General features: G+C 39.5%; 123 protein-coding genes, 3 pseudogenes and 2 riboswitches (1 of these 128 running past the window's edge). Of the genes and pseudogenes, 30 read left to right on the top strand and 96 right to left on the bottom strand.

Annotated features, from left to right (window positions below):
* From rpsA to ACTWP7_RS16995, 15 genes are all read right to left on the bottom strand, one after another.
* A protein-coding gene (rpsA, locus tag ACTWP7_RS17065; protein ID WP_443124238.1) for a 30S ribosomal protein S1 crosses the window boundary here: on the bottom strand, positions 1-1,034 show its 5' portion. Its footprint begins 109 nt before the window's first position; 1,034 of the gene's 1,143 nt are visible here — the first part of the coding sequence; its start codon is at positions 1,032-1,034; its stop codon lies beyond the left edge, outside the window.
* Between the two features lie 101 nt (positions 1,035-1,135).
* Positions 1,136-1,717: a lysophospholipid acyltransferase family protein gene (locus tag ACTWP7_RS17060; protein WP_443124237.1), complete on the bottom strand. Its 582-nt coding sequence runs from the start codon at positions 1,715-1,717 to the stop codon at positions 1,136-1,138.
* Positions 1,718-1,719: 2 nt separating this feature from the next.
* Positions 1,720-2,400 carry a (d)CMP kinase gene (gene cmk / locus ACTWP7_RS17055; RefSeq protein ID WP_443124236.1) on the bottom strand — a complete coding sequence of 227 codons (681 nt, stop codon included), beginning with the start codon at positions 2,398-2,400 and terminating at the stop codon, positions 1,720-1,722.
* A gap of 160 nt (positions 2,401-2,560) precedes the next feature.
* Positions 2,561-3,223 (bottom strand): flagellar brake protein, encoded by a 663-nt coding sequence (locus ACTWP7_RS17050; protein ID WP_443124235.1) that lies wholly within the window; start codon positions 3,221-3,223, stop codon positions 2,561-2,563.
* Between the two features lie 122 nt (positions 3,224-3,345).
* Positions 3,346-4,677, bottom strand: coding sequence for a germination protein YpeB (ypeB, locus tag ACTWP7_RS17045; protein WP_443124234.1), 1,332 nt, complete (start codon positions 4,675-4,677; stop codon positions 3,346-3,348).
* A gap of 11 nt (positions 4,678-4,688) precedes the next feature.
* Positions 4,689-5,531 carry a spore cortex-lytic enzyme gene (gene sleB, locus ACTWP7_RS17040; RefSeq protein WP_443124233.1) on the bottom strand — a complete coding sequence of 281 codons (843 nt, stop codon included), beginning with the start codon at positions 5,529-5,531 and terminating at the stop codon, positions 4,689-4,691.
* A gap of 117 nt (positions 5,532-5,648) precedes the next feature.
* Positions 5,649-6,308 carry a glutamic-type intramembrane protease PrsW gene (prsW, locus tag ACTWP7_RS17035; protein WP_014643541.1) on the bottom strand — a complete coding sequence of 220 codons (660 nt, stop codon included), beginning with the start codon at positions 6,306-6,308 and terminating at the stop codon, positions 5,649-5,651.
* Positions 6,309-6,603: 295 nt separating this feature from the next.
* Complete coding sequence (locus ACTWP7_RS17030) at positions 6,604-7,563, bottom strand: asparaginase (protein ID WP_443124232.1); 960 nt, start codon at positions 7,561-7,563, stop codon at positions 6,604-6,606.
* A 91-nt stretch (positions 7,564-7,654) separates the two neighbouring features.
* Positions 7,655-8,587 carry a YpdA family putative bacillithiol disulfide reductase gene (locus tag ACTWP7_RS17025; protein WP_443124254.1) on the bottom strand — a complete coding sequence of 311 codons (933 nt, stop codon included), beginning with the start codon at positions 8,585-8,587 and terminating at the stop codon, positions 7,655-7,657.
* Between the two features lie 156 nt (positions 8,588-8,743).
* Positions 8,744-10,024, bottom strand: a complete 1,281-nt coding sequence (locus ACTWP7_RS17020) for a Glu/Leu/Phe/Val family dehydrogenase (RefSeq protein ID WP_443124231.1) — start codon at positions 10,022-10,024, stop codon at positions 8,744-8,746.
* A 142-nt stretch (positions 10,025-10,166) separates the two neighbouring features.
* Positions 10,167-11,099 carry a D-alanine--D-alanine ligase gene (locus ACTWP7_RS17015; RefSeq protein WP_443124230.1) on the bottom strand — a complete coding sequence of 311 codons (933 nt, stop codon included), beginning with the start codon at positions 11,097-11,099 and terminating at the stop codon, positions 10,167-10,169.
* 128 nt (positions 11,100-11,227) lie between these two features.
* A complete protein-coding gene (locus tag ACTWP7_RS17010; RefSeq protein WP_443124229.1) occupies positions 11,228-11,809 on the bottom strand; it encodes a genetic competence negative regulator in 582 nt (193 codons plus the stop codon).
* 136 nt (positions 11,810-11,945) lie between these two features.
* On the bottom strand, positions 11,946-12,845 hold the full coding sequence (locus ACTWP7_RS17005) for a MerR family transcriptional regulator (RefSeq protein ID WP_443124228.1): 900 nt from the start codon (positions 12,843-12,845) through the stop codon (positions 11,946-11,948).
* Between the two features lie 99 nt (positions 12,846-12,944).
* Positions 12,945-13,709: a metallophosphoesterase gene (locus ACTWP7_RS17000; protein ID WP_443124227.1), complete on the bottom strand. Its 765-nt coding sequence runs from the start codon at positions 13,707-13,709 to the stop codon at positions 12,945-12,947.
* A gap of 93 nt (positions 13,710-13,802) precedes the next feature.
* Positions 13,803-14,435 (bottom strand): CBS domain-containing protein, encoded by a 633-nt coding sequence (locus ACTWP7_RS16995; RefSeq protein ID WP_443124226.1) that lies wholly within the window; start codon positions 14,433-14,435, stop codon positions 13,803-13,805.
* 143 nt (positions 14,436-14,578) lie between these two features.
* On the opposite strand from ACTWP7_RS16995, the gene ACTWP7_RS16990 reads away from it, so the two are divergent.
* Genes ACTWP7_RS16990 through ACTWP7_RS16980 form a run of 3 tightly spaced genes read left to right on the top strand, consistent with a single transcriptional unit; the run spans position 14,579 to position 15,659 of the window.
* Positions 14,579-14,800, top strand: coding sequence for a spore coat associated protein CotJA (locus ACTWP7_RS16990; protein ID WP_443124225.1), 222 nt, complete (start codon positions 14,579-14,581; stop codon positions 14,798-14,800).
* Complete coding sequence (locus ACTWP7_RS16985) at positions 14,797-15,066, top strand: spore coat protein CotJB (RefSeq protein ID WP_443124224.1); 270 nt, start codon at positions 14,797-14,799, stop codon at positions 15,064-15,066. The genes ACTWP7_RS16990 and ACTWP7_RS16985 overlap by 4 nt, the downstream gene beginning before the upstream one ends.
* Before the next feature lie 23 nt (positions 15,067-15,089).
* Positions 15,090-15,659, top strand: a complete 570-nt coding sequence (locus tag ACTWP7_RS16980; RefSeq protein ID WP_014643552.1) for a manganese catalase family protein — start codon at positions 15,090-15,092, stop codon at positions 15,657-15,659.
* 64 nt (positions 15,660-15,723) lie between these two features.
* Here ACTWP7_RS16980 and ACTWP7_RS16975 read toward each other — a convergent pair whose 3' ends face one another.
* Genes ACTWP7_RS16975 through ACTWP7_RS16960 form a run of 4 tightly spaced genes read right to left on the bottom strand, consistent with a single transcriptional unit; the run spans position 15,724 to position 19,098 of the window.
* Complete coding sequence (locus ACTWP7_RS16975) at positions 15,724-15,930, bottom strand: hypothetical protein (protein WP_443124223.1); 207 nt, start codon at positions 15,928-15,930, stop codon at positions 15,724-15,726.
* Positions 15,911-16,519: a lysostaphin resistance A-like protein gene (locus tag ACTWP7_RS16970; protein WP_443124222.1), complete on the bottom strand. Its 609-nt coding sequence runs from the start codon at positions 16,517-16,519 to the stop codon at positions 15,911-15,913. Before ACTWP7_RS16970 ends, ACTWP7_RS16975 begins: the two co-directional genes overlap by 20 nt.
* Positions 16,488-18,041, bottom strand: coding sequence for a RecQ family ATP-dependent DNA helicase (locus ACTWP7_RS16965; RefSeq protein WP_443124221.1), 1,554 nt, complete (start codon positions 18,039-18,041; stop codon positions 16,488-16,490). The genes ACTWP7_RS16970 and ACTWP7_RS16965 overlap by 32 nt, the downstream gene beginning before the upstream one ends.
* On the bottom strand, positions 18,028-19,098 hold the full coding sequence (locus ACTWP7_RS16960; RefSeq protein WP_443124220.1) for a helix-turn-helix domain-containing protein: 1,071 nt from the start codon (positions 19,096-19,098) through the stop codon (positions 18,028-18,030). Before ACTWP7_RS16960 ends, ACTWP7_RS16965 begins: the two co-directional genes overlap by 14 nt.
* 137 nt (positions 19,099-19,235) lie before the next feature.
* On the opposite strand from ACTWP7_RS16960, the gene ACTWP7_RS16955 reads away from it, so the two are divergent.
* A complete protein-coding gene (locus tag ACTWP7_RS16955) occupies positions 19,236-19,484 on the top strand; it encodes a ferredoxin (protein ID WP_443124219.1) in 249 nt (82 codons plus the stop codon).
* A 52-nt stretch (positions 19,485-19,536) separates the two neighbouring features.
* Here ACTWP7_RS16955 and ACTWP7_RS16950 read toward each other — a convergent pair whose 3' ends face one another.
* The 16 genes from ACTWP7_RS16950 to ACTWP7_RS16875 all read right to left on the bottom strand — a co-directional run bounded on the left by ACTWP7_RS16950 (position 19,537) and on the right by ACTWP7_RS16875 (position 35,044).
* Positions 19,537-19,986 carry a helix-turn-helix transcriptional regulator gene (locus ACTWP7_RS16950; RefSeq protein ID WP_443124218.1) on the bottom strand — a complete coding sequence of 150 codons (450 nt, stop codon included), beginning with the start codon at positions 19,984-19,986 and terminating at the stop codon, positions 19,537-19,539.
* A gap of 105 nt (positions 19,987-20,091) precedes the next feature.
* On the bottom strand, positions 20,092-21,270 hold the full coding sequence (locus tag ACTWP7_RS16945) for a hypothetical protein (RefSeq protein WP_443124217.1): 1,179 nt from the start codon (positions 21,268-21,270) through the stop codon (positions 20,092-20,094).
* Complete coding sequence (gene sigX / locus ACTWP7_RS16940) at positions 21,260-21,799, bottom strand: RNA polymerase sigma factor SigX (protein ID WP_443124216.1); 540 nt, start codon at positions 21,797-21,799, stop codon at positions 21,260-21,262. The genes ACTWP7_RS16945 and sigX overlap by 11 nt, the downstream gene beginning before the upstream one ends.
* A 923-nt stretch (positions 21,800-22,722) precedes the next feature.
* Positions 22,723-23,265, bottom strand: coding sequence for an ECF transporter S component (locus tag ACTWP7_RS16935; protein ID WP_443124215.1), 543 nt, complete (start codon positions 23,263-23,265; stop codon positions 22,723-22,725).
* A gap of 6 nt (positions 23,266-23,271) precedes the next feature.
* A complete protein-coding gene (locus tag ACTWP7_RS16930; protein ID WP_443124214.1) occupies positions 23,272-23,673 on the bottom strand; it encodes a DUF4430 domain-containing protein in 402 nt (133 codons plus the stop codon).
* Positions 23,674-23,857: 184 nt separating this feature from the next.
* Positions 23,858-24,037, bottom strand: a riboswitch (cobalamin riboswitch).
* A gap of 47 nt (positions 24,038-24,084) precedes the next feature.
* Complete coding sequence (locus tag ACTWP7_RS16925) at positions 24,085-25,869, bottom strand: ATP-binding protein (protein WP_443124213.1); 1,785 nt, start codon at positions 25,867-25,869, stop codon at positions 24,085-24,087.
* A complete protein-coding gene (locus ACTWP7_RS16920) occupies positions 25,869-26,585 on the bottom strand; it encodes a response regulator transcription factor (RefSeq protein WP_014643564.1) in 717 nt (238 codons plus the stop codon). Before ACTWP7_RS16920 ends, ACTWP7_RS16925 begins: the two co-directional genes overlap by 1 nt.
* A gap of 91 nt (positions 26,586-26,676) precedes the next feature.
* Positions 26,677-27,867 (bottom strand): c-type cytochrome biogenesis protein CcsB, encoded by a 1,191-nt coding sequence (gene ccsB / locus ACTWP7_RS16915; RefSeq protein WP_014643565.1) that lies wholly within the window; start codon positions 27,865-27,867, stop codon positions 26,677-26,679.
* A gap of 28 nt (positions 27,868-27,895) precedes the next feature.
* Entirely contained in the window at positions 27,896-29,530 is a 1,635-nt protein-coding gene (resB, locus tag ACTWP7_RS16910) for a cytochrome c biogenesis protein ResB (RefSeq protein WP_443124212.1), read from the bottom strand.
* A 28-nt stretch (positions 29,531-29,558) separates the two neighbouring features.
* Complete coding sequence (gene resA / locus ACTWP7_RS16905; RefSeq protein ID WP_443124211.1) at positions 29,559-30,113, bottom strand: thiol-disulfide oxidoreductase ResA; 555 nt, start codon at positions 30,111-30,113, stop codon at positions 29,559-29,561.
* Between the two features lie 53 nt (positions 30,114-30,166).
* Positions 30,167-30,895: a pseudouridine synthase gene (locus tag ACTWP7_RS16900; protein ID WP_443124210.1), complete on the bottom strand. Its 729-nt coding sequence runs from the start codon at positions 30,893-30,895 to the stop codon at positions 30,167-30,169.
* A gap of 139 nt (positions 30,896-31,034) precedes the next feature.
* Positions 31,035-31,550 (bottom strand): spore maturation protein, encoded by a 516-nt coding sequence (locus ACTWP7_RS16895; RefSeq protein ID WP_443124209.1) that lies wholly within the window; start codon positions 31,548-31,550, stop codon positions 31,035-31,037.
* Complete coding sequence (locus ACTWP7_RS16890; protein WP_014643570.1) at positions 31,547-32,137, bottom strand: nucleoside recognition domain-containing protein; 591 nt, start codon at positions 32,135-32,137, stop codon at positions 31,547-31,549. The genes ACTWP7_RS16895 and ACTWP7_RS16890 overlap by 4 nt, the downstream gene beginning before the upstream one ends.
* Positions 32,125-33,216, bottom strand: coding sequence for a D-alanyl-D-alanine carboxypeptidase family protein (locus tag ACTWP7_RS16885; RefSeq protein WP_443124208.1), 1,092 nt, complete (start codon positions 33,214-33,216; stop codon positions 32,125-32,127). Before ACTWP7_RS16885 ends, ACTWP7_RS16890 begins: the two co-directional genes overlap by 13 nt.
* 500 nt (positions 33,217-33,716) lie before the next feature.
* A complete protein-coding gene (scpB, locus tag ACTWP7_RS16880) occupies positions 33,717-34,298 on the bottom strand; it encodes an SMC-Scp complex subunit ScpB (protein WP_443124207.1) in 582 nt (193 codons plus the stop codon).
* Positions 34,289-35,044 carry a segregation/condensation protein A gene (locus tag ACTWP7_RS16875; RefSeq protein WP_443124206.1) on the bottom strand — a complete coding sequence of 252 codons (756 nt, stop codon included), beginning with the start codon at positions 35,042-35,044 and terminating at the stop codon, positions 34,289-34,291. The genes scpB and ACTWP7_RS16875 overlap by 10 nt, the downstream gene beginning before the upstream one ends.
* A gap of 146 nt (positions 35,045-35,190) precedes the next feature.
* Between ACTWP7_RS16875 and ACTWP7_RS16870 the strand changes: the two genes are divergently transcribed.
* Positions 35,191-35,673, top strand: coding sequence for a DUF309 domain-containing protein (locus ACTWP7_RS16870; protein WP_443124205.1), 483 nt, complete (start codon positions 35,191-35,193; stop codon positions 35,671-35,673).
* A gap of 27 nt (positions 35,674-35,700) precedes the next feature.
* Here the strand turns inward: ACTWP7_RS16870 and ACTWP7_RS16865 are convergent, their stop codons facing one another.
* The 22 genes from ACTWP7_RS16865 to ACTWP7_RS16760 all read right to left on the bottom strand — a co-directional run bounded on the left by ACTWP7_RS16865 (position 35,701) and on the right by ACTWP7_RS16760 (position 52,996).
* Complete coding sequence (locus ACTWP7_RS16865; protein ID WP_443124204.1) at positions 35,701-36,066, bottom strand: GNAT family N-acetyltransferase; 366 nt, start codon at positions 36,064-36,066, stop codon at positions 35,701-35,703.
* Positions 36,067-36,500: 434 nt separating this feature from the next.
* The gene (locus ACTWP7_RS16860) at positions 36,501-36,773 is read right to left on the bottom strand and encodes a site-2 protease family protein (RefSeq protein ID WP_443124203.1); all 273 of its coding nucleotides are present in this window, start codon (positions 36,771-36,773) and stop codon (positions 36,501-36,503) included.
* 20 nt (positions 36,774-36,793) lie between these two features.
* The gene (locus tag ACTWP7_RS16855; RefSeq protein ID WP_224892645.1) at positions 36,794-37,228 is read right to left on the bottom strand and encodes a peptidylprolyl isomerase; all 435 of its coding nucleotides are present in this window, start codon (positions 37,226-37,228) and stop codon (positions 36,794-36,796) included.
* Positions 37,229-37,234: 6 nt separating this feature from the next.
* The gene (lysA, locus tag ACTWP7_RS16850) at positions 37,235-38,539 is read right to left on the bottom strand and encodes a diaminopimelate decarboxylase (RefSeq protein WP_443124202.1); all 1,305 of its coding nucleotides are present in this window, start codon (positions 38,537-38,539) and stop codon (positions 37,235-37,237) included.
* Between the two features lie 112 nt (positions 38,540-38,651).
* The gene (locus ACTWP7_RS16845) at positions 38,652-40,097 is read right to left on the bottom strand and encodes a spore germination protein (protein ID WP_443124253.1); all 1,446 of its coding nucleotides are present in this window, start codon (positions 40,095-40,097) and stop codon (positions 38,652-38,654) included.
* A 54-nt stretch (positions 40,098-40,151) separates the two neighbouring features.
* On the bottom strand, positions 40,152-40,502 hold the full coding sequence (gene spoVAE, locus ACTWP7_RS16840; RefSeq protein ID WP_014643580.1) for a stage V sporulation protein AE: 351 nt from the start codon (positions 40,500-40,502) through the stop codon (positions 40,152-40,154).
* Positions 40,499-41,515 (bottom strand): stage V sporulation protein AD, encoded by a 1,017-nt coding sequence (gene spoVAD, locus ACTWP7_RS16835; RefSeq protein WP_443124201.1) that lies wholly within the window; start codon positions 41,513-41,515, stop codon positions 40,499-40,501. The genes spoVAE and spoVAD overlap by 4 nt, the downstream gene beginning before the upstream one ends.
* Before the next feature lie 12 nt (positions 41,516-41,527).
* Positions 41,528-41,986, bottom strand: a complete 459-nt coding sequence (gene spoVAC, locus ACTWP7_RS16830; RefSeq protein WP_443124200.1) for a stage V sporulation protein AC — start codon at positions 41,984-41,986, stop codon at positions 41,528-41,530.
* 29 nt (positions 41,987-42,015) lie between these two features.
* On the bottom strand, positions 42,016-42,426 hold the full coding sequence (locus tag ACTWP7_RS16825) for a stage V sporulation protein AB (RefSeq protein ID WP_089750204.1): 411 nt from the start codon (positions 42,424-42,426) through the stop codon (positions 42,016-42,018).
* Complete coding sequence (locus ACTWP7_RS16820) at positions 42,413-43,030, bottom strand: stage V sporulation protein AA (protein WP_443124199.1); 618 nt, start codon at positions 43,028-43,030, stop codon at positions 42,413-42,415. Before ACTWP7_RS16820 ends, ACTWP7_RS16825 begins: the two co-directional genes overlap by 14 nt.
* 102 nt (positions 43,031-43,132) lie before the next feature.
* Positions 43,133-43,879, bottom strand: coding sequence for an RNA polymerase sporulation sigma factor SigF (gene sigF / locus ACTWP7_RS16815; RefSeq protein ID WP_014643585.1), 747 nt, complete (start codon positions 43,877-43,879; stop codon positions 43,133-43,135).
* Between the two features lie 13 nt (positions 43,880-43,892).
* On the bottom strand, positions 43,893-44,333 hold the full coding sequence (spoIIAB, locus tag ACTWP7_RS16810) for an anti-sigma F factor (protein ID WP_443124198.1): 441 nt from the start codon (positions 44,331-44,333) through the stop codon (positions 43,893-43,895).
* Positions 44,318-44,683, bottom strand: coding sequence for an anti-sigma F factor antagonist (spoIIAA, locus tag ACTWP7_RS16805; protein WP_443124197.1), 366 nt, complete (start codon positions 44,681-44,683; stop codon positions 44,318-44,320). Before spoIIAA ends, spoIIAB begins: the two co-directional genes overlap by 16 nt.
* A gap of 91 nt (positions 44,684-44,774) precedes the next feature.
* Complete coding sequence (locus tag ACTWP7_RS16800) at positions 44,775-45,950, bottom strand: D-alanyl-D-alanine carboxypeptidase family protein (protein ID WP_443124196.1); 1,176 nt, start codon at positions 45,948-45,950, stop codon at positions 44,775-44,777.
* Between the two features lie 286 nt (positions 45,951-46,236).
* Positions 46,237-47,538: a pyrimidine-nucleoside phosphorylase gene (locus ACTWP7_RS16795; protein ID WP_443124195.1), complete on the bottom strand. Its 1,302-nt coding sequence runs from the start codon at positions 47,536-47,538 to the stop codon at positions 46,237-46,239.
* Positions 47,539-47,565: 27 nt separating this feature from the next.
* Complete coding sequence (locus ACTWP7_RS16790) at positions 47,566-48,387, bottom strand: purine-nucleoside phosphorylase (protein WP_443124194.1); 822 nt, start codon at positions 48,385-48,387, stop codon at positions 47,566-47,568.
* A gap of 10 nt (positions 48,388-48,397) precedes the next feature.
* A complete protein-coding gene (gene deoB / locus ACTWP7_RS16785) occupies positions 48,398-49,576 on the bottom strand; it encodes a phosphopentomutase (RefSeq protein WP_443124193.1) in 1,179 nt (392 codons plus the stop codon).
* 95 nt (positions 49,577-49,671) lie between these two features.
* On the bottom strand, positions 49,672-50,562 hold the full coding sequence (gene xerD / locus ACTWP7_RS16780; RefSeq protein WP_443124252.1) for a site-specific tyrosine recombinase XerD: 891 nt from the start codon (positions 50,560-50,562) through the stop codon (positions 49,672-49,674).
* Between the two features lie 4 nt (positions 50,563-50,566).
* On the bottom strand, positions 50,567-50,785 hold the full coding sequence (locus ACTWP7_RS16775; protein ID WP_443124192.1) for a YqzK family protein: 219 nt from the start codon (positions 50,783-50,785) through the stop codon (positions 50,567-50,569).
* 196 nt (positions 50,786-50,981) lie between these two features.
* Positions 50,982-51,461, bottom strand: a complete 480-nt coding sequence (gene fur, locus ACTWP7_RS16770) for a ferric iron uptake transcriptional regulator (protein ID WP_014643594.1) — start codon at positions 51,459-51,461, stop codon at positions 50,982-50,984.
* 123 nt (positions 51,462-51,584) lie between these two features.
* Positions 51,585-52,223 (bottom strand): stage II sporulation protein M, encoded by a 639-nt coding sequence (spoIIM, locus tag ACTWP7_RS16765; protein WP_443124191.1) that lies wholly within the window; start codon positions 52,221-52,223, stop codon positions 51,585-51,587.
* 227 nt (positions 52,224-52,450) lie between these two features.
* Positions 52,451-52,996 carry an NUDIX hydrolase gene (locus ACTWP7_RS16760; protein WP_443124190.1) on the bottom strand — a complete coding sequence of 182 codons (546 nt, stop codon included), beginning with the start codon at positions 52,994-52,996 and terminating at the stop codon, positions 52,451-52,453.
* Positions 52,997-53,101: 105 nt separating this feature from the next.
* On the opposite strand from ACTWP7_RS16760, the gene ACTWP7_RS16755 reads away from it, so the two are divergent.
* Complete coding sequence (locus ACTWP7_RS16755) at positions 53,102-54,025, top strand: aldo/keto reductase (protein WP_443124189.1); 924 nt, start codon at positions 53,102-53,104, stop codon at positions 54,023-54,025.
* A 190-nt stretch (positions 54,026-54,215) separates the two neighbouring features.
* Here ACTWP7_RS16755 and ACTWP7_RS16750 read toward each other — a convergent pair whose 3' ends face one another.
* Positions 54,216-55,262, bottom strand: a complete 1,047-nt coding sequence (locus tag ACTWP7_RS16750) for a dipeptidase (RefSeq protein ID WP_443124188.1) — start codon at positions 55,260-55,262, stop codon at positions 54,216-54,218.
* Between the two features lie 669 nt (positions 55,263-55,931).
* On the opposite strand from ACTWP7_RS16750, the gene ACTWP7_RS16745 reads away from it, so the two are divergent.
* Positions 55,932-57,086 (top strand): glycosyltransferase family 4 protein, encoded by a 1,155-nt coding sequence (locus ACTWP7_RS16745; protein ID WP_443124187.1) that lies wholly within the window; start codon positions 55,932-55,934, stop codon positions 57,084-57,086.
* A 196-nt stretch (positions 57,087-57,282) separates the two neighbouring features.
* Positions 57,283-58,734 carry a DHA2 family efflux MFS transporter permease subunit gene (locus tag ACTWP7_RS16740; protein ID WP_443124186.1) on the top strand — a complete coding sequence of 484 codons (1,452 nt, stop codon included), beginning with the start codon at positions 57,283-57,285 and terminating at the stop codon, positions 58,732-58,734.
* Between the two features lie 42 nt (positions 58,735-58,776).
* On the opposite strand, the gene ACTWP7_RS16735 is transcribed toward ACTWP7_RS16740, so the two are convergent.
* Positions 58,777-59,886 carry an NAD(P)/FAD-dependent oxidoreductase gene (locus ACTWP7_RS16735; protein ID WP_443124185.1) on the bottom strand — a complete coding sequence of 370 codons (1,110 nt, stop codon included), beginning with the start codon at positions 59,884-59,886 and terminating at the stop codon, positions 58,777-58,779.
* Positions 59,887-60,068: 182 nt separating this feature from the next.
* Positions 60,069-61,745 (bottom strand): ABC transporter substrate-binding protein, encoded by a 1,677-nt coding sequence (locus ACTWP7_RS16730; RefSeq protein ID WP_443124184.1) that lies wholly within the window; start codon positions 61,743-61,745, stop codon positions 60,069-60,071.
* 549 nt (positions 61,746-62,294) lie between these two features.
* Between ACTWP7_RS16730 and sppA the strand changes: the two genes are divergently transcribed.
* The 3 genes from sppA (at position 62,295) to ACTWP7_RS16715 (ending at position 65,354) form a co-directional block, all read left to right on the top strand.
* Positions 62,295-63,290 (top strand): signal peptide peptidase SppA, encoded by a 996-nt coding sequence (gene sppA, locus ACTWP7_RS16725; RefSeq protein ID WP_443124183.1) that lies wholly within the window; start codon positions 62,295-62,297, stop codon positions 63,288-63,290.
* A gap of 14 nt (positions 63,291-63,304) precedes the next feature.
* On the top strand, positions 63,305-63,844 hold the full coding sequence (locus ACTWP7_RS16720; protein WP_443124182.1) for an RDD family protein: 540 nt from the start codon (positions 63,305-63,307) through the stop codon (positions 63,842-63,844).
* A 307-nt stretch (positions 63,845-64,151) separates the two neighbouring features.
* A complete protein-coding gene (locus tag ACTWP7_RS16715) occupies positions 64,152-65,354 on the top strand; it encodes a cytochrome P450 family protein (protein ID WP_443124181.1) in 1,203 nt (400 codons plus the stop codon).
* A gap of 673 nt (positions 65,355-66,027) precedes the next feature.
* Here the strand turns inward: ACTWP7_RS16715 and ACTWP7_RS16710 are convergent.
* The 6 genes from ACTWP7_RS16710 to ACTWP7_RS16685 form a co-directional block, all read right to left on the bottom strand.
* The gene (locus ACTWP7_RS16710; protein ID WP_443124180.1) at positions 66,028-66,705 is read right to left on the bottom strand and encodes a class D sortase; all 678 of its coding nucleotides are present in this window, start codon (positions 66,703-66,705) and stop codon (positions 66,028-66,030) included.
* Positions 66,706-66,789: 84 nt separating this feature from the next.
* Positions 66,790-67,719 carry a DUF6612 family protein gene (locus tag ACTWP7_RS16705; protein ID WP_443124179.1) on the bottom strand — a complete coding sequence of 310 codons (930 nt, stop codon included), beginning with the start codon at positions 67,717-67,719 and terminating at the stop codon, positions 66,790-66,792.
* Positions 67,720-67,925: 206 nt separating this feature from the next.
* Positions 67,926-69,311: an NAD(P)/FAD-dependent oxidoreductase gene (locus ACTWP7_RS16700; protein ID WP_443124178.1), complete on the bottom strand. Its 1,386-nt coding sequence runs from the start codon at positions 69,309-69,311 to the stop codon at positions 67,926-67,928.
* Positions 69,312-69,355: 44 nt separating this feature from the next.
* The gene (locus tag ACTWP7_RS16695) at positions 69,356-69,919 is read right to left on the bottom strand and encodes a GNAT family N-acetyltransferase (RefSeq protein WP_443124177.1); all 564 of its coding nucleotides are present in this window, start codon (positions 69,917-69,919) and stop codon (positions 69,356-69,358) included.
* Positions 69,920-70,551: 632 nt separating this feature from the next.
* Positions 70,552-71,259, bottom strand: a complete 708-nt coding sequence (locus ACTWP7_RS16690) for a FadR/GntR family transcriptional regulator (RefSeq protein ID WP_443124176.1) — start codon at positions 71,257-71,259, stop codon at positions 70,552-70,554.
* A 621-nt stretch (positions 71,260-71,880) separates the two neighbouring features.
* Positions 71,881-72,579 carry a DUF2294 domain-containing protein gene (locus ACTWP7_RS16685; RefSeq protein WP_443124175.1) on the bottom strand — a complete coding sequence of 233 codons (699 nt, stop codon included), beginning with the start codon at positions 72,577-72,579 and terminating at the stop codon, positions 71,881-71,883.
* A 365-nt stretch (positions 72,580-72,944) separates the two neighbouring features.
* Here ACTWP7_RS16685 and ACTWP7_RS16680 point away from each other — a divergent pair, with 365 nt between their 5' ends.
* Positions 72,945-73,133: a YjzC family protein gene (locus ACTWP7_RS16680; RefSeq protein ID WP_014643615.1), complete on the top strand. Its 189-nt coding sequence runs from the start codon at positions 72,945-72,947 to the stop codon at positions 73,131-73,133.
* A gap of 76 nt (positions 73,134-73,209) precedes the next feature.
* On the opposite strand, the gene ACTWP7_RS16675 is transcribed toward ACTWP7_RS16680, so the two are convergent.
* On the bottom strand, positions 73,210-73,494 hold the full coding sequence (locus ACTWP7_RS16675; protein ID WP_443124174.1) for a hypothetical protein: 285 nt from the start codon (positions 73,492-73,494) through the stop codon (positions 73,210-73,212).
* A gap of 395 nt (positions 73,495-73,889) precedes the next feature.
* Between ACTWP7_RS16675 and ACTWP7_RS16670 the strand changes: the two genes are divergently transcribed.
* Positions 73,890-74,612, top strand: coding sequence for a 3-ketoacyl-ACP reductase (locus ACTWP7_RS16670; protein WP_014643617.1), 723 nt, complete (start codon positions 73,890-73,892; stop codon positions 74,610-74,612).
* Positions 74,613-74,726: 114 nt separating this feature from the next.
* On the opposite strand, the pseudogene ACTWP7_RS16665 reads toward ACTWP7_RS16670, so the two are convergent.
* Both ACTWP7_RS16665 and ACTWP7_RS16660 read right to left on the bottom strand, forming a co-directional pair.
* Positions 74,727-75,357, bottom strand: a pseudogene (locus ACTWP7_RS16665) (MetQ/NlpA family ABC transporter substrate-binding protein); the annotation flags it as partial.
* Positions 75,358-75,364: 7 nt separating this feature from the next.
* A pseudogene (locus ACTWP7_RS16660) lies at positions 75,365-75,573 on the bottom strand (ABC transporter permease subunit); the annotation flags it as partial.
* Between the two features lie 126 nt (positions 75,574-75,699).
* Between ACTWP7_RS16660 and ACTWP7_RS16655 the strand changes: the two are divergent.
* Positions 75,700-76,614: a DMT family transporter gene (locus tag ACTWP7_RS16655; RefSeq protein WP_443124173.1), complete on the top strand. Its 915-nt coding sequence runs from the start codon at positions 75,700-75,702 to the stop codon at positions 76,612-76,614.
* 152 nt (positions 76,615-76,766) lie between these two features.
* Here ACTWP7_RS16655 and ACTWP7_RS16650 read toward each other — a convergent pair whose 3' ends face one another.
* A complete protein-coding gene (locus ACTWP7_RS16650; protein WP_443124172.1) occupies positions 76,767-77,846 on the bottom strand; it encodes an NAD(P)H-dependent flavin oxidoreductase in 1,080 nt (359 codons plus the stop codon).
* A 176-nt stretch (positions 77,847-78,022) separates the two neighbouring features.
* On the opposite strand from ACTWP7_RS16650, the gene ACTWP7_RS16645 reads away from it, so the two are divergent.
* The 4 genes from ACTWP7_RS16645 to ACTWP7_RS16630 all read left to right on the top strand — a co-directional run bounded on the left by ACTWP7_RS16645 (position 78,023) and on the right by ACTWP7_RS16630 (position 81,461).
* Positions 78,023-78,670 (top strand): LPXTG cell wall anchor domain-containing protein, encoded by a 648-nt coding sequence (locus tag ACTWP7_RS16645; RefSeq protein WP_443124171.1) that lies wholly within the window; start codon positions 78,023-78,025, stop codon positions 78,668-78,670.
* An 894-nt stretch (positions 78,671-79,564) separates the two neighbouring features.
* Positions 79,565-79,855, top strand: a complete 291-nt coding sequence (locus ACTWP7_RS16640) for a hypothetical protein (RefSeq protein WP_443124170.1) — start codon at positions 79,565-79,567, stop codon at positions 79,853-79,855.
* Positions 79,856-80,071: 216 nt separating this feature from the next.
* Positions 80,072-80,404, top strand: coding sequence for a DUF4257 domain-containing protein (locus ACTWP7_RS16635; protein WP_443124169.1), 333 nt, complete (start codon positions 80,072-80,074; stop codon positions 80,402-80,404).
* 418 nt (positions 80,405-80,822) lie between these two features.
* A complete protein-coding gene (locus tag ACTWP7_RS16630) occupies positions 80,823-81,461 on the top strand; it encodes a FusB/FusC family EF-G-binding protein (protein ID WP_443124168.1) in 639 nt (212 codons plus the stop codon).
* Between the two features lie 111 nt (positions 81,462-81,572).
* On the opposite strand, the gene ACTWP7_RS16625 is transcribed toward ACTWP7_RS16630, so the two are convergent.
* Complete coding sequence (locus ACTWP7_RS16625; RefSeq protein WP_443124167.1) at positions 81,573-82,466, bottom strand: NAD(P)/FAD-dependent oxidoreductase; 894 nt, start codon at positions 82,464-82,466, stop codon at positions 81,573-81,575.
* A gap of 1,303 nt (positions 82,467-83,769) precedes the next feature.
* Positions 83,770-84,138, bottom strand: coding sequence for a hypothetical protein (locus tag ACTWP7_RS16620; protein WP_443124166.1), 369 nt, complete (start codon positions 84,136-84,138; stop codon positions 83,770-83,772).
* Positions 84,139-84,236: 98 nt separating this feature from the next.
* On the opposite strand from ACTWP7_RS16620, the gene ACTWP7_RS16615 reads away from it, so the two are divergent.
* Positions 84,237-84,731, top strand: coding sequence for a L,D-transpeptidase family protein (locus tag ACTWP7_RS16615; protein WP_443124165.1), 495 nt, complete (start codon positions 84,237-84,239; stop codon positions 84,729-84,731).
* A gap of 145 nt (positions 84,732-84,876) precedes the next feature.
* Here the strand turns inward: ACTWP7_RS16615 and ACTWP7_RS16610 are convergent, their stop codons facing one another.
* From ACTWP7_RS16610 to ACTWP7_RS16600, 3 genes are all read right to left on the bottom strand, one after another.
* On the bottom strand, positions 84,877-85,533 hold the full coding sequence (locus ACTWP7_RS16610; protein ID WP_443124164.1) for a reverse transcriptase-like protein: 657 nt from the start codon (positions 85,531-85,533) through the stop codon (positions 84,877-84,879).
* A 249-nt stretch (positions 85,534-85,782) separates the two neighbouring features.
* Entirely contained in the window at positions 85,783-86,196 is a 414-nt protein-coding gene (locus ACTWP7_RS16605) for a hypothetical protein (RefSeq protein ID WP_443124163.1), read from the bottom strand.
* Between the two features lie 450 nt (positions 86,197-86,646).
* Entirely contained in the window at positions 86,647-87,672 is a 1,026-nt protein-coding gene (locus tag ACTWP7_RS16600; RefSeq protein ID WP_443124162.1) for an LLM class flavin-dependent oxidoreductase, read from the bottom strand.
* Between the two features lie 321 nt (positions 87,673-87,993).
* Here ACTWP7_RS16600 and ACTWP7_RS16595 point away from each other — a divergent pair, with 321 nt between their 5' ends.
* Positions 87,994-88,887, top strand: coding sequence for a proline 4-hydroxylase (locus ACTWP7_RS16595; protein WP_443124161.1), 894 nt, complete (start codon positions 87,994-87,996; stop codon positions 88,885-88,887).
* A 185-nt stretch (positions 88,888-89,072) separates the two neighbouring features.
* Here the strand turns inward: ACTWP7_RS16595 and ACTWP7_RS16590 are convergent, their stop codons facing one another.
* Positions 89,073-89,318 carry a hypothetical protein gene (locus tag ACTWP7_RS16590; protein ID WP_443124160.1) on the bottom strand — a complete coding sequence of 82 codons (246 nt, stop codon included), beginning with the start codon at positions 89,316-89,318 and terminating at the stop codon, positions 89,073-89,075.
* Positions 89,319-89,331: 13 nt separating this feature from the next.
* Positions 89,332-89,472 carry a hypothetical protein gene (locus ACTWP7_RS16585; RefSeq protein ID WP_443124159.1) on the bottom strand — a complete coding sequence of 47 codons (141 nt, stop codon included), beginning with the start codon at positions 89,470-89,472 and terminating at the stop codon, positions 89,332-89,334.
* Between the two features lie 86 nt (positions 89,473-89,558).
* Between ACTWP7_RS16585 and ACTWP7_RS16580 the strand changes: the two genes are divergently transcribed.
* On the top strand, positions 89,559-91,115 hold the full coding sequence (locus ACTWP7_RS16580) for an ABC-F family ATP-binding cassette domain-containing protein (protein ID WP_443124158.1): 1,557 nt from the start codon (positions 89,559-89,561) through the stop codon (positions 91,113-91,115).
* 52 nt (positions 91,116-91,167) lie between these two features.
* Here ACTWP7_RS16580 and ACTWP7_RS16575 read toward each other — a convergent pair whose 3' ends face one another.
* From ACTWP7_RS16575 to ACTWP7_RS16550, 6 genes and pseudogenes are all read right to left on the bottom strand, one after another.
* Positions 91,168-92,070, bottom strand: a complete 903-nt coding sequence (locus ACTWP7_RS16575; RefSeq protein ID WP_443124157.1) for a GNAT family N-acetyltransferase — start codon at positions 92,068-92,070, stop codon at positions 91,168-91,170.
* 375 nt (positions 92,071-92,445) lie between these two features.
* Complete coding sequence (locus tag ACTWP7_RS16570) at positions 92,446-93,231, bottom strand: cytochrome c oxidase assembly protein (protein WP_443124156.1); 786 nt, start codon at positions 93,229-93,231, stop codon at positions 92,446-92,448.
* Positions 93,231-93,737, bottom strand: a complete 507-nt coding sequence (locus ACTWP7_RS16565; protein WP_443124155.1) for a DUF2243 domain-containing protein — start codon at positions 93,735-93,737, stop codon at positions 93,231-93,233. The genes ACTWP7_RS16570 and ACTWP7_RS16565 overlap by 1 nt, the downstream gene beginning before the upstream one ends.
* A 374-nt stretch (positions 93,738-94,111) precedes the next feature.
* Entirely contained in the window at positions 94,112-94,327 is a 216-nt protein-coding gene (locus ACTWP7_RS16560) for a hypothetical protein (RefSeq protein WP_443124154.1), read from the bottom strand.
* A gap of 68 nt (positions 94,328-94,395) precedes the next feature.
* Positions 94,396-95,292, bottom strand: a pseudogene (gene tnpB / locus ACTWP7_RS16555) (IS200/IS605 family element RNA-guided endonuclease TnpB); the annotation flags it as partial.
* Between the two features lie 45 nt (positions 95,293-95,337).
* Positions 95,338-95,475, bottom strand: coding sequence for a hypothetical protein (locus ACTWP7_RS16550; protein ID WP_014643647.1), 138 nt, complete (start codon positions 95,473-95,475; stop codon positions 95,338-95,340).
* Positions 95,476-95,672: 197 nt separating this feature from the next.
* Here ACTWP7_RS16550 and ACTWP7_RS16545 point away from each other — a divergent pair, with 197 nt between their 5' ends.
* The gene (locus tag ACTWP7_RS16545; protein WP_443124153.1) at positions 95,673-96,812 is read left to right on the top strand and encodes a DUF2515 domain-containing protein; all 1,140 of its coding nucleotides are present in this window, start codon (positions 95,673-95,675) and stop codon (positions 96,810-96,812) included.
* 171 nt (positions 96,813-96,983) lie between these two features.
* Here the strand turns inward: ACTWP7_RS16545 and ACTWP7_RS16540 are convergent, their stop codons facing one another.
* The 8 genes from ACTWP7_RS16540 to ACTWP7_RS16505 form a co-directional block, all read right to left on the bottom strand.
* Positions 96,984-97,400, bottom strand: a complete 417-nt coding sequence (locus ACTWP7_RS16540) for a VOC family protein (RefSeq protein WP_443124152.1) — start codon at positions 97,398-97,400, stop codon at positions 96,984-96,986.
* Between the two features lie 78 nt (positions 97,401-97,478).
* Positions 97,479-97,784 (bottom strand): hypothetical protein, encoded by a 306-nt coding sequence (locus ACTWP7_RS16535; protein WP_041601352.1) that lies wholly within the window; start codon positions 97,782-97,784, stop codon positions 97,479-97,481.
* Between the two features lie 316 nt (positions 97,785-98,100).
* Entirely contained in the window at positions 98,101-99,126 is a 1,026-nt protein-coding gene (locus ACTWP7_RS16530; protein ID WP_443124151.1) for a thiazole biosynthesis adenylyltransferase ThiF, read from the bottom strand.
* Positions 99,123-99,890, bottom strand: a complete 768-nt coding sequence (locus ACTWP7_RS16525) for a thiazole synthase (RefSeq protein WP_443124150.1) — start codon at positions 99,888-99,890, stop codon at positions 99,123-99,125. Before ACTWP7_RS16525 ends, ACTWP7_RS16530 begins: the two co-directional genes overlap by 4 nt.
* A 4-nt stretch (positions 99,891-99,894) precedes the next feature.
* Entirely contained in the window at positions 99,895-100,098 is a 204-nt protein-coding gene (gene thiS / locus ACTWP7_RS16520) for a sulfur carrier protein ThiS (protein WP_014643653.1), read from the bottom strand.
* Positions 100,095-101,228, bottom strand: coding sequence for a glycine oxidase ThiO (gene thiO, locus ACTWP7_RS16515; protein ID WP_443124149.1), 1,134 nt, complete (start codon positions 101,226-101,228; stop codon positions 100,095-100,097). Before thiO ends, thiS begins: the two co-directional genes overlap by 4 nt.
* Positions 101,221-101,571 carry a thiamine phosphate synthase gene (locus ACTWP7_RS16510; RefSeq protein ID WP_443124148.1) on the bottom strand — a complete coding sequence of 117 codons (351 nt, stop codon included), beginning with the start codon at positions 101,569-101,571 and terminating at the stop codon, positions 101,221-101,223. Before ACTWP7_RS16510 ends, thiO begins: the two co-directional genes overlap by 8 nt.
* A gap of 194 nt (positions 101,572-101,765) precedes the next feature.
* Positions 101,766-101,915, bottom strand: a complete 150-nt coding sequence (locus ACTWP7_RS16505; protein WP_443124147.1) for a hypothetical protein — start codon at positions 101,913-101,915, stop codon at positions 101,766-101,768.
* Positions 101,916-102,013: riboswitch (TPP riboswitch) on the bottom strand.
* Positions 102,014-102,372: 359 nt separating this feature from the next.
* On the opposite strand from ACTWP7_RS16505, the gene ACTWP7_RS16500 reads away from it, so the two are divergent.
* Positions 102,373-103,335, top strand: a complete 963-nt coding sequence (locus ACTWP7_RS16500) for a sodium:calcium antiporter (protein ID WP_443124146.1) — start codon at positions 102,373-102,375, stop codon at positions 103,333-103,335.
* A 64-nt stretch (positions 103,336-103,399) separates the two neighbouring features.
* On the opposite strand, the gene ACTWP7_RS16495 is transcribed toward ACTWP7_RS16500, so the two are convergent.
* From ACTWP7_RS16495 to ACTWP7_RS16480, 4 genes are all read right to left on the bottom strand, one after another.
* The gene (locus ACTWP7_RS16495; RefSeq protein ID WP_443124145.1) at positions 103,400-103,624 is read right to left on the bottom strand and encodes a YqkE family protein; all 225 of its coding nucleotides are present in this window, start codon (positions 103,622-103,624) and stop codon (positions 103,400-103,402) included.
* Complete coding sequence (locus ACTWP7_RS16490; RefSeq protein WP_443124144.1) at positions 103,621-103,953, bottom strand: iron-sulfur cluster biosynthesis family protein; 333 nt, start codon at positions 103,951-103,953, stop codon at positions 103,621-103,623. Before ACTWP7_RS16490 ends, ACTWP7_RS16495 begins: the two co-directional genes overlap by 4 nt.
* Positions 103,954-104,199: 246 nt before the next feature.
* Complete coding sequence (locus tag ACTWP7_RS16485) at positions 104,200-104,994, bottom strand: SDR family NAD(P)-dependent oxidoreductase (protein WP_443124143.1); 795 nt, start codon at positions 104,992-104,994, stop codon at positions 104,200-104,202.
* A gap of 7 nt (positions 104,995-105,001) precedes the next feature.
* Positions 105,002-105,967, bottom strand: coding sequence for an MBL fold metallo-hydrolase (locus tag ACTWP7_RS16480; protein ID WP_443124142.1), 966 nt, complete (start codon positions 105,965-105,967; stop codon positions 105,002-105,004).
* Between the two features lie 222 nt (positions 105,968-106,189).
* On the opposite strand from ACTWP7_RS16480, the gene ACTWP7_RS16475 reads away from it, so the two are divergent.
* Positions 106,190-107,719, top strand: a complete 1,530-nt coding sequence (locus ACTWP7_RS16475) for an AbgT family transporter (RefSeq protein WP_443124141.1) — start codon at positions 106,190-106,192, stop codon at positions 107,717-107,719.
* A 40-nt stretch (positions 107,720-107,759) separates the two neighbouring features.
* Here the strand turns inward: ACTWP7_RS16475 and ACTWP7_RS16470 are convergent, their stop codons facing one another.
* Positions 107,760-109,376 carry a M20/M25/M40 family metallo-hydrolase gene (locus tag ACTWP7_RS16470; RefSeq protein WP_443124140.1) on the bottom strand — a complete coding sequence of 539 codons (1,617 nt, stop codon included), beginning with the start codon at positions 109,374-109,376 and terminating at the stop codon, positions 107,760-107,762.
* An 81-nt stretch (positions 109,377-109,457) separates the two neighbouring features.
* Here ACTWP7_RS16470 and ACTWP7_RS16465 point away from each other — a divergent pair, with 81 nt between their 5' ends.
* The 6 genes from ACTWP7_RS16465 to ACTWP7_RS16440 all read left to right on the top strand — a co-directional run.
* A complete protein-coding gene (locus ACTWP7_RS16465) occupies positions 109,458-110,213 on the top strand; it encodes a glycerophosphodiester phosphodiesterase (RefSeq protein WP_443124139.1) in 756 nt (251 codons plus the stop codon).
* Positions 110,213-111,367 carry a glycosyltransferase gene (locus ACTWP7_RS16460; RefSeq protein WP_443124138.1) on the top strand — a complete coding sequence of 385 codons (1,155 nt, stop codon included), beginning with the start codon at positions 110,213-110,215 and terminating at the stop codon, positions 111,365-111,367. Before ACTWP7_RS16465 ends, ACTWP7_RS16460 begins: the two co-directional genes overlap by 1 nt.
* Positions 111,368-111,369: 2 nt before the next feature.
* Entirely contained in the window at positions 111,370-112,386 is a 1,017-nt protein-coding gene (gene namA, locus ACTWP7_RS16455) for an NADPH dehydrogenase NamA (protein WP_443124137.1), read from the top strand.
* 237 nt (positions 112,387-112,623) lie between these two features.
* Positions 112,624-113,550, top strand: a complete 927-nt coding sequence (gene rnz / locus ACTWP7_RS16450) for a ribonuclease Z (RefSeq protein WP_443124136.1) — start codon at positions 112,624-112,626, stop codon at positions 113,548-113,550.
* 14 nt (positions 113,551-113,564) lie between these two features.
* Positions 113,565-114,926 carry an aldehyde dehydrogenase gene (locus ACTWP7_RS16445; RefSeq protein WP_443124135.1) on the top strand — a complete coding sequence of 454 codons (1,362 nt, stop codon included), beginning with the start codon at positions 113,565-113,567 and terminating at the stop codon, positions 114,924-114,926.
* 206 nt (positions 114,927-115,132) lie between these two features.
* A partial coding sequence (locus tag ACTWP7_RS16440) for a helix-turn-helix domain-containing protein (RefSeq protein ID WP_443124134.1) occupies positions 115,133-115,343 on the top strand: 211 nt, incomplete at its 3' end.

The raw sequence follows: 115,343 nt of genomic DNA, 5'->3' as shown, positions 1-115,343 counted from the left end.
TCAAGTTCTTTCATACTTAAGGAAAGACGTTTAGCTTCTCCATCTACGTCTAACACTTTAACTTGTACCTGCTGTCCTTCTTCCAGGACTTCACCAGGAGTACCAATGTGGCGATTGGAGATTTGAGAAATGTGAACAAGTCCTTCAACACCTGGGAACACTTCTACAAATGCTCCAAAGCTTACTAAACGGCGAACCGTTCCTTCTAACACTTCTCCCTGTTTCACTTTATCCTGAATATCATGCCACGGACCAGGCTGAGTGGCTTTCAAGGAAAGAGATATTCTCTCATTATCACGATCAACAGATAGTACTTTAACTTTAACCGTCTGCCCCTCTTCAACTACATCAGATGCTTTTTCTACATGCTGATGAGATAGTTGGGAGATATGTACTAATCCGTCAATACCTCCAAGGTTTACAAACGCACCGAAGTCTGTCAATCTTTGAACAGTGCCTTCAATTACCTGACCATCTTCAAGTGAGTGCAGTACCTCCTGCTTTTTCGCTGACTCTTCCTCTTCCACTACTGCCCTGTGAGAAAGAATGACACGATTTTGTTCTCGATCCAGTTCAACCACTTTCAGAGAAAGGTTTCTGCCTTTATAGTTTTCAAAATCTTCAACGTAGTAAGTTTCTACTAGAGAAGCAGGGATAAATCCTCGAAGACCGATGTCTACAACAAGACCGCCTTTTACAACGTCTTTAACTTCAGCTTCAAAAATTTCTCCACTCTCATACTTGTCTTCCAAGTCCTGCCATGCTTTATCTGCATCAACAGCCCTTTTAGATAGGACGATTTCATCATCTTCTACCTTTTTAACTTGCAGGGTCAACTCGTCCCCTTCACTGACTGCATCTGAAGCTTTTTCAACATGAAGGCTGGATAATTCACTAATAGGTACAATACCCTCAACTTTATATCCAACATCTACGAGGACTTGTTTTTCTTCAATTTTAACAACTTTACCAGTAACAATGTCCCCGGCAGAGAATTCTTGCATTCCAGATACTTCTTGATTCATTTCATCCATACCAAGCTACCTCCTTCAATTTCCGACACAACCTTAAAACAGAAATGCCCTTTTTTCTAACTTCTAATATTTAGAGCTTTTTGTCAAGTGATTACGCTCCATCAGCTGTGAATTTTATGCAGTTTTCTGATTTCTTCCATAATTCGATCTGTTACGACTTGTGCAGAAGCTTTTTCCTCACGGTATCCACTCATATCAATGGGTTCACCATAAACGACTTTCAACCGTTGAAACTTCTTATAAGGTCCTATTATAGCGCAGGGAACAATATAGGCTTCAGAACGTAGAGCAAAGAAACCTGCACCAGCCAAACCCTTTCCAATTTCGCCATTTTTTTGTCTTCTTCCTTCCGGGAAAAGACCGAGTACATGATTATTATTAAGAATTTCCAGACCTTGACGGAGCGCATTACGATCACGCATGCCTCTTTTTATTGGAAAAGCATGGACTCCTTTAAGAATTCCCCCAATCAGCCTGTTTTTAAACAATTCTTCTTTGGCAAGGAAGTAAATGTCCCTGCTGTTTGTAATACCTACTACAGGTGGATCTGCATTAGATATATGATTGGAACAAACAATAACCGGACCTTCTTTGGGAATATTGTGTTGACCAATAACTTTAATCCGGTATAAAGGGTAAAAGATGACAGCACAAATCCATTTACCCAGCTTATATAAGCTCATTATTAATCCCCCCTCTCCTTCTTTTCATTTACTACTTTAATTATCTCCGCTACTACTTCTTCTATTGTTAAAGAGGTAGTGTCTACAATAACGGCATCGTCAGCTTTTACAAGCGGAGCGACTTCACGGTTTGAATCGATTTCATCACGCTTGCGGATTTCTTCCTTAAGGTCGTCCAGGTTTGAGTAATACCCCTTGGACTGGTTTTCTTTATGACGTCTTTCTGCTCTTTCTTCCACAGAGGCAATCATAAATATCTTCACATCAGCATTAGGCAGTACATGAGTCCCTATATCTCTACCATCCATCACGACCCCTTGTTGATTAACAAGTTCCTGCTGGCGGCTTACCATTTCTTCCCGGACTTCTTTATGCTTGGATGCAAAAGATACCTGGTTCGTAACATCGCTTGTTCTTATATCGTCCGAAACATCCTCACCATCAAGAAGGACTCTCTGTCCATTCTCGCTCTGCACTAATTTTAAATCCGTTTTCCTTAATAATTGTGCCAGAGCATATTCATCTTCAAGTGAGACACCATTATTTAAGGCTTTCCAAGTTAATGCACGATACATTGCCCCCGTATCTACATATATTAAAGATAATTTTTCAGCTACTCTTTTTGCTACAGTACTTTTTCCGGCAGCAGCTGGGCCGTCGATTGCAATTGTCATAGTATCCATAAGTTCAGCTTCCTCCAATTTTACCTTATACAAATAAAAGCGCACTTAAATAATGAAAGCGCGCCTAAGAGCCTTCAGACGGCTAAACCCGCCATGAAAGACTCTTAATTACTCTGTACAGAATAACATAACTAATTGGAAAAAATCCATTATTATGTAGCTACTTTAGTGCCTTTCTGCGCATGTTCATCTGTTGCTCAAAACAATACCGAATGATCAGCTGACGCTGTTTTTCTACAATATTTTCAAATTGAATGGATACTTGATTTCTCTTTCCGTTGTCTTGTTGAATTGTTCTTACTACGATTCCCTCGGATTCCACGTACCGGTTCTCGCCGGAATTCATAGGGAGAACTAACGTTAAGTTTACGCGCTGGCACCTATACATCTGTACATGATAAGGTTCTAAAATTGCTGCTCCGCCTCCACTAATATCCTGAGTCACTGCCGTAAAAGATTGGTTTTCAAATTGAACCGCAACATCTATTGAAGCGTCTACACGCACATATTTTCTCCGCTGTATTCGAATAAGATCTTTTCGAGGAGGAAATGTCATTACGAGCACCGGAATGATTAATTTCTTTCGTGCTACTACCTCCGTGTTAAAACAATATACGGATTGATCTTCAGTAATAAAGCTCGCCTGGATTTCAGTGCCTTCCATAATAAAAGCCGCTTTACCTGTCTTTACGTTAATAGGATAATCAATATAGATATACCCTTTCGTGTGATCAACAAGTTTACATATATATTTCTCTGGTTCTTCCTTATCCTTTGAGTGAATTTCTAACGTGATTGGCATACCAATTTTTAAAATCTTCATAATTTCCTCCAATTATATATGACTTTTGTATTGATTATATTATCTCACTTTTGTATAAATACGGAAAGTGAATAGGTCTTGTGAACCAAAAAAACCGCCATAATTATGGCGGTTTTTCTAAACTAATTAAATTTGATTTCGGCTTTTTTTAATGTTTCCACTTTTTCTTCCTGACCATTCTGAGCATTTATAAATATTCTATACGTAGTATTCTCTTTAGTAGTTAAAAATTCGTAACACAATACGAGCTCTTTTAAATCATTTTCGATGACAGCCAGTCGATTTTCCTGTATTTTTAATCCCGGGTTTACTTTGGATCGTGCTTCTTCCTCTGTCATTTCAGGTTTTTCGATTTCCCGGTCCTTGTGATCATCGTAGTAATCTCTTGCGGATAAACCAAGTACTTCACCATTATCCAACCCAACTTTTACAACTACGGATTCCGGATAATAACGAATGTCATCCTTAGTATAAACATAACGAAAGATCCCTATGTTATTGTACTGGTTCGTTTCAGCCAGCTCTAAACCTTCTGCCTCAAGTCCTTCTACATATTTCTCAGCTTTCTTGGAGGCTTCGTGAAGACTAATTTCCGCCTCTCCCATTTTGCGGCTGATCATAATGGTTAAAGGGTGCCCTCCCTTTACTGTTAAATCCATATAACCATTACGCTTTCCATTATCAAACGAAGCCGTGTAAGTCGGGACATCAGCTCCCTTACCTGATTTAGTCAGAGTAAGTTTATTAACATCAACTTTTTCAAGCCATTGACTGGCAATTTGTTTGGCTTTTGCTTCTGAAACAGGATCCCCCTGGAGATTTTTATAACTTTTCTCTGGACTGGCATTCGTTACCCCTGTTTGAGCGGTCGTTTGTGTATAACCGTCAACCGTTTTTTCTACAGTCTTAAACCCATTCACAATAGTGTTATCTCCGGCTTCATTGTTTGTAGAAAGTGCCAGTTGTACATCCATCCAGCGCAAATTATCTTTTAAAACAACATTTTGTACTTTGCGTAACTCGGTTTCAATCTCACCTGAATGCTTATGAAGCTCTTCCAGTTTTTTTATTTCTTTTTCACTTAAAGGCTTCTTCTCTAAGTCGCGAATAGCGGTTTTATAAGCGAAATCCCCTATTTCATAAAGAAATTCTTCCGTCTTATTAAACGGGAGCAGAGTAAGCGGAAGCTGACCCACATCTGAATTTGCTTCCGAGGTGATTCTCCAAATTTCAGCCAACTGTGGCGAAAGCTGTTTTCTCGTGTTCATAGCCAGTGTAGCACCTATTTTGTCGTGGAGAAGATCTACGTTATAAGTGAGTTCGTGAAATGCTCGTTGGTAACTGTTCTCCGCCTGAATAAGTACTGCATTTTTATCCTGATTTTCCTTGTAACCCCAGACGGTTGTCCCTACAGCTACTATACTTAATACGACAATTGTAATCCAGCGAACCATTCTTCCACCTCCTATTTACAGAATATATGCTTACCAATCTTCTTAATTTGCGGCCTTGACCATATCCAATCTGATGTTGCCGTGTTCGGATTAAAATAATATATTGCCTGCCCAGAAGGATCCCATCCGTTGATCGCGTCCATAACCGCTTCTTTTGCCGTTTCATTAGGTTGAAGCCATATTTGTCCATCACTTACCGCAGTAAAGGCTCGTGGTTCAAAAATAACTCCTGAGACGGTATTCGGAAACGTTGCGCTCGACACCCGGTTAAGAATTACAGATGCTACTGCCACCTGACCGACGTAAGGCTCACCTCGTGCTTCTCCATACACAGCATTAGCCATCAATTGGATATCATTCTGAGAATACCCGCTTGGAACATTAACAGCTGTTGGCTCCTGTTTCTGAGGAGGTTCCTGTTTCTGAGGAGGTTCCTGGTTTCCTTTTGGTTTCTGTTGTTTTACCTGCTGAGTTTTAGGAGTACCTCCGTAATACGTGAAATCATTCCCTCTTCGCACTTGCTCCTGAACAAATCCCTTATCATATTTACTAGCTTTGGTCAGTTTATTTTTCACTTCTTCCCCTACTAAACCATCAATTTCAAGACCAAATTCATATTGGAAATTCCGAACGGCCCAATAGGTGCCCCATCCAAAAACCCCATCGATATTACCGTTATAAAACCCCAGATATTGTAATCTGGCTTGTAGTTCAATCACATCATCTCCGGTGGCCCCATGCTGTATAACTTGATTTGAAAAAGCTTCTACAGAGTTGACAGATGTCCATTCTGAAACAGGAAAGATGAGCAAAGCGGCTCCCAATCCAATGATTATCATTTTCTTCCATATCATCTGAGTTACACCCCTGACCAGTAGTATTATTTATAAGATTAGTGTCCATCCATTTATAAACTTTATACATGTTTATCCATTAAAAAAACCGCCGTTGCAACGGCGGTTTACTTTATATCATGTTTTTTGAAGGTCTTCATGATGTTCATTGGCCAATCTTATCTTTCTGAATCCTATCACCCATAAAACAATCATAAATGGTGTAATCCAGTACAGCCATGTCTGGTTCAATACCGTAATAATATAATCATACAAGGTATGAAAACCCACTGGAATTAGTAAGGCTAAACTTAAGCATAAATTTTGGTTTTTGCTGGCGAATTTTGCTTTACCCATGTAAAAGCCCATAAGAATTCCAAACAAAGCATGAGAAGATACTGGAAAAACTGCTCTTAACAGGGCAATCTCAATGCCATTTGAAAAGATATAAATAATATTTTCTATTGTTGCGAAGCCTAAACTAATTGCCACACCATAGATAATTCCGTCATAGTGATGGTCAAAATCTGAGTGCCGATAGGCAACAAATAAGAGAAAAAACCATTTAAAAAATTCTTCCATTAACCCCGCTAAGAAAAATGACCTCAATAGCGGAGTCTGAAATACCCCTTCAGTTTCAAAAGCATATTGAATAAACATCAAGGGAAATACCATGATGATGCCAATTATAAACATGCGGATGATCAGTGGGAGCGGTTCTAGCTCGATTCTTTTACTTAAGTATATGAATGTCATAATTGCTATAGCAGGAGATATGGCTGCAGTCAGCAAGGCCATAGAAATCAGCCCTCTCTCATTCTTTCGCCTTATTTCAATGGTATCATGAAGAATGTGGAAAAGGAATAAGGGATACGTCCGAATGGATAAATATCAAAAAAGCACCAGCTTGGCTGGTACTTTTATATCAGGACTGATTATAATTTCACACATGATTTGTGTGGAAAAAAATATCATCGAGAAAAATGAATAGAGAAAACTCTGATTCGCCTAAGCTGGAACGGGAAGTGCAGAGCACAGAGATCTTTCACCTGGAAGAGCCTTAGAAGAAGAAGGCATATGCTCGAGCGAAAATTTAATAAGTAATATCGCCCTCGAAATTGGAAGCTAGAATAACCGCTAATTTTATCCGGGCTTTCTTACTATCGTCATCATCTCCCAGAATGACACCATGCTTATAGAGATCGTAGGCACTACCTAAATAATCATAAGTCGTATAAACGGAACCTTCTTCTGAGGTTGTAGTAATGACAATTCTCACTCCTGCTTCAATTGATTTAACAATTTCAGCCATCATTCCGGGCGCTACTTGACCTCTCCCTACACCTTCTAATATTATGCCTTTCGCCTGACTCTCACGTGCAGCTTTAATAAAAGCTCCGTCCGCACCTGAATAAGTTTTAACGATGTCCACCCTTGGAATATCGGTAATAAGATCATACGTTTCTCTATTTATCGGTTTTTGATAGATATGAACTTCGTCGTTATCAATAATGCCTAAATAACCAAACCCAAAAGCATTAAACCCCTGGATATTCGAAGCATGTTCTTTCTTTACATATTTAGCTGGAAATATACGTTCATTAAAGACCACTACAGCCCCTGCTCCATGCAAATCCTGACTACACGCTGAATAAATGGCATGTCTCATGTTAATATAAGCATCGCTGCCCATCTCGCCTGGCGACCTCTGGGATCCAGTTATAACAACTGGTCGCTGATCATTAATGGTTAAGTCAAGAAAGTATGCACTTTCCTCCAAAGAGTCGGTGCCATGAGTCACTACAACGCCTGAAACCATATCATCTTCAAAATAAGCTTCAATTTTCTCTTTAAGCCATATAAGATCTTCAAAGCCTACGTGCATACTTGGTTTTTGAAATACAGAATCGATTACTACATCAATATCCGTTGGGAGCTTCAGCATTTCAGCCAGCTCCTCACCAGTTAAAGCACCAGAAGATAATTTACCAGACTGCTTATTAGGTACACTAGCTATGGTACCCCCCGTGGTAAGTAAAACTACTTTACTCAAAATAAAGCCCCCTCTAAACAATGCGGAATGATAATTTATACAAAAAATCTCCCAAACCTTCTTTGAAGCGGGAGATAGCTAAACGGATGGCTTATTTCTTACTGCCAATGGCACGAGCGATTTTTCCGCCATGATGCCGACCATTTTCAATAAATATCTCATTATTATTGTATCCAGCTGCAATTACGCCAGCGATATAAATACCAGGAACATTGGTTTCCATACTATCTTCATTATAATCAGGGCGCCCGGTCTCTCTATCAAACTCAACGCCCATCTTAGTCAAAAAGTTATGGTCGGGGCGATAGCCTGTCATAGCGAAAACAAAATCGTTCGCAATACGTTTCTCCTGCCCTCGGCATTCGTAAATGACCTCGGTCTCAGTAATTTCTTTAATATGCGCACAAAAATCCATACTTACGGCACCTTTTCTTACCAGAGCTTCGAATTGAGGTAAGATCCATGGCTTAATACTTTTTGAATATTCTTCACCGCGATATAAAACCGTAACATTAGCTCCGGACTTTTCCAATTCCAGAGTGGCATCGGCTGCTGAATTTTTTCCACCGATTACTACGACATCTTTATTATAGTAGGGATGGGCTTCCTTGAAGTAATGCATAACCTTCGTAAGCTCTTCTCCCTTTATACCTAAATGATTCGGCTGGTCGTAGTAACCGGTCGCAATGACCAGATCCTCCGCTTTATATTCCGCCTGTTCACCTGTCCGCTTTTCAGTCTTAACTATAAATCCTGATTGCTCCTGTGCCACGTGCGTTACTTTTTCGAAAGCATTTATACGTAACTCTTCCCTGCCAGCTACTGCACGGTAATAGGCGAGAGCCTCGTTTCGCACGGGTTTCTGACGTTCTGTAATAAATGGAATGTTTCCAATCTCCAGCTTTTCACTCGAACTGAAAAACGTTTGATGAGTTGGGTAATGAAAAATAGAATTAACAATATTCCCTTTTTCTATAATTAATGGTTCAATGCCCATTTTCTTTAACTCTATGGCTGCACTCATACCACAGGGGCCACCGCCAATTATGATGACTTTTTCTTCCTGATGCACGTTACTCACTCCTTTTTCCAGAAGTATCTGGAACTTACGTTCGATTTAATAAACAAAAGTAAATCTCCTACCATATAAATGATAGGAGATAATTGTGGTCAAATCAACCTATATCCATCCTCTAAAGCGAGAAGCTTCTGCCATCTTTCTTACACCAACCATGTAAGCAGCTAAACGCATATCTACACGTCGGGTCTCTGCGGTTTTGTAAACGTTATCAAACCCTTTAACGATCACTTTATGGAGTTTCTCTTCTACTTCTTCTTCTGTCCAATAGTATCCTTGATTATTCTGGACCCATTCGAAATAAGAAACCGTTACTCCTCCCGAAGACGCTAAAACATCGGGTACAAGCAAAATTCCTCTTTCAGATAATATTCGAGTGGCATCTAAAGTGGTCGGACCGTTTGCCGCTTCTACCACGATACTTGCTTTTATATTGTGAGCATTTTCTTCGCGGATTTGATTTTCGATAGCAGCAGGAACTAATATGTCACAGTCCAACTCCAACAGTTCTTCATTGGATATTGTATTTTTGAAAAGATTTGTGACCGTGCCAAAACTATCTCGGCGGTCAAGTAAGTAATCGATATCCAGACCATCAGGATCATGCAATCCTCCATAGGCATCGGAAATCCCAATAACCTTAGCTCCACGATCGTGCATAAATTTAGCTAAAAAGCTTCCGGCGTTACCAAAGCCTTGAACCACCACTCTGGCACCTTCTACATTTATGCCTTTCTTTTTGGCTGCCTCTTCAATACAGATAGTTACACCTTTAGCCGTGGCTGTTTCCCTGCCATGTGATCCGCCTAAGACAAGTGGTTTACCAGTGATAAAACCAGGGTTATTAAATTCATCTATACGGCTGTATTCATCCATCATCCATGCCATGATCTGAGAATTTGTAAATACATCAGGTGCTGGAATATCCTTTGTAGGACCTACAATTTGACTGATAGCCCTGACATAACCGCGGCTCACGCCTTCAAGTTCCCGGAAAGACATCTCACGAGGGTCACAAACGATTCCGCCTTTTCCTCCACCATAAGGTAAATCTACAATTCCAGCTTTTAAACTCATCCAGATGGATAAAGCCTTGACTTCTTTTTCTGTGACGTTCGGGTGAAAACGCACCCCGCCTTTGGTAGGACCAACCGCGTCATTATGCTGGGAACGATAGCCTGTGAATATTTTAATATGATCATTATCCATCCGTACAGGAATCCTTACCGTCATCATCCGCACCGGTTCTTTCATGAGTTCGTAAACTTCGTTAGGATAACCTAATTTATCAAGTGCTTTTTTAACCACCGTCTGTGTGGATTTTAAAACATCGAGTTTATCATTGTTTTCGTTTGCAGCATCTGTCGGCTTATCCGCTACCATCCATTTACCTCCTAATATCCGTGCATTCGCTTTCAGGGTATTCTTTCAGTCAATAGTATACACTTTCACCTCTATTATGGAAAGCGTGTTTTGGCATTCTAGTGTCTTTAACCTGAAAAAATGTAAACGATTACACTCTCTATTATTTATCAAGTTGGGATAGTTCTACGAATTTTTCTATAAGATCGTCGTAGCTCCAGCCTATTTCCTTGGCGGAATCAGGGAATAAACTAGTTGGAGTCATCCCCGGAAGTGTATTCACTTCCAGAATCACCGGCTCCCCTTTTTCATTAATTATGAAATCTACACGAGAATAAACTTCACATCCTAATAACTGATGAGCTTTCACCGCTTCTTGTTTTAGTCGATCGGTAAGATTATCCGGCAGTTTGGCAGGAACAATATGTTCACTTCCACCTGGTTTATATTTTGAGTCAAAATCATAATAATCATTCTTAGGAATGATTTCAATAACCGGAAGCGGCGTTTCTTTTCCTTTTTGACCTATGACCGGGACCGTCACTTCTCTTCCCTGAACATAATCCTCTACCAGAATAGTAGAATCAGAGTGAGCAGCTGTTTGGACGGCTTTTTCAATCTGACCTTCATTCTTCACAATGGTTAGTCCCAATGTGGATCCTTCCTGGTTCGGCTTAATCACGAATGGCGTAGGAAAATGCTTCTTGATATCTTCCACTATGTCACTCATATTAAATAAGCCCGTAACATCAAACGTTTTGCTGTTTGCAGTTTGAAGTCCATTTAATGAGAAGATTTGTTTTGATTTTGCTTTATCCATAGCTAGAGCTGAGGATAATACACCTGACCCAACATAAGGAAGGTTAAGCATATCAAGCAAGCCTTGAATTTTACCATCTTCACCAAAGCGTCCATGAAGTCCCAAGAAAACAAGATCCACTTTCAATTCCAGTATATCTTTAATTTTTTCGGGTGAAAAATCGATAGCGATCACATCATGACCTTTGTTTTTTAACGCTTTTATTATTCCCTTACCTGTAGATAAAGAAACTTCCCGTTCTCCAGAAGTCCCTCCATACAATACTGCAATCTTCATTATGGACACTCCATTTCTTACCATCTTAAAATTTCAAACATCCTTATCTATAGTAACATGTTCTATAATGAGCTTCTATTAAAAATAAAAAGAACGAAGCTTATAAAGCATCGTCCACTCAAAACGGATTAAGAAAAATAATTTTTAATTGTCCCGCATGCATTTTCTTTCATAATTTGCTTTCCATACTCAGCCAATCTATACGAGGTAGCTGAGGAGGCAGAGGCAAATTCAGATAGTAAAGCAATAACTTGATCGATATCCAGATGAATGATGTCTTCATCCATAAGGAGCATATAGTAGAAATCATTGTAATAATATACATTTCCACCCGTAACACCCAGCTTGTGTAAGTGAATACCGGCCTGGATGACATGTTCAAAATCTTCGAATGAAAACATCATTTCTTTACTTTCATCCAGTGTAACTTTCATTTCCATGTAATCTTCTTCATCTTCCATATCAGTTGGCTCAGTTTTGGTAACAACAATTAACATGCCTTGTGCCTGTAATAGATAAACTTGCACAAGTAACACACCTGTTAACTCGACCCCGAGCTCAATTCCCGCATCATACATCATATCGCTGAAAATTCTATGGACTCTTGGAAGGTCACTCCACAATTCTTCTTTTGATAATCCTCTATCCAACAAATCATCAAAGGTTAGAAAAATTTTAAATTTCTCATTTGTCATTCTTTCCACTCGCACATGATCGCCCCCTGTCACAATGTGTGTTATCTATATAGTATGATGACTGATGCGATTATGGCACCTTTTTTCGAATTATATCTAAAGTGTCATTACAGGGGCAACCTTTTTACTGCAACCTTCATTTTCATTGCTGCTAATGCTTGGTCAGCCAGGCCTCCCAATCTTTTTTAGTGTTTCCTACAAGGAATGGCTCCATTCGTTTTTTATCAAGTTCCGATAACCGGTCATAAGCGAGGCCGCCCAGTCCTATTTTCAATTCAGGAAACTGCTTCTGTAAAGATTCGGCCAGACTCACCGTAATGGGAATATTTTTCTTTAGCGTGCATGACATAAACATGTAGGAGGGTTCTATTTCGTCAATTACAATATCAATGTCGCCCCCGGCAATGCTCTGTCCGAGGTAAATAACGTCATATCCTTTACGTTTCATATATAGTGCAAATATCAACAGTCCAAGTTCATGACGCTCATTAGGTCCACATACAAGAAGGGCCTTAGGAAGCATAGCGTCAGAAGGAATGGAGAGAAGCATCATCCCCATTCTGGAACGGAGGAAATGGCTTGCAAAGTGTTCATGTGCACTAGTAATCCGGTTTTCTTCCCAAAGGTCTCCAATTTTCACTAAGAGAGGACCTATAATATCAATGGCTACTGTTTCCGGGGTAAACAAGCTAAAGGCATGATCCAGTTTCTGCTGTGCTTCATTCTCTTCAAATGACAGCAGCGCATTCAGAAGATCATCTCCCAGGACCTCTAATTGGTTACTGCTTTCCGTATGACTGGAAGCTTCCACTGCATTTTCATTGCTCTCAAGAAGGGATACAGCCTGGGAAATAGTAAATCCTTTATCCACTTTTTCCATTAACCACTTTAATATTTTAATATGCTCGTCTGAATATAAACGATGTCCGGCTTCGTTTCGGGACGGTCGAACAATTTGGTACCGTCGCTCCCATGCTCGAAGAGTGCCAGGCTGAATTCCTACCATTTGAGATACAGCCTTTATATTGTATTTTGCTTGCTTTGTCCCCATTTGCCTTCCTCCAACTCTTTCCTTTTCCTATAATTATATATGAATAGTTAATCACGTGTAAAATTTGTATATTCTTTATATAATATTTGAATAACCCTGTCAGGAAGATTTAATGATAATAGAATGCAGTTCTGCTCTAGTTCCCAGACGCAGGGGGAGCAGTGAGGTTCCATACCCTTCACTTATAAGAAGAGGCGGCTTTTCAGATTCAAACCATCCTCCTCTTGTGTAAGGGCCTAATCCAAATAACCGGATTTGACCGCCATGGGTGTGTCCGCTAAGTACTAGATCAAACTGTTTCTGATCCTGCTGATTCATTTTGTGATAAACGTAAGGGTCGTGAACACATAATATTTGATAATTAATGTGATCGTTTATATAGGCAGACTGACGCCTGGGCTTCATAAAATAAGGATCAATTCCACTTAACAGAAACCCGTCCTCCGATTGAAAGGGCACTTCATTATCCGAATTTGAAAGAACATGAATATGATGATTACCCAGTACATCCAGAAGATTAACTCCTTCCAGTTCATGATCATTATTTCCGGGAATAAAATAGACAGGGGCTTTCCACTGCTTTAATTTCCCTAGATTGTTCTTCAATCTAGTTAGAGGCGTTCGCTTATCCACTAGATCTCCTCCAATGATCACAACATCCACATTATTCAGTTTGTTAAGGGTTTTTTGATTTATTTCGCGGTTATGAACATCAGAAATAAAGACAATGTGAAGTTCTTGAGCGAAAGGAAAAGCAGAATCTTCGATTACATGTTTATCCAAGTAGTCTTGTTCTGCCCTAAAGTACATTCCTGCAAGAAATAACAATCCAAAGCTTGCTACTATTAAGACCCCAGCTAACACTTGCCCCACTCTCCCAAAGATAGAATAAAATTAATCGTATCATAAAAGTATTTCACAAAAAAACTGCTATGAACAAGTCATAGCAGTTAGTCATTACACTTCTTTTACACTTAAAATCCGAAACCCTGTCTTCTCCAGCTTATTTGTAAATTGTTCTATATTATCCTTTCTTTCAATTTTTAGAACGATCCTACGTGCAAGCTTATCCGTTTCATCAAAAGTAGCCAGGGATATGACATTTTCATGATAGCTTTTAATAATGTCTCCCAGTCTCTCAATTCGGCCACTTGACTCTTCAGAAGTAAAAGCAATTCGAATACCTTTCTTTTTACTTCCAAATGCGCTTTCAAACTGCTCAATCACATCAAAACGTGTGACAAGCCCCTGAAAATTCCGTTCTTTATCTACAACAGCCAGTAAAGGAAAACCTTTAAACGCCGGCAGTGTGCGTTCAAATACTTCTTCATCGTGGATATAGAAGTCCTCATTTTCAGCAATATCGCCTGCGGTCGTTTCGTTTAAAAAGGTTTCTTTGCTTTGATCCGCATTAAAATAAGCCCGATAAATAATCTCCTTTGAAACCATTCCTAAGAACTTTCGATCATCAAGTACAGGCATTGCCTGAAGATCATACTCATTCAATAAATCTAAAATGCCGCTTAAGCGATCATCTGTCTTCGCAGTGTATGATCGATGTGCAGGCTTCATAATACTCTTCACAAACATACGCTCACCTCTTCATATTCTATTATGCATCGAATCCTTCTTTAAATCATTTCTCCAGAGACCTGGCTTATTCCTCCTTTTATTCGCATAGGACATGCCGAATAATCATAAATTTTGATAATGAGTACAGGAAGGGGATATATATGTTTACTTTGATTAAGTGTTATCAACCGTATCACGGTCCATTTGATCCATGTCCTCCTCGGCAGAGAGCTTGCTATCAAACTCCTCCCAATCTATATGTTGGTTTTCAACAGCCGAACCTTCCACAATTCTCTTTGCGGGATGCACTTTATAAAGGAACTCTTTGGCCTTGCTTCTACGACCCTTATCCAACTCCACTAGGGAAAGGGGAACATTCATGACCAATCCACCAAAAGCTCCAACCGAAAGATACGAATTAATGGAGAAAATTCAAATCGTAGACTTTGCGCTTGTGGAGCTAACTCTTTACTTAGATACGCATCCAAATGACTTCCAAGCTATTCAGCAATTTAATGAGCTGGCGGTCCAAAGTAGGGATTTGAAAGCAAATTATGAAAAGCACTTCGGCCCGTTGCGCCAGTATGGGGCCAGTTTTTCAGGTTACCCCTGGAATTGGAAAGACAGCCCCTGGCCCTGGCAACTGTAAAGAATAAAAAAAGGAGGGATTCAATGTGGTACTATGAAAAGAAATTACAATATCCAGTTAAAGTAACGGAATGTAACCCAAGACTTGCTAAATACTTGATTGAGCAGTACGGAGGTGCTGATGGGGAGTTATCTGCTGCACTCCGTTATTTAAATCAGCGTTACAGCATCCCTGATAAGGTTATTGGATTATTGACTGATATAGGAACAGAAGAATTTGCCCATCTGGAAATGATCGCTACCATGATTTATAAATTAACCAAAGATGCTACACCTGAACAAATGAAAGAAGCTGGTTTAGGCGCCCATTATGCAAACCATGACCATGCCCTTTACTACAATAACGCTGCGGGAAGTCCGTGGACAGCTACTTATATACAGGCTAAAGGTGACCCGATTGCAGATCTTTACGAAGACATCGCGGCCGAAGAAAAAGCAAGGGCTACTTACCAGTGGATTATCAATATGTCAGATGATCCGTGTTTAAATGACAGTCTTAAATTCTTAAGACAAAGAGAGGTTGTTCACTCTCAACGTTTTCGTGAAGCAGTTGAGATCCTTAAATTCGAGAAAGATCGAAAGCAATTTTTTTAATATCATACAAAATAATTCCCCGTCCATAGTAGGCGGGGAATTATTTTGTATTTGACCTATACTTCTAGAAAATCAGCAACAGGATAATGAAAATAAATATGAAAACAATGATGTAACGAACCCAAAGAGGATTGTCACTCCACCTGGTCATAAAAGTATTAGATTTCTCTTCACTTCGCTGCGGTGGCAAATCCAAAGTGTTCATATTTTCACTCGTTAATTTCTTCTCGTTCACATTATTCACACCTTCACTATGATGGGATTGAGTCACTTGATTCCCCCCTGTTCCCTAGACGTATCCACATGGCAAGTACCACATCTATAATAAAATGAGCCGTAATTGTGACCGTAAGACTGCCTGTTAATTCAAACATATATCCAATAAAAAAGCTGACAAACAATACAGAGATTAAGAGAACAATTTTTGACAAATAACGAAAATGTAAAAGAGCAAATAATAAACTGGCTACCCAATATCCATATTCCGTATGTAAGACACCTCTAAATAACATTTCTTCGCTTATAGCCACTAATAATGTAACTCCAATGATACCTGGGATCGATCGATTTTTAAATACTTTGTTATTAATCCCGCCATCATCATAGTATTGTTTTGGAAGCCTGTTCATCAAAATAAAATCGATCATGAGAACAATTAGTCCTGGCAATACCCCAAACCATATCCAATCATTAAACGTTACTTCGAATATGGATTTCCATTCTGACCAAAAGGAATCAAATAAAAAAAAGCTGCCTAGAATAGAGAGGATTAAAAGTAAAAGCTGGGTTAGGATCAGTTGAAGCGTCACTTCCTGATCCGTCATCATTTTAATAACCTCTGCCTGTTTTTTTCGTTTCATACCTCGCCCCCTGTCTAAAGATAATAGCTAACCGTTCTTTCCAAGTATCAACATCTGCTTGGAACTCGCTCTTCTCAAAGCTTAACGTATCCATTGTAAATCCACATGAATCACAGCAAGGTACTGAGGGTTCTCGAATATCAGCTTGAAAGGATTCGTAGAGACTTTTTCTTCTGCAAGAAGTATGATGGATCCATTGAAGCATTTCAGTAAGTTTTGCCTGCTTGTACTTCCACCTTTTGTTTATTAGATCCTCCAGCTTTCGCTCAACAAAAGTTTCTTTAGGGTCTTTTAGGATAGTTCTCTCTTTCAAGACACCGTGTTCTTCTAACTGAAAACGTAAAAAATTCCATTGCGACTCCGATAATTCCAGAAGTTCAGCGAATTCGTCATTCGAAGGAATTAAAGTGTTGTTCTTCCATAACATCTGCATATATCTTAACACGTTTTGAACATGGTCCATTTGTGGCAATTCACTCTCTATTAACATCTGAGGAAGATAATGATCCTTTGGTCCGTAAAGTACTAGGCTAGCACAAGGGTTCCCGTCTCTTCCGGCTCTTCCTACCTCCTGGATAAATGATTCGAGCTGGGATGGGGGGTGAAAATGAATGACCAGTCGTATATTAGATTTATCCACCCCCATACCAAAGGCGCTTGTGCAGCAAATTACATCGAGCTGATCATTCATAAATTGCTGCTGTACCAACATCCTATCCATTTGCTCCATTCCTCCGTGATAAAAAGCTACCCTTTGCTTCAGCTTAGCCTGGAGCAGATAGGCTGCTTTTTCAGTCCATTGTCTACTGGAAAAATAGACCATTGTAGGAACCGCCTGATCAGATAGCAGCTGAATCATCCGATCTATTTTATGATCAGGAGTTGCGTAATGCTCGACCGCGAAACTGACATTCTGCTTGTCCATTGGATAAATATGCTTTTCCATAAGAGGACGCTTCAATTTATCCATAATGTCTGTTTGGACTTCTGGAGTTGCTGTAGCACTTAATGCTAATACTGTTGGTTCGCCAAGTTTAGAAATGGTTTGATGCAATTTTAAATAATCCGTTCTAAATTCATGGCCCCATTGTGATATGCAGTGAGCTTCATCAATGACAAATAAACTGATACTAAGCTTTACAAGATGCTGCATTACCCAGTCATTTTGGAGAAATTCTGGGGACATATATATTAAATCGTATTGATCCAGATGTTCCAGCATTTTTCTCCGCTCCGCACGATCCATAAAACTATTCAGTGCGACGACTGACTTATAGCCAGATGCTTTCAGCTGCTTCACTTGATCAATCATTAAAGAAATAAGAGGAGACACTACAATCGTGGTTCCTGATTGAATCTTTGCGGGCAGCTGATAGCAAAGAGATTTACCAGTTCCTGTAGGTAAAATACCAAGAACATCCTGACCAGATAAAATCGACTCGATAATCGGCTGTTGCCCTTCACGAAACTGTGAAAATCCGAAGTGCTTTTCTAATTGAAAAGATAAATTATACATCTGCATAAGATTGTCCTTTCGCTGTTAACTTCTTACCTTTAGCCAGAGCCAATCTGATTTGGAAGTAATCAAATTCACCGTTCAAAGTTTGATGAATTTGTTTTAAACGCAGCGTATTCATGTTATTAGCTGCTGCTATGATTCTTTGCTGATCTTTGGCACTGAGAAAACGTTCGATTGAAAAATCCGGGATAACTAGGGCTGCTTCAACGATATGGTCCTGAATTGTACTTTTTTTCAAGCGGCGCTTCGAAACAATCGCTTCCAATGTCCACCCTAGCTCTAAATAGTGGTACGTATGCTTAGCTGACTGAGTGATCATTGTCTCACCATCTAAACCACGAGTGCACGCAAATAGGAAGGGGTAGGAATCTGGTGAATTTCTAGCCTCGTGGAATAAATAATAAAGTACATGCTGAATACAAACGTAAGCATCTTCCGTTGTAATGTCATACTTACGCTTCATTTGTTCATAGGTAAGCCCTATCACTTCAGCCCCACTCAACCGAAAGGTGAACAGTTCTGACTCCAAATACGATCGATTGTTCAAAAGATCCAAGATTTCATTATACATTCCTTTGACTTCTTGATTCAGGTTATGGGAAAGAGAAGCATAATAACGTTTAACCCACCTTTGTGCTTTAGAGTCATCGATAACAGGGATAAACGTGTAGTTGCCTGCATGAATAGAAGTAATCGTCTGAATGACTAGTAAAAGTCTGTGTTCAAATTCTCTGATATTCCGGTGATTATTCATTCCGCTAAAAAATTCAAATGTAGGCCCCTGATAGTTATCAAGATAGCGAGCTCCATCAGATGTAATAATGGGTGAGAATCGATCTCCAAGATAAATCCACTGATTTTTTTCAATTTGCTTACATCTATCTTCAAATTCATCTCGAGCTAACCCTTCATAAATACCAAAATAACGCTCCAATTCGTAACCCTTTGCGTCCTGCAATGTCTGAGACGAACGTTTTCCAGTTAATAAATTATATATTCCTGATATTGTACGCTCTCCATTTAACTTTCTTACGCATGTCAAAATAATGACGTTAAACACACCAGCCTCCTCCTTCCAGATACTAGGGAATCTACCGTTCGTGTTGAAAACTCCAGACGGGAGTTTTACAATAACTATGTACCCTATTTATTCAGTTTCCTCTTCATGAGTGGACATACAAAGGAGGATCATCAGTCGTGGCTAAATATACGATGGTTGATCAAGAAACGTGTATCGCATGTGGTGCTTGTGGAGCTGCAGCACCTGACATATATGATTATGACGACGAAGGGATTGCTTACTCTGTACTTGATGATAACCAGGGTGTTTCGGAAGTGCCTGAAGTGTGGGAAGAAGACATGGAAGATGCCTTCGATGGCTGCCCTACAGATTCTATTAAGATTGCAGAATCCCCTTTTGAAGGAAATGCGCACAAGCACGAATAATAAAGTAGAACCTCTTCCGAATGTGAAGGGGTTCTTTTTTTAAGGGATCCTATCATTTATCCAGCTCTTCAAACCTTCTATAAGCTTCTCCCTCATCAAACGTAGAAAACCAGCGGTCAAATTGATCATCTATAATCCGGTAATGCTTGCTTATCATATTTTGCTGCAGTAAAAAACCTTCTTTTTCCTTGAGCGTTGTCCACCATACTTTCCCTCCCAGCGTTTTACCAACCGGACGTTCCACTTGGTGGTGAGCAATGGTTTCTGCAATTTCAAGGGGTGCATCTCCAAGAACGCCTTTTAAAACTTCACTATCTTGAAAAAGAGCGCACACGGCCACCACTGTGGTCCATCCAGCAATTGTGCGTCCTTTTTCAATTTGGACAAGGGTTTTTTTAGACAAGCCTAGCACTTCAGCCATTTTTGATTGCGTATAGCCATATTCCACACGGATTAATTTTATTTTTTCAGTCACTTGTATCCTTAATTGTTCTTTATCCAACCTGCACCGTCCCCTTTACTACGTCCCCCTAATTCTAACATGTCCCCTCCCTGCTTACCTATTAAAGTGATTAAAAACCCCGTATCCATAATACGGGGCGTTAGGTTATTCATTCATATCTATTGGATTTATAAAGGTGGGCACCGGGATAGGTTCGTTTAAGTTGTAGAATGAATTTATTTCATGGTTAATATTATCGAAGATCACTTCGTTAAAACCGAAGTTCTTAGCTGTAGCTAACACCGCATCAATCATCATCATTAATTGCTGATCGCTTGCCCATGACTCGTGTTCAACTGTCATGGTTAGAACAGATCCTTCCACTGCAACCGAAGAAAAGGTTACATGATTGGGTACAGCAGAATCTACGTTGTTAGAAGTATGCTTTTCCTTCATTCGATTTAACGCCTCCTGAATGGAGAGCTCTCTCTCAGCCTTTATAGGGACGAGAAATTGACGCTCGCTGCCCTGATCGCTGTAAATTTGATAATAATATCGATTTTGCTCAACCACAGGAAGAGTTTCTATTTTTCCAAGATTGCCAAGGACGACTGGTGATCCACTCTCTGTCTGAAGCTTAATGTTTTTCACCTCATAAGGGTACAATTTCCACCGGATACTCTCGGATATAATGGATGTGTAGGCACTGCCGCTTATGGAAAAATTATCCGGAAAAATGACCTCAGCCTGGTTTCTTTCTTCATCAATATTAAAGGTTAAATCCTTGATTAGATCTTCAGCCAATCCCCACTCTGCAGGATTAACGAGTGAAGAAATATTTTTATCTTCCTGATCACCAGGTTTTATTACTGTAAATGGTACGACTACCTCTCCATTTTTTCCGGGAAGAACGTAAGACTCTATGTCCGGAGAACGATCCTGGAGTGTAAAGGGTGATTCTGTTTCATTATTATCAGAGGAAGGAGTAGTATCTTCATTTCTACTGGAATCTTCAATTTCTGAAGGTTTTTGTTCAGTAGTTTCTGCCTGGTCCCGGCCACTTTCATTTGCAGACTCAGTGGAACTTTCTTCCTGATCAGCTGAGCCGCTATATTCATTGGTAGGTAGTGAACTCAATAAAACAGGGAGAACAATTGCAAGGATAAGCAGTACTGCAGCTGTAGCCATACTCGGAGTTATCCAGGGAGCGATTCTTCTTTTTCGTTTATTAAGCTTAGGCTCTATGGAGCGATAAAGATTTTCTTTGTTTTGCTTATCTTCAATCTTCGGAAATTCTCCTAACAATTCTTTTAATTCATCTTCGCTATAAGTTTTACGCTTCACGCTGTACCCCCCCTTCTACAGGCTTATCCATCATCTCTTTTAAGGCTTTCATTCCTCGATGCTGAGTCGTTTTCACTTTACTCTCGCTCCAATTTAATATTTTTGCTGTTTCTTGTATAGACAACCCTTGTATGAACCTGAAAATAATTACATTTCTTTGATCTATCGTACAATTATCCAGTGCTTTATAAACTTGCTTCATTTCATCATTTTGGATTGCGATTTCATCCGGCAAAGAAGCATAATCTTTAAGTTGCTCCCCTTTTTCATTCCAATCAAAAAAATCCATAATTCGATTCCGTTTGCGTTTTTGCTTCCTGAAGTGATCAATCGCTACATGTCTCGCTATAGATAGCAGCCAAGTTTTTTCAGTACTCCGCCCATCAAAAGACTGATAAGATTTAAGCACCTTTATATAAACTTCCTGGACAAGATCTTCAGCGAGATCGCGATCTTTGACCATGTAGATTAAATATTGAAACAAATCATGATGATAACTTTCGTAAAGTTCGTCAAAGAACGTTTTCACTAATGGTACCTCCCACTTATCTATTTAGTCGTTATATGTAAGAAAAAAGTTACATCACTATCTTAATATGAGGATTTAAAAAAAGATATAAAGGAAGGGCTATTAAAAGGGATTTATAAATAAATGGATCTCTTAGACGTTCCTGTTAATTTTCACCAATGGCTTATTAAGCTAAAGGGCCGTTTAGTTGAAAACTCAGTTTCGAGATATCGGATTAGTTTAAAGGTCCTGCGGGGGATGATTCGCTTTCCGCGGGCATGTGCTGAGCCTCCTCGAGCTAACGCTCTCCGGGGTCTCACCGATCATGTTCATCCCGCAGGAGTCTTCATCATCCCCCTCCGGACCTGGCCAAATCAGATGCTCGAAATCACATCAAACATACCTGCTTGATGTGGAAGTAAGACGTATGGTTTTACACCTGTTTTCAGGATATAACGATGTACGATAGCCTGTTATAAAAGCATTTAATGCAGATTAAGGAGAAGAACTTTCCTCTTCTGGAAAGGTCCGTTCACTAGATATCGTTGGGGTGGCGGAGGAAACGACGAGACTCCCGCGGGAGAAGGAGCTAGGTGAGACCCCACAAGGAGTGTTAACGACTGAGGAGGCTTGCCAGTTCCCCCGCAGGAAAGTGTTCAAATGTGGAATCACCCCGAAAGACACGACCAGCATAAGCCGACCATCAAAAGGATTGTGGTTTTTCAATCCGTTGATGAGCGACTTATGTCTCGAGTGTCTGGGTGATGGAACAAGACGTGTTGTTTCCGTAGCCGCCCTCATCTAATGTTTGCAACGGACCCGAGTTATCTCGAAACGGAGTCTTCCAGTATCGGGAGCTTTACATTAAAATTAATACGGAAGTTTAAAGAGCCAAATAGATAGAAAAAACACAGGCGTCAGGGGATCCCTGGCATCCTGTGTTTCTAAGAACGATAATTGGTTGTTCCAATATGTGGTGTTTTTTCAGTAAGTCCATTTCTCTTCTTGTAACGTTTAAACAATGTACCTAAAACGGGAGAAAGAACTAAGATGAAAATGATTGTTGAAATAGCATGATTTAGATCGTAAGGCAATCCCGCCAAATAATAAGCCCAGAAAGGCTGACCAATAGAACGCATCGTAAGCGAGATAACCAGCCCGAAAAATATACCTGAGAGAAATCCATATATGGAAAGGCCCCAGACGGGGAGACCTGATTTATATTTTCCAAGTAGACCTGCAACCAAACCTATAATTGACCATGCAACTACCTGCCATATAGTCCAGTAGCCCATCCCAAGAAGCATATTGGATACAATGGTTGTTAAGAATGCCATAACTAGACCTGCAGCGGGTCCCATCCAAAACCCTGTCAAAATGATAATGGCAGTTACCGGCTGTACATTAGGAACATGGCTTAGAGCAATTCTGCCCGCAACCGCTAATGAGGCAAGCATGGCAATTAAGGTGATTTTATAAATATTCATTTTCCATCATTCCCATGAATGGTAATCAAATACAATCTCATCGCCTTGTTTTAATTCATAGTCGTTGGCTCCCACTTGGGCTTCCTCTCCATTAATTGTGTACATCCACGCCATTTTCTTATCTTGATTTGCTGATATTCCTTCAATACTATTTATCATTCCATCACTTTGTTCTACTTCAAAATTATCTTCCAAGACTTTCATCAAGATAGCGCCTTCCTCCACGGAAAGTTCTTTATCAGCTAAGGTTTTCTCTCCATTATTTTTGGAGATCTCTATTTGGACACTGACTTCCTGTTTTTCCTCTTCTTGAACGGCATTGGCTTGTTCCTCTTTCTGTGTGCCACACCCACTTAAGATACCTGCCGTTAATAAAACCGCCAACATTAAAGCATAAAGTTTGTTCATCTTGCTTCCATCCTCTCATTTTTTAGTACTGGCTTTTTCGAAAGGACGAATGGACAACCTAACACTATGTATCCATCAAAAAAAGCCTGCCTTCGTTAAAGGCAAGCTTAAGACAAACAGATGGTTTAGTTAAAATATTTACATAGAACCGATCGGTTGTCTCAAACGCTCAATCCCCGAAGCTTTGAAACACTGGGATCAGGCAGGTCTACTGACTTGTGCGTCATCCTACTAAGGATCCTTCCCGTGCATTTGCACAGTGGAATTTCCTTTTCGTATTCACATACAGTTGCGAGGACAGTCCCGGCCTTTAACCGAGTTCCCGTTTTAAGCCCTTTCAGGCACCTGAATCCACTCAATATGAAGTTATTTATCCATTACTAGATTAACTCACTTTTCGACATTTAGCAACTAGTTATCTGTAAAATCTATCCTCTTTGGGATTCTGAAAGAAAAAGTAGTCCCCTCTTCCACCTTACTGTGCACACTGATTATTCCATTATGGGCTTCCACAATATTTTTAGCAATAGCCAGTCCTAGACCCGTTCCTTTTTTATGCTTAGATGTTTCTCTTTTTCTTGATTTGTCTGCTTTATAAAAACGTTCGAATACAAATGGAAGATCCTCTTCAGAAATTCCCTGACCAGAATCATGTACAGATGCCATCCATTCATGTTCTCCATCCTCAATAATTACGTTTACGGATCCATGCTCACTTGTATGTCGAATGGCATTATCAATGAGATTAGTAAATACTTGTTCAATCCGATCAGCATCAAAATAAAGCCATTCTAGATTTGGATCTACATTTATTGTTAAGGCAACCTGTCGTTCCTTGGAAAGTCCTTGAAACTTCCGTTCAATCTTGTCCATATAAGAAGTCATTTCTACGGATTCTACATATAAATTTATATGACCCGCTTCCATTCGAGCTAAATCCAATAACTCATTGACCAGTCGGCCTATTCGCAATGATTCATCGTGGATGATCTGGGCTAATTCATTTTTATCTTCTTTACTCTCCGCAACATCATCTACTATTGCTTCACTGTACCCTTGAAGCATTGAGATAGGAGTTCGTAGTTCATGAGAAACATTGGCAATAAAATCTTTGCGAAGTTTATCCAGTCTGCGCTCGTCTGTCATATCTCTTAAGACCGCAACTGCACCTCTAATAGTGTCTTTATCGTATAATGGAGTCATAATAATGACCCAGGAGCGGCCTTGCAAGGATACTTCAGTCATCGCTTCCTGTTCTTTAGATATCACTTCATCAAAAAGTTCATAAAGAGGAGCAGGCAAATTAATTGGACTCAATGTAGCTTCTTCATCATTCTCAAACTTATCAGCTTCCAAATATTGCTGGGCTGGAGGGTTGGAAATCAGAACTTCTCCCTCACGATTGATGGTAATAACTCCATCTGCCATCGAGCGCAATATGCCCGAAAGCTGTTCTTTCTCCTGATTTAGGGCATTAATATGAAATTTAAGCTGACGTCCCATGCGATTGAAAGCCATAGCAAGCTCTCCTATTTCATCATGAGTTAAAATAGGGATCTTTGTGTTAAATTCCCCTTTAGCAAGCTCAAGGGCACCTTCACGCATCTTGATTAAGGGGGATGTGATACGGGTAGATAAGAAAAAAGCAAAGATCGTAGTCAAAATAATAGCAATCCCTGCTCCAAGGAAAATAATTTTGGTGGTCTGTTCAGAAGTTTCCTCAATCGTATCCAGAGATTGATAAACAAAAACAGCACCATTTCTTTCTGTTAAAGGAGTTCCTACTACCATAACCTCTGTATCGAACTCCTTTATTTCTGTAACCTTTTTCACATCACGCCCTTCACTTATGACTTTGGATAAATCGTTATCGGAAGAGATCCAATTGTAAGTCATTTTGGGAAGCGCCTGTGATTCGCTATCACTAATAATCACTTCATTAGGTCCATAAGTGATCAATGCCCGGCTCGCAGGATTCTTAACAAGTGCCGTAGTAGAAAGAAGCAGATCTCTATCTTCATACCTATCAACTACCTCTGTAATTTTAGAAGCAGTCTGAAGTAATTGACTCTCTGCTTGCTGGATATGATAATTCTGAAAAAATTCTAATAGTAAGACCGTTAGAATAAACAGGACAAAGCATACAAGAAATAATATAGTAAACCACAGTTTACCTACCACACTGCGCCAGAACATTATTCTCCACTTACCTCGAACTTATAGCCAATCCCCCATACTGTAACGATCATACCTGCCGCATTAGCGGAAACTTTACTTAGCTTCTCTCTTAATCTCTTCACATGAGTATCCACGGTTCTGAGGTCACCAAAAAATTCATATTGCCAAACTTCTTTGAGAAGCTGTTCTCTGTGAAAAACTTTATCAGGGGACTGCGCCATGTAATTAAGGAGCTCATATTCCTTAGGAGTTAATGCTACTTCTTTTCCTTCGGCTGTTACACGGTGCGCATCATTATCGATGGTCATGTGCGGAAATACCAGGACATTTCTTGCAGAAGTATCCGTTTCCAAAAATTTAGTAGAGGAAGACCGGCGAAGCAGAGCTTTCACCCTTAAAACCACTTCTCTCGGGCTAAATGGCTTAACAATATAATCATCAGTACCCACTTCAAAGCCTTGCACACGATTTGCTTCTTCCCCTTTGGCGGTAAGCATAATGACTGGAGTTGCTTTCTTTTCCCGCAGCTCTTTACAAACTTCTATACCGTCCATTCCCGGGAGCATTAAGTCGAGCAGAATGACATCGTAATCCACATCGATTGCTTTTTTTAAAGCTTCGTCTCCATCTTCTGCTTCGTCAATAATATAATTTTCTCTTTCTAAGTACATGCGGATCAAACGTCGAATACGATCTTCATCATCCACTACTAATATTCTGGCTTCTTGTTCCATAAGTCTAACCACCCTTAATTAATACTAATTATTTCATTTCATAAATAAAAATGGCAGGGGGGTAAAAACCCTTCCTGCCTTTAAGAATAAATCATGCATAGGAGTGAAGTCCAGAAATCACCAAATTTACCGCAATTAAGTTAAACATGATAATTCCAAAACCACCAACGGCAAGCCACGCAGATCTCATCCCCTGCCAGCCTCTTGAAAGCCGCAGGTGTAAATAAGCTGCATAGAAAAAGAAGGTGATCAATGCCCACACTTCTTTAGGATCCCAGCCCCAGAAGCGATCCCATGCTTGCTGGGCCCAGATCATGGCAAAAATAAGAGCACCTAAAGTAAAAACAGGAAAACCGATGGCAACGGCGCGGTAAGAAACCTCATCGACCAATTCTGGATTTACTTTCTTCCTAAGCATAGGCTGTAGGAAAGCCCCAACTCTTTTTCTCATCAGGAGTCTTGCTGCTCCATATATTACAAGACCGCCAAGTAAGGCTAAAATAAAGGTATTTAACTTAACAGCAGCATCCTCACCACGCATCCACTGTGGTGCCTCAACAAGTGGCTGCATAGCTTCCTCGGTAATTAACTCTCCACCTGAGGGTCCGATAACGGCAGGCATCTGATAAGTAATTTCCGCCTGCTGACCTTCAATTGGCGCTTGAAAAACCGATTGATAATTCAATGCACTAAAGGTAGACGATAGAACGATGAAAGCTACAACTGCAGCTATTGTATAAATGACGAACTCGAGCCACGATGTGTGCTTGCTGGTTTTGGACTGATCGATCTGGGAGATTAAGTAAATCAGTCCTGCTACAAAGCTGACGGATAATATACCCTGGCCCAATGAAGCAGTCGTGACGTGAATATAGAGCCAGTGTGATTGCAAAGATGGTACTAATGGAGAAATCTCAGTCGGAAACATGCTGGCAAAAGCTATGATTAACAAAGCTATAGGCAATGCAAAAAGACCAAGCAGATCCACTCTGTAAATAAAATACAGTACAATAAATGCAAACACCAGCATCATTCCAAAGAACGTGGTGTATTCAAATAAATTACTAACTGGTGCATGGTGACTTGCAATCCACCTTGTTATGAAGTAACCCACTTGAGTTATAAAACCCAGTATTGTAATAGATATTCCTATATTCCCCGCAGTTCTACTTTTCGTTCTCTTTTTATCCCGGATCGTTGCCCCAAAGAAAAACGTTGCGATCAAATAAAGGAAAAAAGCAGCATATAGTAAGTTTCCACTAATTGCACTTAAATCTCCCATTTTTATCCTCCTCAAACACTAATAAATTCTATTCTTTCATTTCATACTGATCCTGGGGCTCCTGAATATGAGTTCCAGAAATCACTTTATTTATCTCCTGCCTAAGAGCATACCAGTTCTTGTTCGTGTGCCCGGCAATCCATACTCCATTTTCCTTAGGCTGAAGCCAAATTCTCCGGTGGTTCCAATACATTCCCTGGATAACACCTATCATAAAAATGGCACCACCCAAAGCAATAAGTGGAAGCGTGTGATCCTTCTTAACAGTGAGTCCTGTTACGTCACGGACATCGAAATTGACAAGTCCAATTTTATAATTGTTTTCTCCACTTGCATCCACATTGGCTCCAATTCCTAGAAAGCTAGTTTCTGCTTCATCGGAATCAGGAGGGTAAAGTGTAAATACAAAAGCAGGATTTTTTGGAAATTTGGATACAGATACGGGCGCGCCATCCTGCATTTCATATTCAGGGAAATAATCATCTATCTCCACACGATAGCCGCTATCGAGAGTATATTCATTTTTAGGATCAGTCAAATCAACCGTAAACTCTCCATAGTTTGTATCTTCATTTCCTTTATCATGAATCTTAAATGTCATTTCTTTAAACTCATTCAACTGATAACTTGCTTGATAAAGAGCAAAATCATCAAATTTAATCGGATGGTTCATTTTAGCTTGAGTATCTTTAAGTTCTGTTAATTCTGGTTCCTTTCCAGGGACGATCTCATCAGTCCGTTCATAAATAACTGCGTTAGTCTGAAAGGTTTTGGGAATTGGTCCGCCTTGATTTTGAATCGCTTCTTTAAATCTAGCATCTGTTTGATCGTTTTCATCGTAGGTTTCCAAGATAAAGTCTTTGTTCTTTATATAATACTTACCTTCTGTTCCTGGAATCATGGAAGTTTCACCTTCACGTACCCATATAAAATCATCAATGTAAAATGCCGGGACAAACCGGAGCAATGACCCTATTAAAAATATAATGAGACCTATATGGTTTACATAGGGCCCCCAGCGGGCAAAGCGATTTTTTTCAGCAAGAATGTGACCATCCTGCTCGTAAATTTTAAATCGACGCTTTTTTAAATTCTTTTTGTAAAGCTCCAAGTCTATCTGATTGGACTCTGTCACACCAAAAATACGCTGTTTCTTCATGAACATTTCATGGCGCCTTGGCTTTTGTTTTTTCAATGTCTTATAAAGAGGGAAAAACCGGTCGATACTGGCAATGACAATTGAAACACCAATCATGGCAAGTAACAACATATACCACCATGAGCTAAATAAATTATGAAAACCAAGCTGGTAATAGATCTGGCCCAGTAGACCATATTGATCTCTATAGTGTAAAGCTGGATCTACGTTAGGAGGTATGTACATTTCCTGTGGAAGAATGGTACCCACCGCTGAAGCAATTAACGTAAGAACAATCAGCCACACACCAACCTTCACAGAAGAAAAGAAATTCCAAATTTTGTCCACAATGGTGCGGTTATATGTTTGAGACCGCCGGGCACTGCCATCATACCTCATGTTTAAAAGCTTTTTATCTTCGTTCCCATTGATATGCTGGTTCCCTTCAATCGGCTTCCCGCACGCTTCACATAGAACCGTCCCTTCCGGGTTCACATGACCGCACTCACATGTAATTTCATTCATATTAAAACCTCACAATATCAAGTAAACTCTACTCCTCAGGTACAATCTTCTGTAAATGGCCTTCCAATTTACTTAGCGTAAGTGGGCCAATTACTTTCTCTACAATTTCACCTTCGGAGTTGATGAATAAAGTCGCAGGGAGATTGCTCACGTTGTATAAATCCATAACCTGTCCGTTTTTATCTTGTAAAACCGGAAAGCTTAAACCGTATTGGTCTATAAAATTCTGTACGACTATTTCAGTGGAATCGAGGTTAACTGCCAGGATTTCTACCCCTTTTTCTTTAAACTCAGGATACAATTCTTCCATATACGGCATTTCATCTTTACAGGGTCCGCAGTACGTGGCCCAGAAATTAACCATAACTCCTTTTCCTTTTAAATCATTTAAGGATATACTTTCCCCGTTACTTCCAAATTTCTTCAGTTGAAAGTTAGGAGCTTGTTCTCCTTGAGCTATCACGGACTTTTCTTCTTTTGCGTTGGAAATAAGAGCAAATATAACCAACCCAGCCATTACGGCAAGAATTACGGTACGAAAAACGAGCCTTTTACGCTTTTTCTTTAGTGTTTGTTCTTTCATATCATTCACTCCCAACTCATTATAACATTGATTGGAAACGGAAAATTTGAACGTTATTCAACATTTTTTTCTGCAAGCTGTCGAAGCTGCTTAACTTCGTGAGGTTTTAATGGACGTGAGTCTCCAGCGTTCATCCCATGTAAATCAAGCGTACCGTATCGTTCACGCTTAAGCTTATCGACAGGATAACCAAGAGCTTCGAACATCCGGCGTACTTGACGGTTTTTTCCTTCATGAAGGATGACCTGGATGATCGCACTGTTCTTCTTCGGATCAGAAGAATTAATCTTGGCGTGAACAGCTTTTAAGTACTCTCCATCAACATTTATTCCTTTTTTCAATTGCTGAAGCTGCTCTCGTGATGGAATTCCTTTGGTTTTTGCAATATACACTTTATCTACTTCGTGCTTTGGATGCATAAGAAGGTTGGCGAATTCGCCATCGTTCGTTAAAAGGAGTAAGCCAGAGGTATCGTAATCAAGTCTTCCAATTGGAAAAATCCGCTCATCCACTTCCGGCAGATAATCGGTGACAACTTTACGGCCTTTATCATCGCTTACACTTGAAATCACACCACGGGGTTTGTAGAGCAAATAATAAACCGGAGCCTCTTTCACAATTGGTACTCCTTCTACCTCAACATCATCATTCGAACTCACTTTTGTTCCAAGTTCCTTAACTACTTCACCATTCACTTTAACCTTTCCATCTATAATCATTTTTTCTGCTTTTCTACGAGAAGCTACACCTGCATGGGCGATTACTTTCTGCAGTCTTTCCATTTCCGCCATCTCTGGTCACCAGCCTTTTCACTCTTTAATCTATACACAACAGGAAGCCACGCTGATGTATTCCAGCGCGGCTTGTCAGCTCCTTAACATTATACACATTATAGCTACATTTGCACAAAAAGTCATCCTATCAACTAAATAGGATGACTACAACTACTATAGAAGCTATTATACCAACCAGATCGGCCAATAGTCCAACCTTTAAAGCATCTCCCATTTTTTTTATTCCCACAGCCCCAAAATATATAGTAATGATATACAATGTCGTATCAGTACTCCCCTGCATGACCGAGGCCAGCTGTCCGATAAATGAATCCGGTCCGTATGTTCGGATGAGCTCGGTTGTCATGCTTAAGGCTGCCGTACCCGATATGGGGCGTATAAAAGCAAGAGGAAGAATCTCTTCAGGAAATCCTACCGCTCTTGTTACAGGTTCAAAAAGTTGTAAAATAGCTCCCATAGCTCCGGAAGCTTGAAAAATAGCAATTGACACCATCATGCCTAATAAAAAGGGAAGTAATGATATAGCAATTTGCATACCTTCTTTACTGCCTTCTACAAACACCTCGTAAGCAGGAACTTTTTTCAGAGTTGCTGTAATGAGTACAATTAAAATAATCCCTGGGATTAACCATATGCTGATCATGTTCTCATCAACCTTTTTCTTCGATAATAAAAATATCGATCAATTAAAAGAGCAGCACATGTTGAAATTATGGTGGCCAGAATAGTTGCACCTACAATGCTGGTAGGGTCTTCTGAGCCGTATTTCATACGAATAGCAATAACGGTGGTTGGAATTAAAGTAAGGGAGGATGTATTGATAGCTAGTAACGTTATCATAGACCTGCTGGCTTCCTGAGAGTCTGACAATCTCTTAAGTTCATTCATTGCTTTTAAGCCCATGGGAGTGGCTGCGTTTCCCAGGCCGAAAATATTAGCTGTCATATTTGAAAGAATGTAACCAAGAGCTGGATCGTTTTCCGGAATATCTGGAAAGACTTTTCTTACAAAGGGTTTGAATAACTTAGCCAATCCTCTGAGCAATCCTGCCTCTTCCGCGATTTTCATAAGTCCCAGCCAAAAAATAAGTACTCCAGCAAGGCTCAGCGCGATCATTACAGCTTCGTCCAGGGTAGAAAAAATCGCTTTGTTCACAGCCTCCATCGTTCCGTTAAAGGCTGCATAAACAATTCCTATAATAGCTAGCAGGGCCCAGATTAAGTTGACCACGGCACCACCCCCGTAATCCTGCCAAGAAAACTTTTCATTCCGGATATAAGGGATTTCTTAGGTCGTTCATGCCATACAGATGCCTGGACAAGTGGAGTCTCTCCCACCATAAATTGACGCATACCTGCTAGATTGTCCTGTTCTACTCCATTATATCTATAGAAAGTTGCTCTTACCTCTTCTTTTTCAGTTGCAGTAAGTGGGAAGTAAATGTCACGAGGCAAGTAGTAGCTTTGGCCATTGGTTTCAACTGTACCCTCAGATTGGAGTTTGACCGACTCAAAGTTTTCAAACCCCCATTCAAACATACGCTGATGATCATTCCAATCGTCTGGGGCATTTAAGGTAACAGCAATTAATTCCATGCCATCTTTCTCGGCACTGCTCACCAGAGTACGGCCTGCTTTCTTTGTAAATCCAGTTTTCCCTCCATTTGCAGGTGCGTAGTATTTAGTCAATAACTTATTTTTGTTCATCCAGGCATAGTCTCTGTTTTCAGACCGAAAAGATTCGCTTCCGGTAACTTTTCTAAATGTTTCATTTTTCATCGAGTAAGCCATTAATAAGGCAAGGTCATAAGCACTTGATACGTGCTCCACCCCGTCCAGGCCGTGCGGATTCTCAAAGTTACTGTTATTCATACCGAGCCAAAGAGCTTTCTCATTCATCATTTGTGTAAAACCTTCCACACTTCCCCCTACATGCTCGGCAATCGCCACCGCTGAGTCGTTCCCTGAACGCAGCATTAAACCATAGACTAAATCCTTAAGAGGGATCTTCTCATTCTCAGTTAAATAAATTGAAGAACCCTCTGTATGTACCGCTCGACTGCTTACTTTTACTTTCTCCTCCATCTTCCCTGATTCAATTGCTATAATAGCAGTCATAATTTTAGTTGTACTAGCGATCAGGGACGCCTCATAAGCATCTTTTTCGTATAAGACGCGGCCTGACTCAGAATCCATCAATACCGCATGCTCAGCAGAAACGGATAGGTTTGGATTTGCCTGTACGGGATTACTTATAAGAAGTGATATAACCATTGCTAACCATAAAGAAGATAATATACACTTTTTCACCGGGGGACCTCCCTGTTTTCGTCATTTGATTTACCTTATGCTTCCCGGTACAAGCTTATGAGTACTAGCCACCTGCAACTAATAATCATGCTCCTAAGCTAATGGACTGAAGAAAGAAGTTTTTTTCTCTTATTTTTTGGCTCTTTTAAAGTTTAATGATTCTTCATAAGAACCTTATTACGCAATAGGTCGTTACTGTAAAACTCAGTTTCGAGACAATACGGTTCTGTTACAGGGGACGATGAAATTTTCATCTATATGTTTTAGGCAGGGATGAAAAAAAGGTGATTAAACCATGAATAACTATTTGGACTAATTTCCTTACGATAGTTGGATCCATACATATTTATTTTTACGAGCCTAAATCCATAAAAATACGGCTTCAACTCTAAAGATTTAGAGATGAAACCGCCTAGATATGCATGGTTATTTTAAACTATTTACTTAACAGCTTGAGATCGCTTAATATAGACCTTCTTCTTTTCTCATAAATTAAGATTCTACTCATCCGTTGCAGTAAAATCACCAAAGAAAAGGTCCGCTTCTTCCTCTAAATTTTCTGTTTCTTTAAGTTCTGAAAGCGGCGGTAGCTCACTTAGAGAGGTAAGTCCGAAATATATTAAAAAATCCTTCGTCGTACCGAAGAGTACAGGTCGGCCTATAGCCTCTTTTCTTCCTTTTTCCTCAATTAACCCTCTGGTAACAAGAGTCTGCACTGCTCGATCACTTTTTACTCCTCTAAGATCATCAATTTCTATCCTAGTAATAGGCTGTTGATAAGCAACAATGGCAAGTGTTTCAAGAGCGGCCTGGGAGAGGCGAGTATTCCCTGGCGAATCTATCATCCGCTTATAATAAGAGGCATGTTCAGGTTTGGTGGTCAGATGCAGAACCCCATGGGAGTCCATGATGGTAATGCCTCTGTGCGCACTCTCGTAATCCTGTTTTAATTCTTCTAGTATATCATTTAATTCTTTTTGGCTTATTTCGAGAAGGGTACCTATTTTTTTGCGGGTTAAACCTTCATCACCGGAGGCGAACAGTACCCCTTCTAAGATGGCTTTGTATTCCTCTAACTCCATGGTGCATCCTCCATTTTAAATACAATTAACTCCTCAAAGTGCTGCTGCTGCACACAAATGATGTCGTTACTTTTCATTAATTCCAGGATAGCCATGAAGGTAACGACTATGTGCGGGCGAGATCGTTTTTTAAATAACTGATAAAATGAGGTTCCACCTTCTTGCAAATCAACTTGAGTCAAAATTTCTTCCATTCTCAATTGAATAGGGACTTCATCCCTTTTTATTTTGGTTTCTTGAACTTGCTCATTTGCATTGGTTCTGGAAAGCATTTTACTCATAGCATGAATCATATCATAGATAGACGCCTCCCCTGGCTTAATAGCAGGGGCCTCTCCTTGAACTTCTTCCTGGCGCATAGGCGGGCGGGTGTATATTCTATTTGCTTCTACTTCTTTTTCTTTTAACCCTTCAGCTGCCTGTTTATATTTACGGTATTCAATCAGCTTTCTCATAAGATCTTCGCGAGGATCTTCTTCTAAGCCTTCGTCATCCACTTCCTCTAGGGTTGGATTAGGCAGCAGCATCTGACTCTTTATGGCAAGCAGCGAAGCAGCCATCACTAAGTATTCACTGGCAAGATCTAACTCTAATTCTCTCATCGTATGAATATAATTCATATACTGATCGGTTATTTTAGAAACTGGGATATCATAGATATCGATTTCGTAGCGATTCACTAGATGCAAAAGAAGATCCAGCGGTCCTTCAAATCCATCTACTTTAACTTGATAGCTTTTAGTCATCGTATTCTTCCTTTGTTGTTATCAATTGACGATTATTATCGTATCAAAAAATGTTGAGTAAGTGAATTGTACACTACGGCTTGTGGTTCTGTTCATCGGTCGTTTACAATAATTATTGAAGTGAAAAGATTGCGGAGGTATCCAGTATGTACCCTGAGAAGTATATAGAGTTTTTAGCTCATTTTCATGGGACGAGAGATTATTTTGAATGCCATGAAGTGCTTGAAGAACATTGGAAATTAGTTGAACCTAAGAACCGCCTCTCTGTTTGGGTTTTACTCATACAAATTGCCGTTTGTCTATACCATTACCGAAGGGGTAATCTTCGAGGAGCACTTACCCTTATAAATAGATGCTTAGAAAAGCTTGAACCTAACTTTTATCATATCGAAAATGTAGGTATCTCTTTTTCTTTATTATCCAATAAATTAGAAGAAATGAAAACACAAATCGAGAAAGGTTATTCTTACAAGAGTATTAACCTTCCTATTAAGGATGAAAAGTTAAGGGAAGAGGTTCAAATCTTATGCACAAAATGGAATGTAGCTTATGGAAGCCCGAGTAATTTACAAAATAACTATTTAATTCATAAACATAAATTAAGAAAAAATAAAAGTGACCACAAATAAAGGAGATGTCTTTGGACATCTCCTTTCCTATACTTGTGAAGAAGGTCTTTGTGTTTCACACTTTACCACAAACGACTCCGTAGTTTCATCTGCACAAATTTCGTACTGACCGCCGAAATTCTCTTGAATTCGTTGGATCATTTGTTTGCCAATACCTGAGTTTCTGTGGGATGGGTTTACAGATACATGCTGAATTACCACTTTCCGACCTTCCACTCGAATTCCAATGGTCCCAAGAATATCTTCTTCTTTCCATAAGAATAAATTCCAATTTTCATTCGTCTCATATTCTTTTATGATTCCTTGAAGCATTTTCAGATCTGATACCCCAGGCATAAAGGACAAGAGACCCATTGCAATCTTTTCAAATGATTTTTTATATCGAATTAACATAGTTACCCCTCAATTATGAAAATAACTTTTCTTAATCTATTTTTTAGAACGGCGACGCTAATCCTATAAAGCCGCAAGAGCTACTGCACAATTCCAAACCAGTAGTAGATGCCCCAGGCAAATCCTAGTACAAGCAGAAAAATAAACAATGTCCAATTCTTCTTTCTCATTCAGCTTCCCCCGGAATGTTTGGTTTCACATACAAAATATAGAATAACAAATTCACTTGAAGATGCAACCCTTTGTAACAACCCTCTAAGACTTGACCGACCTAAAGTATTGAAAGAAACGGTAGCCATCTGATTTTACACCTTTGATATAAAAGGGAAAGCTATTTGTTATGGCAAGATATCCGTTAAACATGCAGAAATAAAAGAATCCTTCTGGTTGCTCTGTCACTGGGCGCAGAAAAAGAAGAGAAGCCACCATTCCATTTAACAGAGGCCCCCCATACTTATCCAGGCTTTCTCTTTAAACGAAAAAGATGGAGTCTTCTCGTTGATTGAGCGGCCGCCGTTAAAGAAAAATATACGTACATATACTTGCAGTTTTCCAACACGGAATTTGTATATCAGCCTGCCTGCTCCTATAATAATATAGGATTTTTCAGCACGAAAAATCATTGCGAGCAGTACATGACCCATCTCATGTATAAATAGACCAAGTGGAGCTATTAAGAAGAGCAAGAGAAAAACATCGACAACCATGAATGTCTTCCTTTATTCGATTACTTGTCTTCGACTCTAACCTTGTGCATTACATCACCAGGACGAACACGATCTACTGTATCGACACCTTCAATCACCTGTCCAAATACTGTATGACGTCCATCTAAGTGCGGTTGTGGAGAGTGGCAGACAAAGAATTGGCTTCCCCCTGTATCTTTACCGGCATGGGCCATAGATAAAGTACCCCGTTTATGTTTATGCGGATTACCTTCTGTCTCACATTTTATAGTATATCCAGGGCCTCCCGTTCCATTTCCATTAGGATCTCCGCCTTGTATAACGAAATCGGGGATGACACGGTGAAAGGTCAATCCATCGTAAAATTCACTATTCGCAAGTTTTTCAAAGTTTTCTACCGTTCCAGGTGCTGCCTCATCATATAATTCTATTAGCATTTTTTCTCCATTTTCAAATTCAATTGTTGCTTGTTTCATATCTTTCTACCCCTCTCTGTGCAAATAAGATAAATCTAACCTTGTCATTTCCTGATAACTTTCTCTTCGGACAACCAACTGATGGTTGCCATTCTCAACAAAAACAACAGCTGGCTTTTGAAAGCGATTGTAATTGTTTGCCATAGAATAACCATACGCTCCCGTACTAAAAACTGCAAGTAAATCGTTATGTTCGACTTTTGGGAGTTCAGTCTCCCAGATTAGCATATCTCCCGATTCACAGCATTTTCCAGCAATAGCATATTCTTGATGACTTCGTTCCTTCATTTTGTTAGCTAAAACAGCTTCGTACTTCGCTTGATAAAGTGCTGGACGGATATTGTCTGTCATTCCTCCATCCACTGACACGTAAGTTCTGATTCCTGGCACCTCTTTAATAGACCCAACTGTATATAAAGTAATTCCAGCTTCCCCTACGATTGCCCTGCCTGGTTCAATCCAAATTTCAGGAATAGGATAACTGTAGTAGGTAGAAAGATCTGTCACTTCCTTTATTAAGGAGTGTGCATATTGGTCCAGGTCTAACGGTTGATCTTCTTTCGTATATTGAATACCAAATCCTCCCCCTAAATTTAAGACGGATGCTTGGTAGTCATACTTTTCAGACCAATCATTAAGAGCTGAAAAGAGTTTACGCGCAGCCATTTCAAAACCACTCGTTTCAAATATTTGCGAACCAATGTGGCAGTGCAGCCCCTTCATGTTTATTCGACTTGCATCCCTAACTTTTTGAAAGGCTTCTTCTGCTTGACCACTGGACATATCAAACCCAAATTTTGAATCCTCCTGACCAGTCAGGATGTAATCATGTGTATGTGCTTCTATTCCTGGAGTTACACGGAGCAGAACGTCCATTTCCTTTTGCTGTTCTTGCAGAATAGCATGAAGCAGTTCAATTTCATAGAAGTTATCAACCACGATACAGCCTATATTATTCTCAACCGCCATTTCCAGTTCCTGAATACTTTTATTATTTCCATGCATGTGAATCTTTTCAGCAGGAAAACCAGACTCAAGGGCCGTATGAAGTTCTCCTTCTGATACCACATCAAGACTTAACCCTTCTTGATGAGCTACTTCTAGCATAGCAATTGATGAAAACGCCTTACTCGCATAAGCTACCTGTGCAGGTATATCATAATCCTTAAAGGTGTTTACAAACGCCCTGGCATTTGCTCGCATTTTACCTACGTCATATACATATAAGGGAGTTCCATACTGATCGGCTAAATCTTTGGCCGAAATGCCGCCAATCAGAAGCGCTCCTTGCTGGTCTGTTTCATAATTCATAAAAAACACCGCCTTTTGTAGCTCTTAAAAAGAAAATGCTCCTTCATAAAAGGAACATCTCTCGAGTTGATTTATTTTAATTTATCACATTGATAAAGAACCGGCAATATAATTACGACCTTTGTCTCTGATTATTCTGAGGATGAACAATGCTCGGTCTTACTTTCAATGAAGGCATAGACATCCGTAAAACAATCTGAAGTGCTGCTTTAGCGTTAAATGGAAGAAACGGCCAAAGGTAAGGAGTGTTTAGAGATTTCGTATGAGCAAGTATTATTATATACAGGGTCATACCAATCATAAATCCTTTTATGCCAAACATAGCGACAAATATGACAAGCAGGACGCGTGACATCTTATTCGCGACAGAAAGCTCGTAGCTGGGTGTAGCGTATGAGCCTATAGCACTGACAGCGACATATAATATTACTTCGGGTACAAACATCCCGACATCAATAGCAATTTGTCCTATTAATACGGCAGCAATTAAACCCATTGCCGTAGATAGTGGCGTAGGCGTATGGATGGCTGCAATTCTGAGCATCTCAAGTCCTAAATCCGCTAATAAAATTTGTATGATCACTGGTATCGTACTTTCTTCATTAGGTCCAATAAATGATAGCTGCTCGGGTAATAAGTCCGGCTGCATAACAAATAGCATCCAGAGAGGCAGCAAAAATACAGAAGCAAATATCCCAAAAAAACGGACCCACCTTACGAAAGTCCCAACAGCCGGTGATTGGCGGAATTCTTCGGCGTGCTGGACATGATGAAAATAAGTAGTTGGAGTAATAATCATACTCGGGGATGTATCCACCATAATCACGACATGCCCTTCAAATAAGTGCGCGGCTGTAACGTCTGGTCTTTCCGAGTATCTTACGAGCGGAAAAGGGTTCCGCCCTTGATGAACAAGAAATTCTTCCAGTGTTTTGTCAGCCATGGATAGCCCATCAATCTTAATATTTTTTATTTCCTTCTTAATGAGCTTCACAAGTCCCGGGTCTGCTACATCTTGAATATACGACAAACAGATATCTGTTTTCGAACGTTCTCCAACTTGCATGATTTCATGCCTCAAACGCTCATCACGAATTCGCCTTCTAGTTAGAGCGGTATTTTCAATAATATTCTCTGTATAACCATCCCTGGATCCGCGAATAACTTTCTCTGTGTCGGGTTCCTCTGGTGTTCGTCCGGGATACGATCGAACATCTACGATGAAAGCTTCTGTTTCCCCTTGTACGAAAATTACAACTAATCCTGATAATAATTGAGTGATACATTTCTCAATTGAAGAAACCACTTCAACCTGCTGGTGAGGAATCTCATCTTTGATCTGCTGAAAAACCGAACGCTTATCGCTTTCACTTTCAAATTCATTCATTTCGAATAGCTGTCTCATCAGTTCCACGATAATAGGCGTTTCACATAATCCGGTAACGTAGTAAAGATTAACTTCATGATTTAGCAGGTGCAACGTACGAAAACCTATATCAAATGATTGACCGACACCCACCCGTTCATTCATTACTTTACGATTTTGTTCTAGTTTCATCACAATTGGGGTCTTGCACGGCTCACTCAAAGATGTCACCTCCCTAATCAATTTCTATCCTTTCGGTTTAAAAAAGACAGCTACGATAAAACCGAATAATATGGCTGATGCGATACCTGCTGATGTTAACTCAAAAATACCAATAGCTATGCCTATAATGCCATGTTCATCCGCTTGTTCCATAGCCCCATGTAAAAGCGAATGACCGAAGCTTGTAATTGGGACCGTTGCACCTGCTCCTGCAAATTCAATCAAATTATCATATAAGTCAAATGCATCGAGCACCGCACCGGCTACTACGAAAGATGACATGACGTGGGCAGGAGTTAATTTCGCGAAGTCAAGTAACAGCTGCCCAATCACACAGATTCCTCCACCTACCACAAAAGCCCATAGAAAATTCATTGAGAGGTTTCTCCTTTCGTTAAAACTACAGCATGAGCGATACCAGGAATGGATTCTTTCTGCTGTATCATCATAGGACTCATTAAAGCTCCAGTGGCGACGATTAATATACGCTGGTAAGTACCCAGCTTTAAATCATCGAGTAACTTCCCATAGGTAACGACGGCCGAACAGGCACATCCGCTTCCCCCGCTGAAAACGGGCTGGTCACTATGGTAAACCATTAAACCGCAATCCTTATGAACAGGTGTAATATCATATCCATCCTGCTTCATTAAATCACGTAGAATTGGTGTTCCTATTGAAGATAAATCCCCAGTAGCAATCACATCATAATCTTCCGGTACTCTTCCCATATCCTCCAGGTGGGTTTTAATTGTATCCCAGGCAGCGGGAGCCATAGCCGATCCCATATCAAATGGATCTTTAATTTTGTAATCCATGACTTTTCCAATAGTAGCTGCTTCAATTTTCACTGGAGAGGGCGCCGTCGATACTAACGCTGCGCCACTTCCTGTTACCGTAAAGGTTGCCGTCTTAGGTTTTTGTCCTCCATATTCAGTTGGGTATCTAAACTGCCTTTCTGCCGTGGCATTATGTGAGCTTACTGCCACCAATGCCTGTTTCGAGTAGCCAGATTCTACTAAAGCTGCAGCTGTAGCTAAGGTTTCCATGCTGGTAGAACAGGCACCGAACATACCAATCAAAGGGATTCCTAATTGTCTGGCAACATAGTTGCCCGTAACGTTCTGGTTCAATAAATCACCTGCTAAAAATAAATCAACACTTGATTCGTCTACTCCTGCTTTTTGAAGACAGGAATGGACAGCATCTATCATCAAACGACGTTCCGCCAGCTCCCAGTTGTCTTCTCCGCAGTGAAGATCATCATGAACACGATCAAAAGTGCTGCTGAGTGGCCCCTGTCCTTCTAGAGGTCCTACTGCGGTACCTGAAGCTTGTATATAAACTGGATTAGTAAAAGACCATGATTGCACGCCCGTTTTTCCCATAGTATATTCCTCCTAAAAAATAAGCGACCAAAGATAACGTAAAATACCCAGCACATAAGCAGCTACTACTCCAAACACAATGACAGACCCCGCCAGTTTAAATAAGTTTGTGGCTACACCTAGAACCAGCCCCTCACTCTTATGCTCAAGTGCTGCAGATGTAATTGAATTAGCAAATCCGGTCACTGGAACGGCCGAGCCCGCACCTGCAAACTGTCCCAGTTTATCGTAAACTCCGAAGCCTGTGGCCAATGCAGACAAAAGAATTAACGTAGCTACAGTCGGGTTGCCTGCATCCTTTTCAGAGTAGTCAAACCAATGAACGTACATTTCTGTAATCAATTCTCCAAGCACACATATTAGTCCCCCTACAATGAAGGCCTTAATTACATTAAGTACATAAGGAGGTTTAGGTTGATAAGTTTTACTCGCCTTCTCATAATTCTGTTCGTTCAGTTTTTGTTTGTCCAAAGCATATACCTCCTCTATTTTATAAGTGGTTATCGAACAAAGATCAGCCACTGAAAAAGTGATCCGGCAATTTTACCTAGAACGAGAGCCATAAGAAGAGTAAATAAAAAACCATCTACACCGACTCTTTTAAATAAAAGTGGAAATACATTCAATACTTCTGTTAATGCAGCTGCCAACATTCCAATAAAGATTCCGTGAAAAAGCCCCCAGATCACAAGACCAATGATAGATACTTGTATGGGACCATCGCCAAACGATAAGTATATTCCAAAGAATACTCCCAGAATAACCGCTGCCTCATACAAGCGCAGCTTAGACTCTGAGTGGCTAAGCTGCATTAATCGAGGTACAATCCCTAATACAGTTAAAAAAGCAACGAAACCGGTCCCCACAGCTATACCTGAGGCAAGTCCGATAAGTGCTTCAATGATCTGCATCCTGTTTTTCCACCTTATTTTCTTTTACAGCTACGTACCGATCTAAATCTTGCTGATAATTGAATATTTCCACTTCCATAGGACTTGGTTCTTCGTTAAAACGTTTTTGAAACCAATGATTAAAGAACAGGATCATCCCTATTCCAAGCCCCAGAGAATAAGGAACTTGAATCCATAAAGGGTGTTCTTTCTCTTCTCCCGTGAGCATGAAATGGAGTTTTTGCTGTACAGATTCCATGCTTACGTCATAATGAAAGTTCATAATGGCCATGGCGGCACCGATAAAAAGAAGCAGCCAAATTCCTGAAATCAGTAAAAGAGAAGGTTGCTTTTTATGCTTTTCAATGTGAACGACACATTGGGTTGGACCGAGCAGTTCTACTTCCACTTGGGGAAACTTAGAAAGAACTTGTTCAATAATCATAAAGCCATCAATAACTACTATGTTTTGGTCATCAGCTTTCACTTTGTGAACAACCATATTTGGTAACACAGTTTCGTAACGTCTGGATCCAGTGATACGAGCTATATCTCCTAATCGTATCGTCGATAAATGGTCTGTATTAATCGATTGTTTGATACGGATATAAACAGGAGTCGTCATAATTTCGCCTCCCTGTCTGTGACTTACGCTTATTATGTGTGCGATTGGAAAAAAACATACAATTACATACAACAAAAAAACTGCGCTCTTATTGAACGCAGTTTAACTCGTATCATTCATCGTCTGTTTCATATCAGCCAGTATTTTTTTCTCAAGCCTTGAAACCTGCACCTGTGAAATACCTAAACGTTCGGCTACTTCCGTCTGGGTTTGATCTTTATAGTAACGCAAGTAGATTATCAGCCGTTCCCTTTTTTCAAGCCTGCTTAATACATCCTGAAGGGTAATTTGCTCAAACCAGTTATCTTCCTCTTCTGCAATTTGGTCGACTAGTGTGATAGGGTCTCCTTCATTTTCATAAACCGTTTCATATATAGATTGTGGAGATCGTCCAACTTCCTCCGCCTGGACGATTTCCTCTCTCGTCATTCCCAGAGCTTCAGCCAATTCATTCACTGTAGGGGATCGTCCATAAACCTTCATTAATTCTTCTTTTTTTCCTCTGACTTTATGGTTCAATTCTTTTAAACTTCGACTGACCTTAACGGTGCCGTCATCTCGGATAAACCGTTGAATTTCTCCAATAATCATAGGAACAGCATACGTGGAAAAACGAACATCATAACTAAGGTCAAATTTATCAATTGATTTGAGCAAGCCGATACAGCCAATTTGATAAAGGTCGTCTTGATCATATCCCCTGCGTAAGTAACGCTGCACGACCGACCATACCAATCGAGTGTTTTTTTCGACTAAAAAGTCGCGTGCATCCTGGTCTCCGGCTTGACTTCTTCGAATTAGTTCTTTGACATTATGGTCAGATAAGCGTTCTTTTGTAGTATCACTCATAGTAGCATCCGCCTCAATTGCATAAAGCTCTAGTTGAGGTGAGCTGCTTCATCATACGGATTGTTGTCCCACTATCTGGTTCAGAAGTGACATCCACCTTATCCATAAAATTTTCCATAATTGTAAATCCCATACCGGAACGTTCCCATTCAGGTTTTGAAGTGAAGAGAGGCTCTTTAGCTTCTTCAATGTCCCTGATTCCTTTTCCTTCATCTTTTATAATAATTTCAATTTGTTCGCCATCAATTGCACATGAAATCATAACTTTCTGATGCGGATTCTCCTCATATCCATGGATAATTGCATTTGTGACAGCTTCAGAAACAACCGTCTTAATATCCGTAAGCTCCTCCATTGTAGGATTCATCTGACTGATAAATGCCGCTACCGCCACGCGCGCAAGTGATTCATTTTCACTTACACTCAAGAATTCGAGTGTCATCTCATTTCGCATGAAGCCACCCCCAATAGTTCAAGAGCATAGGATTCGCTATCAACCAGCCTCATAATCTTAAACATCCCGGATAAATCAAATAACCGCCTGACTTCTGGAGATATAGAACAAATAATCATTTCATTCCCTGAAGCTTGAACCTCTTTATATCGTCCAAGCATAACCCCAAGGCCGGAACTATCCATGAAGTTAAGTTTTCCTAAATTAACAACTACATGGTCTACATCGTTCTGCTGCAGCTGGCCCCGCCAGGATTCGCGAAGCTTACTTGTCTCATGGTGATCAAGTTCTCCCTCCAAGCGAACTACCAAAACATTTTCTTTAGTTACAAATTCTACGCGAAGACTCAATTGGTTTCCTCCTCTAACTTATAAGAGTCTTTAAGTCTTTCGTAAAATCTGCTGCTTATTCCTGCTTAAAAACAATACTAGTGGCAAAAAGCTAAAACCTCTGAAAGCTCGTCAAATTCCTCCAGGAACGCTCCCATAAGTTGATAAAGCTTGCCTTCTCTACTTTCTCCTTTGTTTCCAGACGAACTTTGGCTACTTCTTTTCCATCTTTCTCAACGATGACCCATCCCATATGGTCTCCTCTGGAAAGTGGGAGTTCCTTTTGTTCCACCAGTTTTATTTTAGTGTCATAAGCCTGTTCTTTCTCGGACTTTTTCTTGAGAATAACAACATCTTTTTCAGGAGAAAGTTTAATATTCTCAGGTTGTCCTCTAGTGAGCTTCATGGTTTTTAACGTATCTTTCTTATCGTACAACTTGACTCCTTCATACTGCCCAAAGCCATAATCAAGGAGGCTTGTGATATCTGAATTACGATCTTTAGGTGTCTCCGCCCCCATTACGACCGCAATCATGTGCATGTCATCCCGTTTAGCTGAAGCTGTTAGACAATATTTTGCTTCAGAAGTGTAACCCGTCTTTAAACCATCCATACCTGGATAGGATTTTATTAACTTATTTGTAGTGACCAGCCAGAATTCGTTATCTTTGCCTTTACGTAAATAATCATCATAGATACTTGTATATTGAGTGACTTCATCGTGTAGTAAGAGTTCGCGAGCCATTACAGCCATATCATGGGCTGTACTATAATGTCCTTTTGCCGGGAGTCCGGTAGGGTTTTCGAAATGTGTGTTTTTAAGGCCTAAATCTTGTGCTTTTTTATTCATTTGATTAACAAACTCTTTCTCAGAACCTGCGATCCGCTCCGCCATAGCTACACTAGCATCGTTACCAGAAGCTACAGCTATTCCCTTTAACAAGTCCTGAACAGTCATCTCTTCACCAGCTTCTAGAAAAATTTGTGACCCTCCCATAGAAGCCGCATGTTCGCTGATTCTTACTTTTTCCTCCAGACTAATATTCTCTTTTTCCAATGCTTCCATTATAAGCAAAAGAGTCATTACCTTTGTCATACTGGCAGGAGGAAGTTCCTGATGGGCATCTTTTTCGTAGAGCATCATTCCACTATTTTTTTCTAACAATATGGCTGACTTAGCAGAATCCACCAGATCGGGCGCAGATTTTTCTTCTGCTTTTATGGATGCTGGCTGTAAAATACTTAAAGTTACCATTAAAATAAGGATGGAGCCGATGAGTTTTTGCATACAATTGACCTCCAATTTCTGTAAGTGCCCCTATTTTTCCCTTTATATGGTTTTCTATACAGAGTTATAGGAAAAGAAAAACAAGGCGCAGAAATAATATTCTACACCTTGTTTTTAATGTTTTATTCTTCTATTTGATTCCTGTTTCAGCCAATAATTGTTTGGAGGAATCCAGTTCTGATTTATGTGTACTGCCATTGATTAAATAAATAAAAAAGTTCTCCACTATAAAAGAATAGTGAAGAACTCTGTTTCAAAATATGGTGACTTAAAAATCTCAACAATTTTATTTAATCACTGTATAAATAAGCGTAGGTTTTTCTACTTTCTCATCGGCAATAGAATAAGCCTCTAATACTTTAGTAATGGATGCTTGAGGTTCTTCATCATCGCTATTCAGAACAACTAGAGATTCTCCTTCTTCCACCCAATCTCCTATTTTTTTGTTCAAGGTAATGCCGACGCCGTGATTAATCTCATCATCTTTGGTAGCGCGTCCAGCACCCAAGTACATAGCTGCAATTCCGATGGACTCTGCATCAATTGCAGCTATATAGCCGCTCTTCTCCGCTTTCACATCGATTTTGTGCTTGGCTGTAGGAAGGTCGTCTAAGTTATCGATCATCGATACATCACCATTTTGCGCTTCGACCAGATTCCGCAAACTTTGAAATGCCTTTCCATTTTCCAAATTCTTCGCCAAAGCCTCATAAGCTTCTTCATAAGAATTAAATACTTCTGCAAGAACGGTCATGTGAGAGGCAAGTTCTAAAGATAGCTCTCTTAAATCCTCTACATTTTTTCCTTGCAGAATCTCAGCAGCTTCTTTAATTTCGTTGGCATTTCCAACTTCAAACCCAAGCGGCTGATTCATATCGCTAATGACCGCAACCGTTTGACGTCCAAGGTTGTTACCGATATTGACCATTTCTTGAGCTAAATTTTTTGAATCTTCAAGGGTTTTCATAAAAGCACCAGAGCCCGTTTTAACATCTAACACTATGCCGTCTGCACCAGAAGCCAGTTTCTTACTCATAATGGACCCGGCTATGAGAGGAAGAGAATCGACAGTTCCAGTTACATCGCGCAATGCGTATAACTTCTTATCGGCAGGTGCCAGATTTCCAGTCTGTCCAGCTACTGCCAGCTTATGAGTATTCACATTATGGATGAACTGATCTTTTGTCATTTCAATTTCCAGACCCTTAATTGATTCCAGCTTATCCAATGTTCCACCCGTGTGACCCAGGCCTCGCCCTGACATTTTTGCGACTGGCACCCCAACAGAAGCAACTAATGGACCTACAATGAAGGTAACTTTATCGCCTACACCTCCTGTTGAGTGTTTATCCACTTTATGTCCTTTGATAGCAGAAAGATCAATTGTCTCACCGGAATCCACCATTGCTTGGGTCAATGTAGCTGTTTCTTCCTGAGTCATCCCTTGAAAATAAATAGCCATCGTTAATGCCGAAGCCTGATAATCAGGAATATCACCTTGGGTGTACCCATTTACAAAGAAGTAGATCTCCTCTTTCGTTAGTTCGCCGCCATCTCTTTTTTTAACAATAATATCGTACATTCTCATTTAACTCACCCTTTACTATTTATGTCTTCAGGCTGGTAATGACTTTAAAAGTTCCTTAACAAATCCAAGGAAATCCTCTCTCACTTGAGAGGTGGTTTCAATAACTTCATCGTGAGTCAGAGGCTGATCCAATATTCCAGCAGCCATATTGGAAATACAAGAGATCCCCAGAACACGAATTCCTGCGTGACTAGCTGTAATAACTTCAGGTACGGTAGACATTCCTACAGCGTCTCCACCTAATACACGTAGCATTCGAACCTCTGCACCTGTTTCATAAGCTGGGCCTGTATTGCCTACGTAAACACCTTCCTGCACACTTAGTTCAAGTCTTTCAGCACTTTGTCTGGCATGTTCGATCAAGTCACGATCATAGGCTTCTGACATATCCGGGAATCGTGGTCCCCTTTCATCATCATTCGGACCGATAAGAGGGCTATCCCCCATGTTGTTAATATGATCCGTAATAATCATCAGATTACCAGGGTTAAAGGATTCATTAATCCCTCCAGCCGCATTCGTTACAAACAAGGTATCAATGCCGAGTTCTTTCATTACCCGGACAGGGAACGTAACCTGCTGCATATTGTACCCCTCGTAATAATGGAAGCGGCCTTGCATAGCAATGACTTGTCTTCCTTCCAATTCCCCGATAACCAATTGTCCCTTATGCCCGGACACGGTTGATTCAGGGAAATGAGGAATATCTTTATAAAGGATTGTTGTGGGGTTTTGAATTTCATCAGCCAGCACCCCTAAACCCGAACCGAGAATTAATCCTACGGTTGGCTGAACATTTAATTGTTTCGTTATATATTCTGAAGCTTCTTCTACGTGTAAGTGATACATAATGGGCCTCCTATTTAATATCGTTTAAAAAACTGGTTCCATGCTCCGGCATTTTAATCGAGAAATTGTCAGATATTGTGGCACCAATATCTGCAAACGTCTGACGCTGCTCTAATTCCTTTCCATCTTTAATTCCATTATGATAAACAATTAGTGGGACAAGCTCTCTAGTATGATCCGTACCATGATGAACTGGGTCGTTGCCATGGTCTGCTGTAATGATCAAAAGATCATCTTCTTTTAGTAGGTCAAGTACTTCTGGAAGACGTTTATCATAAGCTTCAAGCGCTTTACCATATCCTTCTGGATCCCGGCGATGACCAAATTTCGCATCAAAATCGACAAGGTTTAAAAAGCTCATGCCTATAAAGTCTTGTTGCATCGATTGAACAAGTTTGTCCATTCCATCCATATTGTCATTCGTACGAATCGCTTCTGTTACACCTTCGCCGTCATAGATATCGGAGATTTTACCTAAAGCAATTACATCTAGATCTTCATCCTTCATTTCGTTCATAACTGTCCTTCCGAAAGGCTTTAAAGCATAATCATGCCGGTTGGAAGTACGTTCAAAAGACCCTGGTTCTCCAACAAATGGACGCGCAATTACTCGTCCAACCATATATTTCTCATCTAGTGTTAATTCGCGGCAAAGTTCACAGATCTCATATAGCTCTTCAGGCGGGACCACATCTTCATGAGCAGCAATTTGAAGCACAGAATCGGCAGAGGTGTAAATAATTAAATCCCCCGTATTCATGTGATGCTCTCCCAGTTCTTTAATGATTTCTGTGCCGGATGCCGGTTTGTTTCCTACAATGCCGCGCCCTGTTCTTTCTTTTATTTCACTCAGAAGTTCGTCCGGAAATCCATCTGGAAATGTACGGAAAGGCTGATCAATGTACAACCCCATAATTTCCCAATGACCCGTCATCGTATCCTTACCATTTGATGCTTCTCTCATGGTTGTATAATGAGCTTTAGGCTGTTTTGAAGGCTCGATCCCCTGAATTTCTCTAATATTACTCAACCCAAGCGATCCCATATTCGGCATATTAAGCCCATTCATACGTTCAGCTATGTGACCCAGGGTATGGGCTCCTTTATCATTAAATTGTTCAGCGTCCGGAGCCTCTCCAATTCCCACAGAATCCATAACTACTAAAAATACTCTTTTAAATGGTTTCATTAACGATCCCTCCTATTTTTTACTTTCCCATAACTTAGTTATTTTACGCTAATCTTTATAGATGTAGGATGTCAGACAACTAAAAACAAAAAAGTTTATGCTCGAGGATGATACGAGCGATAAACATCTTTTAATCGTGTTTTAGTAACGTGTGTATAAACTTGAGTGGTAGAAATATCAGCATGACCTAACATTTCCTGTACAGCACGCAAGTCCGCTCCATTTTCTAATAAATGTGTAGCAAATGAATGCCTCAGCGTGTGAGGAGTGAGCTCTTTTAGAATTCCAGCATCGCGGGCAACCGCTTTCAGTATTTTCCAAAAACCTTGGCGTGACAGTTTATTTCCGTGATGATTCACAAATAATTCTTCTGTCTTTTTATTTTTGACCAACGCCCCACGACCTTGTTCCAAATAAGTTTGCACAGCTTCCTTCGCCAAATCTCCTAGAGGAATAATTCTTTCCTTAGACCCTTTACCTAAACAGCGTACAAATCCCATCGTGAGATGGAGATCGCTTACTTTTAAAGAGACAAGTTCTGTGACGCGAAGCCCTGTGGCATAAAGCATTTCCAGCATCGCTTTATTTCTTAATGATAAAGGATCCTTCGTTTCCACATTAAGGAGTTTGTCCACCTCTTCAGATGAAAGTACTTTTGGCAGCTTTCGTTCTTTTTTTGGGGTTTCAATATGGAGACTTGGATCTTCATTTGTTACTTTTTCCCTGATTAAGAATTGATGATAAAGACGAATGGAAGACAGCAGTCTAGCCACTGTAGCAGAAGAACGCCCTTTATCATTCAAATCATGCAGGTACCTCATTATATGCGACCTTGTTACTTGATCCCAGTCTGATAGATTTAACTCCTGTTGTAAAAACTGCTGGTATTGCATTAGATCACGCTTATAAGATTGGATAGTATTCGATGATAGACCTCGCTCAACTGTTAAATAATGAAAAAAATCTTCTAACGCGTAATCCATGATCCATCTACTCTCCTAATTGGAAGAATATCGACAGTCGATCCGGCCAGGCCGGTTCCAACGGCTTGTACACCTTTACTGCCGCGCCACTCGGCGGATCATATCGATGCTGCCTTTCATACTCCTCATGTACAAGACGAAGTGCCATATAAAAAATGCAAGTACATAAAGTAAATACAATAAGAACCTTAACTAATTCCTGTATATTTTGACGTAAATGAACCATCCCGCTACCCCTTTTCTAGAGCCTTTATGTAAAAGGATATGCCCAGATGGACGTCAAATATACATGATTGTTCTACCTACGATAAACCTACACGATTTCCGTCAGTTTGTAAATAGATCGAGACGTATCCCGTCTGTAGAAAATAAACGTCTATCAAAATAAAAAAGCCACTATGTGATTTCATAGCGGCAGTTTATTAATTTTCTTCGTTTCCCTTTGATGCCGAGGCGGCTACGGCTTGTTTTTGGCAGACGCGGCAGATCCCATGAAATGTTAAACGATGATCTTTAACCTGAAATCCCCATTGTCCTTCTACAAGCTTTTCAACGTCCCCTAATAAATCTTCCTCGATTTCCTCTACCGATCCACACTCTATGCAAACTAAGTGGTGATGAAAGTGCTCCGCCCCTTCTTTTCGAAGGTCATAGCGGGAAACTCCATCTCCAAAGTTTATTTTATCGACAACTTTCAATTCGGATAACAATTCCAGCGTACGATATACGGTAGCCAAACCGATTTCGGGTGCTTTCTCTTTTACGAGGAGGTAGACATCTTCGGCACTTAAATGATCTTCTTCATTTTCTAAAAGCACTCGAACAGTAGCTTCCCTTTGAGGTGTTAACTTATAACTCTGGGAATGCAATTGTTTCTTAATTCTCTCAATACGATGCTCCATATCGTTCGTCCCTCCCTCGTAATCAATTTAATTATAAGCAGAGTCAGAACGAGTGTCAAATTAAAATTATTTTAATCTATGTTTTATAATCATTCTAAACTGAATATGATTATCACTATTAATTTAATGATAAATCCACTTCAACACGTAGTCAAGAATGGTATTTGAAAAAAATACTTCAATAGTAGAAGCTACGATCAGTATAAGCATTAATGCCCCAAAAAAAGCGCTGTAACGAACAAACCCTTTAAGGATGGGTTGGTGCACTCTTCTTATAAACAGCTGCTTACAAAGTGTCAAAGAGAAAATCAGGGCCAGCGATCCAGCTATTAAGTACACAGGTATGATAAGTAAATTCTGAGGAGCTATAGCTGCTGAGGAAATCAACAGACCATACCAGCCCATCTGATTTACTAAGAACCCTACTGAAAACCCTACAACAAGTCCTTTAATAAATAATAGAACGGTAATAATGGGCATGCCAATAACTGAGATACCTAATAAAAACAAAAGAAGCATATATTTTAAATGGTAAAGGATGCTGTCCTTCCAAAGAGTAGCTTTTGAGGTTCCATTCATGGAAATATTTTGTTCAAAGAATTGTTTTAAGTAAAAAAAGAGATCCTGCTTTTGAACGAAATTCATGCTGTTAACGATTACCGCTCCGAATATAATTCCCATAATGAATAAGACAAATATAAAAACGAAAATATTTACATGGCTTTGTATCTCTTTCCCTGCCACCCGCATACTATTCTGCATGGAATCTCCATCCTTTCTCATAACCGGTCTATGACCAATCTATGAAGAAAAAGATAAAAGTAGACCATCATACATTGTATTTAAGATCAACCTTTAGGTACTGCCTGTCTGGTCAGACATTGCATAGCAAATGTTCATAGATTTCACAAATGAGATGTAGCAGTAACTGACCTTTTAACCGTCCTCTTTTGACTCAGTCATGTCTCTAAGCTCAAGGGGTAAAAGATTTATTCTGAAACTCGAAGCTTCCAGTATAAAAGAGCATAGGCAGTTTTAGCATCCTGAATCCGTTGATTTCTTTCTAATTCTTCAGCTTCCCCCAGCGTTAACTCCATAAGCTCTACGAATTCATCCTCATCACCATCTGGACGTTGATCCAGGGCTTTAACTTGATCTGTGAAATAAATATGGACAATCTCATCAGCGAAACCGGGAGATGTATAAAAAGAGGTAACCCATTCCAAAGAATCCGTCGTGTAACCAGTTTCTTCTTCCAATTCTCTAAGCGCACATGTCTTAGCTTCTTCACCAGGTTCAAGTTTACCAGCGGGAATTTCGACCAGGCTTTTTTCCATTGGTTTTCTGTACTGTTCCACGCATATTAATTTACCTTCATCCGTAAGGGCAATAACGGCTACAGCACCTGGATGCTTAATCAACTCTCGTTTAGAAGTATTTCCATCGGGTAAAGTAACACTGTCAATATTTAATTGAACAATCTTGCCTGTATAGATCGTTTCTGTATGGTAAGTTTTTTCTTCAAACCTCTTCAAAGTCTCTCATCCTCTCGATTAATCTATGGATAGTTTATCATATGTGGAAGGGAGACACCGAAGATTCCGTATGCTTTTAATGGAAAAATAAGAAAGGATGATAATATGAAGAAACGACAAATTGGGAAATCGGACTTATATGTATCCGAAATCAGCTTAGGCTGCATGTCATTAGGTACTGATGAAAAGAAAGCAAAATCTATTATAGACAGGGCATTAGACGCTGGAGTAAATTACTTAGATACAGCTGACCTCTATGATTTTGGAACCAATGAGAAAATAGTTGGTAAAGCGATCCAGGGGCGCAGGGAAGACCTTATTATCGGGTCTAAGGCAGGAAATAACTTTACCCCGGGACAGGAAGGCTGGACATGGGATCCTTCAAAAAAACATATTAAACGCGCTGTAAAAGACAGCTTGCAGCGCATCGGTACTGACTACATTGATCTTTATCAGCTTCATGGCGGTACAATTGATGATCCTATGGACGAAACGATAGAAGCCTTTGATGAACTTAAACAAGATGGACTTATACGTGAATATGGAATATCTTCTATTCGACCGAATGTTATACGTGAATATGTTAATAGATCCAATATCTCCAGTGTCATGATGCAGTATAATGCTCTGGATCGAAGGCCAGAAGAAGAAATCCTGGACTTACTTTCTGAAAATGATATTAGTGTACTTGCTAGAGGGCCGCTGGCTAAAGGAATGCTTTCATCAAAAGGACACCATAAAGCTTCCCAAAAAGCCGAAGATGGTTTTTTAGATTATAGTCAGGAGGAAATTCTTGCACTTACTGAAAAATGGCAGGATTATGGCAGTGACGCAAGAACTCCAACCGCACTTGCCTTGCAATATGTCCTTCACCATCCTGCCGTGGCTACAGCCGTATTCGGAGCTAGTTCAGTTGAGCAAGTAGAGGATAACTTAAGCTACCTGGAAGCTGATCCGCTTACGGAACAAATATTCGGCGAAATCCAAACCATGACCAGGCCAATTACCTATCAGAAACATCGCTCTTAAATATAAATGTATTGAAAATAAGCAACAGCCTGACAGAGACTTTCTTGTGGGGCTGCTACTTTTCATAGAATTTAGAATCTTTCCTGTAAATCTATGAATCTTAATATGCTTACAATCTTCTGGAGATACTACAAGAAACGCTTAGAACTTGCAGTTCTAAGCGTTTCACATGTCTGAACACTCTATAACATTAAATCCCTGTTTCTTTAAGAACTCTGAGCCAATTTAAGTGGGTTAATTTAGCAACATCTTCTTCCGTCCATCCTTCACGGTGAAGCTGATCCAATAGCTTTGGCACTCCCGTCACGTCTTTGATTACTTTCGGAATCGTACAGCCGTCAAAATCAGAACCGAGTGCTATATGATCAATGCCTATACGGTCTGCGATATAATGGATATGATCTGTAATGGCTTCTAATGGGGCGCTTATGTCCATTTTTCCATCAACCCTTAACATATTCACGCAGAAAGTTACGCCGACCACTCCATTTGATTCTTTAATAGCATCCAGTTGTTTGTCTGTTAAGTTCCTTGTAATGGGACAGAGTTTATGAGCATTAGAGTGAGTAGCTACTAGTGGATGTGCGGATAGGCGTGCTGTATCCCAGAATCCTTTCTCATTCATATGGGAAAGATCAATCATTACTCCCAGCTCGTTACAGAGTCTTATAAGCTGCTTTCCTTTTTCGGTAAGTCCAGGTCCTGTATCAGGGCTAGCTGGAAAATGATAAGGAACCCCTTCTCCAAAGTCATTTGGTCTGCTCCAAACCGGTCCCAGAGACCGCAAGCCTGCTTGATGGTAAACATATAGTGAATCAAAGTCCAAATCAATCGCCTCAGCTCCTTCCATATGTATAATTCCACCGATCGCATCCTGGTTCAGACATTCGCGCATTTCTTTTTCACTGCGTACAATTATGAATTGCTGCTGTGAATCTTTCTCGAGTTTAATCATCTTTGCTAATACCTTGTTGGTATGTAATTGAGCATAGGAAGAATCAATTGGATCTGGTAAAGGTACTTGATAACCTTTTTCGGTAAGAAATTCACTGATGGATGGAGGTCTTACCGGATTTGGAGTAAATATCGCAAAAAAACCTCCGGAGAATCCACTTTTTTGAGCTCTTATCAAATCTAAATGCCCCGCATCAGATTCCTTTAAGAAATCAAAATCACTAGTTTCATCCATATAATTTAATAACGTATCGTTATGACCATCAATTACTTTATACTTCATTGACCTTTCACCCCTTTAACGATAATTTCCACGTCTGCTTCCATTTTCCCTTCTATTAGCTTAGCCTCTCAAAAAATATTTTACGTATAGTCGAATATACCGTTTGACAAATCTTATATCTATATTACAAGATTCACTTTTTTTTACAGTCATTTCGCCTTATAAGTGACAATAAGTTGCTAAATCACTTATCAAAGAGTCCCAAACATCGAACATTGTAGAAATTTTTGTTGTTTATACTGGATGAAAAGACGGTATATGCTAAGTACAAGTTGAATTGATCCATTAGCCATGACTCATACTTAAATTTTTCCTAGGAGGAGAAGAGAATGAAAATCAATGCAGGTATCTGGTGCAAACTGACGTTTAAAGACAAAATGATCTTGTTGAAAACCATCAGTCAACAATCTCTTGGTAAAAAAGCAGCCTAATGATGTCATTGAGCTAAGCCTTTCAACTCACCCTTATTCCAACTAATCACACCAACAATATAATGCTCTTCAAAAAACCTACTACATGAAGTAGGTTTTTGTTTGGATTCTATTAAAGAAACTTTTACCTCCCTCTACTGTCATATCCTTATGAAAGGTCGAATAAATAATACCGGTAGACCGGATGCCCGGCTTACCGTTAATCGATCATAGGAATGATTTAAGGAGGGAAGAAAATTTGAAGATTGCCATTTTCTCGGACACTTATACGCCTCAAGTCAATGGAGTATCTCGGACTCTGGAAATATTAGTCACTCATTTGGAAAAGGAAGAAATTGAATATCGTTTGTTTATTCCCTACTTTAAAAGTTCGCTCCCCTCTGACCATATCCGATCTGTTCTTAGCTTTCCGTTCTTCCTGTATCCTGAATGTCGTCTTTCTTTCCCCTGCGTACCTCGTATAAAAAAAGATCTGGAATCTTTCAAGCCCGATATTATCCATATTGCCACCCCATTCAATATGGGACTGACTGGACTTTATTATGCAAAAAAATTAAATATTCCTATCGTCGGCTCCTACCACACGAATTTCGAGCGCTATTTGGATTATTATAACCTTCAATATTTATCAAAATGGATGTGGAAATATTTAAAGTGGTTTTATAAGGATTTTCAAAGAACTTTTGTTCCTTCTTATCAAACGAGAACCGAATTAAATCTTCAAGGTTTTCAAAACTTATCCATTTGGAGCAGGGGCGTGGACTGTACAAAATTCCAACCTTCCAAAAATAATATAAACTCCAAAGATTACTATGATCGTAAACCAACCTTCCTATTAACTTATGTTGGACGAGTGGCACCTGAAAAAGATCTGGACATCCTTATGGATACTGCCAGAAAGCTTCCCTCTCCCTTCAAAGATAAGGTTCACTGGCTAATCGTCGGAGAAGGTCCGCTCCTCAAAAAACTTCAAGAGGAGAAACTGCCCAATGTAACCTTCACCGGCTATGTACACGGAAGTGAATTAGCAAACATTTATGCCAATTCCACTTTATTCATCTTTCCATCGACAACCGAAACTTTTGGAAATGTAGTTCTTGAAGCGCTTGCCTGCGGAACTCCTGTCGTAGCGTCAAAATCTGGAGGTGTTCAGGAAATTATCCAGCACGGGAAGACAGGAATCTTGTGCGAACCTAGAAACACTACTCAAATGATTGATGCTATATGTAAACTTCTAGCAAACCCATTGAGGATTACGTCAATGGAAAATGAAGCAAGAAAGTATGCTCTGGATCAATCCTGGGACACCATCTTCAGCAAACTCTTGAACGAATATAAAGAAGTACTCGATCAGTCCCTTTCTTCCCAGAGCAAACTTAATATGCAACCTTGACTAGAACAAGCTCCCTAACATCTATACGGGGGCTTGTTCTAATTTACATAATAAAATTATAGTTAATTTACTTTTATTAATATTTCTAAAAATATAAATTTAAATAAATGCTCTCTAAGTGGTTGTCTGTTTCAAATGTTCAGGCGTATAATAGCAGAATTGATCTAGAATATTCCGATGAACTAGGATGGTGCTTATGACCACTAACCCCTATAACAAAGTACTGATCGCTGCTCTATTACTAGCAGGATCTTTTATTACTATATTAAATCAAACCTTAATGATTACAGCCATTCCCCCAATAATGGATGAGATGAATATATCGGCCAACAGCGCCCAGTGGCTCACCACCGTGTTTATGCTTGTTAATGGAATTATGATTCCTATCAGCGCATTTTTAATTGAACGTTTTACTACCAGACAATTATTTTTGGGCGCAATGACCATTTTTACAGTCGGAACCGTAGTAGGAGGCTTAGCCCCTAACTTTGGAACTCTTCTAGTAGGCAGAGTTATTCAGTCAAGTGGCGCAGGGGTTATGCTTCCACTTATGCAGACCGTTTTCTTAATGATTTTTCCGATCAATAAGCGTGGAGCGGCTATGGGTTATATCGGCCTTGTCATTTCTTTCGCCCCGGCCATAGGTCCAGCCCTTTCAGGCTGGGTTACAGCAGCTGCTTCTTGGAGATGGTTGTTTCTAGTAACACTTCCGCTTGCGCTTATCATTACGGTGTTATCTTATTTCTTTTTACGAAACGTAACTGAACTTACTTTTCCGAAAGTAGATCCCTTATCTATTGGATTATCTTCCATTGGTTTTGGAAGTCTCCTATATGGATTTACCGTAGCTGGAAATGAGGGATGGACCAGCCCAACTGCCATATACGTGCTTTTAGTTGGCTGCATAGGACTGTTTCTATTTATAACTAGACAGTTGCGGATGGAACACCCAATGCTTGAATTCAGGGTGTTTAAATATCCAGTGTTTACCATTTCAACCATTATAGGAATGATTGCTTTCATGGGTTTAATAGGAGTAGAAACTCTCCTCCCGCTTTATATGCAGAATATGAGGGAGTTTACCGCTTTTCAGTCTGGACTTGCTCTTCTGCCCGGAGCGATCATTAGTGGCTTTATGTCACCTCTGACTGGCAGAATCTTTGATAAAATCGGCGCAAAATTGCTTGCTCTAACAGGGTTAACCATATTAACCTCGGCTTCAGCTGCTTTTGTTTTTCTCGACATTGAAACAACCTTTGCTTCCATCACTATCCTGTATTCAATCCGTATGTTTGGCTTATCCATGGTCATGATGCCAGTTACAACTGCAGGGTTAAATCAATTGCCTCAAAAATTAATAGCGCATGGTGCTGCTATGAATAACACCATGAGGCAGGTGGCTGCGTCTGTTGGTACGGCCATCCTAGTGACCGTGATGACCACTTCCACCCAAAATGCTCAGGGAAATCCAGGAATAGATTTCCCTGGCATATATGGTGTCCGCATAGCTTTTATCGTAATCACGACGCTTTCTCTTGCAGGAATAGTACTAGCTCTATTTGTTACTAAACCTCACAATAACGATGAGACAAAAGACGCTATAGCTCACGAGCTGCATCAAGATGATAAAGTAAAGAAACATGCCTAATTCCTTAAAAACCCACAAACTCCTTCGAGTTTGTGGGTTTTATTAAAATGCGTTAGAAGGGTCATAATCATCTAAGTTGATTTCTACTTGTTCTTCTGCCGCTAAACTAGCAAGAATAGATCCTACATATGGACCACTGGTCAATCCTGATGCACCTAGACCATTTGCCATCCATACGTTCGTGAGCCCCGGCACACGGCCAATAACAGGTAAAGAGCCTGGCGTGAATGGACGAAAACCAACTTTTGTTTGAATATAAGCAGCTTCAGCAAGTCCTGGAGCTACTTTTAAGGCTTTATCTAACAGTTGATGTACCGCTCCCATCGTCACATCCGTTTCAAAATCCTCACGATTTTCTTTAGTAGCCCCAATAATCAATTTTCCATTGTCAAAAGTCAGCATGTAGTGATTAAATGGCGGAAGCATGACTGGCCATGAGTCTGTATCCTTTTCAGGAACTTGTAAATGAACGATTTGAGCCTTTTCATACGTCACATTTGTATTTAAACCGTAAGAAGCAAATAATTGTTTAGCCCAGGCCCCATTTGCAACGATTACCTGATCTGCCTCAATATGTTCATCATCTACCAGAACCCTAGCGGAAGCATCTCCATTATGAACGAGTTGAACCTCTCCTTCATGAAAGACAGCCCCTTTCATCTCTGCTGCGGAAAGTAGAGCCTGCGAAACCGCTTCTCCATCCACTTTTGCTGCGCCACTGATATGAAGCGCTCTATAATGGTCAGCTACAGGAGGAAACATCGCTTTAGTCTGCGCAGGAGTTAGTTTTGTGATTTCTCCCATTTCTGGTGACTGCTGTCTGCGTTCCAAAGCAACCTTCATTTTTCGATCTAGTTTTTCTTCCGTATCAAAGATATTGATCGCTCCCACTTGCTTATAACCTGTATCGGCTAATCCAAGGTTCTCCAATTCTTTAATGAGGAATGGGTAATACCTCGCGCCTTCCATTACTAAATGATACCATGCTTTATTCGAGCGGTTCGTTAACCAGGGGCATATGATTCCTGCAGCAGCCCTCGTAGCCTGTCCTTTGTCTTTACGGTCTACGATCAGTACTTCTTCCCCTCTTCTCGACAAGTGATAAGCCGTAGAGGCTCCAACTATACCTGCTCCAATAATAATATGTTTCATAATTACACCTTTTGTTGATCTGACTTATTTCCTTCATTTATTGTATAGAATGATGACTCTGAAGTAAATTATCCATTCCTATTAAGCAGCCCTAAGTATAGGACTTCCTTTGTATAAGTGATTAAATTCAGTACAGCTGCCAAAAAAATCCGTCCCCTCGGGGACGGATTTCTTCCTATCATTTATTCACCTTCAATATATGCATACTTATAGGTGTAATCAGGTCCCATTGGATTCGTGGTTACCCCTTTAACATCTGGCTTCCACAGCTGCGCTCTTGCTCGCTGATAAAGGGGAGCAATAACTGCATCCTCTTTAATAAGCAGCTTCTCAGCTTCCAAAAAGGCTTCAAAACGTTCAACAGGCTTTTGAGCTAGTTCATCTCCTGCTTTTTGAATTAGAGAATCATATGCTTCACTTGAATAGCCGGTCTTATTGTTTCCTCCATCTGTTACCCATAGGTTTAAAAATGTGTTCGGATCAATATAATCTGGACCCCAGCCATAATTTTCGATGTCATAATCCATGTTCTTATCACGATCTAAACGCACTTTAAAAGGAACACTTTCGACCTTAACTGACAAGCCCTCTAATTTTTCAAGCTGGTCTTTAATATAAGCATCCAGGTTTTTAGCAACCTCTGTATCTCCGCCCAAATAACGGAGTTCTGCATTCTCTATGTTTAACTCTTCTTTTGCTTTTGACCAATACTCCTGTGCTTTCTTTAGATCGTGTTCCACTAATGCACCATTGATTTCCCGGAAGTCCTCTCCGGATTCAGGATGTTTCGTAAAGTTAGCAGGTACATTACCTCCAGTGGTAATTGAACCGTTATTTAAAATGACCTCCACCATACTTTGACGATCGACTACCATCTGAATCGCCTTACGTGCATTCAAATTAGAAAGAATTTCATTTTCCTGGTTCATTTTAAGGAAGAAAATTGTTGGCTCTTCTTCGACTTTCAATTCTTTAGACGAACGATACTCGTCAACGAATTCTGAAGACAGGTTGACTCGATCTATTTCATCTGTTTGATAAAGGTTGACAGCTGCAGCCGTTTCTTTTACTACGCTTACATTAATTTCTTCTAACTGAACAGCATCTGCATCCCAGTAATCAGGATTCCTTTCAAGTTTCCAACCTTCCCCATGATTCCACTCCGTCATTATGAATGGACCATTCGAAAGAAGTCCATCAGCTTCCAGTGCATATTGATCGCCTTTTTCTTCAACAAACTTTTGATTTAGCGGCAGGAATGTGCCAAATGTAGTCATTGACTCAAAGTAAGGTGTTGGTTTTTCTAATGTTACTTCAAAGGTATGATCGTCTACTGCTTTCACACCAAGCTCTTCGAGAGCCATTTCGCCCTTGGAAACGGCCTCTGCATTTTTAATTACACCACTCATCATATAAGGACCATATTCCGATCCAATTTCAGGATCAACCGCTCGTCTCCATGCATAGACAAAATCATCGGCTGTGACTGCATCTCCATTTGACCATTTAGCATCTTCTCTTAAATTGAATGTCCAGGTCAAACCATCTTCGCTCATTTCATGATTTTTTGCTATCCCTGGTTCTGGTTTTCCATTTTCGCCTAAGCGATAAAGACCATCTTTTGTAGACCCCAGCCATTGAGAAGCCAAAGCATCAATTGTTAAGGAAGAATCCATGGTCGGTATTTCTGCTCCCTCGGAAAGGTGCAGAACCTGCTCACTGGACTTTGATGTACTTTCCTCGTTATCTTTACTGTCATCGTTACTGCTTGTTTCTGAATCATTCCCACTGGAACATGAAGCAAGGAATAGACTGGCAAGCAAAACCAGCCCTAACCATAACCATTTAGCCTTTTTCATTTAAAGACCCCCCATTTTCTTATTTTTATGTATTTTTACATACGGCTCAAATTATACATTTTGTGGTAATAGTCTGCAAATTACAAAAATTAAGAAAAGATGTTTAAATTTAGCTACTATCGGAGGTTTACATAAATGGTGGTATATCTTAAGAACTATTCTCTTTATCATAAACACACTCACTAAGTCTTACGGATCCTATATTCAGACAAGGGACACCGGGACGTTAGCGGCACTTCTAGGTCTTTATACCAAAATAGACTCTTTTATATAACGTCTATGAATAGTTATATGTTCTTAAAGACAGTACTTTTTATAAATTTGAGTTCCTCACCCTTCTTTTATATTCGTCCTGATCCTTACGAAGTGAACCGGACTTACAATAAAATTAAATTAGCCGAAACCTTAGCTGTTCTCATACGTATAAATAACTGTCAGGAACTCGAGTAAGTACGATTAAAGCCGAATTTTTAGGAGGTCTAAGAATTTACTTGCATCTCTTCTCATAGTCCTGATAAAGTTACATCATTCAAGAAGGAGGATTTACATATGAATAAACGTGTAGGTGCAAGTATTATTGCAGGCGGAATTCTATTAATAGCTATTGTATTCCAAGTAATTAATGTATTCACCACTGATGAGGATGCGGAGAATATGACTTCTATGTTCTCAGGAAGTGAGAAGCCTCAGGAGAAAATCATTGAGCAGGGTTCTACTTCCAAGCGCATTGCACAAATTAATCTAGAAGGTACAATTATGAACAACCCAGGTTCTAATCCGAACCCATTTAGTGGGGGCGGCTATCAGCACGAACAATTCTTGAAGCAATTGGAAACCATTAAAGAAGACCCTTCCATTAAAGGTGTACTTCTACATGTAAACTCACCAGGCGGAGGAGTTTACGAAAGTGCAGAAATTCACGATAAACTCTTAGAATTAAAAGAAGCTGATAAAGAATTCTATGTTTCCATGGGAAGCATGGCTGCTTCCGGCGGTTACTATATCTCTACTCCTGCTGATCAAATTTTTGCTTCAAACGAAACGTTTACCGGATCTCTTGGGGTTATCATGCAAAACGTGAATTACCAGGAACTGGCAAATGAGTATGGAGTCAAATTCAATACATTTAAAAGCGGTAAATATAAGGATATCATGAGTCCAACAAGAGAAATGACGGAAGAGGAACGAGAAATCATCCAAACGCTTGTAGATGATTCATACCAAGAATTTGTCGATGTGATTTCAACTGGTCGTGATATTCCAGAGGAGCGTGTCCGTGAGCTTGCGGATGGACGAATCTATTCAGGAAAGCAAGCAGCAGAAAATGGCTTAGTGGATCAAATTGGCTTTCAGGAGGATGCCTTAAATGCGCTCAAAGAACAGATAGGCGGAAACCCGCAGGTCATTAAGTATAAGAACAGTGTCGGTTCATTCTTCAATTTACCACTAGCTAAAAGTTTCTTGCCAAATAATGAAATCCGTTATATAGAGGAACTCATCAGTGAACGCCAGGGACCTAAACTAATGTACTTATATAGCGAGTAAGGGGGGGGAGTTATATGGAAACTACAGAACAGCATCCAGGTGTTAAACCACCTCTCTCTCTATTGAGAGGTCAAAAAGAGGATATCCAAAGATTACTATACGCCGGATTTTGGACACGTTTTTTTGCGTATATTATTGATTTACTTGTGCTTTGGAGCGTAAACACAGTTGTAACTAAACCACTAATTGGTTTATTAAATTTAGAGGGAGCAGAATTATGGATAGAGATGTTTAGTGCTTCTAATTTACTTACCTCCCTTCTCTTTTTCCTTTACTTCATTTTAATGACCAAGTTCTTTAGAGCAACTCTTGGAAAAATGATATTTGGTTTATCTGTCGAGTCGCTGACTGATAAACCTTTAACTAACGGCCAGATATTCTTCCGCGAATGCATCGGCAGATACATTAGCATGGCTGTTTTTGGAATTCCTTATTTAGTGGTCGCTTTTACTAAAAGGCACCAGGGAATTCATGACCTATTCGCAGATACATCTGTTATTAAAAATAAATTCAGGCAACTGAATCACTTGATCGAAGATAAATCAGACACTTAATAAACAATAAATCCGGTACCCTTCAGGGACCGGATTTATTGTTTTAACGAGAAGGATCCTGCTTTCCTGTTCCATTTCTTTCGCCTTTTTCTCTTTTCAATGCATTCAAGTCTTCTTTACTTTTGTTTTTCTTCTTTTTACCCAACTTAACTCCTCCTTTCCTTCTTAGTTTGGCATCATTCATGGAATTAATGTAATAATAGAAAGCCGATAGACCACCCCTCCTTGTCAAATATTGGTTGTTCAATAGTAATCCATCCTTTACTATTAAATTATGCTCCATAGTTACTTAAAGGAGGAAGATGTAATGGAAAATACTGAAACTATTTATAGATCAAACTTCAAAATAGGAGCCTATACTTTTTATCAAGATCTACGCTTAAATCAACCTGTTTTTCCTATGTCCAGTGGAGGTTCCAATAGTTCCTGGATTATAACTAAGTATGATCATGTAAAAGAATTATTAAAGTCTCCCAGTTTTATTAAAGATCAGAATAAATTATTCTCCCAATCTTCACGGGAAGAGATGAATGCAGATGAACTGAATATATTTCAAAACATGATGCTGGACGTTGACCCACCTGACCACACCAGACTTCGTAAGCTGGTCCAACCTTATTTTAACCCTAAAACGATTAAGCAACTGGAACCCCGAATTACTGAAATTGCGCAAGAACTACTTGAAGAAATGAAACATAAAAAAGGGTCTGTAGATTTAATTGATGATTACGCTTTTCCTCTGCCAATAATTGTGATTAGTGAACTTCTGGGTGTACCCGTTGAAGACCGGAACAAATTTAGAAAATGGTCCAATACCATAGTAGCTGCCTCTGACAATATGACTGCTGATTTTCAGGAAGATGTAGAAGCATTTACCGCCTACTTAACCAGTCTTTTCGAAAAAAGGAAAGCAGAACCTGAAGAGGATTTAATCTCTTCTTTACTGCAGACTGCGGAAGAAGAAGAGCAATTAACCAAAGCAGAATTATACTCGATGGTTGTCTTATTAATAATTGCCGGCCATGAAACAACGGTTAATCTAATTGGCAATACAATGTTTGCTCTTTTTGAACATCCAGAGCAAATGTCTAAAATCAAATTTGATCAAACGCTCATTCCTTCTGCGATTGAAGAAGGACTTCGTTTTTATAGTCCCGTTGACTTTTCAACAGCGCGCTGGGCAGAGGAGGACATGGAGTTCCATGGTCAAGAGATTCGGGGTGGAGACTTAGTTCTAGCATCTATAAGTTCCGCAAATCGTGACGAAGAGAAATTCAGCGATGCTGATCAATTTGATGTGACCAGAAGCAAAAATGCCCATGTGGCCTTTGGGTTCGGAATCCACTTTTGTCTTGGTGCTCCTCTGGCGCGTCTGGAAGGTAAAGTCGCTATTGAGGAGCTGCTGAGCGCTTTTCCAAATATCGATTTAAACCGTACAATGAATAGACCTGAATGGAAGCAGGTATTTCTCCTGCGAGGTCTTTCCCAGCTTCCAGTTGCTTTAAACTAAGGAATAACTATGAAACCACTGCTCTACTTAAGCAGTGGTTTTTTTAATCATTATAAGCGTTATAGCATGCAATCAAACAGCATGCTACTTTTCTTAAGAATACGGGCCATATATCCTAATTGGAAGATCACTTTATGAATGGCTCAGATAAAGTTTATTATTGATTTTTCATAAGAGGCTTATTACGCAATTGGGCCGGTTACTGTAAGACTCAGTTTCGAGAAATTTGATCGTGCTGAAGGTCTTGCCAAATTAGAAGCTCGAACCCCCTTCAAACATCACCTGCCTGATGAGACCATGTGGTTCTGTACATATTTCCGGATGTAACAATCCGCAATAGCCTGTCATAAAGACATTTAATACAGTTTAAGGAAGAGAACCTTTCTCTTCTAGAAGGGTACGATTTTCTTAATCATGTTGGGTTGGTGGGGGAATGATGAGACTCCCAGGTTAAAAGCGGAGGCACCTTGCTCAGCGGCGTATGGACTGGACGTTCAAATGTGGAAGCCTTCAACCTCGAAAAGCTTAAGAACGACCATGAAAGGAAGGGCTCTGTTTCCTATCATGGTTGGACTAATGACTTCGAGAGGCTAAGCATCAAAACTAGCCTGGAGCTGTTGGACATAAAGAAAACACGAAGAGCGAAGCGATTCGATGTTGTCCTTTGACCAGCTTACTCGACCATATCATTTACATTTATCAATTTTGACTGAATGATATATCGGTCAGGTGCATCTCCTATAAAATCCAGCGGATAACAAGTGGATAGAGTCAAAGTAGCTTCGTCTTTTTCCACAATTACGCTTCGGTCATCAGCATCAGTCACCCACATTTTTTCAACCTTATACTCATACCTTTTTCCATCATATTCTATAAAAATAGAGTCGTCTTTCTTTACGTCTCCCAATTCAGTAAATACGGTCTCTCGATGGCCACTAAGTACAGTATGTCTTTTTTCCTCAGGAGTCGTTGTCCATTCACTTACATACATACCTACTCCTTGTTTTAAGACTTCTGGATCAGCTCCCCAAAATGTGTCGTACCCCATTTCGATACTCGGAATAACTACTCTTCCCACACTTTCTCCTTTCTCGTATTTGCTAATTTCTTCACTCATAGTGACTGGATGAGGAGACTTACTTTTATGGGTTATCTGTGTTTCCACATTATTTATTGTAGAGGAGGGTTTACCGGCTTCTTTACTTACTGATTTATTATCGGGTTTGCTCCAATCTTCGGTTTCTTCCATAGGAACTCTTTCAGCTGCTTTGGTTCCGTCCCACCATTGGTATCCATAAAAGCCAGCCATTAAGACTCCGAATAACATGATTGCTACTAAAACTTTATTCACGATTTCACCTCTATTATTTCCTTTTCATACCATAATAAAGGAAGAAAAGCCGCATGTACACATGCGGCTTTTCTCTCTCAAACACTAGGCACGACTCGCCATTTGTCTTCTGTAAACAAAAATTCCACCAGCAATCATTGCGAGAGACGCCCCAGCTAAAGCCAAACCAGGGTCATTACTTGAAGTATCTGGCAATTCACCGCCTTCAGGAAGGGTTTCTTCAAATGACTTAGCGTTGTCCACCACTTGGTCTGGAATGGTAATGGTTCCAACTCCATTGATATTATCGATAGACATATCAAAAGTTTGTACCATATTAGTTGACATATCTTCCATTTCCATATCCATGTCAAGCTTCATCATCATTCCAGTCATATAATGAGTTTCTTTATCAATTGTTAATTGATAAGAAATATTGTTAATAGTCATTTGTTTCATCATTTCTTCCATCATCTTCGCCATCTCTTTGTCATCCATGCCGTTTTGAAAAAGTTGTTGAGAAGCTTTCAGAAGTTTTTCTCCGTCACCTTCATAACTTACTACATAGGATCCTTCTGCCTCCTCAACTTTCATTTCCTTTGCAAATTCTGAAGCCTGGGAAACCTGGGACTGAGCCGTCATCAATTCCTGAATGTCGGATTGACTCATTGGAAAATTATCTTCAAATTTTACCCAATCCCCTTCAAGATTCTGCTGATAAAAACCTTCTTCTGTCCAGTATGATTCAAGTTCCAATAGTTTTTCACTTTCAGGTAGTGAGGTTTTAACCTTCTGATGCATAGCAAATGGATCCAATGTTATGTCAGCCTCGGATTCTGTAGAAATAACCTGTTCCGTGCCCTGCATTGGCATTTTCTGCTCCGTTATGGAACGTACCGTGTAACTATCCAGCTCCATCATAGCCTCATTAGATTTCTTTAATAGTTCCTCTGCACTCATCTCCTCGGCTGCGACCTGAAGCGGTACCATCACTACTAGTAAAACTGCGGTCAAACTGGCTAACTTCTTAAACATCTAAACACTCCTAAATTGTATTAGGCCATCCATCATAGGGTATTTCCTGACTTATGTATGTACTAAAACAAAGATGATGCAGTTCAGACCTTTTCCCTATCATTTCGTACCCACTACTCTTTACCCACCATTTCCAAAATAAAACATTTTTTTCATTATTATTCTTAGATCTTTAAATGATTAATCAGTCTAAATTACTAAATAAATCACCAGCTTAACCTCGTTATATTAGATGATGCACCAAGGCCTTTATTCTTTTCCAGTATCCTATCTGCTACGTAAAGCCCACTGGCAGCCGCTTGAGATAAAGAATGTGTGATACCTGAACAATCGCCAATTAAAAATAAACCTTCAATTTCAGTTTCGAAATCTTTGGTAGTATTAATTTGTGGTTCATAGAATTTAGCATCCATTCCATAAACCAAAGTATCCGGATGGATTGGTTTTTCAATAAGGTTCTCCAATTTCCCCATAAATTCCAGTACTGCACGGAGGTATAAACCAGGAATTTCATCTACTAAATTCCCCGCCTCTGCTTCAAGGCTGGGTCTGATTAAGTTAGATGAAAGCTCGGAAGAAGGACGATTAGCATAAAAATCACCTAGTCGTTGGGTAATAATTCGTTCATTATCTTGATTAATTCCTCCTATTATACATTGGGCTGTCTGCATAGCCTTGTCATAAGATGGGAGGTAGCGGGGAACAAATAGAGTAAAATTTAAATTACCACTTTCGGTCTTTTCTTCATTTTTATTTTGCCCATCAGGCATTACGAGGCCGTTCTGATACTTACGAATAATACGTCCGCGGGGGTTCATACAGTACGTCGTGGCTTCATATTCTTCCCCTCGACATCTTAGCTTCGTCTCAAATGTTTCCTTTAAAATGGGGGCCAGCTGGTCTTCTTTCATCTCTATCCTTAAACCCAGATCCAGTCTAGTTTCACCAGTTTTAAGACCAAGGTCTTTCATTTGCTTCTCTAGCCACTTACCTCCGCTTTTTCCTGTTCCTATAACTAGTTGTTTACTATGAAAATTCCCTTTGTCTGTTTCTATCAAAAAACTATGAGCTTTTGGTTGAATTGATATAACATTTGTTTCAAATGTAAAGTGAATGTGTTTTTTCATTGTCTCGTAGAGTTCTTGGAAAACCTCCACAGCTACTTGAGTTCCCAAATGTCTCACTTGTGCAGATAATACTTCTAAACCAAGTTTTTCAGCTTTAGCTGCAAGTAATTCATTTTTTGTGCTGTATAACCCTACACTTTCTGCACCAAACCTTTGAAGTGTGCGGTCAACTTCTTTCATTAACTCCAGGGTTCTTTCTCCCCCTATCTTACGTCCCAAATCTCCTCCAAAATCATTTGTATAATTAAATTTCCCTTCTGATTTCCCGAGGCCTGCATACCCTATGTATTTATTGCAATCCTCACCACAAGTGCATGATAAACCTACATCCAATCCGCACTTTCTCTCCGTGAGTGGTTTTCCTTTATCTATAATCCGTATCGACAAGTTATTATTCTCCTGAACCAGTTTGTGAGCAAAAAATACACTGCTTACCCCAGCCCCTATAATGATAATATCTTCCATTTATATTTATTCTCCTCCATTCCATAAAAGTATAGCGATGAATCTTACTCTGTCACCTTGGCATAAATATATGTATCAGTAAGTCTTTGCCCATCTACCGATAAATCTTCATTTCGCAGTATTCCTTCTAACTCATACCCCAATCTTTCTGGAATCGAACGGCTTTTAAGATTTTCAGATTCACAACGGATCTCTACTCTCACACATTCTAACTCCTGAAATGCATATTTAGTCAATGCTGCAACGGCTTCTCTCATGTAACCCTTTCCACTTTTTTTGGTATCGATCCAATACCCTATTTCAAGCTTAGGAATTTCCCAATTGATATTATGAAAACCTGTAGATCCTACAAATTCTCCATCTTCTCGTAAGAAAATAAGATATCTAAGATTTTCACGTGTAAGAAATTTTGCATGTGCTTCGCGAGTGTTTACTTCTGTATCCTCGGGAGTTGGAACTTCCTGGACAAAGCCAAGCCATGGCCGTAGTTCTTCTCGTGATTCTTGTATTGCTTTATTAACTACAGCCCCGTCGCCTGGGACTGGCATTTTTAAGACTAATCTTTCTGTTTCAATTTCAGTACAAACATCCATTAAAATTGGATTCATTCCTTATCTCCCCTTACCATTTAATTAATAACTTCACCTAAGCTCTCATAGTTATCAGGTTTAATATTTCCTAGTCTATTTATTAATCGTTCCAATGAATTCTATTTAAGTAGATTGCTTCACTACTGGAACGGGTTGTTGAAGAATCAGTTTCGAAATGTTCTGGATCCGTTGCCATAGAATAAGTCGGTTAGTGGCGAAATAACTCGCCTTCCTGTTTCCCAGAAGGACGCAGAACTGGGGAACGTAAATCGTGCCCTAGAAGACCTTCATCGTAAACAATTATCTCGAGCTTAACTGATTCTTCCAAGATAGGGAGCTTATCTTTAACATAAAAACAGAAATTTAATCGAACAATATGTAAAAAAGTTCTTATGTCTATGTAATAGGATCTTACCAATTTTTGCAACACTACAGAAAAAAAGCGGTGCGGATATACTTGCTATACCACACCGCTTAAGAGATATTCTATTAAGCTATATGTTGCCTTTACTGGCCCTTGAACATCCACGATTAAGTTTATATCAATACCTGTGATGTTACTTAGGCCATCGAGGAATCTAACACAAGAAGAAATTAGTTCGCCTTTATTTTATTCGGAATGAACTTTTATGTTGAACACATACTATCTCTTATTTCCTTAATATATGCGAAACTGATTTTTCTACATTTCTTAAATGGATCATCATTTCTTCACGTGCTTGAGGTTCCGAGCCGTCTTTGATGGCTTGGAAGATGCGACGGTGCTCCTGCAACAGCTTTTCAGTTCTTTCTTTCGAATGCAGAAGTTTACGTGTTTCCCTCATAGCTTGCACCATGATTTCGGAAACACTATTCATTAATTGAATTAACATTTCATTATGGGTAGCTCTTACCATGGCCATATGAAAATCAAGATCCGCTTGTTCTCCAAGTTCTCCATTTCCATTAGCTTCCGCCATTGCAATTAGAGCTTCCTCCATGGGTTTTAAGTCTTCCGTTTCACGGTGTAGTGCAGCTGATCCGGCAGCTCCGACTTCTAGAATCTGTCGTACTTCTAACAGTTCTTTCATATCCTCTTTTCTCATGAGAAAAGCGGCTGAAGTTGGCAATGAAAAGCGTGAAGCTTCAAAAGATTTTATGAACGTGCCCTCTCCTTGGCGCATTTCTAAGATTCCCATGGCCCGAAGCGCACTTAAAGCCTCCCTTACCGCAGAGCGACCGACACTAAAACTCTTCGCCAAATGTTCTACACTGTCAAGCTTATCTCCAGGATTTAACTCCCCATTTTTCAATGATTCCAGCAATGAATCCGCTACTTGCTCGTATATTTTCTTTGATCTTATAGGTTTATAATCCACAATATTTCCTCCAGCTTCCTATCACAATTCTATTTCATTTTACTGTAATTTTGTTGACAGGGAAAGCAGAGCGATAAACGTCTTAAAAAATGAAACTGAATAGTAAAGCATCCACTTCTGTAAATAGTCCATAAAGTACCGCAGAGCCAATGGCTTACAAATACTATCTCCCTCTTTACCTGACAGCCCTGCCACTGCACCTGCGTCAACCACTTTATGAGACCGATTACATACCCTGCTGAGCCTCCAAACACTTGTAAAGAAAGAACAGGATCTTTGGATAGATCAGTCTCTTCTATTATTACAATGGAATCACTAATTAGCATTCCTTTTTTGCAGGCATATGAAAGAGCATCAGAAAGACAAACGGAGCGATGATAGCACTTAAAACAACACCCAGACGTATAGGTATCCTATCATTCAATTTTTGTTATCGCTTGCATTTATGTGTTAAAAGTATGGTCATCGGGCAATCTGTTTATGCTAATCTATCATTACTAATTAAGACACTTTTTTTACATTTCCTGCATGTTTAAATTTTTATCCAACTAAAAAACGCCCACACAATTGTGGACGATTGATCTGTACCATAATAAAGAATAACCGATTTGTTTATGATTATCATTTTGGTTTAACAATAAATATCAGATAACTAATATCCAAATAAAAATCCCAATCCACAAAGACGTCTTTAATGCTTACACCTAATATGGACTCAAACACCTTAATATCCAGCAATCTTTTTTCAAGCTGCCTTTTACTTAACAATAATTGTTCTTTATTACCCTCGCGAATTAATTCTTTTTCAAGTTCTGTCAGAATCCCTTTACGTTCCATAACCAGAGTTCGACTATTTAAGTACATGGAGTTAAGGAGATCTGGCGCTTTTTGTGCTATTTCACTGACCTTAATCATCTCTTCTTCCAATAGTTCCTTATTAGGAAATTCAGGATAAAAATGCTCCTCGTTGCTTTCGCTATTGTCCATAACTCCAAGCAAAACGCCAGTTTTATTTTCCAGAGACCAATCATAATAAAAGTTCTTTATATGTAGGTCCGCTGATACTCTCAATGTTGCCTTTATCTCCGGAATTAGCTCTTCAAACATTAAATCACGGGTTTCTTCGACTTTTTGATAATTTTTTTGCCCTACCAATAATCGTTCAATGGGAGCTAAAAAATCTTTTAGGTAAATTGAAATAAATGGTTTTTTAATAGATACATATACAGATGTGGGTCCTTTACCAAAGTTATCTCGAAGCAGCTTTCCTATATAACCTGCTATTTCTGAATTTAACGACTTTTTTTCCAATACTCTCATTCCTTATTTCTAATAATTAATTATAGCTTGATAATCATGCTGCTAAATTACACAATATGATATTACCCCACTTTTTTTGTATAATAAACTTTCTTCCAGTTATCGTCTTTGTGAAATTTATAAAGCTCTTAATCAGCCAACATTTAAAAGCCATTAAAACCCCAATATATCCGTTGAAATTTTAATGATTTTTCGGCATTTTAATGTGTTCTCCTGCATGGCAGGGCTGAGATTCAGCCACTATTATAAAGATCTATTATTATATAAGAATATAATATCCCTGTAATTAAATGTTTATTAAATGGAAAATTTGGAAATAGAAAGGTGAACAACAAAATAAATCATTTTTAAAGGAGCTGTTTTACATGGCAGATCGTTACAAGACAGGCGAAAACGTACCAGAAAATGGAACATACGAATTTGATGGACTTACGGACGGCCGTAAACAAAGCAATCCTACAGAAGATGAAAAACAAGTGAAACTTGAGAGCGGAGAAACATTTCCTCCTCTACGCTCCAGTAAAGAAGGAGCTTACTGGAAGAAAGTTAAATAGTTAAAAGCAGGAGCCCCCATTCCAATGAGGAACTTACGGGGGCTCTTTTCTGCTTAAATACAGCTGAGATCGCTTTTCACGTATCACTCTTAACCATACTAATCATTTCTTCGCATAAAGTGGCATTTACCAAACACAATTCAATCATTTTATCCATTGATCCGTCTTTAGCAGCATTAAGCTTCTTAGCAGAATCTCTACAAATTGCAGCACATGCTTTACATATTTCCTCTGAAATTGGGGAACCCGATTCCACTATTTCTTTTGCGTGCTCGTAAGCTTCCTTACTTTTTTTAACTAAATGAATGCACGTTAAAACATGAAATGATTGTTGCTGAAGAGAATTATTCAAGTGCCTCATTTAAAAACCTCCATTTTTTTCCATTAAAAAAAGCCAAAAAAGAACTTGTATTAAAGTTCTTTTTTGGCTTATGTCTAGCTCTATTAGTCTAGCTTATTCCCACCAATTAATTTATTAGTTGTTTTATATCATTTTGAAATTTGATTATATGCAGATAAAAGTACTATCCCTTTTAACCACAATTAAAAGTATCATGTATTGGATTGTTTGTAAAGAATTAAATAGTTAAACAGGGGATATTAAACATAATTTGTTCTTTAATTAATCCAATTTACATAATATCGTTATTGTAAATTATAATGAACTGTACCGTTTTGTATAATCACTTATCTTTGAATCTTCATTTTCATAGAGGTAACCTTAAAAAGAAAGATACTAAGAAAGGATGATTAAATATGGGACAATCTATTGAAGGTAAAATTGCTTATATTACCGGTGCCGGTCAAGGAATCGGCCGTGCTACTGCTATTCAGCTCGCTCGTGAAGGAGTAAACGTTGGACTTATGGCGCGTACGGAAAGTAAGTTATTAGAAGTAGCTAAGGAGGCTGAAGGCTACGGAGTAAAGGCGAGCATAGCTACCGTTGATATTGCAGATATCAAGCAAGTAGAACAAGCAGTGTCAAGCTTACAATCTTCCCTCGGAAATGCGGATATTCTTATTAATAACGCAGGGATTGGAACCTATGGGTCATTTCTTGAAATCGAACCAGAAGAGTGGAAGCACACCCTTGAGGTCAACCTATTTGGAACCTATCACGTAACCCGAACCGTCTTACCTCAGATGATTGAGAAGGACCAGGGAGATATCATTAACATTTCTTCAAGCAGTGGACTTAAAGGGACAGCGGGATCCACAGCCTACAGTGCTTCTAAATTCGCTTTACAAGGAATGACAGAAGCTCTTATGCAGGAAGTTAGGAGAAATAACATTCGTGTATTTACACTTAATCCCAGCTTGGTAGCTACTGAGCTTTCCTTCGGGGAAGAATTGAGTGAGCAGGATAAAGAGAAATATATGCAGCCAGAAGACCTGGCAGAATATATGGTGGCTCAACTCAAACTACACCCTCGTATCTTCATTAAGACATCACTGCAGTGGGCTACTAACCCTTTTTAACTCTATTTATTCACAAGAATCTATTCGAATTTCAATATAGAAAAGCCTTCCGCTTAAATAAGCGGAAGGCTTTAATGATATCTACCTTTATTTATAGTTTAGGAGCGGCAATATTTATTTTTCTTTCATCCATGCAGGCTTACCAAAACCTTTGAATTTCTCATCAATAATCTTCTCAAATTCCTCGGATTGAATGACCTCTTTTATGTCCTTTACAAAAAGGTTCTTCTAAATCTTCTGTTTTAAAAGCTACTCTGTTTCGATAATCGTCCGGCATATCCTCTAACGCTAGAGCATTTGTCAGATCCATCTCTGCAGCCATAGCATAATTTCCTGGTACTGCTGCTAAGTCCTCACTATCTACCAGGCGTGGGAGCTGACCAGCCTCTACTTCCACGAATTTCAAATTTTCAGGGTTCTCCTCAATATCCTTTAGAGAAGCGCGTAGTGGGTCCACATTATCACTGATTGTAATCAGTTCCTCATCTTCTAACACTATTAGTGTTCTGGCAAGGTTAGTGGGATCATTCGGCACTCCTAACGTACTTCCTTCTTCTATACTTTGAACATCTTCATATTTATTGGAATAAAGACCCATTGGTGCTGTTGGCACAATAATAACTTCGGAGAGTTCAAGATCATGTTCCTCTTTAAATGAGTCCAAAAATATTTTATGTTGAAATAGATTAGCGTCTAAATCTTCGTTGGCTAAAGCCTTGTTCGGTTGTACATAATCAGTAAATTCATTATTTGACTGTCGTAAACATTACAAAATCATTATATCGGTAGTATCCGTAACGGATGGCTAAATCTCCTATTCCCCCACCACCGATTGCACCTGCGATAGCGGAATATCCAATTAAACTAATAGCCGTAATAGTTAAACCGCTTATCAATCCCGGTTTAATCTCCGGGAAGATGATATCCATGGAGATGCCCCACAAGCTATTGCTGCTTCAATGCAAAGTCAAGCGGACCATTCACAGGATGGAGGAGCTCGGTCGTTAATTTATCCTTTAATCATGCTTCTCTCACTCTTCCTTTTTTTGTATAATAGACTGAAAACTTAAGAAGAGTGAGGGAGTTCATGAACCGTCAATTATCTTTAATCTTAATTTTCATAGCTGCTACTTTATGGGGCGTCATCGGTATCTTTGTAACCTACCTCTATAAGATGGGATTTACTCCTTTTCAAGTTGTAGCCATAAGGGTATCCACTGCTTTTTTATTCCTGTTTATATATACACTTGCAAAAGACCTGCGTTATCTAAAGATAAAACCTTTAGACAGCCGTTATTTTGTGGGTACAGGCATTATAAGTATTGTATTATTCAATTGGTGTCTATTTAGTGCTATGGAAGAGACCTCCATCTCAATTGCTTTTGTTCTTCTTTACACAGCACCTATTTTTGTAACTATTTTTTCAAAATTCCTCTTGAATGAATCATTTACGCACAGGAAGTTAGCAGCCTTATGTATGACTTTCACAGGTTGTACGCTTGTAATCGGATTGTTTCCAAAGGTGGAAGGTTCCATATCTTTATATGGACTTATCCTTGGTTTAGGAGCAGGACTATTCTATGCTCTTTACAGTATTTTAGGTAAGTACGCTCTCGTAAAATATAACTCGCTGACCGTTACCGTTTACACTTTTTTATTTGCTTCTCTTGCAGCCGTACCATTTAGTCAGATATGGAAGATAACTCATCTATTTAACGATTTGACTTTACTTATCGTAATAGGACTTGGCTTCCTCTCAACCATGCTTCCCTTCCTTTTCTATACCAAAGGTTTGAAAAATGTCGAATCCAGCCGAGCTTCCATAATTGCTACTGTAGAACCTGTAGTAGCTTCGCTGACAGGGTATTTAATCTTCAATGAACAACTTAATGGTTGGCAATACTTTGGGATTGTACTTGTAATCGCGTCTGTCATTATCGTTCAGGATTCTTCAAAGTCTTTACAGCGCAAAAGCCAGATGTCAAACGCTTCTAACATGTGATAGTACAATCTCCGCCCTTCATATTGGATAGCCCGGCTCACATTTACAGGCGGGTTATTCAGAATGTGGTTGAGGTCAGTGAAGAAGGGGTCGTTGCTGATAATCAAATGAGAATATATGAATGAACTTCCTTCATTTAATCGCTATGAAAACTACGATTTATGGGCTCTACTGCTATAGATCATCTCCGTTCCATCAATTAATTCCTTTATGATCTCAGAAACGTGCTTATTTCCGCTCAGGCGTGGACTTTGCCCTGACCACAGGGACATCCATTCCGGCTTATTCCTTTTAGCCGCTTCTTTTCTTAAATTCTTAGTCAGTTCATTTTGTATAGGGTACTCTGGCAATTCATTTTGATAAGGCGTCATTTGTTTAATAAAATCATTTTCTATACCTCTGGCAGGCTTCCCACTAAATACTGAAGTTATAGTCGTATCGCATTCTTTTGCCTGTAAAATAGCTTGCTTATGCTGCTCTTTTGCCCCACTTTCCAAACTTGTAACAAAAGCTGTGCCCATTTGCACACCTTGAGCTCCCAGCATAATAGAAGCGCTTATTCCCCTTCCATCCATAACTCCTCCAGCTGCTAGAACAGGAAGACCGACTTCATCAACTATTTGAGGGACCAAAGACATTGTTCCTATCATTCCTTGCTCGTATGAACCGTGGAACGTACCTCGGTGACCACCAGCTTCACTTCCTTGAGCAGTGACAATATCAACTCCAGCTTGCTCATTAATCACAGCTTCTTCAACTGTGGTTGCTGTTCCTATTACCTTCACTCCACTCTTATGTAATTCTTTTACCAATTCTTTGTCAGGCACACCAAACGTAAAACTGCAGACAGAAACTTTTAATTTTAAAATTTTATTTATTTGTTCCTCAAAAGTAGATTCTATCCTTTCTGTTATTTTTCTGGGTTTAACATGTAACTCTTGTTCATAAGATTGCAGAAGCTTACGGGATCGAGCTACTTGCTTAGAACAATACCGAGGAGTTTTTGGGATGAACATATTTACTCCAAATGGTTTCTGTGTTCTATTCTGAACAGCCTCAATCTTTTCCGTTAACTCATCTGGGTTCAAGTACCCTGCTCCAAGCGTTCCTATTGCTCCCTCATTTGACACAGCTGCAACTAATTCAGGAGTAGTTACTCCACCTGCCATGCCTGCCTGAATTATCGGATAGTCACAATTCAAAGTCTGGGTCACCTCATTTTTATACCACATTAAATGTACATTCTCCTTTCAAATAAAAATCAACTAATACATTGACTTTAACGAAAAATGACTAAATATTCAAAATATTTATTAAAAATTACAAAATTCACTTGTAAAAGGTCTCATTTCCATGTTTTACTAGATTTATGCCATTGGGATGGATTACTAATTCTAGGAGGAATTTGATGCTAAAGAAAATGTTTGCTGTTGGTCTGCTCTCCCTAGGGATGGTAGCAGGAGGTGCCTCAGCTGTCAGCGCTGATGAAGATAAAGACTGTGGAGATTTCTCGTCCGGTGACGAAGTAATGCAGTACTGGAATGACAATAACTTTTCTGCTGAAAACGACCCTGATCGATTAGATAATGATTCAGATGGACAACCTTGTGAAAACCTTACTGAAGACTGGGAAGCTTCTGAAGAGCAAGAATCAAACTCAGAAGAAACGAGCGAATCTTCCGAGTCTTCAGTAAGCAACGATAAAGACTGTGACAGTTTCGAAAATCATGAAGAAGTCATGGCCTTCTGGTATGAAAATGGTTATGACGAAAATAATGACCCTCATGACCTGGACAGAGACAATGATAACTTACCTTGTGAAGTATCTCAGAGTGAGTGGGATTCCTTCGTAGCTGATAAAGAAGATGGGTCAGAATCAAATGGTTCAGATGAAGATACCTCTTCTGAATCAGATGAAGAAGCTTCCGCAGAGCAGGGAGAAGAGGGTGGCGAACTACCTGACACTTCCTCTAATAATCCGCTAATGATGTTGGCAGGTTTGATCGTATCTGCTGGCGCAGGGCTTTTCCTTATTCTAAAAAAACAACTTACTTAAAACTAACTTAAGTCATTCATCCCAATGAAAGTTGGATTTTTGAGCAGGCATTCGGCCTGCTCTTTTTTTAATAGCTCCATTATCCCCCTGTAACTTGGGCCTCTTTTCCATATAATATTTTGATAATGAGTCCTACATATAATTTGGAGCTAGTTCAATTGAAGATGATCAACAAGGAGCACATTCCAACTTCTTAAGATTCGGCCTCATGTGCTTATGATAATGATTTTCTTTAAATTATTCAGTTTCCTTGTTGATTTGAAAATTTGTCCAGTGAATGTTTTAATAATTATGACTATTAAAAGGGAGTTTGTTATTCATTGGATACACAAGATAATACTGACTTTTATTAGTTCCTGGATGAATACCTTTGCAATTCGAAACAGTTAAATTCTGAATATATGAGAACTGTTATATCTAAAGATTTAATCGGTAGAGAAATCCCTCAAGGTAAAGCTAATGACTACGGTTATAAAGGTTCGGTAGAAGGCTGAACTCAAGTACTTTTAAGATCAAGAAATGGAATGGATCCTGACACCCCAACATATTTTTCCAAGCATTTGTACTGGATTCTGCAAGCCATGAATGGAAGCTTTCACGTACATACGTGGAAACTGGTATCTCAAATACATAAGATGCTGCGATTAGTACCAAGGAAAAAAAATGAAGGATAACATATAAGTCCTTCCAGGTTCTTTTCATATTGTTCAAACTTACTTTCGTCAATGGATCAAACAAGTTTATAGTGAAATTTTATCCTGACCAGGCATACTATTATAATAAGCCTTATAATAAGAAGAATTTTCTACATAAATTTAAAGGTAATCGTGTGAAAGAATCAGGTTAGTGGTATAAGTGAATATGACTGAAGAATAGCAAAGGAGGCCCTGACTATTGTTTCAAATGAGTGAAAGCCAGAAAAGACAATTCGACCACATGTTATCTTTATTAAAGAATGCCTCTTCTCCTGAAGAAGTACGTTATTATTTCACAGATATCCAGCAATTTCTAGATACACTGCATACGGATGAAAGAACTCGATTAGACCATATGGAATCAAAAGATCTAGAAAAGTATGAATATATGCTCCAAAAAATGATGGAGGCGTCGACAAAAAAAGAGGTGCTTTATTATGAAAAGGAAATACATGATCTTATTAATAAAATCAGCCCCATAAATTACTAAGTAAAGTAAAAAATATCCAAAAAAGTCTTTATTTTCTGACAAATTAGTTGTATACTGTTCCCATAATGTTCATTATAATATTGATGAATATTTGGGGATAATAAGGCTTGTTTATAAGGCGGAATCTTTGGTCGATGATTAGTGCATATTAGCTTATGTTTCTAAATATCTTCGCAAAGCCGCTTTTTTTTGACTATAAATTTAGGGGGAGTGAATGTGACTAATACACTATTGATCGCCGGTTTAATTGGAGGTCTGACTGGTGTAATCGCTCATTTGATGAGAAATGGCAAAGTATTGGTCTTTCCCAAAAAAAGAATAAGACCGCAGGGACTATATTTAGGTTTTCTAGCCGATTTCCTGATTGGGGCAGCTGCTTCTATATTTGCTGTTACCTACTTAGTTCCTGATCCCGAAGTGTTACGTACCCTAGTTGGAATTTCGATTTTAGCAGGCATGACGGCCGAAAATGTGTTACTGAGAAAAGAACTGAGTACTGAGAAAGCAAAAATTGAAGGATTGGATCGCATCAATCAAAGATTAAAATAACCACCTCGACTCCAGTCCTAATTTTTTTAATCCTTCATCTTCCACTTACATAACCTCAAACCTCTATCCTCATTTAGACGATCCATTCTTTTCATTTCATTTTTCACATTTATGATCTAAGTTTCTTCCTCACTCTACTGTGTACGATCAGTCTACAGGATTTATCCCATTCCCCTAATCATGCTTCTATATATTTGTAAATAGTATTAATTGATGATTTGAATACAGAAATTAAGAAATAAACCTTAACTCGAACAGGTAATTATTCGTTAATTTCCTGGATTAACTATCTTACTTCAAAAGTCTTTAAACTTGTATAGCTTTTCATTTCTTTTGTAAAATAATAGCTAAGGATATCATAAAACCCCCCAATAATTCATATAAGTTCTTTTATATCAACCATCATGGAGGTATAAATATGGAATCATTCATCAGAGCGGATCAGTATAATTACATCAAGGACCAGATAACAACTCTGCTAAGTACGCACACATCAACGATCGATCAGGCTGTCACACAAGCCTTAAAATCTATGACTAGAGAAAAAGTCGTGGATTTATTCTCAGATTTATCAAATGATCAAAAAGAAATTATTGAACAAGTTCAGGATGTTAAAGACGAAACAGACGCTATTTTTTTCCTATCTCGCTTAAAACAGCATGTCTTTACATTCCCCCCGCTTAACGAGAAAACCATTAAACGATTATTTCCTAAAGTAAAAAAACTTAAAGTTCCCTCGTTAGAAAATATTGAATGGAGTACTCTATCTTACTTAGGATGGAATGACTCAGTAGCTAACCGAAAATATATTGCAACCTATAAGAACGGTGATTTACTGGGGATTCAAGGGAACTTCAAGCCTTCTAGGCAGAGTGGCATTTGCGCAATTTGTAAGGAACACGAAGAAGTTGGAATGTTTACCACATCCATTATGCAAAAGACATCAGAAAACCCAATCAGCCGTGGTAATTATATATGTAAGGATAGCGATCGGTGTAACGAGAACTTGAAATCACTTCAATCACTTGATAACTTTATTGAATTAATGACAGAATAAAGAAGCAAAGACCTGCAAAACATCTAGTTTTGTGGGCCTTTGTAAATTTTTATTATTAGGTAGATGATAATCTGGAAAGAAGATGCTCAGATATTCTACGTCCATATCCTATTACTGCAGTAACTCCTTATGGATCCATATAGCAGCGAGGGAACCTTCTCCCATGGCAGCCGTTACTAGTTCTGAGTGAGCAGCTACATCGCCTGACGCCCACAAATTAGCTACGCTTGTCATTTTTGTCCTGGGGTCAATAATAAGATGTTGGTTTTCATTGACTTCAGCTCCAAGCTTTACGGCGAGTTCTGTTCGTACTTGGTTCCCTCCAAAAGCCAAGAAAGCTTTCTTCACTTGGAGACTCTTACCATCTTTCATTTCTATACGGTTTAAACTCCCCTTTTTCTCATGTAATTCCTTTACTTTAGCTGTTTTCACTTCGATATTCTTAGCTGCTAAACGCTGCGTCCACTCAAGGGAAATGTCCTCAAGCTCATGGTTAATAAATATTATATCCCGACTCCAATACAAAAGACTTATAGCCATAGAAGCTCCTGCGTTTCCTGAGCCAATTACTGCCGTCCTTTGGTTCATAATCTCATAACCATCACAATCCGGGCACACGTAAACCGAAAGTCCAAGACAGGGTTTAATTCCTGGAATGGAAGGGATATGGTCTTTTAAACCGGTAGCGAGAAGAAGGTTTCTTCCGCTGAACATTCCTCCTCCGACAGTATATACCGTAAATTCTCTACCATTCTTATGCACATCCTTTACCCTGTCTTTGCGTATCGATACCCCCATGTTTTCAGCATGTTGTCGACCGGCTTTACGAAGTTCTTGTCCACTTACCCCATTAGGAAATCCCAGAATATTACTGTACTTCCTACACAAAGAAGACCTTCCATCCTCAGCATCTATCAGTAACACAGACCTTTTATAACGTCCCAACTGGATGGAGGCTTGAAGGCCTGCAATCCCCCCACCGATAATGATGCAATCGTATTTCATAAGAAGGTCCCCCTTCCAATCCATATTCTTATTCCTATCTTATTGAAATAATTTATGTGATGATCTTCCCTTTTATGCAAATGGATCCCTACTCTATAATCTGGTATCGTTTTAAAAGTCTAATGTACCCATAACAAACTATAAATCCTGATAAGTAAATAAAGAACGAGTAAATAATAATCCATCCGTTATAATACTCAACTTTACCTATATATAAAGCGACATATTCTAGCACTGTAAAAATCAGAGAGTAAAGTAAAATCAGAGCTTTATTATTAACGATCTGAGCTTCTTTTATCAAAGCAAAAGTACTCGTCAGTAATGGAAAATACCCTAAATTGAATGGCATAGCAGGGAGGGAAGGATTATTATGTTCAGGATTAACTTTCCAAAAAATATTAAATCCCCAATCATTTGCTACGAATGCGATTGAAACACCTAAGGTATACATAAGTATAGTTATTTTCGGTTTTCGCAAAAAAATAATAATATTGATACTGAAAGGAAGAATGAAGCCAAGGAGGACATTGGTAAGCATAAAACACCACTTCTTTTTTCACAGTGTGCCCTTAAGACTTACAATTTATTATAAAAAAGACACGGTTAAACTTCCGTATTGATTTTAAAGTAAAGCTCCCGTTTGTTTAATACTTGATTTCGATATATTGGTTATGCGGACTGTCCTCCGGGGGACGATTTCTCTTTCCGGACCTGCGGGAGCTCACCGCTCATGTTCATGAGGCCACTGAAAAACCTCTTTCTACCCAGGGGAGTTTTTGACGTTTGGTGTTGCTTCTCACGACTCGGTTGTCGGTGGGTACTTGCCGCGGGCACGGACTTAGCTAACTTGGGCTTGACCAAGTGGATCTTCGGCTCGCATTGTTACCACAGGCAGTGAAACGAGCGAGGAAGCTCCTGGTAAAAGGAGGATCGACTAAGGTCGTCACGTCCTGTGGGAACGTCGATCGATCCTACGTCGTGTAGGGCCTCCAATGTGGAATAGCCCCGAAAGACACGACCAGTATAAGCCGACCATCAAAAGGATTGCGGTTTCTCAATCCGTTGATGAGCGGCTTATGTCTCGAGTGTCTGGGTGGGAACAAGACGAGTTGTTTACGCAGCCACCATCATCAGATTTTTTGGAAACGGACCCCTTTTATCTTGAAACTGAGTCTTCAAGCAACCGGCGCTATTTCATAATAATCCTCTTGTGAAAAATCAACAATAACCTTTAATAGAGCTAAAAAAAATGAACAAGACCCTTTGTCAAAATAAGGCGCTTGTTCATCTTAATATAAAAAATTTATATACGATTTTCATTAAACCAGTATGACTTAATTTCCTGGTCAGGATGATACTCAATTACTTCCACATTCATCTGATTTTTTTTATCATCTTCAGGTTTTCCTTTTATCTTGTATTTAAAGTTGAGGGCCTGGTCTTTATCAGGTAAATAATATACTTGATCAAATTCTACTGATTCACCATTGTGCACCACAATAAACGCGTAATGTTTATCCCCTTCTTCAAATACCCCTTTTCCTCCTATCATCAGCTTTTGTTGTGCCAATAGTCCAGGAAGTTCTTCTACATTTTCAAAGGTTACTTCTTCTCTTCCGCATCCGGATAGTAAACTGATCATAAGGATGGAAAAAATAATTTTAACTTTCATTTCGATTCCTCTTCTTCCTATTTTAGATTGGAGAATAATGTCCACCCCTTTCCTCATATATCTTATATGGATACCAAAAACAAGGGGAGGCTTTTCTATTGATTCATTATGTAAAAAAAGGCGAAACACTAACTCAGATATCCAGAGATTACCGAAAACCTTTAATGGAAATTATCAAAGCCAACCCGACCATCAACCCAAATATAATTGTACCTGGCCAGCCTATCATCATCCCGGGTTTTCCGAGTCCAGCAAGCATCCCCTACAGTATCGATATTTCACTCAATAACCGTACACTCACGCTAATAAGAAATGGGGGCAAGCAAAAGGAGTATCCCATTGCTGTTGGCCGAATGCTGCAAGGCACACCGACAGGCAGCTTTATTATTATTAACAAAGCTCCCAATCCAGGCGGTCCATTTGGTACTTTTTGGATGAGTTTATCAAAAGAACATTATGGCATTCATGGTACAAATAACCCTAGCTCGATCGGCAAAGCCGTTTCGAAGGGCTGTATTCGTATGTACAATCGGGATGTAGAAGAATTGGCCAGTATCATTCCTATAGGGACTCCAGTTCTTATCCACCGTTAAATCGTCAATTTTAACCCCAAGCCCAAAGACATGATAGTGAAAAATTTCATGCTTTTCTTCCCTAAAAAATCCCCCATGAAGGAGAGACTCCTCTCTAACATGGAATCTCTCTAATTGCCTAGTTCTATACAATATAAATATAAGACTAATTGACCTCACTGGTACTAATAATCTCAATGTTATTTAAAGCTTGAGAAGCTAAACGATCCGCTTCTCGATTATCTTTCCTTGAAATTAAGTGATACTGAGGTTGAATTCCTAATTGAATAAGCTTTTCGTCAATTCGATCTGCCCATTTAGCCAGTGATTCTTCCAGACATGGCCACTCTCCAATCAATTGATTGATAACGACTTGAGAATCACCAATAAATTTTACGGGCAAATGATGTACGCCTAATATATCTAGTTCAAGCAATGCGTTATGAAGCGCAGCATATTCTGCTTCATTATTTGTGTCAAGCTCATGTACTAAAACATTTTTTCTAAGGCGAAAAGATTTGCCATTCTGATCATAGTAGATGGCGCAGCCGAGTCCTGAATTCTTGGTTCCTAAATCAAAACCCCCATCAAAATATACTTTTACGTTATGAGGCTCCGTCTGAATTCCTTTCATATACTCCTTCAATTCTTTTAATGTCCATTCCGTGTTGTAGCTATCTAGAAAAGCAATCGACTTCGCCCGCTTTGTCTTTAACATATCCTCCGCGATCTGAATCCCTTGTGAAGCATGTAATCCATCCGAAGTAAATTCAGCCTCAGTACCTTTTGGAACTTGGTACACCATTTTCATTCTTACATCCATGAGGTGCTCCCCCTTTGCTTTAGATATCTCTTTATTATGTTCCAAAACTTTTTTTTACACTATAAGAGTGGTAAGAGCGCTCTCTCCAATATACTAATTCGCTTTAGTGGAAACAGATTTTTTAGTTAACAAGCAGCTATTTAACTTGTCTTTTATCTACTATGCTAACTTATATTAATAAGAGTGAGTAAGAAACGCATAGACTTAGTCTATGCGTTTCTGTGACCTAATATCATTCAGCTAAGTCTCCTAAACCAAGTGTTGTTTACAAATTCTTTTATAAAGCAGTACAACAGTGGCGGAGACAGCAAAAATCGTTAAAGGTAATGCGGCCCATCCACTTTGCAAAGTTTCTATAATAATCGCAGTAAATGGCCAGGTTAATGTTAAGAAATAAGGCAGACTGAATTTCATTTCCATTAAGAAATAATGAGCTGTGAAGGCTGCTAAAAACAGAACAACTAATTGCCATGACAACCCTAAAAAGTTACTCAGTGGCAAACCATAATAATGAAGGGCAGAGGCTAAATTAGCGAAAACGGCTACTGTCGTCCAGCCAAAATATAAGGCAAACGTAAGAAGAACAATTACTTTCTCGGAAAATTTTAAAGAAACTGAAAGAAGCTCCCGGAATACGATTCTAAGCGCAACTCCCATTGTCATAAAATTAATACGGTGGCAGGAAGCCATACATTCAATGCAGCCAAAGCCTAAAAATATGAGAGTAGATTTAAAGGAAATATTATCCAAATATTTATAGTTATAAGTGACCAAAGAAGAAAGGCGTAGTCTGCTGGGATAATAAAAGGATCGCTTCCAGACTCCTCAAAAAGCGAACCGAAACGTTGAGCAATTATTACTGTTATGGGCTGGGATAATGCTGTCAGCAGTACAATACTACGTTTAATTATTTTCCATTTATCTTTCAGCCAATGCCACAGCCTCTTCACCTATCTTCCCTTCTTGTTTACCTACTTTATATTATTATATCCTCTTCTTAACAACAAATAAATGGCAAGCATCTAACCTATTCCTATACAATTCAAAGTGAACATAATTTTATAAACAATAATTTTAAAAAAGCGCCTGCTCTGTGAGCAGGCGCTTCTAGTCCTAAGAAGCTTCTTTAAATAGTTCAGCTACAATTTCATAGGAGCGAATTCTTGCTTCGTGGTCGTAAATCTGAGATATGACCATCAATTCATCAGCCTGTGTTTTATCAATAAAACTTTGAAGTTGTTCTCGAACAGATTCCTTACTTCCAATGATTGAAGATCCTAATTGCTGGCGAAGAGCCATTATTTCTCTTTCAGACGCCACTTCCTCAATACTTTCAACAGGCGGCTGCAGCGGTAGTTCCGTGTTCCGGATCAGATTTAAAAACTGTTGATATAAAGAGGTAGCTAATCGTTCTGCTTCTTCATCTGTATCTGCAGCAATAATGTTAACTCCCAGCATCGCATGAGGACTCTCCATAGATTCTGAGGGTTGGAATTGACTGCGGTACAGATCAAGAGCAGCCAGTGTATTGTTAGGTGAAAAATGACTTGCGTAAGCAAAAGGGAGACCAAGCTGGGCTGATAATTGGGCACTAAATCCACTAGAGCCAAGCAGCCATACAGGTATATTTAAACCGGTACCTGGTATAGCACGGACCTTCTGTTTACCAGAACTTAAAGAAGGATCAAAATACGTGCGAAGTTCATTCAACAATCTTGGAAAATCCTGCCCGTCACTCTGTAGTTCTCTTCTCAAAGCCTGAGCTGTTACTCCATCAGTACCAGGCGCTCGTCCCAGACCTAGATCAATCCTTCCCGGATATAATGTTTCAAGAGTTCCAAATTGTTCCGCAACAACTAAAGGAGCATGATTAGGAAGCATAATTCCACCGGAACCAACTCTAATAGAACTTGTATTACCTGCTACGTGGCCAATTAATAATGAGGTGGCCGAGCTCGCAATAAAAGGCATATTATGGTGTTCTGCTAACCAGTAACGATTATATCCCCATGCTTCCACATGCTGTGCCAGATCAATTGTATTTTGAAAAGAAACAGCCGCTGACCCCCCTTCTGTAATAGGAGATAAATCCAATACAGAATAAGGAATAGATTGAATCTTCTTTTGTATATTAGACATTAAACTTCATCTTCTTTCTTTTAAATTAATTACAGTAAATCCAATAATAGAAGCGTATCAGGGACATTTGTTTTTTCAAAATAAAACGATTCCGAACTATATCATTAGATGGTAATGGTGCTTTCCCACTGATTATTCAACTACTACTATTACAATATAATTATAAGTTTAGTTTAATTTTTTGAATTTCATGTTTATTCTGAATATGGAAGGGTATCAGTTGGAGCACAAGGAGATTTATTTATTAAAATATTATTCTTGGCTAATGAATAACCTCGATGAAGCACACCATGAATCAATATTTAAAAGGAGTGTTTAATTGTGGAAGATCTATATCCATCCAGGTACAGTAGTGAGCCCGAAATTGTAAAAAGGAAGGATCCTGTTATTCATACAGATCGTTCAAAAGACCATGAGTCACCTTTGTCGACCGAACAACTTGATTTCTATGAACAAAATGGGTTTCTTCAAATAGAAAGCTTCTTTTCTGAACAGGAAGTTTCTGAAATGCAGAAAGCAATATTCGAGCTGCAGAATTCTAATCAGGACAGTGAATCGGATATGATTATCCGTGAGCCGGAAGGAAACGAAATTCGTTCTATTTTTAAAGTTCACGATAGTGATGAGTATTTTAAAAAAGTAGCTAATGATCAGAGAATATTAGATATTGTGAACCATTTACTCGGAAGTGAAGTTTATATTCATCAGTCACGAATTAATTATAAGCCTGGATTTACCGGCAAAGAATTTGATTGGCACTCTGACTTTGAAACGTGGCATGTAGAAGACGGCATGCCACGAATGAGAGCCGTAAGTCTATCTATTGCATTATCAGATAATTACACATTTAATGGTCCGCTTATGCTTGTACCAGGTTCTCAAAATTACTATGTGAAATGCGTCGGTGAGACTCCTGAAGATAATTACAAGGAATCTCTAAAAAGACAGAAGTTAGGAGTACCTGATCAGGAAAGTATGAGATGGCTCGCCGATCAAGGAGGAATTTCTGTTCCAACAGGTAAAGCAGGAGCTATAACGCTGTTTGAATCCAATACTATGCATGGTTCAAACGGAAATATAACACCCTATCCTAGAAATAACATGTTCATGGTTTATAACAGTGTAGAAAACCAGCTGGTTGAACCTTTCTCCGGGAATCAGGCACGTCCTGATTTTATCGCAGAACGTAATCCTAAACTTAAAGTAAACAAATAAAATAAAGCGCCAAGCCTTTGAAGGCTTGGCGCTTTATAGTTCTATGAAAGGCATATAAGAATGACGTTTAGTGAAATTCAGTCCGCACTTGCTATTTATCTACTATCCTTCCCACACTCAGAACGGAAAGGAAAGAGCATTTAATGATCAGCTATAGAAACGAATTTTAAACATACCGCTGAACGTTAAATTAAATTAAATAAGTCTCTTATTACTATGGAGAAGCCAATGACAAACGTAAGCAGATAAATAAAACCTTCACTACGATGTTTAGCTTTAACATTCTCGAATCCGAACAGTAAGAAAACTACAGGTAAAAAATAAAAAATGAAGTTCGGAAGTGGATCAAAGTTTTCATTCATTAATCGGTAGCTAAATAAAAATATAGAAATTATCGCTAATAGAAGAGTTATTTTCCTAAATAAGTTCACATTCCTCGCCCCCTTATGAAAAAATTTGCGCTCCACCACTATTAGTTGATTTTCCAAAAATCCCCCGGTCATATTGTATAATAAATTCCACATGACGCTGGGTATTAAACCCTAGGGCAGTATAAAACCAAAAAAAGACCGCTTCCTTTTGCATAAGCAGGAATCTCCACTATCACTTTCTTCTCATCCCCTTTATAATGATAGGGGTATGAATTATATAGAAGGAAATAGGTGTTTCACATGAGTTTACTTACAGTAAAAGAATTAAGTCACGGTTTCGGAGACCGCGCTATCTTCGAAAATGTTTCTTTTCGTCTATTAAGAGGCGAACATATAGGTTTAATTGGTGCTAATGGGGAAGGTAAATCAACCTTCATGAACATGATTACCGGTAAAATAGAGCCTGATGCTGGTAAAATTATTTGGTCTAAAAACATTCGAATAGGTTATTTAGATCAACATGCTGATCTACAGCAAGGTATGACAATAAGAGATGTTTTGAGAACTGCATTCCAATATCTATTTGATATGGAAAGTGAAATGAATCATCTGTTTGCAAAGATGGGTGAAGCGGATCCCGAGGAACTCGAAAACCTTCTTGAAGAAACCGGTCAGCTGCAAGACACGTTGACTAACAATGATTTTTATACGATCGATGCAAAAGTTGACGAAGTTGCTAATGGACTTGGACTTGATGAAATCGGACTAGAGCGTGATGTTACAGACCTAAGCGGTGGACAGCGTACAAAAGTGTTACTTGCTAAGCTGCTTTTGGAGAAACCTGACATATTATTATTAGACGAGCCCACTAACTATCTCGATGTGGAACATATAGAGTGGCTGAAAAAATACCTCGTGGAATATGAAAACGCATTTATCCTCATTTCCCATGATATTCCATTTTTGAATAGTGTCGTAAACATCATTTATCACGTGGAAAACCAGGAATTAACCCGATACCCGGGCGACTACAATGAATTTTTAAAAGTGTACGACATGAAAAAGCAACAGCTTGAAGCCGCTTATAAAAAGCAGCAAAAAGAAATTGCTAATCTAAAAGACTTTGTAGCTCGTAATAAAGCCAATGCTGCGACGAGTAAAATGGCAATGTCCCGACAGAAGAAACTTGATAAAATGGACGTCATCGAACTTGATTCCGAAAAACCAAAACCTCAATTTAACTTTAAACAAGCTCGAACCCCAGGGAAATATCTGTTTGAGACTAATGATCTTGTGATCGGGTATGACGAGCCTCTTTCCAGACCTCTCAACTTATCTATGGAACGCGGGGAGAAAATTGCATTATCTGGAGCGAACGGAATTGGTAAAACTACACTATTAAAAAGCATTCTTGGGGAAATACAGCCGGTTGAAGGCTCCGTTCAATTAGGAGATCATCTTCATATTGGCTATTTTGAACAAGAATTGAAAGAAACAAGCAAAAACACGTGTATTGAAGAAATTTGGGAGGAATTTAGACATTTCACCCAATATGAAGTGCGTGCTTCCCTTGCAAAATGCGGCTTAACAAAAAAGCATATTGAAAGTAAAGTGCAAGTACTAAGTGGCGGGGAAAAAGCAAAAGTACGTCTCTGTAAATTAATTAACAAAGAAACAAATCTTCTTGTACTCGATGAACCTACCAACCACTTAGATGTAGATGCGAAAGCAGAATTGAAGAGAGCTTTACAGGATTATAAAGGAAGTGTCCTGCTTATTTCTCATGAACCAGATTTCTATATGGATGTTGTTACAGACGTATGGAATTGTGAAGATTGGACTACAAAAGTTTTCTAATTGTACATTCAAACGTCCAGAACATGTATCATGTTCTGGACGTTTGTTATTCTCAATTGATATTTCTCTTTGCGATCTTAAAATAATCCATTGTAGAGGTTTCTTCAAATCCGCAAGTCTGATAAAGACTTAGGGCATTCCTATTTTTCACTGCCACTTGAAGCTTAATATCATGGACTTTTATTTCATTCAGTTTCTCTATAGAGCATAATAAAATTTCTCTTCCATACCCCATGCCCCGATAATCTGGTAGTACTCCTAAACCATAAATTGCACCGGTGCTGCCTTCCCTAGGCAAGTGCACTTTCCCTATACATGATTGCTCAAGCTCAGCCAAATATATATCAACCCCATGCTTAGCCTCTTCTTCTGGAAGAGTGAGTTCAGTGCTGGGATCAGTTTGAAAGAAAATGTTATTTTGTTTCGCAATTTCTTTTGCGTCCTTATTCATTGATTTTCTAAGGGACTTCTGCCTAGGAGCCGTCTTCTCTACTGGCTCATTCATCAGAAACATTTCATATTCAGACTTGTCATAGTGAGCCCTAGTAGATTTAATAAATGTTTGACCTGAGTACGAACGGTGATCAGCTAGTAATAACATATCTTCAGATGACCTTCTGAGCCACTCACCTTCGACCAATCCATATAGTCGGCTGAAGACTCCCCTTCTTCTGTAATCCGGGTGAACCATTCCATTCACTTCCATCACTTCGGCTCCGAATTGACATATACCGATGTATCCTATAAGCATTTCTCCCTCATAAAACATAAATTCATTGGACTTATTTATGTCTTTCATTTCATCAAAAGAATGACTAAGTTTATAATCAAGTTCCAGTTTAAGCGATAGATTATCATGTGCTATACAGGCTTCCATTAGCTTTGTAACTCTTTTATAATAGTCATAACTCGGGAATTCTTTAATGACTATACTGGGTCTTTTAATTGGAACCATAAATTCTCATCTCCTTTTTAAGATCTTTAGTTATAGAATTATAGTCAAGAAAACCTGACGGGCTTGCCCCGAGGTAGAAGGGAAATAATGTCGTAAATTATCTAGTGATATTTATTCTTCTGGTTAGGAAATCAGTCCATCTTTCTTTTAAAATGAGATCTTATATACCCTTTGAGATTATGCTCCAAAAAAGAACGCTTATATTAAAAGAGTACCTTTAATATAAGCGTTAGCTTAACTTATTTTCGATATAAGTTATCCACCTCACCAGCTGCCAGGGAGTATTCCATAAGAAAAATCATCCCACTATCATTTCCCGCAAACATTTCAACTAACCATGAAAGATTTATCACTAATCAGATTGGGATAAAACATTTAAACCAATACCTCACGCGGACGCGTATTTTTATACCAGTGATAGCATAGTAACACGATAATAAAGAGGTCAATAAAGTCTCCACCATAGTACATAAGCTTTCCACCTGTCTGTGCTTCTTGTACACCAACTCCCTCAGGGGGATGAGCGTAGATATATTTTGAGAGAATACCGTGGGCTGCCAAGGCGCTAATTAAAACGATGGATCTGTATATATAACTGAGCCGGTGAGGAATAGGGTCAATGTAAATTAATGATGCTGTAAAAATGTAACCTGCTGCAAAAATATGGACATGCACTAAGATATGAACCATAAGGTTCGTATGCATCCAGCTATACAAACTGGTCGTATAAAGAATCCAAAGACCGCCAATATTCAGTACAGAGGCTATTATAGGATGACTAATAAAACGGACAGGATAACTACGAAGAAGGCTGGCTACAACTTTCGCTTGTCTAACAGGAAGTGACCGTAAAAGTAGGGTAACGGGAGCTGACATAACTAGTAAAACAGGAGCAAGCATACCAAGCAGGAGATGACTGACCATATGCATAGTAAAATTGCTCATTGCCTGATATGCGATTGGTCCTATAACAGATATAGCAGCACAAACTATACCAAATGCGAAACTAACATACCGATACCAGGGCCATACTTTTAATCGATTATGACGGCTTGAAAGCAGTCCTGCCCCTATATACAACATAACGGTAAGGAGAGCTCCCATACTTAAAAGTAGAGCGGACAGACCGGTTGTAACATTTGCAATCTGAGCGTGATTCACTATTGTTTTCTCCCGCCTGAAATGCTGTTACTTCTTCGGGTCTTATATAAAATTATGCTTCCTGCAATAATCATCAGTACAGCTGATCCATTCCATACAAGATCGTATGGTAATAGATCCTCCACATACCGTATCTGGTGAATTCGCATCAGTTTATGTTGAATGGTTCCATCATAAAGTTGAAATCCTCCCGCTCCAATTAACACGGCTCCCCACCATTTGACAGGCCAGAAGGCATTTCTACGGCGCAGATCAGCCACTAAAAATAAAGCTGCCACTGTTGCAAACCAACTGAAAGCATGAAAGAATCCATCGGATACTAACCCGATATCGGTGGTTGATTTATCGTAAAAATGATGCCAGTGTAACAATTGATGAAAAACGGTTTCATCAATAAAAGCAGCTACTCCTATACCAAACAATATACCTGCACCTATGTTCCTAAACGAATACCTAAGCTTTTCTTCATTATTTGATATGTTATTTCTATTTATTTTTTCTGTCACCTTTTATAGACTCCTCACTATATTTTGTGTCCCCTTTTAAAAATTCCATTTTTACCCATACCTTATAATGTGAAGATGTAAACCTGATAAAGATCATATATTTCCTAATTTCGAATGGATCGCTGTGCTTTTTATATATTAAGCTGTGTTAACCTCCGTGTTGATTTTAAGGTTAAGCTCCCGGTACTAGAAGATTCGATTTCGAAATAAATGGATCCGTTACTAAAATGTGGAGGAAAGTTTGTTGAGAAATAAGTCGCTTTCCTGCGTTCCTATAGGACGTAGGGGCGATCGATATGGCCACAGGTCGTTTCACTCCCTGTGCGGGACTCGACTCGTTATGGCTCATTACATTCAGTAGCTAGCTAAAATATCTATTCGATGAAACGAGTAACATCTTCAAAGAAAGAGTCTTCACCGCTCCGATTTTTATGATAGATGCTCAACTTTGATAAATCAGGTGTCTGACTGTTAACAGCCTGATATTTTTTGTGAGCAAGGAGAAGAATAGTAACTAGGTCTCCTCTTCCATACACAGATATCTCGTAAAGTTGTATAGGAAATGAAGTAGGCAGTTGAACTACCCCCACTTACTCGCTGACACTCCTTGAAGTTGGGGGATTCCTAAGAGCACGAACCTAACGGTTCATTCAAATGATTAGGCTAGTCCCGTCGCACCGACGGTTGTAAGGATTCTTTGAATCTCCTTCAATATATTGAAGCTCGCATTTAGGTCGCGGTCGTGATGGCAGCCGCAATCTGGGCAATCCCACGTTCGAACAGCGAGATTCTTTACCTCACGGTTTTGGTATCCGCACTTGGAACACAGCTGTGAACTCGCAAAAACTTTCGATACGGGTACCAACTGCTTCCCGTACCACTTTGCTTTGTATTCGAGCATAGACGTGAACATCGACCAGCTCACATCACGAATCGATTTGGATCGTTTTCGGTTTTTGAGCATATTGGAAATTTGGAGATTTTCTACACCGATCACATCGTGGTTTTTGATGATTTCGGTAGAAATCTTATGCAGATAATCTTTGCGGGAGTTCGCTATCTTCTCGTGAAGTCTAGCTACTTTAATACGTTGCTTATGCCAATTCGAAGATCCCTTTTCCCTTCGGGAAAGGATACGTTGAGCTTTTGCTAGTTTCTTTTCGGTCTTACGTAGGTATCGTGGGTTTTGATAGGTGGTGCCATTCGAGAGAGCAGCGAAGTCTTTCAATCCGAGATCAATGCCAACATAAGTGTTGGATTTAGGAAGTTCCTGAATATCTGTTTTAACAAGAATGGATACAGAATATTTTCCGGTCGGATTGCGGCGAACCGTCGCACTCAAGATGCGACCTTTCACTTCACGGCTCTTGGCAAATCTCACAAGCCCCAGCTTAGGCAGCTTGATTTTGCGATCCTGGATGGCAATATTTCCGTTTGTGCATTTTGTGGTGTAGGACTGGACTCTGTTCTTCTTTGATTTGAACCGTGGAGCTTGGTTTTGCTTTTTGAAAAACCGTTCATAAGCGTCAGAAAGATGTTTGACCGAAGTTTGGATCTTGTATAATCCAGAAAACAGCAAAGCACAATAGGCTTCAATAGTTTATGATAAGTTGCCGCTTTCTTCATCATTAAACAACTTCCAGGCTCCGTTTCTTTCCTGTCTACTTATAATACGAGCGGTAAGTTGCTGAATCAATTCTTCTTCATGAAGATTAAGGGTACGTAATAAAATAATCATATAAGCATTCGTAATAATTTCAGTTTCAATGGATAATTCCAGAATCCATCCTTAATTTGCTGTTCTATAAAGAGATTAATAAGCCGCATTATTTCTAATTCAACGATCTCCTCCAACCTCGTCCCTCTTTCTTCTACCAATAGTTTAAATGTATTCATCATGCGCTACATACACGCTGTGAAAGGAGGCGGAAGCTAATGTTAAGAAAATGGATAACGAATCATAACCAGTACTCCCTGTTAAAGGCTGAATTAAAAAATAAAATAAAAGAAAAAACCACTTCTACCCTCTCGAAAGAAGAAAGAAAGCTTATCCTGAGCATTCGCGATAAAACGAAGCAAAAAAACAGGAACAATGTTACTAGAACCATGGCTTATCTGGAATATTTCAAACTTCATCCAGAGATCCATTGGTCTTTGCTAGCTCATTTAGTTTCCAGAAATGCCGGCTGGAATATGACTGATTTAAAAGGAGAATTTTTGACCAGGCTGCTTACCCCAAAAGAACAAAATGATTTTTACCTTTTCCTTGAAAGAGGAAATTGGCTCATATTTCAGGATGCCTATCCGCAGTTATTACTTTACGAAGCGAGCAAGAAGCAAAATACCTCCTTATTTCACTTACTGACTCATTTGAATGTATCACGATTTATGGAGCCTTTTTGGATGCACTTTTGGAAAAATCAATCCAGTTCGCTGCTCACGACAGCCTTAATTATAAACGAACAAAATTATATCGAGAGCCGGGTTATCCTGAATGTTCAGTATCAAAAAAATGTGCTTGATACCATCTTATTTAGACTACAAGATATATTTGACTTGAATCACATACTTATTCCTTATGAAACGCAAAATACTAAAAAAACAACTTTTGTAGGAGGAACCGTTCATCATTTTTCTTCATTAGAAGATCGTATTCTTTTAGGTAAAAAACTTTATCATGATCTTTATTCCATTAAAAGCCGTCTTAATTACATCATAACTTGGACAGAGCAGCATCCTCATACAGGGTCACGTCACGATTTTTGGCCTCATCTTTTTACCGAGGTTAAAAAAACTTTACCTAGTTCCAATCAAATGCTACCTCATACGCCGATTGAACTGAATAAGCACAGTCCACGTATTTACAGTCCTAAACTTAAAAATGTTTGGGAAGATTGGACACACTCTGCTGCTGAGGAGGGGGATTGGTTCAAGGACATGACGATGTTCCCATTAGTTAAGAAGAAGATTAATCACAAAGAAGAAAATGTATTAAACCATTACTGGAATACGATCGAAAAGCTGGAGATAGCGGTATTTGCTAAGAAATTATTTACTCGTAATCCTCGTTATTAGATAATGAAACCTTCTTTCCAATACAAAATGAAGGCGGGCGTGGGAGCGTTAAATATCACTGGGAAGCTAATCATTGAGAATTTCACTATCCAAACCAGCCATATGGACAGCATGACTTAATACACGAAAACGTCCCTTTAACTTATGAAAAGGGACGTTTTCGTTTTCTCTTCAACCAATATCAAACTTTTTTTTAAAGACCGAACTCAATTCACTCCATACATCAAACATGTTTCCATCTATATCGTAAAAAATAAAGTTCTTGCCGCCATGGCCTCTGTTTTCAAATGGACCAACCTGAACTCCTTGACTAGCCAATTCGTTATAGAGTATTTCAAGCTCCTCTTTACCATTTACTTCAAAGGTTAACGAAAAGCACTCTTCACCTCTCTCATCAATAAAATTGGCAGTTTCTTTTTCTTTTGCTTTTACAAGAAAGAAACTTAGGTTCGCCATATTAACTATAGCTTTATTCTCATCTTTGTACGTGACATAAGCTCCTAATTTATCTACATACCAGTCTGCTGCTTCATCCACACGTTGAACAGGTATATAAATCGTTCCTACCCTGAGTAGATTTTTTGTCATACTTGGGATCTCCCCTTACTTTCAATGAATATTGTTAAGAGAACTAAATGGGTAGAGCGCAAGTTCTTTGATTTTCGATTAATAAATGACACCATTAACTATTATTTCTAAGACCCTGTAAAGTCCCCAAACAAGCAGCAGAAGACTTAATGTACATACTATTAAAAACTCGTATATTCTTTCTTTCCGCTTCAACTTCATAATAGAATAGCCACTCATTAATGCTGCTGCTATAATGATCGCTAAGCTCTCATCCAATGTAGATTCTGTAAACGACTGTAAGAGCGCAATAATTACAATACCAAGGATCGCTAGTCCTTTTTTCTCTACTGAATAAAATTCCTCCTTTAAAATTATATCCCTAATTTGTTTCCAATTGGGCATGTTTGACCACCTGTCCAACCCCTTCAGGCTGTAGTTAACGATTTATTTGAACGACCTTCATTATATTTTTACCTAATCTCTGTGAAAAGAGATTGTAGAGAGATCTCCAAACTCTAGCCTTTATTGTATTCTCTGTGTAACCAAAATTATAGGAGTACGTTTCGAACGAGTATTAGGTAAGCGATCATGGGTGTGACAACGGTCTTGCGTCAGCTGGTTCCATAATCTTAATTTCTATTCCCAGGCTTAATAATCCTTCCTTTCTATTATTAAAAACCCCGCCTTATTGTAAGAGAGGGTGTTTTCATGCTGGGAATCATCCTCCAATATAGCGGTTATAAAGCGTTTTGGCTTCACTTATATCTTTCGTATCATGAACGAGTACGCGACCATCCTGAAAAGCTACCAGCCGGCGCCCTTCTACCGTAAGATTCACAAGAAATGAATTACCTTCTACTTTTCCGTTCTCGACAGCTTGAAGCCTGTCAGAGAGTTCATCCAGGTTTCTTTTCCCCTTGTTTGCTGGACGAATTTGCACCGTGTCGCGTCCGCATAATACCGCTGTTCTAGATAAATTTACAGGATCGAGATGGGGATAGGTGGATGCCTCACCGCAAGAAGGACAATCATCTTTTTTTAGTTTTTCTACCTTGATCGTTGACTGCTGGTTTTTCCAAATATCGAAATAAAACAGGTTTCTTCTTAGAGATTTGTAATCTTCGACTAAAAGCTTCAATGCTTCGGTAGTTTGATAAGCAGCGACAATTTGAACGGCAGGGCTGATAATCCCTACGGTGTCGCATGTTTCCCCTCCCATAGGAACAGCTCCTAACAAACATGAGAAACAGGGAGTCTGCCCTGGAACTATAGTATAAGAAAGTCCATAACTGCCTGTGCAGGCGCCGTAAATCCAGGGTACTTGAAATTTCTGTGAAGCATCATTAAGAAGTAGCCTGGTTTCAAAGTTATCAGTAGCATCAATCATAATGTCTACACCATCGATCAGTTCCTCAATTTCGTGAATCGAAACATCCATGATTTCACCTGATATATTGATTTCTGAATTTATTTCTCTCAATCGATCGGCTGCAGCTACTGCTTTTGGAATACGTTCCACTGCATCCCTCTCAGTGTAAAGCTGCTGGCGCTGCAGGTTGCTCCACTCTACATAATCCCGATCGACTACCGTGATTTTCCCAACACCCGCACGGGCCAACATTTCCGCATTACTTGTTCCTAAAGCTCCTGCTCCTATTAAGAGCACATGCTTTTCATTTAGTTTTCGCTGTCCATTTTCGCCAATAGGTGAAAACAATATTTGTCTAGAATATCTTTCCTTCAACCAATGCTCATTCCTTCCGTAGGGCTGCTTGCGGTCGCGTAAGTTTTCTTAGGGATTCGACCTGCTTCATAGCCTAATCTGCCGCCCTCGATCGAGAGCTTCATCGCCCGGGACATTTTTACAGGGTCTTCCGCATGAGAAACAGCCGTATTTAGTAAAACACCGTCAGCCCCAATCTCCATCGCCTGAGCTGCATCGGACGGGGAACCTATGCCCGCATCTACAATAACTGGAACTGTTGACTGTTCTATAATAAATTGTAAGTTTAATGGGTTGATAATTCCCTGACCGGAACCAATCGGTGAAGCTCCAGGCATAATGGCATGCACCCCTAATTCCTGCAGCCTTTTTGCAAGCATAACATCATCCGAAGTGTAAGGCAGCACTATAAATCCTTCTTCCAATAGTATCTCCGAAGCTTTTAATGTTTCAATTGGATCAGGGAGCAAGGTGCGCTGATCACCGATTACTTCTACTTTGATCATATCGCATAATCCAGAAGCTTTAGCCAGCTTAGCCGTTCTGACTGCTTCCCCTGCCGTTTTAGCACCCGCCGTGTTTGGCAGCAGTGTGTATTGATCCGTATCAATCATTTCCAAGAAATTAGGCTGATCTGCTTCAAAGATATTCATCCGGCGAACGGAAAAAGTTAAAATTTCTGCTTCGGAAACTTCTACAGCTTGCTTTTGAATGGAATAGTCAGGATATTTTCCGGTGCCCAGCAACAACCTTGAGTGAAAATTACGATTAGCTATGGTTAACATTTTTTCATCCTCCTCCAACAAATTGAACAATTTCTATCCGGTCCTCATTCGTTACAGCTTCTTCGGCGTGTAAAGATCTATCCACGATCACTTGATTTCTCTCGACAATACCAACCTTATTATTTAATTTAAAATAGGCCAAAAGCTGCTCCACGTTCGTCACATCATCCGGTACTATCATTTCCTCGCCATTAATAAAGAGTTTCATAATGAACTCACCTCCATATGGTTTTGAAAGCGAGCAGGTGAAAAAGCTGATAAATCTGTTATGAGCTTCGTTTCCCCTGCAATATAATCTGCCATTACCTTCCCAGTAACGGGACTTAATAATATCCCGTTACGATAATGACCCGTGCTAAAATATAAGCTGTTCAATTCTGGATGCGCTCCCATAATCGGCAGACCGTCTCCAGTCATAGGTCTCGTCCCAGCCCAAATCCGATCAATTTCTGCTTTCCCCAGTAAAGGCAGAAGCCTCTTGGCTTTACGAACCAATCCTTCGATTCCCTCCATGGTTACTCGCTGGTCAAATGTATAAGGAGTAGAAGTTGCTCCAACAATAATTTCCCCGCCTTTTTTCGGGACGAGATAGCACTCATCCGTAAAAATGGTTGTATGAAGTATCGGTTTTTCTGTTTTAACTGCTAGAGCTTCTCCCTTTACAGGGTATAAATCCTGTTCTTTACCAGGTAAAAAACGACGACTCCACGCTCCGGCAGCCACTAGAACGGCACTTCCATAAAATTCTCCAGCGTCTGTAGCTACTCCTACTACTTGATTTTGTTCACGTATTAACTGATAGACATCAGTAGATTCACGAAAAGTCACTCCGTTTACAGCTGCAGCCCGCGCAAAAGCCTCGGTAAGATCTGGAGCTGATACATGGCCTTCTTTAGGAAACCATATACCTCCAACTAACGAATCTGTCAGACATGATTCCATTTCAACTATTTCTTCTCTGTCTTTCCAGAATGATTCTTCCCCTTTCAACTTTTGATTTGCAGCGATTTCTCGGTAACGAACTCTCTGTTCTTCCGTAAAAGCTAGTCTCATTATCCCCTTTTGTGAAAGCCCAATGTCTATTCCAGTCATGTCATTTAACTCTCCAGCTAAGTTTGGAAACATCTCTCGGCTCGTACGCGCCAATTCGTACATAGGGCTGTCCTCTTCCAACTCCGTTTGCACCCCGAGCATCCCAGCAGCTGCACTTGAAGCTTCTTGTCCAAGAGCCCTTTTCTCCAAAACTAAAACCCGTTGTCCTTTCTTCGATAGATAAAAAGCTGTAGAACAGCCTATGATCCCTCCGCCAATTATAATCGTGTCGTACTTCTTAGGCATGATAACAACTCCTTTGAATCCTTGATTGAAACCTCCAGGCTTTCTCCCCAGGGTGGTGTGCTTCAGCAATGGAAGACATTACGGCTATTCCATATACCTTTGTTTGAAGAATGCTCTCCAAATTGGATAAGTGAATTCCTCCTATAGCTATTACGGGTATGGAAACCGCTTCGGTTAAAGAAGCTAATGATTTCACGCCTTTACCCTTAAGTCCCGACTTACTTTCGGTCTGATAAACATTTCCGAAAAGAAGGTAATCAGCCCCCTCCCTTTCTTTTTGGCATCCTGCTTCCAATCCATGAATGGAACAGCCTACTCTCAGATTAGGATAGAGTCCTTTCACCTTCTCCGGTGAAGGCCCTCATTCTGGAAGTTGAACTCCTGCTGCTCCCCATTTTCCAGCTACTGAGTAGTAAGAGTTTACAATGATTTTTGTACTTGGTATCCCTTCTTTTATAAGAGTGTACACCCATCTCTCTATTTCTTCTTCCTCCCGGTGCTTTTCACGAAGGTGTATAGCTGTGACGGAGGATTGTATTAACAGGGCAGTTGACAGAATTCATCCAACTCTTTATTTCCATCTGAAAGAACATGAAGTTCCCGCTTCAAACTCAATTCACTTCCTTTCCCATAAAAAAACCGCTCCCCATAAGGAAGCGGTTTTATAGCAGATATTTGTACACACATATGCTACACCCTCTACTTTCCTACGCTGGTATCGTCCAGATCAGGTTCTAGGGTTCAAACGCATTTGTCTCAGCCCGAAGGCACCCCTAGTAGAGCTTGTTTCAATATTTAGTTAAGTTCAGTATAACATTGGATCTTTTTAAATTCCAATATATGCAAATCTGATCTAGAAGAAAATCTTTCCTAAACAGGCTGTAAGTATACAGAAGTCTGGTGATGATGATGAATTCATCACGTTTCTCATTTGAAATAGAACGTAATCTTTGACTCTTTTATCTACTCAAGCTATATTAATAGTAACAAGGGGAGTAGCGACCGGATATCGGCTAATGAACCGTCAATACGGTATTCTTTATACCTGGTTCATTGGACTAAGTTCTGCTTAGTACGCAAGACCTTGGTACAATTAATTTTTGTGCCAGGGTTTTTTTATGTTCTGGCAGAAGGGAGAAACGATATGATTTATTTTGTATTCATCCTTGCTGCAGTTGTCGTGGTGATCAGTGCTGTCTACCTCAACCAGTTCGGGGACGTTATTAGCAAGAAATCTTCCTTGAGCGGTGCTGCAGTAGGAACTTTTTTAATCGCCGGAGCTACTTCACTCCCGGAATTAACAACAAGCTTAACTGCTGTGTACATTGACAACCCAGATATAGCGGTTGGTAATATGTTGGGGAGTAATGTATTTAATCTCCTCATCCTTGCCAGTATGGATATTATTTATAGAAGAAAACGGTTATTTCAAAAAGTGAATAATAAGGAGAATATTCCATCGGCCTCTATTGGCCTACTTTTCCTTCTCATTATTATTTTCTCTCTCTGGATGCCTGGTTCGATTGAAATTTTCGGGGTAGGTATTGAGATGATCGTGATTGTCCTTCTTTATATATTCAGTATGAAGTTTATATCTGGGGGAGAATCCGAACAAGAAGAAGAAGAACAGACTAAAGATTACTCGTTGAAAGCAGCCGTTATCGGCTTTATTATTGCTTCTGTCATTGTTTTTATTTCTGGAAGTGCTTTATCTGTTTCAGGTGACCGGATGGCCGAAGCATCAGGACTTGATGCCAGTTTTGTTGGCAGCTTTTTAATTGCAGCCTCAACTTCTCTGCCAGAACTTGTAGCCGTGTACGCTGCATTCAGATTGGCCAATTATAATATGGCCATTGGTTCCATACTGGGAAGCAATCTGTTTAACATTCAACTATTAGCTTTGACCGATTTGTTGTATAGAGAGGGAGCTATCCTTACTTCTGTCCAGGCTTCTCATATATTTATTGCATGTCTTGGACTCGTTATGACATTAATTATGATCTTTCTGCTTATACGCCCAGCTAGTATGAGAAGTCACTGGCGTTATGCGGCACCTTCTCTTCTCATGACTTTAATTTACTTTGTGGCTTCATATGTATTGTTTTAGTATAAACTCTATTAGATCGAATCTAAGGTTTAAAAAAGTAGGCTTCCATTTAATAAATGGAAGCCTACTTTTTAAATGTTTTCCAATCAAGTTCACTTTCATTCAGAAGCTCTTCAAAGCTTTTATTTGCTTCTTTTTTCTTTTTTTCTTCAAGTCGTTTCTGCTTTTCTTGCTCCAGACGTTCGGCTTCGCTTTGTTTTAATTCAGATTTTTTTGAACGAAGCTGAGTCAATACATCCTCATTTAACTGCTCACTTAGTGATCCTTCTCTTTGTTCTTCCTTACTCATACGGCTTCGCCTTCTTTCACATCTTTTGGAGAGATAATAGGATTAAGAATCCCGTCAGGACTTGAAAGGCGGAAGCTGTTTTTAATGAAATCAAGTTTCATATCCGGCTTAAAGAAAGTGGCTTGTTGACGATCAATGATCACTTTGTACTCTGCATTTACCACCAAATTATCTGTCTTCAGAATTTGATCAGTAAACCGGATGGTAGGGAGCCCATTCACTCCACATCCACACCCCTCTGTATCATAATACAGTCGGATAATTGGGCGACTCGGATCTTTCATCTCTTCAAGCTTCTTTTTGGCCTCATCTGTGATACGTAATTTCATTATCGATCCCTCCTAACACTATCATAAAAAAATGATTACCCTATGGCAATTCTCTTGCTCATGCGGCCGGATGTTATCCACCAGGGTACCTCATATGGCAGAGTAATTTCTATTACTAATGCTAACAGCAACTCAAACATCTATCATTATCCAATATTAACAGGCCGTGGGTTTTTTAAAATCCCATAATAGGAACACATTCATGGTGCCGTTAAAGTACCAACACCCTCCCGAAACGCAGAACCATTATTTTTTATTGAATTGGCGTTCCATTGCTTTTTCCAGAAAAGCGGGGGCGAGAGAATATATTTTACTCCCTGAATTCATCCAGCCTGGCATATTAATCTCTCTCTGCTGAGAAAATAAGTGCTCAACTACCTCAGCCGCTACTTTATTTGGATCCAGCATAAATCGATCTACAGCTTTTTCATAGGCTCCTGTAGGGTCTGCCTGATTAAAGAAATTCGTACGTACTGGCCCCAGGTTCACAGAAGTGACATAGACTCCCTTACTTTCCACTTCCATACGGAGACCATTGGTAAAACCTATGACGGCATGTTTGGTAGCGGCATAAACAGAGGACTTTGGAGTCGCTATCTTGCCAGCTTGAGAAGCGATATTAACTATGTGCCCTCTCTTTTGCTGCAGGAAATGAGGGAGCAGTTGATGAGTAGTTCGAAATAAGGATTTTACATTGATGGAAAGCATTCGATCGATATCTTGCCACTTTGCTTCTGAGACCAGGTCGAAAACAGCCATCCCTGCATTGTTAATCAATCCATCTATCGATCCATGATCATAGCATATTTGATCAATAACATCTTTCCATTCGGCATCGTTAGATAAATCAGCTTTGTACCAGTAACAAGGTACGGAAAAGGCAGCTTCTATTTTTTCTTTGATAATGGCAAGGCGATCAGCAGACCTAGCCACTAAGATAGGTATGCCTCCTTCACGCGCCACATGAATAGCTAAATATTTACCAATTCCACTTGAAGCGCCCGTTATTAAAACTTTTTTATCTTTGACCAATTCATTCATATAACCATCACCTGTTTACATAATAATATTTTTGTTTACCTGAAAATTCAGCGATTACAGATTTTTTGTTTTCTAAGTAATCCAACTGGCCGATCGTTTCAGACATCGTCAGGTCAAACTGACTTTCTATATGTTTAGGAAACAAACGCCTGCATACATCATATGCACATAAACTCTCTTCTTCAAACATATTCAGGACTTTGAGTGCACGCTCCTCTTGTTTTTTAAGACGCTGAATGACTAATTCATCTGTGTTTTGAAACGTCTTTCCGTGCCCTGGATATACCATTTGAATATTTCTATCCAATAATTTTTCCATAGAAGCCCGGTATTGCAGAAGGGGGCGGGGACGATCCTTCTCGATGCCATATGGAGGTTCCAACAGGGGGTTGGAAGAGATATGAGCAAGCAGATGATCGCCGCCAATAAAGGATCCATCAGATTGTCGATAAAACGAAATATGACTCTGAGCATGTCCAGGAGTCTCTATCGTTATCCACTCCTCGTGCCCTGGAATCCTGTCTCCCTCCATTAGTTCAAGTGTCAATGTGCCTTCTGCGCTCCATTTCAAGGGTTTACGAAGAGATTTGAGCAAGCCTAAGTACTGTTCCGGCACCCCTGATTCTTTATACATACGATGAAAAAATTCCTCATATCTCAAAAAGAAAGCTTCTTCTCTTTCAAGCCATGGTTTTAACTTCGGGTGAGCAGCCACTGTGCTCAGATTAGGAAAATGTTCGATCAAACCCATATGATCTGGATGGTGGTGGGTTAGTACTATCTGATCTATATCAGCTGGACTATATCCAAGTTCTTTTAATTGAATTACCAATTCATTCCAAGCTTCGTCAGTTTTTACACCTGCATCTATCAAGGTGAGCCGATCACCTCTCAGTAGGTATAGATGTACGTCTCCCACCGCATAAGGGGTAGGAAGTGTTATTTGATAAATAGCATCTTTTAAGGTTTTCAATCGGGATCCTCCAAACTGAATGAACATTCATTTTATAACCATTGTAGCACGCTTTCGTGATATATTCCTGTTGATTTCAAAAATATCACGACTATTTTTTTAATTTACAATATTCTTTCTAGTGAAACATTTTCAATAACTCTTCAAATCTATGTCTCAAGCTATTATACTTTAACGCGTTATTGTAAAATTTTTAGCCTTGTCATTTTAAGGAGGAAACTCATGGAACACCAAGAAAATAGAAGTCGTACCGTACGGATACTGGACTGGATTGAACGTGTGGGAAATAGACTCCCCCATCCAGTTACATTATTTGCTATATTTGCTTTTCTTGTCATCTTAGCTTCCTGGATATTTTCAACTCTTGGAATTCAGGTAGAAGATCCTGCAACTGGAGATACTCTTGAAGTTACCAATTTACTATCTAGCGAAGGAATCAAATATATCTTTGAAAGTATGGTAGAGAACTTTGTAGGATTCGCTCCACTCGGAACCGTTCTAGTTACGATGCTAGGTATCGGAGTGGCTGAAAGATCCGGTCTAATCAGTGCAATGCTAAGAGGGCTTGTTACGTCTGTGCCACGTTCCTTAATGACAGCTGCTCTTGTATTTGGAGGTATCATGTCAAGTATGGCTGCAGACGCAGGCTATGTGGTGCTCACACCTCTGGGCGCTGTCCTGTTTGCCGGTTTAGGCCGTCATCCTTTAGCAGGATTAGCGGCAGCCTTTGCAGGTGTATCTGCTGGGTTTAGTGCTAATTTGCTGCTTACGTCTCTTGATCCTCTATTGGGGGAATTAACTAAAGAAGCAGCCAAAACTATTGACCCCGGCTACGCAGAAAACATTCTATACACCATGAACTATTACTTTATGATTGTATCTGTATTTGTGCTTACTATTGTTGGAACACTCATTACTGATAAACTTGTCGAGCCAAGACTTGGAACTTACCAAGGTGGAGTTAAGGAAGAGGTCAACTATGTAACGAAACTTGAAAAGAAGGGAATGCTTGGAGCACTTCTGGCTCTGATCATTACAATCGGTCTGTTGTCTCTTCTGGTCGTCCCATCCTGGGGTCCGATGAGAAATCCTGACGATTTTCTCGCCTCCCCTTTCTTCCATAGTCTAGTACCCATTATCCTGCTTATTTTCTTTGTTCCCGGTTTGGTCTATGGAAAGATAACAAAAGAAATTAAGAATGATAAAGATGTTGCTAATCAAATGTCAGAAACTATGGCGACCATGGGAATGTATATTGTTCTTGCTTTCACAGCAGGGCAATTTGTGGCTTATTTCACGCATACCAATATGGGTAAAGTGATCGCTGTAAGTGGAGCCGAATTCCTGGATGCTATTGGTTTAAATGGAATAGGTTTGATTATCGCGTTCATATTTGTGGCGGCTTTCATAAACTTGTTTATCGGAAGCTCATCCGCAAAATGGGCGATTATGGCCCCGGTTTTTGTTCCGTTAATGATGCAGCTTGGCTACTCACCTGAGCTGACTACTTTAGCATATAGAATTGCCGATTCAACGACGAACATTATTTCACCTTTAATGCCGTACTTCGCTATTGTAATTGCTTTTGCCCAAAAGTACGATAAAAATGTAGGAATCGGAACCCTGATTTCGACCATGCTCCCTTATTCTATTGGTTTCTTTATCATTTGGGTCGTTATGTTGTTCATATGGATGCTGACTGGATATCCGATTGGTCCAGATGCAGGGTTCTTTTATGAACCAAACAAATAACACTACAAAAGTCCGGATGCCTGACAGCATCCGGACTTTTTTATGAACTAAAAAAATGGTGAATCGTTTCCGCTAAGATCTGCGGGAGCTTATCAAAACTATAATTTAATTCAAGTCGTTCTGTCCATTGGTGCGCGTCTCTGCCGCGTGGCCCAATATTTATGATAGGCATCGTAATGGTTTCCATAATTTCAGCGGGTAATTCATACCCTTTTCCTTGTATAGGCATCTGATTAAGTAAATGATCAATGGAAGATTTCATAGACACCGGTCCAATAAAGCTCAAATCGGAAAGCCCTGTGAAATATTCCACTTCAGTCAAGTTCACCCCAAATTTGTCGCGAGCTGTCTCGATAGCTTTTTTCGTGCCGCTTTGGATAAGCGGATCATGGTGAGAAGAAACAGATGGATAGAAAGGAGGGCTGTAGAATAAAACAATCATTGGACTGATATCTTTACATAATGAAGCAAGGTTTTGCACAAGACTCGTAGAAAAATCACGGTCTCCTTCATCCCGTTGATTAATCAGACGATTTTGACGACGCTCTACTTCCCTCTTTCCATACCGTTCTACTGCTTCTTTGTACAATTGTTCGTATGTCAGGATCTGAATTTCCGGTGAAAAATTCGACGTTTGCGTGCCTTCTAAATAAAAAGAGGCCTGGTGATGGTAATGATTAATGATTTTAGCGCGGGCACGCTGGGCAGCCAGTAACAATTTTTCGTTCAACTGTGCAATCGTCTGCTTCATATATAAAACATTATACATCGCTACCGCAGACTGTGGTGTTTGAACGGAATAATGATGCTTTAAGTCACGCTGCATCAGACTAATAGGAGGCGGTGTTCTCTCCCCATCCACCTGCTCAATAAAAGTTTCGTTCAACTCCATCTCTTGAGCAATATAGCTGACCATCAAGTTAGCATTCAGACCAGCGAAAGGCTCGCCGGCATGTGTTTCTTTCCCGTAGCAAAAGAAACCGGGAAGCGTCTTCCCAATTGATCCCGTATATAGATAATTAGCTGGATCACCAGGGTATTTGCTAAACATTGGTTCTCCATTGATGGCTGTTTTATAAATCAAATTTTCTTTATCTTTTATCTCTGCAAGAGCCGGCAAGGCGGCTAGCATTCCTTCCGAATTGACTTCCTCATCAGGTACGGCTACAAGCAGTAAATTCCCATCAAACTCCCCTTCCATTGCTTTTTCCAACATTGAAAGGTGCAGGGTTAATCCTGCTTTCATATCCATAATTCCACGGCCGAACAACCAGTCTCCTGTCAATAAATCCTTTGCGGCATCCTTAGGTAGCACACTGGGGTTTTTATGAAGCTCCTGTGTTAATTCTTTTGGATGAAAAGCCAAATTCTGCCAGGAGCCATAATCTTCGACGCCAACCACATCTGCGTGGGCAATGAGAACAATTGTATCTTTTGCTTCTCCTTGTTTTACAAGGGCAGTTAACAACTGTCGCCCGTCATCCAAAGGGTGAAGGTTTAAGTGTTCAGGATGATCCTGATAATATTTACGATCTTCTAAAATATAATATAAGTATTCAATAATTGCGATCTCCGCATTACTTCCTGTAATACTTGGATATTCCACTAATGAACATAGTAGATCGGTTAACTGTTCTTTTGTCTGCCACTGTCCCATGTTTTACACTCCTTATTGACTTTTTCTGGTTTTTCGAACACAATCAAACTCAAGGTCCAACCTGAATAAGAGGTGAACTTTATGAATACAACGCTTATTTACGCTCACCGGGGAGCAAGTTCCCTTGCACCGGAAAATACGATGGCCGCTTTCGAATTAGCGCGCTCGGCTCAAGCTGAAGGGATTGAAACAGACATTCAGTTAACGAAAGATCAAATTCCAGTGCTTATTCATGATGAAAACTTACGCAGAACAACAAATGGCACAGGATTTGTACAGGATTATACATACACAGAACTGCGCATGCTTGATGCTGGAAGCTGGTTTTCCCCAGAATTTTCTGATTGTTATATTGTAACACTAGACGAATTCCTTCGCTGGTTCAAGGAGAAACCTATGTTTCTTAATGCAGAATTAAAAACGAATGTAATTGAATATAAAGACATCGAAAGAATTGTATATGAAAATTTAAAAAAATATGATGTGGTCGAGCGAACCGTTATTTCAAGCTTTAATTCGGACACCATTCTTCGTATGAAGAAGATTAACCCTTCCATTAAAACGGCTTTTTTAACCTCTACTAAGATGATTAATCTTCCAGACTATGCAAAGTCTTTAGGAGCAGATGCTCTTCATGTTAAGCATCGATTATTAGATAAAAAATTAGTCAAAAGCTGTCAAAAAGAAAAGTTAAATCTGCGCGTCTATACAGTCAATCGCCCTTCTCATATGAAGAAATGCTATCAATTAGGGATTGACGGTATTTTTACTGATTTTCCTCACCAGGCACGTGAATATCGAAAGCTTAATCATGACAACAGGAAAGGGTTCTTCTAATGTTTTGGCTATTAACAATGATCTTTTTCTTTTGGACCATAATCCTTGTTGATTTTCATAAAGGATTTAAAACACTGCCTTCAATTGACCATCTACCCTTCAGAGATGAAAAATCATTAATATCCGTTATCATTGCTGCTAAAGATGAGGAAAAATCCATTAAACGGACTCTCGAAACTCTTCTGGATCAAAAACACGTAAATCTTGAAATCCTAGCCGTCAATGATCGATCTACTGACTCAACTGGCTCCATTATTGACAATCTCGCTGCTCATCATGCAAACGTCCATTCTATCACGGTTGAGACCTTACCATCTGGGTGGCTGGGTAAGAATCATGCCCTCCATATAGGAGCACAACAGGCTAAGGGAACCTACTTATTATTTACAGATGCGGACATCTACTTTCATGAGAATGTCGTGTCCCGAGCCATCGCCTTTTTAAAAAATGAAAACCTGAATCATTTAACCGCGGCCCCCAATCTCAGGGCCGGTTCTTTTTTTCTAAAAGGGCTAATTTCCTTCTTTCTTTTTGGATTTGGATATTTAAAACGGCCCTGGACCGCTAATCACCCCTCCAAAAAAGGGGGCATGGGAGTCGGTGCCTTTCAACTCCTGACTAAAGCATGCTATGAGGGAATTGGGGGCCACCATGCGATTCGCTTCCGACCGGATGACGATCTTGCCATGGGTCTGCGCATTAAGAAATTGGGCTACAAACAGAACCTGGTGACCGCACTACGTAGCTTATCTGTGGAGTGGTATCCTAATCTTCCATCTGCTTTCAAAGGTTTCGAAAAAAACGCGTTTGCCGGCTTAAATTATTCCGTTTTGTTTGCTCTACTAGCCATCGCCGGTGTATTTACTTCTCAAATTCTTCCGTTTATCACCATTTGGAGCAGCCATCTTCCACTTCAAATGATTAGTGCTTTTACCATCGTTTTGTTATTTTATTTATATGCGTTAACCCTGCGGCACCTTACTACATATTCCAATTGGATTGTCTTCGGGCTGCCCATTTTCGCTGTGTTATTTATTTATATGCTCTCAAGAGCACTGCTTCTAACCTTTCTTAGGGGAGGTATTGAGTGGCGTGGCAGTCACTATTCATTAAAGGAGCTTAAGAAATATTATCGCAACTCTGAGGAGGAATAGATTTGAAACACTTATTATTTTCACCCTATACAATAAAAAGTGTGACCCTTAAAAATAGAATAGTCATGTCACCTATGTGTATGTATTCTTCACATAACCAGGATGGCCATACTCAGCCTTTTCACTTAGCCCATTATGAAAGCCGGGCTGCCGGCCAAGTTGGTCTTGTTATGACTGAAGCCACATCGGTGACTCCTGAAGGACGAATCTCACATGAAGACCTTGGAATCTGGTCTGATGATCATACAGAAGGTCTATCTACTTTGACTGAAGCTATTCACCGGCATGGAGCAAAAGCCGGGATCCAGCTTGCTCATGCAGGCCGAAAAGCTAATTTGGATAGTGACATATATGCTCCAAGTGCTTCATCCTTTAGTGAATCCCTGAAAACACCTGTGGAAATGAATGAACAGCAAATAAGTTATACAGTTCAATCTTTTAAAGAAGGTGCGGTACGTGCAAAAGAGTCAGGGTTTGATATTATTGAGCTCCACGGGGCGCATGGATATTTAATTAACCAGTTTTTATCTCCTCTCACCAATTTCCGCACAGATAAATATGGTGGTTCACGTGAGAAACGTTATAGATTCATGTCCGAAATTATTGATGCTGTCCAAGAATCATGGGCAGGACCATTGTTCGTTAGAATTTCCGGAGCAGAATATCATAAAAATGGAAATAAAATGGAGGATTTTATATACTTTGCTGAAAAAATGAAAGCGCAAGGTGTTGACTTGATTGATGTGAGCTCGGGAGGAGTAGTGCCTGCACCGATCGATCCATATCCGGGTTATCAAGTTAAATATGCAGAGAAAATAAAAGCTGAAGCAGGAATTGATACCGGAGCGGTTGGACTGATTACAAGCGGTAACCAGGCAGAAGAAATCTTACGAAATGAACGCGCGGATCTTATTTTTTTAGCACGGGCATTGTTAAAAAACCCATACTGGCCAAAACAAGCAGCAGATGAACTTGGGTACAAACTTGAAGGACCAAGACAATATACCAGAGCATGGTAATTCGCTTGATATCAACAAATTACTGGCTTTTCTTAACCCTAAGTCATGCAGTGGCTTGGAAGAGCTACTTTACTCAATAACTCCAATTCGCGGGATAACTATCCTATGGAAAATGGACAACCAGGGTTAAAATAGCTTCTTTCTATATTAATGAACATTTATAACTAACATTTCTATTATAGTAAGTGTGCTAAATGGCTTCAGGTGATATGATGTGATTAGTAGGAGGGAGTTCTAATGGAACTATTTTTTTTAGGTACAGGATCCGGGGTTCCGTCAAAGGAAAGAAATGTTTCTTCCCTTGCCCTCCGCATGTTGGAAGAACGGGGAACTACTTGGATATTTGATTGCGGAGAAGGAACGCAGCAACAGATCTTACATACAAATCTAAGACCAAGAAGGATCGAGGTTATATTTATTACTCACCTTCACGGTGATCATATTTATGGACTACCCGGCCTGCTGAGCAGCCGTTCTTTTCAGGGGGGCGAAACTCCTGTAACCGTTTACGGCCCGAGAGGTTTAAAAGAGTACATTGACATTACTCTGCAGATTAGCGGCACACATTTGCGCTATCCTCTTTATGTTGAGGAAGTAGAAGAAGGCATTCTATTTGAAGACGACCAGTTTGTAGTCGAAGCGGTTTCTTTGCAGCATGGTCTGGAAAGCTATGGGTACATTCTAACGGAAAAAGACAAAATTGGAGAACTTAAGCCATCGAAACTTAAAGAGCTGGGTCTTGAACCCGGACCTATCTACCAATTAATTAAGAGTCAATCTCAAACACGGCTGGATAATGGGAAGATCATTTATAGAAAAGATGTTTTAGGACCTCCCAAAAAAGGTAGAAAAATATCAATTTTAGGAGATACACGATACATCCCTGATTTAAAATATAAAGTTAAGGATTCGGATGTACTTGTTCATGAAGCTACATTCGCAAGCGATGAAAATCAGATGGCCTATGATTACTTTCACTCCACGGTACATCAGGCTGCTACTCTTGCAAAAGAAGCTAATGTAAGAGAGCTTATTCTCAATCATATCTCCTCCCGATATCAGGGGAGCTCACTGAAGCAGCTTGAAACGGAAGCAAGAGCTATATTTGCACATACACAAGTCGCGTATGATTTTTTTCAGTACCCTATTACACGTAACATGTGAAGGAGGAAATTGTGATGCAAACCATTGTTCAACAGCAAAAGCGGTGGTACAAAGAAGGTCACACAAAAAGTTATCAATTCCGGAAAGATCAGCTCTTACGCATGAAGAAAATGATTGGAACGTTTGAAAAACCTATCATCGAAGCACTAAAATTTGATTTAAACAAGTCTGAATTCGAAGCGTACGTTTCTGAAATTGCTTTTTTAAAAAGTGAAATAGATCATCATGTGAAACACCTTAAACAATGGATGACGCCTCAAAAGGTCAAAGCACCCTTAACCCATAAAGGATCTAAAAATATGATTTATAAAGAACCTTACGGAACGGTTCTGGTTATTGCCCCCTGGAACTATCCATTCCAACTGGCCCTGGCTCCAGTGCTTGGAGCAATTGCGGCGGGTAATACCGTTATCATTAAACCATCTGAACATACTCCGACGGTTTCATGGGTCATTAAAAAAATGGTAGAACAGTACTTCTCGCCTAACTACATTGCAGTAGTCCAAGGGGATAAGGAAGTGACTCAGGAACTAATGGAACAGCCGCTTGATTACATCTTTTTTACAGGGAGTGTACCTATTGGGAGAAAGATTATGGAGAAAGCCAGTCACCAGCTGATCCCCGTAACGTTAGAACTGGGTGGTAAAAGTCCAGCGATTATCAATAAGGACGCAGCTATTGACCTTGCTGCCAAACGGATTGTGTGGGGGAAATTTACTAATGCTGGACAAACGTGTATTGCTCCTGATTACTTGCTTGTCCATCATGAAGTAAAGGCACCACTAATTAAGGCCATGAAAAAATATATCCATAAATTTTATGGGGATCGGCCTCTGGAGAATCCAGATTATGTAAAAATCGTGAACGACCAGCACTTCGAGCGAATTTCTTCCTATTTAAATGCAGGAACGGTGGTTTCCGGTGGTTCTTTAGATGAAAAGCGTCAAATGATTGAACCTACTATTCTGGATCAGGTGAATTGGTCTGACCCTGTCATGCAGGATGAAATATTCGGTCCCATTCTTCCGATTTTGACGTTTGATCATTTATCAGAAGTGATCACCCAAGTGAATAATCGTCCAAAGCCATTAGCTCTCTATTACTTTGGAGAAAGCGAAACAGATCAGGAAGAAATTATGACCTCCATTCCATTTGGAGGTGGCTGCATTAATGATACCCTATACCATATCTTAAACCCTCACCTTCCTTTTGGAGGAGTGGGAGAGAGTGGAATGGGAAGTTATCACGGACAAGCAAGTTTTGACACCTTTACCCATTTAAAGAGTATCACGAAACAAACGACAAAGTTCGATCAGAAATTCAGATATCCAGGCTCCTCTTTTGGATTAACTATCATTAAAAAGGTTCTTGGGTAAGCATAGAAAGATCAAGAGCGTAATGATTAAAGGTCACGCTCTTGATCTTTTTTTAATCATTCATCGGCAGAAGACTCCCTCTTCAAGCGCCGTGTCGAAGACCGGTGGCAAGGGGGAGATGAATGCCGTCGCCGTAAGGCGAATGCCTTTGAATATTCTCCTTTCCGTGATATCCTAAATTAAGAACGTATGTTCCTGGTTAGGAGGTGGAAAGGTTGAAGCATAAAGCGTATAACTTTCGTATCTATCCAAATAAAACCCAAGAATCGCTCATCGCTAAGACAATCGGCTGCGCTCGTTTTGTCTTCAATCATTTCCTCTCCGAATGGAGCAGTGCCTACAAGGAAACCGGAAAAGGTTTGAGTTACTCTACTTGTTCCAAACAACTACCCAAGCTTAAAAGAGAATTCCTTTGGT

The organism is Halobacillus sp. B29 (assembly GCF_052246755.1).
Taxonomy (GTDB): Bacteria; Bacillota; Bacilli; order Bacillales; family Halobacillaceae; genus Halobacillus; species Halobacillus halophilus.
Note: the sequence above shows the minus strand (reverse complement) of the source record. Positions and strands in the feature narration are given on the sequence as shown.

Coding starts and splice junctions, on each gene's coding strand:
- ACTWP7_RS16685 (WP_443124175.1), bottom strand. CDS start 72,579: ATGAGAGTATTGGAAAAAAAGTCGTTAAATTCAGAAATAGCAGGTTAT.
- ACTWP7_RS16695 (WP_443124177.1), bottom strand. CDS start 69,919: ATGAATCCAATTTTAATGGATGTTTGTACTGAAATTGAAACAGAAAGA.
- ACTWP7_RS17005 (WP_443124228.1), bottom strand. CDS start 12,845: ATGGGGACAAAGCAAGCAAAATACAATATAAAGGCTGTATCTCAAATG.
- ACTWP7_RS16670 (WP_014643617.1), top strand. CDS start 73,890: ATGGGACAATCTATTGAAGGTAAAATTGCTTATATTACCGGTGCCGGT.
- ACTWP7_RS16525 (WP_443124150.1), bottom strand. CDS start 99,890: ATGTTAACCATAGCTAATCGTAATTTTCACTCAAGGTTGTTGCTGGGC.
- ACTWP7_RS16855 (WP_224892645.1), bottom strand. CDS start 37,228: ATGAAACAAGCAACAATTGAATTTGAAAATGGAGAAAAAATGCTAATA.
- ACTWP7_RS16485 (WP_443124143.1), bottom strand. CDS start 104,994: ATGAATGAATTGGTCAAAGATAAAAAAGTTTTAATAACGGGCGCTTCA.
- ACTWP7_RS16700 (WP_443124178.1), bottom strand. CDS start 69,311: ATGGAAGATATTATCATTATAGGGGCTGGGGTAAGCAGTGTATTTTTT.
- sppA (WP_443124183.1), top strand. CDS start 62,295: ATGAATAAACGTGTAGGTGCAAGTATTATTGCAGGCGGAATTCTATTA.
- ACTWP7_RS16680 (WP_014643615.1), top strand. CDS start 72,945: ATGGCAGATCGTTACAAGACAGGCGAAAACGTACCAGAAAATGGAACA.
- ACTWP7_RS16470 (WP_443124140.1), bottom strand. CDS start 109,376: ATGGGACAGTGGCAGACAAAAGAACAGTTAACCGATCTACTATGTTCA.
- ACTWP7_RS16655 (WP_443124173.1), top strand. CDS start 75,700: ATGAACCGTCAATTATCTTTAATCTTAATTTTCATAGCTGCTACTTTA.
- ACTWP7_RS17020 (WP_443124231.1), bottom strand. CDS start 10,024: ATGGTAGCGGATAAGCCGACAGATGCTGCAAACGAAAACAATGATAAA.
- ACTWP7_RS16735 (WP_443124185.1), bottom strand. CDS start 59,886: ATGAAACATATTATTATTGGAGCAGGTATAGTTGGAGCCTCTACGGCT.
- ACTWP7_RS16675 (WP_443124174.1), bottom strand. CDS start 73,494: ATGAGGCACTTGAATAATTCTCTTCAGCAACAATCATTTCATGTTTTA.
- spoVAD (WP_443124201.1), bottom strand. CDS start 41,515: ATGGGAAAAACGGGCGTGCAATCATGGTCTTTTACTAATCCAGTTTAT.
- spoIIM (WP_443124191.1), bottom strand. CDS start 52,223: ATGCAGAATAGTATGCGGGTGGCAGGGAAAGAGATACAAAGCCATGTA.
- ACTWP7_RS16475 (WP_443124141.1), top strand. CDS start 106,190: ATGGAACACCAAGAAAATAGAAGTCGTACCGTACGGATACTGGACTGG.
- ACTWP7_RS16650 (WP_443124172.1), bottom strand. CDS start 77,846: ATGTGGTATAAAAATGAGGTGACCCAGACTTTGAATTGTGACTATCCG.
- ACTWP7_RS16505 (WP_443124147.1), bottom strand. CDS start 101,915: ATGTGTGTACAAATATCTGCTATAAAACCGCTTCCTTATGGGGAGCGG.
- ACTWP7_RS16630 (WP_443124168.1), top strand. CDS start 80,823: ATGGAATCATTCATCAGAGCGGATCAGTATAATTACATCAAGGACCAG.
- ACTWP7_RS16610 (WP_443124164.1), bottom strand. CDS start 85,533: ATGGATGTAAGAATGAAAATGGTGTACCAAGTTCCAAAAGGTACTGAG.
- sigF (WP_014643585.1), bottom strand. CDS start 43,879: ATGAGTGATACTACAAAAGAACGCTTATCTGACCATAATGTCAAAGAA.
- ACTWP7_RS16970 (WP_443124222.1), bottom strand. CDS start 16,519: ATGAAACGAAAAAAACAGGCAGAGGTTATTAAAATGATGACGGATCAG.
- cmk (WP_443124236.1), bottom strand. CDS start 2,400: ATGGATACTATGACAATTGCAATCGACGGCCCAGCTGCTGCCGGAAAA.
- ACTWP7_RS16930 (WP_443124214.1), bottom strand. CDS start 23,673: ATGAACAAACTTTATGCTTTAATGTTGGCGGTTTTATTAACGGCAGGT.
- ACTWP7_RS16865 (WP_443124204.1), bottom strand. CDS start 36,066: ATGTTAATTCGATATAAAAAATCATTTGAAAAGATTGCAATGGGTCTC.
- thiS (WP_014643653.1), bottom strand. CDS start 100,098: ATGAAACTCTTTATTAATGGCGAGGAAATGATAGTACCGGATGATGTG.
- resA (WP_443124211.1), bottom strand. CDS start 30,113: ATGAAAGAACAAACACTAAAGAAAAAGCGTAAAAGGCTCGTTTTTCGT.
- ACTWP7_RS16825 (WP_089750204.1), bottom strand. CDS start 42,426: ATGCAGATCATTGAAGCACTTATCGGACTTGCCTCAGGTATAGCTGTG.
- ACTWP7_RS16575 (WP_443124157.1), bottom strand. CDS start 92,070: ATGGTTCCAATTAAAAGACCCAGTATAGTCATTAAAGAATTCCCGAGT.
- ypeB (WP_443124234.1), bottom strand. CDS start 4,677: ATGGTTCGCTGGATTACAATTGTCGTATTAAGTATAGTAGCTGTAGGG.
- scpB (WP_443124207.1), bottom strand. CDS start 34,298: ATGGAGTTAGAGGAATACAAAGCCATCTTAGAAGGGGTACTGTTCGCC.
- ACTWP7_RS17025 (WP_443124254.1), bottom strand. CDS start 8,587: ATGAGTGCAGCCATAGAGTTAAAGAAAATGGGCATTGAACCATTAATT.
- ACTWP7_RS16620 (WP_443124166.1), bottom strand. CDS start 84,138: ATGAAAGTTAAAATTATTTTTTCCATCCTTATGATCAGTTTACTATCC.
- ACTWP7_RS16705 (WP_443124179.1), bottom strand. CDS start 67,719: ATGTTTAAGAAGTTAGCCAGTTTGACCGCAGTTTTACTAGTAGTGATG.
- ACTWP7_RS16870 (WP_443124205.1), top strand. CDS start 35,191: ATGTACCCTGAGAAGTATATAGAGTTTTTAGCTCATTTTCATGGGACG.
- ACTWP7_RS16750 (WP_443124188.1), bottom strand. CDS start 55,262: ATGAAGTATAAAGTAATTGATGGTCATAACGATACGTTATTAAATTAT.
- ACTWP7_RS16800 (WP_443124196.1), bottom strand. CDS start 45,950: ATGCAAAAACTCATCGGCTCCATCCTTATTTTAATGGTAACTTTAAGT.
- ACTWP7_RS17015 (WP_443124230.1), bottom strand. CDS start 11,099: ATGAAGATTGCAGTATTGTATGGAGGGACTTCTGGAGAACGGGAAGTT.
- ACTWP7_RS16920 (WP_014643564.1), bottom strand. CDS start 26,585: ATGGAACAAGAAGCCAGAATATTAGTAGTGGATGATGAAGATCGTATT.
- ACTWP7_RS16585 (WP_443124159.1), bottom strand. CDS start 89,472: ATGCAAAAGGAAGCGGTCTTTTTTTGGTTTTATACTGCCCTAGGGTTT.
- ACTWP7_RS16580 (WP_443124158.1), top strand. CDS start 89,559: ATGAGTTTACTTACAGTAAAAGAATTAAGTCACGGTTTCGGAGACCGC.
- ACTWP7_RS17050 (WP_443124235.1), bottom strand. CDS start 3,223: ATGAAGATTTTAAAAATTGGTATGCCAATCACGTTAGAAATTCACTCA.
- ACTWP7_RS16460 (WP_443124138.1), top strand. CDS start 110,213: ATGTTTTGGCTATTAACAATGATCTTTTTCTTTTGGACCATAATCCTT.
- ACTWP7_RS16550 (WP_014643647.1), bottom strand. CDS start 95,475: ATGATTATTTTATTACGTACCCTTAATCTTCATGAAGAAGAATTGATT.
- ACTWP7_RS16500 (WP_443124146.1), top strand. CDS start 102,373: ATGATTTATTTTGTATTCATCCTTGCTGCAGTTGTCGTGGTGATCAGT.
- ACTWP7_RS16740 (WP_443124186.1), top strand. CDS start 57,283: ATGACCACTAACCCCTATAACAAAGTACTGATCGCTGCTCTATTACTA.
- ACTWP7_RS16860 (WP_443124203.1), bottom strand. CDS start 36,773: ATGGTTGTCGATGTTTTTCTCTTGCTCTTCTTAATAGCTCCACTTGGT.
- ACTWP7_RS16730 (WP_443124184.1), bottom strand. CDS start 61,745: ATGAAAAAGGCTAAATGGTTATGGTTAGGGCTGGTTTTGCTTGCCAGT.
- ACTWP7_RS16540 (WP_443124152.1), bottom strand. CDS start 97,400: ATGACAAAAAATCTACTCAGGGTAGGAACGATTTATATACCTGTTCAA.
- ACTWP7_RS16600 (WP_443124162.1), bottom strand. CDS start 87,672: ATGTCTAATATACAAAAGAAGATTCAATCTATTCCTTATTCTGTATTG.
- spoVAE (WP_014643580.1), bottom strand. CDS start 40,502: ATGAATTTTCTATGGGCTTTTGTGGTAGGTGGAGGAATCTGTGTGATT.
- fur (WP_014643594.1), bottom strand. CDS start 51,461: ATGGAGCATCGTATTGAGAGAATTAAGAAACAATTGCATTCCCAGAGT.
- resB (WP_443124212.1), bottom strand. CDS start 29,530: ATGAATGAAATTACATGTGAGTGCGGTCATGTGAACCCGGAAGGGACG.
- ACTWP7_RS16445 (WP_443124135.1), top strand. CDS start 113,565: ATGCAAACCATTGTTCAACAGCAAAAGCGGTGGTACAAAGAAGGTCAC.
- ACTWP7_RS16605 (WP_443124163.1), bottom strand. CDS start 86,196: ATGACAATGGGAGTTGCGCTTAGAATCGTATTCCGGGAGCTTCTTTCA.
- ACTWP7_RS16535 (WP_041601352.1), bottom strand. CDS start 97,784: ATGCCCAATTGGAAACAAATTAGGGATATAATTTTAAAGGAGGAATTT.
- ACTWP7_RS16875 (WP_443124206.1), bottom strand. CDS start 35,044: ATGACTAAAAGCTATCAAGTTAAAGTAGATGGATTTGAAGGACCGCTG.
- sleB (WP_443124233.1), bottom strand. CDS start 5,531: ATGATATGGAAGAAAATGATAATCATTGGATTGGGAGCCGCTTTGCTC.
- ccsB (WP_014643565.1), bottom strand. CDS start 27,867: ATGGGAGATTTAAGTGCAATTAGTGGAAACTTACTATATGCTGCTTTT.
- ACTWP7_RS16720 (WP_443124182.1), top strand. CDS start 63,305: ATGGAAACTACAGAACAGCATCCAGGTGTTAAACCACCTCTCTCTCTA.
- ACTWP7_RS16645 (WP_443124171.1), top strand. CDS start 78,023: ATGCTAAAGAAAATGTTTGCTGTTGGTCTGCTCTCCCTAGGGATGGTA.
- prsW (WP_014643541.1), bottom strand. CDS start 6,308: ATGGCCTTGCTGACTGCAGCCATATCTCCTGCTATAGCAATTATGACA.
- ACTWP7_RS16965 (WP_443124221.1), bottom strand. CDS start 18,041: ATGCAGATGTATAATTTATCTTTTCAATTAGAAAAGCACTTCGGATTT.
- ACTWP7_RS16490 (WP_443124144.1), bottom strand. CDS start 103,953: ATGAAATTACGTATCACAGATGAGGCCAAAAAGAAGCTTGAAGAGATG.
- ACTWP7_RS16755 (WP_443124189.1), top strand. CDS start 53,102: ATGAAGAAACGACAAATTGGGAAATCGGACTTATATGTATCCGAAATC.
- ACTWP7_RS17060 (WP_443124237.1), bottom strand. CDS start 1,717: ATGAGCTTATATAAGCTGGGTAAATGGATTTGTGCTGTCATCTTTTAC.
- ACTWP7_RS16545 (WP_443124153.1), top strand. CDS start 95,673: ATGTTAAGAAAATGGATAACGAATCATAACCAGTACTCCCTGTTAAAG.
- ACTWP7_RS16990 (WP_443124225.1), top strand. CDS start 14,579: ATGTTTACTTTGATTAAGTGTTATCAACCGTATCACGGTCCATTTGAT.
- thiO (WP_443124149.1), bottom strand. CDS start 101,228: ATGCCTAAGAAGTACGACACGATTATAATTGGCGGAGGGATCATAGGC.
- ACTWP7_RS16465 (WP_443124139.1), top strand. CDS start 109,458: ATGAATACAACGCTTATTTACGCTCACCGGGGAGCAAGTTCCCTTGCA.
- ACTWP7_RS16980 (WP_014643552.1), top strand. CDS start 15,090: ATGTGGTACTATGAAAAGAAATTACAATATCCAGTTAAAGTAACGGAA.
- ACTWP7_RS16900 (WP_443124210.1), bottom strand. CDS start 30,895: ATGGAAAGACTGCAGAAAGTAATCGCCCATGCAGGTGTAGCTTCTCGT.
- ACTWP7_RS16925 (WP_443124213.1), bottom strand. CDS start 25,869: ATGTTCTGGCGCAGTGTGGTAGGTAAACTGTGGTTTACTATATTATTT.
- ACTWP7_RS16985 (WP_443124224.1), top strand. CDS start 14,797: ATGACCAATCCACCAAAAGCTCCAACCGAAAGATACGAATTAATGGAG.
- ACTWP7_RS16895 (WP_443124209.1), bottom strand. CDS start 31,550: ATGATCAGCATATGGTTAATCCCAGGGATTATTTTAATTGTACTCATT.
- deoB (WP_443124193.1), bottom strand. CDS start 49,576: ATGAAACCATTTAAAAGAGTATTTTTAGTAGTTATGGATTCTGTGGGA.
- ACTWP7_RS16790 (WP_443124194.1), bottom strand. CDS start 48,387: ATGTATCACTTACACGTAGAAGAAGCTTCAGAATATATAACGAAACAA.
- ACTWP7_RS16625 (WP_443124167.1), bottom strand. CDS start 82,466: ATGAAATACGATTGCATCATTATCGGTGGGGGGATTGCAGGCCTTCAA.
- ACTWP7_RS16995 (WP_443124226.1), bottom strand. CDS start 14,435: ATGTTTGTGAAGAGTATTATGAAGCCTGCACATCGATCATACACTGCG.
- ACTWP7_RS16795 (WP_443124195.1), bottom strand. CDS start 47,538: ATGAGAATGTACGATATTATTGTTAAAAAAAGAGATGGCGGCGAACTA.
- ACTWP7_RS16845 (WP_443124253.1), bottom strand. CDS start 40,097: ATGAAACTAGAACAAAATCGTAAAGTAATGAATGAACGGGTGGGTGTC.
- ACTWP7_RS16495 (WP_443124145.1), bottom strand. CDS start 103,624: ATGAGTAAGGAAGAACAAAGAGAAGGATCACTAAGTGAGCAGTTAAAT.
- ACTWP7_RS16775 (WP_443124192.1), bottom strand. CDS start 50,785: ATGGTTCATTTACGTCAAAATATACAGGAATTAGTTAAGGTTCTTATT.
- ACTWP7_RS16935 (WP_443124215.1), bottom strand. CDS start 23,265: ATGAATATTTATAAAATCACCTTAATTGCCATGCTTGCCTCATTAGCG.
- lysA (WP_443124202.1), bottom strand. CDS start 38,539: ATGAATTATGAAACAGACCAGCAAGGAGCGCTTCTGATTGGCGGCATT.
- rnz (WP_443124136.1), top strand. CDS start 112,624: ATGGAACTATTTTTTTTAGGTACAGGATCCGGGGTTCCGTCAAAGGAA.
- ACTWP7_RS16820 (WP_443124199.1), bottom strand. CDS start 43,030: ATGACGACTCCTGTTTATATCCGTATCAAACAATCGATTAATACAGAC.
- ACTWP7_RS16715 (WP_443124181.1), top strand. CDS start 64,152: ATGGAAAATACTGAAACTATTTATAGATCAAACTTCAAAATAGGAGCC.
- spoIIAB (WP_443124198.1), bottom strand. CDS start 44,333: ATGCGAAATGAGATGACACTCGAATTCTTGAGTGTAAGTGAAAATGAA.